We start from the raw sequence: 86846 nt of genomic DNA on the forward strand, positions 1-86846 counted from the left end.
ACGAAACGTGGACCTCCTATGACCAGCGACACCGATTTGAATAACGACTCTGTTCAGATACCGAACCCGCGTTTACCCGCCCATTGCCCGGGCTGTGCCTCGGCCCTGAAGGTCACCCGCCTGGACTGCACCGAGTGCGATACGGCCGTGATCGGCGGCTTTCGCCTGCCGCCGCTGGCCCGGCTTGCCCCGGAGGATCAGGCCTTCGTGCTCTGCTTCCTCCAGACCGGCGGCAATCTCAAGGACATGGCCGAACACTACGGCGTCTCCTACCCCACGCTGCGGAACCGCCTCGATGACCTGGTCGAGCATCTGGATTCGTTGGGGGCGGCGGATCGGCCAGAGGAAGAACTCGGCGAAGCAAGTAGCTTCTCGCAATAGATAGAAGGACGCCAGTCTTGGACGCTTCCCACACCCTCGATTCCCACACACGCGAGTCTTCCGTCCGGCGCACGTGGCTGTTCAATCCCTTCCACTACCTGGCCGGCGGTCCGGCGCTGGCCTGGGGACTGGCATGCATCATCTTGACCGCCTGGCTCGGTGGCGCATTCGATTACCGTTACACGGGCACGCTTTCCTTCCAGCTTTCGACACCGACGCCAATCTGGCTCGCCATAGCGCAGGGCCTTATGGCGTGGATCGTACCCAGCGCCCTGCTCTACCTTACCGGGCGCGGTCTCAGCCGTAGCCGCGTACGCCTCATCGACGTCTTCGGCACCCAGGCCCTGGCCCGTGCGCCTGGACTGCTCGTGGCCCTGATCGTGATTTCGCCGCCCTTTCGCGACCTCACGACCTCTCTGATTGCCCAGGGCGCCTCGCACTTCTCGGTCGCACAGCTTGCTGGCCTCACTGCGATGGGTACGGTGATGGTGTTGCTGCTGGTCTGGATCGTGCTTCTGATGTACCGAGGCTTTGCCGTGTCGTGCAATGTCGCCGGTGGCTGGGCGATCGGTGCATTCATCGCCGCCATCGCCGTGGGCGAGGTGGCCACCGGTGCGACGGGACAGCTCCTGCAGGGCACCATCGCCCCTCAGCCCGTGGCCAGCGTACCCGTCCAGTCCGATCAGCACCATCGGGCCGCGCAGCTGGCCACACGGATCCTCGAGGGCCACGAACAGGGCCGCTTTGAAGCCCTGAGTACGGAGGAGGCCGCCGAGTACTTTCGCGTGGGCTTTACCGCGGAGGTACAGCGCCAGAACCACCAGACCATCCGGTTTTTGTTCGGCGCCTTCGAGGGCCTGGACTACATCGAAACCCGATACATGGACAGCCAGCCGCACCTGCTGATCCACCGCTTCAAAGGCCGGTACGGGAATGCGTCCCGGCCACCCGAAGTGCGCGTCGTCCTCGACCGGGACGGCAGGCTGGCGGGTCTATGGATCAAACCCTGGCAGGATGAAATGCTATGAGCAACTATCGCCACACCCAGTTCGGCACGGTCAACGTCGTCATCATTATCGCCATCCTGCCGCTGGTCATTCTGCCCGCGTGGATGGCCGGAGCGGCACCCCTCGTGTGGATGATATTGGTTTTCCTGCTCGGTGTCCTGGCGCTGTTCCACAACCTGACCGTCACGATCGATGGCCAGGACCTGCGCATCAGTTTCGGCATCGGCCTGATCCGGAAGCGGTTCGCCCTGGATCAGATCGAGTCCTGCCAACCGGTCAGGAACTCCTGGCTTTATGGTTGGGGGATCCGGCTTACGCCGCGGGGCTGGCTATACAACGTGTCGGGACTGGAGGCGGTGGAACTGAAGATGAAGAACGGCAAGACCTGCCGCATCGGGACGGACGAGCCCAGGGTCCTGGCCGCTGCGCTTGAGGGGGCGCTGGAAAGGTTGGACAACTCGAGTAATGCGTCGGAGTGAGATGTTGAACGGGCTACCCTGAGTCTCAAGAAAATGCAGAACGCGGCTCCCGTGCGTCGCTGGCCTGGACGGTCATGCGGAAGGAAGCGGGTTTTTCCATGCGTACCAGACTTTATCCTGATATCCGTTCTTCAGTCTGATCTCGACCTCAATACCAAGCACCTCAATCTCTTCGTCGGTCAACAGATCCAGTATTTTGCTTTTCAGTATCTCGGCCTTTCGTGGGTCAATCAGCCGACCTTTCTCGTCTACCATAGGAATACTCCTTCAACCCCGCCAATGTTGGAATATGATGGTTATTAGCCCGCCGATGATCGCAGTTCCCAGTCCATAGACTACCCTCCGCAGGAATTGAAACTCGGCATCAAACTCCGACATCCTCTTGAATGGACATCCACACCGAAAGATCGGCGGCGCGATACACGCTTAAACTCGAATCCTCTATAGTAAATGGTCATAGGGAAAACGGATAATCTCGTGTTTTATCTTGCTGATAGTCTGTTAGCCGATCTACAACACTGGAGCGTAACGTGCCTAAAGTCAACGCCAGGCGACGGATCACGCTTCCGGCGGATCAGTGCCGTTTAGTCGGCATCAAGCCAGGCGACGAGTGTCTGAGCTTCGTGGCCGACGGACGAATTACCATAGTCCGCCAAGAGCCCGGAAGCGCCTGGGGATGCCTGATGCATCTCGTAGGCGATCCGACGGTTTCAGATGAGGAATCGCGTCAGGACGCGATAGAAGGAAAGCAGGACCAGACACCTTGATCGCCATCGACACCAATGTCCTGCTGCGCTATCTTCTGAGAGATGAGGAGGGTCAAGCTGCACGTGCGCGTCGCGTGATTGAAGGCGGCGAGCGCGTGCTCATTACGGACGTTGTACTGGCGGAAACGGTGTGGACGTTAGCCGACCGCCGGTATCGCGCGACCCGGGCCGACCTGATCGATCTGGTCAATAACCTGCTGCAAGACGCAAATCTGTGCTTTGAGGATGACGAGGTGGTCTGGAGCGCCCTGCAGGCCTATCGCAGGACGGAGGCGGACTTCGCCGATTCCCTGATCGTGTGCAAGGCAGAAAAGCTGGCTGTCGCGGGCGACGAGTTGAGCGCTGTTTACACCTTCGATGACGTCGCTTTGCAATTGCCCGGTACTGCAAAGCCTTAGTACATTTCCGATTCCCTACCGATACCCCTCACCCCACCCCCACTTCAATCCCGATCGGACAGTGGTCCGACCCCATGACGTCCGGCATGATCCACGCGTTGGAGACTGAGGGCATCAGATCCTCGGTTACGTAGAAGTAATCGATGCGCCAGCCCACGTTCCGCTTTCTCGCTCCGGACATAAGGTGCCACCAGGTGTAGTTGTCCGGCCCTTCGTCGAATTGCCGGAATGTATCTACATAGCCCATATCAACGATCTTGTCGATCCACTCGCGTTCCATGGGAAGGAACCCGGAGATCTTCTCGTTGTCCTTGGGGCGGGCGAGGTCGATCGCTTTGTGGGCCGTGTTCACGTCGCCGCATATGACGAGTTTTTTACCATCCGCACGGAGCGATTCCCAGTGGGCCAGGATGGCTGCGTAAAAGTCCATTTTGTACTGAAGCCGTTGGGCGTTCTGCTTGCCATTCGGGAAGTACACGTTGAACAGGGTGAAATCGGGGTATTCCAGCACCAGGGTCCGGCCTTCCGAATCGAACCGCTCTTCGCCGAACCCCTTCTCGACGCTGATGGGTTCGTGGCGCGTGTAGACACCAACGCCGCTGTATCCTTTTTTCTCCGCTTCCGACCAGTAGCTCGTGTATCCTTCGACATCCGTGATCTTGGCGTCCAGTTGCGATTCCTGGGACTTGGTTTCCTGGATGCACAGGATGTCCGGCGCCTCCCCCTGGAACCACTCGATGAAGCCCTTCTTCGTCACCGCCCTTACCCCGTTCACGTTCCAGCTCAACAGATTCCATGAAGACATGAAGATCACCTTTCCTGGTTGATACTGTTATTGGTCACAAACTCCACATCCGCGACATCCGTCCGCTCGATCCGGTCGCCTCTCGCACGATGGCTTCGGATGGGAAAATCGTCCGCTTTTAGGTACTCGCGGGTTTCCTCCTCGGCCTTCGCGTCCAGAACTTTCATTACGATCTCCGGGTCGGCGTCCGCCGTGAAATCCAGCAACTCCGAATCCCCCGGCACGAGTTCGTAGAGCTGGTTGATCCGGCAGCGGTCCATGGTGCAGCGCTTGATGCAGGCGAAGCCTTCTAGATCGCGGTAGGCGACCGTGAACACGCGGCCCGGTTCCTCCATGGCGCAGTACAGGATATCGAGATCGACGTACATTTTGTCAAGGGTATTGTGGACGCCCGCGACGCCGCCGGAGCGCACGATCACGACCCGGTCGTAGAGGGAGACGTTGAAGAGTGGCCGGCCGCTCTCGATGGTGTAGCCCATGTACCCGGATTCGGTGTCGTAACGGAGCACCAGGTCGCGGGCTGCGGCGTCGCGTTCCTGCACCGGCGTGAAGGGCTTGACCTCCGAACGGCGAGGATGCTCATCGCGGTAGGTGCGGATGAGCTGCTCCAGGAAAGCGATGGCGAAATCCGTCAGGTGATAAAGATTATGTAGCACCGTCCTGAGCTGGCCTTCGATCTCCCGCATCTCGGATTCGGCCCGGTCGATACCGTACCGGGTGATGCGATAGATCGGTATGTCGAGGAGCCGGTCCAGGTCCTCCTTCGTCAGGTTGTCGGCCGTAATGATGTCTTCCACGGCGGCCATGCGCCGCGTCGCGGTCAGCTCGTGCCGGATCGCCGCCAGCAGCGACCGCACCAGGCGTCGATGCGGCTCCGGTCCGTGGCCGACCGCGTCCAGGTTCCGGGCGATCATCTCGCGGCTCGGTCCGTAGTGCTCGAAATCCAGGCTGCGGTAGACGGTCGTCAGCAGGCTGCGGGCCGCGTCGCGGATCTCCGGCGGCGCCTCGTTGAGTTCGATCATACCCCGGTCCACGGCGCGGGCCGTGGTCGAAACCGGGCTATACTTCGCGATAGCCTCGCGCACGGCGGCGTATACACCCTCGATGTGGTCGACATCCTCGATATCCTTGTATATACGGTTTTCGATGAAGACCTGCTCGAGTCTCCGGGCGCGGAGCTGGGCGCGCAGATCCCGCTCCTCGATCTTCAGTTCCGCTTCGAGGATCTCCCTCAGCCGGGTCGTGCTGTGGCGGATCATGTCCGTCACGGTCATCACGCGGGGATGGCCGTCGCTAATGACCAGCAGGTTGGCGGCGAGGGCGACCTCGCAGGACGTGAAGGCGTAGAGGCCCTGCAGGATGTCGTTGATGTCCGCGGTTTCCGCGCCGGGTTTCGTCCGGATCTCGATCTCCACGCCGTCGGTGGTATAGTCGGTCAGTCCGGACACCGCGATGCGCTTCGAGCGGGACGCCTCCTCTATGGATTTCATCAGGCTTTCCGTCGTCTCGCCGAAGGGCAGCGCGCGGACCATGACCACGCCATCGTCCCTGGGCTCAAGCCGCGCACGGGTATACACGCGCCCGTTTCCGTCCTCGTATTCGCTCACGTCCATGAGCCCGCCGGTGGGGAAGTCGGGGTACAGGTGGAAGGGCTCGCCCTTGAGGCAGGACACCTGGGCTTCCATGACCTCGATGGGGTTGTGGGGCAGGATGCGGGTGGACATGCCCACGGCGATGCCTTCGGCGCCGAGGATGAGCGCCACCGGTACCTTGGCCGGGAAGACCACGGGTTCGCGGGCGCGCCCGTCGTAGGAGTCCACGTACTCGGTGATTTCCGGGCTGAGCAGCACTTCCCGGGCGAGGGGCGTGAGCCGGCATTCGATGTAGCGCGCGGCCGAGGCCTGGCCGCCCGTGAGCACCGAGCCGAAATTGCCCTGCTTGTCGATGAACAGGTCCTTGTTGGCGAGCGAGACCAGGGCGCCGAAGATGGACTGGTCCCCGTGGGGATGAAACCGCATGGTCTGGCCGACGACGTTGGCCACCTTGTGGTACTTGCCGTCGTCGATCTCGAAGAGGGTATGCAGGATGCGGCGCTGAACGGGCTTCAGGCCGTCGTCGATCTCCGGAATCGCCCGGTTCTTGACGACGTAGGTGGCGTATTCGAGGAAGTAGCGGTCGTATAGGGTTTCGACGTCGGCCAAGATCGGACCCCGGCAGTGGCAGGAACACGTATCGGTTTCCGTACGAATGCGACCCGGAATCTGTACCGGCGCGCATCAGATTCCGGGGGAATAAAGCAATCGCTGCATTGAACTTATACGTTTCAGGAACGGATTACAATACATTTGTACCGGTGTCATGCGGTAAGGGTTGCCCGCGGATGCCTTCGCGTGCATAATGGACGAGGTTGTGCGTGGTGTTCCCGCCACCAAACCCTGGGACCTGTCAAACCGTTCAGAATCCCGTCGAACCGGCCAGCCACCGGCCGACGACCGGAACGAACGACCGAGACCAACCAAGGAGCGATATTCCCATGCCTTCCCATTGGGAACGAATTGAAGAAGGAATCTACCGATTTCAGGACAGCTGCATCGTCTATGCCGTCGAAGGACCGGAGGGGGTCGTGCTGGTCAACGCCGGCACCGGCGAGGCTGTGGACCACCTCGACGAAATCGCGGGCGGCAGGCCGGTGACGGTCCTCCTCACTCACCACTTCCGCGACCACACGGACGGCGCCATAAGGTTGCGCGAGAAGGGGGTCCGGATACTCGGACCATACTGGGACCAGGAGTATCTCGTCGACCCGGAACAGCACTTCCGCGAACGTCAGCACTGGAACTCCTACGACAACCGCTGGGACCGCTTCTCGCCCGTCCGGCCCGTGCCGGTCGACGGCTGGATGATGGATTACGAGACGCGGGACATCGCGGGGCTGTCGTGGGAGGTCGTGCCCACGCCCGGCATGACCAACGGCGCGAGCAGCTACGTCGTGACCATCGGCGGCAGGCGCATCGGGTTCGTCGGCGAGGTGATCTGCGGGACCGGGAAGACGACCCGCCTGGCGCCCCTTCAGTACAACTACAACGACTACACCGGCGCGTGGAACCTGTACCACGCCGTCAACCGCCTGCTCGCTAACGGGGCGGGCCGTCTGCTCCCGAGCCTGGGGGACCCGGTGGACGACCCGGCCGGCGCCATCGCGGCTTTCAAGGCGAACCTGAAGCGCCTCGAGGAGATCCAGCCCGGCGTCGCCGAACCGATGGAGGATACGGACGAGGACGATATCGAAGAGGTTCTGCCCCACCTGTACCGCTCGAAGTACGCCGGGGCGGAGACCCATTTCGTGATCAGCGACACGGGCAAGGTCATGTCCATCGACTACGGCTACAACGTGAGGACCGGGTTCCAGCCCGGCAAGTCGCACGTGTCCAACCGAAGGCCGATCCTCCACGGGATCAGCGGGCTCCGAAAGCGCTTCGGGATCGACCGGATCGACGCGACGCTCGTCTCCCATTTCCACGACGACCACGTCAACGGCATCCCCATGCTCCAGCGACTGTACGGGACGGAGGTCCTGGCGGGCGTGCAGTTCAGCGACCTCCTCGAGCACCCGGTGAAATACGACCGGCCCTGTCTCTGGCACGAGCCGATCCGGGTGGGCCGGCACATCCCCAACGGGACGACCGTCCACTGGGAGAACATCCCCATCACGCTCTATCCCATGTCGGGTCACACCCGCTTCGCCACCTTGATCTGCATGGAGATCGACGGGACCCGCGTAGCCCATACGGGCGACCAGGCCTTCTTCAACACGGGGGGCGGCGTGGGCTACGAGGCCGGCGCGCGCATGTTCACCAACCACGTCTACAAGAACGGGCTCGACCTGGGGTGCTACAATCGGTTCCTGGAAGATCTGAAACGCTTCGAGCCCGAACTGGTGATCACGGGGCATACCCGTCCCTACCGCACGTCCCCCGAATGGTACGCCGAGATCGGCCGAGCCGCGGAGGCCTTCGACGACGTGCACACCACGCTCATGCTGCTGGAGGACGACGATGCCCACTTCGGCGCCGAGTCCCAGGGCGGCAAGCTGGTGCCGTACCGGGCCCACGCGCCCGAGGGCGGACCGATCGAGTTCAGCGGATGGGTGCTCAATCCCTTTCCCACGGAGCAGCCGGCCCGCATCCGGCTGGTGGGTCCCGAAGGCTGGCAGAGCGAGACGGCGACCCTGTCCCTGGGTCCGCGGGAACAGAAGGAGATCCGCCTGGTGCTGCACCTTCCGGAGGGCACGCAATGCCGGCGGCAGCCCGTGGCGCTGAACCTGACCGTGGGCGGGCGGCCCTTCGGGCAGGTGACCGAGGCCCTGGTGACGGTGGGGATGCCGAAGTGGTAGGTCCTGCGTGCCGGATCGAAGCGCGGCGATGTGGTGAAGCTGCCGAGGAGGTCGTGTATAAAGTTCAGTTATTTCAATAAATTATAGCTGATATTCACGGAAGTTACAACTGGTATCGTCAACAACCCGAAAGGAAGAATCCATGATCGGTCAGACCAGCCTGGCGTCGCTGCCCTCGCTGCGTGCTTACGACAGCCGCCGGATTTCCAGCTGGAATACCTCCGGAGAAAACGCCGATTTCTGGCGCATCGAAGCCGGCGAGAATCGCGTCATCGGCGAGATCAATGGCCCGGGATGCATCAAGCACCTGTGGATGACGCTCGGGCTCCCGACCGAGGACTACTGTCGCCGCATCGTGCTGCGCATGTACTGGGACGGCAGCGCGCAGCCGAGCGTGGAGTGTCCTATCGGCGATTTCTTCGGGCTGGGTCACGGCATGCGCAAGGATTTCATCACCGCCCCGCTGCAGATGAGCCCGCAGGACGGCAAGGGGTTCAATGCCTGGTGGCCCATGCCCTTCAGGGACAAGGCCGTGGTCGAAGTGGAGAACCAGGGGACCGAGGGATACAACCACTATTTCTACATCGATTACGAGACGTATCCGACGGTTGAAGCGGTGGCGGACCAGGCGTATTTTCACACGCAGTGGCGGCGGGAAGCCAACACCCGGGGATGGGCCTACGAGGAAGGACTCAAGCCGGAAACCTACCGGAACGACCCGCGCTGGTCGAATTTGAGCGAGCGGGAAAACTACGTCATCTGCGACGTCGAAGGTGACGGCGTCTACTGCGGTGCCCACCTGGACATCGACTGCTTCCAGCGGAACCCGAACGACTGGTACGGCGAGGGAGACGACATGATGTTCATCGACGGCGAGGCGTGGCCGCCGTCGCTGCACGGGACCGGCACGGAGGACTGGTACCATTGCGCCTACTGCCCGACCGACGAGTACAACGCGCCTTATCACGGCATCATTCTCTACAGCGGCAACGAAGAATGGCGGTGGAAGGGCAAGAACACGGTCTACCGCTACCATATCGAGGATCCGATCCGGTTTCGGAAAAGTTTCCATATTTCCATTGAGCACGGTCACGCGAACAAGTTGAGCAACGACTATTCGAGCACGGCGTATTACTACCTGTCCGAGCCGCGGCGGAGCGGACCGGCCTTGTTGCCAGTCGAGGAACGCCTGCCCCGTCCGGACGAACCGAACTACGGAGAGTGACGGACGGACCACGTCCACACATCTGCAAGGTAGGATCCATGATCGGTCAGACCAGTCTGGCGTCGCTGCCCACGCTGCGCACGTACAGGAGCCACCGGATTTCGAGCTGGGACACCACGGGCGCCAACACCGACGCCTGGCGGATCGAGGCCGGTGAGAAACGGGTCATCGGACAGATCGACGGTCCGGGGTGCATCAAGCACATCTGGATGACGCTCGGGATCCCGTCGGAGGACTACTGCCGCCGCATCGTGCTGCGCATGTACTGGGACGGTTGCACGGAGCCGAGCGTGGAATGTCCCATCGGCGATTTCTTCGGCCTGGGTCACGGCATGCGCAAGGATTTCATCACCGCCCCGCTGCAGATGAGCCCCCAGGACGGCAAGGGATTCAACGCGTGGTGGCCCATGCCCTTCAGGGAAAAGGCCGTGCTGGAAGTGGAAAACCAGGGCGACGAAGGCTACTTCCATTACTTCTACATCGACTGCGAGGCCTATCCCACCGTTGACGCGGTGGCGGATCAGGCGTATTTTCACGTACAGTGGCGCCGGGAGGCTGATACGAAGGGCTGGGCCTTCGAGGAAGGGCTCAAACCCGACGAATACCGGAACGACCCGCGCTGGCTGAACACGAGCGACCGGGACAACTACGTCATCTGCGAGGTCGAGGGCAACGGCATCTACTGCGGCGCCCACCTGGACATCGACTGCTTTCAGCGGAACCCGAACGACTGGTACGGCGAAGGCGACGACATGATGTTCATCGATGGCGAGGCGTGGCCGCCGTCGCTGCACGGCACGGGCACCGAAGACTGGTATCACGGCGCATACGGCCCGACGACGGAGTTCCAGGCGCCGTACCACGGGATCATTCTCTACAGCGGCAACCCGGACTGGAGATTCAAGGGCAAGAACACCGTATACCGGTATCACGTCGAAGATCCGATCCGGTTTCGGAAAAGTTTCCGCATGTCCATAGAGCACGGCCATGCGAACAAATTGAGCAACGACTACGCCAGCACGGCCTACTATTACCTCTCCGAGCCTCGGCGCGGCGGACCGGTCCTGCTGCCGGTCGAAGATCGCCTGCCGCGGCCGAACGAGGAACGGTACGGCTGAGAACGGGCAGTCCCTTCACGGAGGTCCAAATGTTATCCCAGGAACAGGTTGAGTTCTACCACGAGAACGGTTACATGACCGTCGACAAAGTGCTATCGGATGCGGAAGTCGCGGACCTGCAGCATGTGACGGACGAATTCGTGCAAAAAGCGGCCGCCTTTACCGATCACACGGATTTTTACGATCTCGAGCCGGGTCACTCGGCGCACGATCCGCAGGTGCGCCGCCTCAAAAGCCCGATCGATCACCACGACGTGTACATGCGCACCATCAAACACGACAACATCCTGGACATCGTCGCGCAGCTGATCGGCGACGACATCCGGACCAACGGCAACAAGCTGAACATGAAGTCCGCCGACTACGGCAGCCCGGTGGAATGGCACCAGGACTGGTCCTTTTATCCCCACACCAACGACGATATCCTGGCCGTGGGCGTCTGCATCGATGAGATGACCGAAGCCAACGGCGCCCTGCTGGTGATACCGGGCTCCCACAAAGGCCCGACTTACAATCACCACCAGGACGGACGGTTCTGCGGCGCGGTGAACGATCCCGACTTCACCCCGGATAACGTCGTGGCGCTCGAAGTGCCCGCGGGCGGGATATCGATCCATCACGTCCGGACGCTGCATGGTTCGGCGCCGAACTATTCAGGCGCACCACGGCGCTTGCTCTTGTTCCAGATGGCTGCCGCCGACGCCTGGCCGCTCACGGGAGCGGGCGACTGGGACGTTTTCAACGGCAACCTCCTCCGGGGCGAACCGACCAACATGCCGCGCATGGCCGACCTGCCCGTACGCATGCCCCTGCCCGGCCCGGAACGAGGCGGCTCGATCTACGAGACCCAGTCGGTCCTCGAGAACAAGACCTGGGCCCGGTAACCAACCCCGTACGGTAACGGAATCGGCCCGGTGAAGGACACTTGGCGGTGAACGACTCGGCCCACAGTGAAGCGGAACACAGGCATCCGATCCTGTTTTTCGATGGCGTGTGCGGTCTCTGCAACCGGTTCGTCGACTTCATGCTGCGGTCGGATAGCCAGCACCGCTTCCGGTATGCGCCATTGCAGGGCGAAACCGCGCGACGTCTGCTGGGGGTGGACGGCGATGCCAGCGGCCGCGGGCCCGGAAGCAACGAAGCCGGCGTCCACCAGGTCAGCGGGCGCGAGGCGGACGACCCCCGATCCTTTATATTCCTCGATAAAGACAGGCATTTCGACCAGTCCAACGCGGTTTTGCACGCCCTGATACGATTGGGTGGCGCATGGCGCCTGACTGCCGTGCTGTATGTTTTTCCACGTCCCCTGCGCGATTTCATTTATCGCATCGTCGCGCGCAACCGGTACCGCTGGTTCGGCAGGCGTGAAGCATGCAGGCTGCCCACGCCCGAAGAACGCGATCGGTTTCTGCCGTGACGGGCGATATCGGTTTGTGTCCTGACCATTTGGCCTGTGTCGTCCCTCTCCTCGCGATCATCCCATCATGACCGACAGGTTCACTTCAGACAACCATCCCTTCGTTACCCCCGACGTAGTCAACGCGCTACCGAGCAAGCCCGCGGATTTCCGATCGTCCTACGGTCCAATGCCTCCCCAGTTCGGCGAATTGCGCATACCGGCCGGTCAAGGTCCTTATCCGGTGGCCGTGGTCCTGCACGGCGGTTGTTGGCTGTCGATTTACGCTGATCTGCGCAACGCGGATGCGCTGGCCGACGCCCTGCGGGACGAGGGCATCGCGACCTGGAACGTGGAGTACCGGTGCGTGGACCAGGCGGGTGGCGGATGGCCGGGGACTTTTCTCGACGCGGGGAGCGCGACAGACCACCTGCACACGCTGGCAGCCGACCACGACCTCGACCTGGATCGCGTTATTTCCATCGGCCATTCGGCGGGCGGCCACCTCGCCCTCTGGACGGCAGCGCGCCACCGGCTGCCCACGGATAGCCCGCTCTGGATCGCGGACCCATTGTCGTTACGCGGCACCGTCGTGCTGGGCGGCCCGGGCGATCTGAAGCGTTTCGTTCCCCATGCGGATGCGGAGTGCCGGCAAGGCGTGGTGGCGGAACTGCTTGGAGGTGCCGGCGTATCATCCAAAGAGCTTGAGAAGCGTATGGCGGGGCGATTTCGATACGGATCGCCCGTAGAAATGCTGCCCCTGGGCCTTCCGCAGGTCATGATCAGCACGGAACACGACTGGGTGGTACCGCTGGAACTGGGTGTGGCCTACGCGGCGGCAGCCCACGCGGCCGGTGACCCTGTCGAACACGTCATCATCCCGAACGCCGGCCATCACGAGTTCATGGTACCGGGTTCCGTGACGTGGCCCGCCGTAAGCCAGGCCGTGCGTTCGCTGCTCGAAATCCGAGACGACCATTAAGTCCGGTCAACAACCAACTGCAGATCCGTTCAGTAGTTGCCTGCAAGTTCGCTACATATCCGTTTCATTATCGAAAGGCCAGGTCATGCCCAACATCACTGTTAAACCCGACTGCAAGAACGCGCCGAAGAAGGCTCTGTTGCGGGACTTCATCTCTGCCTTCGCGCACGCCGACATCGAAGGCGTCCTGTCGCCAATGAGCGACGATATCGTCTGGAACCTGGTGGGCGATAGCGTGATCGAAGGAAAAGAAAACGTCCGCGCATTGCTGGAAGCGATGAAAGGTGTCGGAACGAGCGACCTGGTCATCGAGTCCATCATCACCCATGGCCGGGAGGCGGCAGTCAACGGCGTGATCCGATCGAACTCGGGCCAGGCCCACGCCTTCTGCGATGTGGTTCAATTCACCAGTGCGGCGAGCATGAAGATAAAGACCATGACCTCCTACTCGATCGCCATAGACGATGAGTAGGCCGAAGCCGACCAGGAACGCCCCGGACGGGGTGGACGCGTACCTGTCCTCGCTTCCGGAAGCGCAAACGGAGAAGGCCTGCGGGCGCGTCTATTGGAGTTGGAGGTTGTAAAAAGGAGGACCCAAAATGACAGAACGAAGATCCCGCCCCCAGATGCCTGCATTCGTGAAGGCATTGGTCGCCATGATGTTCGGCATCCTTGCCGGCGGCGCGCTTAATTTCATGCTGGGCGAGCAAGGCGCTGATACACCTGCCTTCGCCATCTATGGTGGGGTGCTGGCGCTCGTGATCTACATCGTTCAGGCCAGGCTAAGGTCGCGCAAAAAGTAATTGCAGGGGATCATGGGCTGGGCGCCCATGGGCGAACAACAGCTACGTATCGAGTCTCAGCGTCCAGTTGTTCCACTTCCGATCCGGTAAGCCGCCCAGGGACCGGTAGAACGCCTCGGCGTCGGCGTTTCCGGCCATGACCGTCCAGATGACTTCGGACGCGTCCATGGACCGGGCATGCGCGGTCACCGACGCCATCAAAGCCTTTCCCACGCCCAAATTCCGGGCAGCCTCGGCGACAAACAGTTCCTTGAGTACGAGCTTGGGCCGCAACGTGTAGGTCCAGTGGATCGAATAGGTGACCGCCATCCCGACCAGTTCATCGTCGTGTTCGGCGACGAACGCGGTGAACAAACGCTCATCTCCGAAACCGTGCTCGAGGATGCTCTCCCGCGTCACGGCAAACTGGTCGATATAGGCTTCGTACCGCGCCAGTCCCTTCATGAGTTCGAGCAGGCAATCGGTGTCTTCCGGAATGGCTTGTCTGACGTGCATGTGGAGTCGTCCGACTTCGGGGAACGCACTCAATCTTGCGTGGCCAGCACTTCCCGCAGCGCCTCGAGAAAAGCATCATTCTCTTCCGGCAGGCCAATCGTCACGCGCATGCCCCGCTCCAGCATGGGATAGCGGCTGACGTCGCGGATGAGCACGCCCCGATCGATGAGTCCGTGGAAGATCCCGGCGACCGGCCGTTCCGCCTCGAACAAGACGAAGTTGGCGTGGGAAGGATAAGGCTTGATGCCCGGCATGCCCCGCAGGGCTTCAAATACCCGTTGCCTTTCCGACCGGATCAGCGACGCACGTTCCTCGATCAGTGCATCCTGGCCGATCAACTTCCGCGCGGCAATCAGGGAAATAACGTTCACGTTATAGGGGAGTTTGACTTTCTCGATCTCTCGTGCCACGGCAGGATCGGCGGCAAGGTAGCCCAGTCGAAGACCGGCCGCGCCGAGGGCTTTCGAGAAAGTGCGTGTGATCACCACGTTGGGATGACGGTCCAGCAACTCAATACACGACACGCCGCAGAATTCGAAATAGGCTTCGTCCACCACGACCAGGCCCGTGGTCGCTTCGGCGATTCGCACCGTATCTTCCGGTGTGATCATCGAGCCGGTCGGGTTATTCGGGGAACACAGGTCCACCAGCCGGACGTCCGGATGAGCGCTTTCTTCCACCAGCCGATCGACGTCGAAGCTCAAATCGCGCTTGAGGTGTACCGTCCTTATTTCAGCGCCCGCGATCCTGCCCATGAGGGCGTACAGGGTGAAGGTCGGCGCGGGCAGCACGACCCCATCGCCCGTCGAGACCGTAGCCTGGAAGATCGACTGGATCAGTTCGTTGGAGCCGTTTCCAATCAGGATATACTCGGGACCCAGCCCATGCCGCTTACCGATGGCCGCCTTGACCTCGCCGGGGACAAAATCCGGATAGCGGCCCCAGTTGCTTGCCAGGGCCTCGTCCACGATCTCCCGCTTGAGTTCTTCCGGCACGTCGAAGGGGCATTCGTTCTGGTTGAGCTTGACCGGGCAGTCCGGCTGGACCAGCGTGTAACCGGACATGGCGCGGACCGCCGCCTTCACCCCGGGAGCGTCGGCCTTTCGAAGCTTCTGATCCATGGTGTGGCCACCGTCAGTAAATCACCTTGTTCAGCGGATATTCCACCAGTCCCTGGGCGCCGGCCCGCTTGAGCGCCGGGATCAACTGCTGGATGGTGTGCTCCTCGATCATCACTTCGATGGCCACCCACTCCTGGTCGGCCAGGGGAGATATGGTCGGGTTCTGCAGCGCGGGTAGCAGTTCGGCCACGGCGTCCAGGTCGGCGCGCTTCACGTTCATTTTAAGGCCGACCATTTCCTCGGCGAGCATGGCACCTTTGAGCAGCAGGGCGATGTTCTCGATCTTGCGCCGCTTGTCCGGATCCTGCCAGCTCGTCTTGTTCGCGATGAGCCGGTTGGTGGACACCATCAGCGTATCGAGGATCCGAAGCTTGTTGGCCCGGATCGAACCGCCTGTTTCGGTGATTTCCACGATCGCGTCCGCCAGTTCCGGGGCCTTGGCCTCGGTGGCACCCCAGGAGAATTCCACCTTCGCGGTCACGCCGTGTTTCTTCAGGTAGGCTTCCGTGATGTTGACGACTTCCGTAGCGATGCGCTTTCCTTCCAGGTCCTGGACGCTGTGGATGTCCGACGCCTCGGGCGCAGCCAGCACCCACCGAAGGGGCTGCCGGGTATGCTTGGCATAGACCAGTTCCGCCACCTCCACCACGTCCGCCCCGGTCTCCACGATCCAGTCCTTGCCCGTAAGCCCCGCGTCGAAGACCTCGTCCTCGACGTAACGGCCGATCTCCTGGGCCCGGATCAGCATGATTTCCAGTTCTTCGTCGTCCACCCAGGGGGAATAGGACCGGCTGCTGACCGTGCAATGGAAACCCGCCTTGCGCATGAGCTCAAAGGTGGATTCTTGCAGACTTCCTTTCGGCAGCGCCAGTTTGACTAACATCTTAGTATGCTCCTCGTGACTCTTGTAGGGATCGATTCCCTTTGTTACCTTCTATGATCTGTCCTTCACAAAGCCGCCTGAAAATAGCACGACACGCCGGGAATGTCCATTACTATTGAAATCAGCACCCAATCGTGATTGATCACCTCTTCACGCTGACGCCGCATCATTCGAACAAATGGAAACGACCACAAAGATCGCCGTGATCTTCGATATCGATGGGACCCTGGTCGAGAGTTCCGGTTTCGAAGACGACTTGTACGTCGCCGCGGTAAGAGACGTTCTGGGAGATGTGTGCATCCGCAAAGCGTGGAATACATACAGACATGTAACCGACTCAGGCATTCTGCGCCAGATCATGGAAGAGAACCGGATTCGAGGCAAGGTCCGGATTCGAGGCGAGGACAGGATCCGGGAAGTCAGCTTCAGATTCGGCGACAAGGTCAGCCAATACCTTCGTAACGGTGGCAAATGTAATTCAATAGAAGGGGCGATCGACCTGATCGATGAGCTTCGCGCTGCCCCCGGATTTGCCGTCGGATTCGCTACCGGAGGATGGGGTCATACCGCCCGAATGAAACTCGAACATGCTGGATTCAACCTGGAGCACGCCGTCCTTGCTTCCAGCGATGACGGCCTCGAACGAACGGCGATCATGCATCAGTGCCTGGATATTCTGGAAGCTAAGGGGCAATCCTTCCAGCGAATCGTATACGTAGGCGATGCCGAATGGGATGTTCGGGCGACCCGGGAGTTGAGATGGCATTTCATTGGCGTCGGACCGCGGCTTAAGGGTAAGTGTGAATCCTGGGTCGAGGACTTCTCGCGACGCGAGGCATTTATGGAGATGCTGCATGCCCGTTAACGGAGCCGCGTTTTGCTGAAACACTACCTCACGATCAGTGCGAGACATCTGCTCAGGCATAAGCCCTATGCCGCGCTCAATATCCTGAACCTGGCCGTCGGCATGGCCTGCGCGGTCCTCATCGGCCTGTATATACAAGACGAACGGGCCTATGACCGGTACCATGCGAACGCGGACCGCATCTTTCGCGTCGTAAACGGAACCAACGCGAAGACGACCCCCGTCCTCGGTCCCGCCATTCAGGAACTACTACCGGAAGTTCAGTCCTTCGCCCGTCTCAGTCCGCCATTCGGCGGGTGGATCATTCGGTATGAAGACCAATCGTACTTCGAAGACCGCGTGTTCTGGGCGGATTCCGAAGTCTTCGATGTTTTTTCCTTCACCCTGGTGCGGGGCAATCCCGAGCAGGCGCTGCAGGATCCGGGATCGGTCGTCATCACCGAGTCCATGGCGCGCAAGTACTTCGGAAGCGCCGATCCCCTCGGCGAGACGGTATCGCTGGATACGTATCCGTTCACCGTCACCGGGGTGATGCGGGATATGCCCGGGCACTCGCATTTCCAGGCGGACTTTTTCCTCGGGATCGAGGGGTCGCTCGATATCCTGGGAGATGATTACCTGGAGCAGTGGGATTGGCCTTCCTTCTATACCTACCTGTTGCTGTCGCCGGATGCGGATCCCATCGCCTTCGCGCAGAAAATGCCGGATGTGCTCGAGGACCGTTTCGGTGCGCGGTGGGAAGCGGAGAACATCACGATGAGCCTCCGGGTGCAGCCACTGACCGACATCTACCTCTACTCTCAACTCGAGAACGAGGCCGGCGAGAACGGCAACGGCACGTACCTGCTGCTCCTCGGCGCCCTTGCCGTCGTCATCGTCCTGCTGGCCTGTTTCAACTTCATGAACATGGCGACCGCCCGTTCGCTCACGCGTTATCGCGAGGTTGCGCTTCGGAAGGCCTTTGGTGCAAACCGCGGGCAACTGGTCCGCCAGTTCGTGGGCGAATCCTTCGGAATCACGTGCGTCGCCATCGTGACCGCACTGATCCTCGTCGCGCTCAGTCTGCCGTTCTTCCAGGATCTCACGGGGAAGACCATCGCGCTCGACATCTTCCGTTCCTGGCAGTTCTGGACAGGCATCGCCGCGGTAACCCTCCTGGTGGGCTTCATCTCCGGCAGCTATCCCGCGTTTTTCACGGCGGCCTTCACGCCGGCGGATCACTTGAAAGGCCGGACCGGGACCGGCGCAACCCGCCACCTGGTACGAAGGCTGCTGGTCATGGGCCAGTGCATGATGGTGATCCTGCTGCTCGGCAGCACCTGGGTGTTCACCGCGCAGCTGGACTACATCCAGGGCAAACGACTGGGCCTGCAGCCGGAACGGGTGCTCGTAGGGCCCTCCAGTTTCCCGGCCTTTGTGGATCAGTATCCGGTTTTCAGGGAAACGCTCGAGCAGTATCCCCGGATCGAAAGCGTCGGTACCACCCTGATGCTGCCCGGCCGCACGGGACGCAAGGGTTTGCTCGCCACGACGGGGACGCGGCGGACCGACCGGCCGCAGGCGGAAGCGCAGAACCTGCTCGACTGGGCGATCACCGACGATTTCGTCGAAGTATTCGGGATGGAGCTGCTGGCCGGCCGGAGTCTTTCGAGTTCGCGTCTGGCGGATCGGAGGGAAGCCGTGATGATCAACGAAACCGCCATGCGCCAGCTGGGATGGAACACTCCCGATGAGGCCGTCGACCAGGAGGTCCTGATCCACATCGGCCATCCCTGGGCGCACGATCGCCGGATCATCGGCGTGATCGCGGACTTTCACATGCGGTCCCTGCACCATCGCATCGAGCCGATGATCATCCGGCATTGGCCCCGGGAAAACCTGCCCTTCTACGCGATCCGCATCCAATCCGATGACGTAAGGGGCACGGTCTCCTGGATCCAGGAAACCTGGAAGCAACAGATGCCGGACGTTCCCATGGTGTATTCGTTTCTCGACGAGGATTACGATCGGCTCTACGCGGCCGAGGCGACGCTACGGGAAGTCTTCGGCGTTTTCTCGTCCGTGGCGGTCTTCATGGCCTGCGCCGGGCTGTTCGGCCTGGCCTCATTCATGTCGGCACGGCGTACGAAGGAAGTGGGCATGCGGAGGATACTCGGGGCCACGGTCGTCCAGACGACGGGTCTGCTTCTGAGGGAATTCGTCTACCTGGTCCTGATCGCTACGGTACTGGCCGCGCCCATCGCCTACATCGCCATGCGGCAATGGCTTCAGCTGTTCTCCTACCGGGCGGACGTCGGTCCCGCCGCCTTCTTTGCCGCCGGCGCGGTCGTCCTGGCCATTGCCCTGGTAACGGTGAGTCTCCGTGTCGTCGGCGTGGCCCGGGCGAACCCGGTGGATACGCTGAGGTATGAGTAGGGCGGCTGCAATGAAATGGTTGCCTAGAAATGACCGCACAGTTAGGAACAGTGGCCGCGATCAGGAGTGTATCGGCCGCTCAAAGCAACCCGGCGTGGCCGAGTCGGGCCTGCAGCCCTGCAACTCCGTCCTCCACCAGATCCGACCTTCCTTCTTCCAAACCGTAGATGACCTCGTGACAGGATGCCATCCAGGTATAGAAACGGAGCCGGCTGATGAAGTTGGCGTCAAACGCACGCGTATAACTGGCACGGACCCGCTCAATGGTCTCCATGCCAATAGTTACGAAGACACCGACGAAATCGATCGCCGGATCGCCGATGGTCACGTCTTCGAAGTCAATCAGCCCGGTCACGGCCATCCCGTCCTCTTCGATCAGGATATGCTCGCAACCCAGGTCGCAGTGCACCAGGGCGACGTCCTCGAACGTCGAGAGTTCTACGTCGAGAAACCGATCGAAACCGCGTTCTACCGCGTCGCGCGAACGTGAGTCCAGTAAGGGCGATACTCTGGCCCGGACAGTTTCCCTCAGCTCGTGGTAGCGCTGCTGCCACGCCTCGATGGTGGGTTCCACACCGCAGGACTCGGCGACCAGCGATGTCGGTATATCATGCAGAGAGGAGAACGCGGCCGCTATGGATTCGGCCACTTCAGCGGACAGTTTGACACCCGTGAATGGACGGCCGGAAAGGGGACGACCCGGAATCCGCTGGTAACCCACATAGGGCTGGCCGTGCCTGGTTCCCACATACTCGAAACGCGGTACGGCGAAGTCAGTCCGAGGGGCGACTATGGGCAGTACCGCCTGTTCTTTTCGCAGGTTTTCTACGACTACACTATTTCTGGGAAAACGAAAGATCCAGCCGGGCGTCGAGGAATCGTCATGCTCATCGTGTCCCCTGAACCCGACTTCGAAGGTACAGTAAGACCAGCCTCCCGTGATGGGATGGATCCGAACGTGATCCAGTCCGAGGCTGACGAGCAGGTTTTCAACATCCCGAACTGTCACATTAGGGTACTGAATGATCGATCCGCCTTTTCTAGCCAAGAGAGGTGGTTGTCTGAAAGATGCGACAATCAACTTAGTAATCTATTCAAGTGGACTCAGAACAGCCCTGAACTTCTCTAAACAAAACTGAGCTTCACGCTCATCTCCGGTCTCCAGGCAATAGCACAGCCCTCCGAGTTCCCTGTAGGGGAGGTACAATTCAATGCGCGAGAGGGCGCCAGGACCGAATTCGCCTCCATTCGCCTGGTATGCCTCAAGCATGAAGGTCACATATTCACGACCCAGGCGCATCTGCGGCACGAAATCAAAGATCGGATCACCAAATCCTGCGTATTCCCAGTCAAGGACCCCTGCGATCCGGGGTTCATCGGTCGCATGAAACAAGACATGCTCATGCCACAGGTCACCGTGAGAAAACCGTTGGACCGGACAACCCTGTTCCCAGTCCTCGCAGTACTGTTCCCACCAGTTCTGAGATTTGCGCAGGTCGCGTGGCGAAAGGTTCGCTTTCAGGTAGGAGTGCGCGTAGGACCATGTTTCCTCCGGTAGGGGAGCCGAGGATGTCGGCAGTTCCGGCAAGTCGTCCTGCCTTATCGTCTGTATGGCGAGAACCAACTCGCCCATTAAACCCGCAATTGGCTTAACGCTGGGCGATCGCTTGAGTACCGAGCCCAGGGCCGGTCCCTCGAATTTTTTTTGCATCATAACCCCGAAAGGAAAGATGTCCGATTCCTCGCAATAACCCAGGACCTCCGGCACCTCAACGAGAAGAAGGGACCTGAGTTTTGAAAGGACATAGCACTCCCTTCGGTGCCCTGTTTGCGCATTCTCGTTCCGCGCCACCCGAAAGACCAGGCCGGCAGGGCTGCCCAGGACAATGCTCTTGAAGCCTGTACCTATTCTTCGAAGTGGAAACGCAGAACTGCCGAGGTCGAATGTACGTCGAAGGCCATCGGCTAACGCGCTGTCGTTTATTATGAACTCTGAATAGGTCATCGGAATTAGTCGTGCCAAGTTACGTTCTAGATTATCCAAACCTCAATCTACTAATACTTTAAATACGCTAACCATTGTTTTCGACAGGAGACGACCGTGTTACCATTTAACCGAATCCCTACTCATCCAGGTGAGATGCTTCTCGAAGAATTCATCAAACCTCTGGGCATGACTCAGGCCGCGTTCGCCGACCAGATCGGCATGCCTATTCAACTGCTAACCGAAATCATTCAGGGTAAAAGAGGAGTTACTCCCGAGACTGCGTGGCTGTTGTCTAAAGCACTGGATATGACTCCGGGGTTCTGGCTGAATCTCCAACGGAATCATGATATCGTGAAGCAACGGCTAGAATCGACCGATTGATTACGGGTAAGTTTGCCAGAGCATCTGCCAATTTACAGGTGCAGTGGATTGATTCCAGTGTTATGCCAACAGGTGGACGAATCGCATCGCACAAACCGTAATCTCAGTTAGGGTGGTATCTTGAAGTGCATTCAATATAACCCTTGTCGTTTAACGTAACACGTTATATATTTATCATGATACGTTCGTTTGGCGATCGCGCTGGCCAGCACAGCATAAGGATAAACGCAAAGTGGCGTTAGTGCTTCACGTGGAGTAACGGCAATGCCTACGATGTTGAGATCGTGGATTATCATTTGGAGATCCTGCCATGAGTAATGAGAAACTGCCTCCTGTACACCCTGGCGAGATTCTGATGGAAGAATTCCTTAAGCCGATGAATCTGAGTCAGAACCAGCTTGCACTTTCCATAGGCGTACCGGCACGTCGCATCAACGAAATCGTCCTGGGGAAGCGAGGTATTACAGCCGATACCGCCCTTAGGTTGGCGCGATATTTCGGCATGTCACCCCAATTCTGGATGGGCATCCAGATGGACTATGCGCTCGACGTTGCCGAAGACGAACTAGCAGATCGACTAGAGGCTGAGGTCCGGCCGCATCCGTTTACGTCGCGGGCGACATCTTCGTGAACATCACCTCAATCTCCTTCGACGTGGACCAGACGCTGATCGACACGGACCGGGTCATCATGCGATCCATGGAGTCCGTTCGCGATGAATTGATTAAGCGCGTACCGGGTGAGCGAACCCGAAGCCTGACGGTAGAGGAGATGTGGTCTATTCGCGACCGGGAAGAGAAAGAATACGTGGGAAAGGTAAGAGACTTCGACGAGATACGGCGGAGGTCCTTCCTCAGGATGCTTGATCATGTCGGATACGCGGGTCCCGATCTGTCGGCGCGTCTCAACGAAGTGTACCTGGAACACCGGTACAACGACATCAGACCTTACCAGGACGTCGTGCCCATGCTCGATGCCCTTGCCCTGCGTTTCAAACTCGGGCTGCTGTCGAACGGCAACAACTATCCGGAGTACTTCGGGCTCGCTGACCGTTTCGACTTCGCCGTCTACGCACAGGATATCGGCATCGAAAAGCCGGATCCGAGGACCTATCAGATCGCGGTGGAACGAGCAGGTTGTAGCCTGGACCAACTGCTACACGTGGGAGATTCGCTGGAAACGGACGTCAAAGGCGCACAGGCGGTCGGTGTACATGCGGTGTGGTTGAATCGCAATGGCGCATTCAATGATACGGGAATAGAACCTGATTATCAAATCGCTACATTGACCGAACTTCCTGCCCTGTTAAGTCTGGATTGAGCCTGATTCGAAACGTATTCACGTGAAATGAAGGTCAAGGAACATCATTCGGACATGCCAGATCACTTTGCCGGGCACCAGGTCCATCTGCAAACCACGCGCCTGCAACTTCGTCCTTTCCGGGAGGCAGATTTCGAGATCGCGGAGGCCTACTACCAGGATCCCGAATTCCTGAATGCCATGGAAGGAGAACCGCCGGCCGATCCTCCGACGGCGGATTCGCTCACGCGGGTGGGCAGGATCATGGCAGAGCAAGGGTTTCTTTTTGCCATCGTGGAAAAGGCGAGCGGCAGGACGATCGGCGAGGTATGCCTTCAGTGGATGAATCTGGACCGCGCAAAGATTCCGGACGAGAAGGTGATGCGCATGCCGATCGGGATTTGGGACAAGTCCTTGTGGGGCCGAGGATATGGCAGGGAAGTAGTATGCTGTTTGATGGAGTACGCGTTTGAGGTGCTGGAAATCGACCGGCTTCGTCCTGTGGATGTTTCCATGGACAACGCCCGTTCCGTCGCGCTATGGCGGGCCTGCGGACTGAGGATCGCCTGCGAATCGTCGGACAGAAAGCTGGATTTCGAGATCACGCGATCGGAATACGTCCGGCAACCCCCGTTTCATCCCGATCAGAATCCATAAGGCAGGCTCAACGAAACATCCCTTAAGAGTGACACGATGGGTGAACTGATCCGATCTACTCCACCCGGCTGAACGCCAGGCGCTCTCCGGCGAATCCCTCGCGCCAGACGCTCGTACACGCCTCCACCATCTCCTCGAGATTCTCCGTAACCTCGCCAAAGCGATTACCTGGAACCAGGCCCATGTTGGGCGACAGGATCAGATTGTCCCGTCCGTAGAAGATCGCAAGATCGACCAGACCCGTACTGAACGCGGCCTCGCGCAACGATGGCACATTGACGGCGCCGGGGGGAAAGAAGAAGTAAAGCAGATCGCCGGTGATCGGCGTAACGGTGGGATTCTCCATACCCGGCTCACTCGGTGCGAAGGATGGGACGAGGGTATAGACTTCGTTGCTCGCGTACTTGGCGTGATAGGCATCATTCTCCTGCGGCAAGGCATTCCACACCGCCTCGCACGTCTTCGGCGCGAGGTCGTCCAGCAATCGCGCGATGCAGCTCACGCCCCGTTTCTTCAAGGTCACTTCAATATAACGATCCATACATTTCTCCTTAGGTACCCGTCAAACGTTATGCGATGACTTCCATCAACCGTCCCAGACCGGACTGCGGCGTCAGACGGTTTGCCAGGCGCAGGGCCTCCCACAACGTCACCTGGTTTGCCGTCAGCACCGTTTTGCCGACCGCCGTCTCGAGTTCAGACAGAATACCAACGGTGTGCAACGCGGTGTCGGGGATCAGCAACGCCTCAGCGTTTGGATGATCGTTGGCTCGTGCGAAGCGCAGGACCTCTTCGCGTTCAATGAGCGCAGACTCATCCCCCGTCCAGACCCCAAGACAACCCATGTGTACCACCTCGATCCCATCCGACTCGAGAAAAGTGCGAAAGGCTTTCGACAGGGCTGCCGGGTAGGTCGCGGCGACGGCGACCTTTCTCAGACCGAGGGCTTTGCAAGCGCTGAGGAACGCCAGCGACGTACTCGATGACGGAACGCCGAGCGCATCGGCAAGATCCTGCGCCTGGCGCCGCGCACCTTTCAGGCCGAAGACGAAACTCCCGCTCGTGCACGCCCACGTACAGACGTCGACGTCTTGAGGACGCAACTCCTCCACCCCGGCGAGCAGGTATTCCCGGCTTCCGGTGATCTGAGTCTCGTCGATACGATGCAGGTTCGGGCTGTCGGTATGGACCACCCGGACATCCACCGCGGGCTTCAGCGCGGCTGCGAGTCGGGGGTAGTCGTCTTCCGCGGAATGGAGCGGATAAAGTATGCCGACCTTCACTGTGTTGCCCATCAGTTATGGTTACTCGCGCAATCCGTTACGGCCCATCGCTCAGATAGTCGTAAACAACCCGGGCATACCCTTCGGTGTAGCTGCTCTCCATGTGGAAGGCGTCGCCGTAGTCGAGCGGCGCGAGCGGCGTGAGGTCGCACCGCGGGGAAGCGCCGAGTTCGATGGTGCCCTTCCCCTGCGCGAAGGCGTGCACTTCCACGTCCTGTGTCGTTTCGCTGCAATCGATCAACTGTTTGAGGGCAAGTCCCGGACCGTCGGCCCGGGGTATGATCTTCAGACGCCAGGCCGGGGTCAGGGCGGGCATCGCGGCGTGGCCAGCACCGACATCGGGCGCGGGACAGGTGCCGGGCGAGGCGCCGGCATCCTGCGAAGCGCCGGCGGCCTGGCCGGCACCGGCATCCTGGGGAGCGCCGGCATCCACGTTCGAGGCGATGCGCAACACCGGCACGCCGCCATAGGAGGTTTCCGTCACCATAGACCGGCCCGCATGGGTCACTTTCATTTCCGCATACACCTTCGGCGTCCCGTAGATCTCCCGGCCCGCGGCGATGCCGGCGGGACCGTTGTGGAACACATGGGAGCAGTAGAACCCGGTCTGATCCCGGAAATGGCACTTCATCACGATAAAGGACTCTTCGAAGGGGCCGTAGTTTTTACAATCTGGCACCTCCAAGCCGGAGGCCACGCACATCCCGTCTTCAGCCGCCTGCAGGGGCTCCGGAAGGAATCCCTGCACGGCGGACGGCGCGGCGTGGAAGAAGACAAACTGGAATCGCACGTTTCGATAGACCGCCGGAAGCGGGGGATAGAAGGGGCTCCCCGCCGGAATGTTCCAACCGTAATCGTGTTTGAGTCTCATGTCCGGTTCTCCTGCGACATGTCCGGGTCTCCAACGACACGGTTTGGGACCTTGCAACTTGTCATTAACTTAATCGATCAACATATTAGGTACAGGATGAATCCGTCAGCATCTTCGTCAACGTCTCCGTCAAGGTCTGCACCGGTGCCTGCTACTACCGTATCAACAGGAAGCGGGTGGCCCCGGACCGTTTCCCTTACCGCAATAACCTAACCATGTCCAATTCCACGCCCAACATCATCTACATCCTCGCCGACGACATGGGATACGGCGACATGGGGTGCAACAACCCCGGTTCGAAGATCCCGACGCCCCACCTGGATCTGCTCGCCGAGGGTGGTATGCGCTTCACCGACGCCCATGCCCCGTCGAGCGTGTGCACGCCGAGCCGATATGCCCTGCTGACCGGCCGCTACTGCTGGCGCACGCCCCTGCAGAACAGCGTCCTGTGGCCCTACGATCCGCCCCTGATCGAGCCCGGGCGCCTCACCGCGGCGGAATTGCTTCGCGAGCAGGGCTACCGCACCGCGTGTATCGGGAAATGGCACCTGGGATGGGAATGGGCCACGCTGGACGGGAAGCCCGCCCACGAGGGCACGGCGGTGGGCAGGCTGGATCGGGAACTGCGGGAGGAACGGGAACGGCACGTCGATTTCAGCGCGCCCATGCGCGGGGGACCGGTCGACTGCGGATTCGACACGTACTTCGGCGTGGACGTGCCGAATTTCCCGCCCTACACCTGGTTCGAGCAGGACCGGCTCGCCGGGGAACCGACAGTACCCAAGCCTAATGAGATGTTCGGATGGCCCGGCATCATGAAACCGGGCTGGTCGCTAGAGGAGATGATCCCCGCGTTCATACGCCGCGTGGTCAACTACATCGATTCGTCCGGACCCGATCCGTTCTTCCTCTACTTTCCGCTCACGTCGCCCCACACGCCCATCGTGCCCAACGCGCCGTTCATCGGACGGAGCGGTTCGGGGCTCTACGGAGACTTCGTGTGCGAGGTGGACTGGGTGGTGGGCCAGATCATGGCGGCCCTGGAGCGCCGCGGAATCGCCGACGACACGCTGCTGATCTTCACCAGCGACAACGGACCGGAATGCGCCCCGGCCGCGGACGGCGGGAGCTACGAACACGCACGGCGCCACGGCCATTACAGCATGGGGAACCTGCGCGGCGTCAAACGCGACGTCTGGGAAGGCGGACATCGGGTCCCCTTCCTTGCCCGGTGGCCGGGTGTTGTGCCCGCCGGCACAGTTTGCGACCAGCTCACCACCCTGGGTGACTTCATGGCGACCTGTGCCGACCTGACCGGCGTCGACCTGCGGGAGGACGAAGGCGAGGACAGCGTGAGCATATTGCCGCTGTTGCAGGGGGAGACCGGTGATCCGGTGCGGGACTTTGCCGTTCACCACAGCTGCCACGGCACCTTCGCCATCCGTAGAGACAACTGGGTCTTCATCGATGCCCCGGACGGAGACGACAACCGCGAACCCGACTGGTTCAAGGAAGAGCGGGGCTATACCGCCCACGACTTCCCAGGCGAACTCTTCGATCTCGACAAGGACATCTCGGAACGGGTAAACCGGTACGGCGACCATCCCGATCTCGTCCAGGAGATGTCGCAGATGCTGCAAAGGGTGAAGTCGGAAGACATCGCGGAAAGGCCGTCGCCCGCGAAATGACTCGATGTGTACTCTTTGACCTGGACGGAACGCTGATCGACACGTTGAATCTGTATGTTCGTGCGGTCGTCCGGACGCTGCAGGCGACCGGACACGACCTGATGTCCCTGGAAGAAGTCCTGGCACTTCGCCTGAATTCCGAACCGCGCTTGATGGCCCACTTCTATCCACCGGACGAAGTTGAAGACGCCCACCGGCGATTCCTGGATAACTACCGCGGACTGCACGCCGGGTACTTCGGTGGCGTGTATCCCGGTGTGGACGGACTGTTGAATTCGTTGCGCGGCCGAGGCATCAAACTGGGTATCGTTTCCGGCAAGAGCCGGGGTGCCTGGGCGATCACCCGCGAACACGCCCGGTTGGGCGCATTCGATACGCTGGTCTTCGATGACGATGTATCCGCGCCCAAACCGGACAGCGAGGGTCTCTTGAAGGCGATGAGCAACCTGGGCGTCTCGCCTTCCGATACCGTCTACGTCGGCGATTCAGTCGATGACCTGGAAGCCGCGACAGCCGCGGGCACCGGGTTTCTTGCGGCCCTGTGGTCGAAATCCGAATCGGACATCCTGGTTTTCGAGCAGGCCGCCGCGGAGATCGGGCCGAACACAGGTGTGGACCATCCCGGTGAGGTCGTAGGGTTTCTGCAGAACGCCGGAAGATGACACGGCGGAGAATGTCCACTCGGCGGTACCGTAGCGGAGCGTGGCCCGCTGTAACGGACCCCGACGAAGGCAGGCCGCAGCGGAGCACACCATGCCGGATTACAACTATCATTTCGATCGTGATGATATAGAGGCTGCCCTGGCCTGCGTGGATAAGTACGGTTTCTGCGTCATCCGGCAGCTGATCGATCAGAACATGGTCGCCGCGCTGAAGGATTCCATCGACCGGCACCTGGATCCGGAGAGTGACCTGGCCCCGGCATCCAACCGGTATCACATGGCCTTCGCCGAGGACAGCGAGCCCGTCTGGGACCTGGTCGACAGCCCGGCCTACATGAACTTCATTCGCACCGTGCACGGCACAACCGACCTCTGCCTGCATCGCTCCGCGGCCATCCTGCGCACGCCGGGCGAAGGCATGGGCCGCTGGCACCAGGACCACCGGGGACACATCGATAATCCGCAGCGGGCCAATGACGTCCTCAACCGCTATCCCATCCCCAGCGGCTGCTGGTTTTATCTCAACGGAAGCCATCCCGATCGAAGCGGCATCGCGGTCATCGAGAAGTCCAACCATCTCGAATGGGACGGCCCCGACGGGTTCGTCATGGGACCGGAGCGTAGCGGCCTGTACCCCGAGGGCGGCACACCCGACACGCCCTACGACCCCATGTCCGTGCCCGGCTGCGTCCCGGTCCTCGCCGATCCCGGCGACCTGATCTGCTTCGCCGCGCTCACCTGGCATGCCAACATGGCCACCCGCGAGCGGCGCTACTCCTGCGGCATCGGTTTCCGCCCCAGAGCCTGGCGCATCGACGCGCCGTGGCCCCTTCCCGCTTCCGCCGCTGCTCTCGCCGAACGGCTGCCCGATCGTCTCAAGCATTTCACCGACGGTTACACGGGTTTCGACGGGGAGTGGAAGGCAGAGTGAAGTGGCCCGGCTACAAGAAGCCCATGTGAATCATGCGTTCCCATCCGCCTATTCCGAATAGTCTTCCCGAACCGGTCCGGTCTCGCCTGAGGGGCTACAAAACCGAAGGCCGAAACCTCCGGACTGAATCCTGCTCATCCGTATTCCTCTACACGCATCCCCTGAAACCCGGACTGGTTCTGAAATCGCGAGACGTCCGGTTGAGGCCGCAGGAACCGGACCTGCTGGCGGAGACTATAGCTCTGACGTGGTTGCAGGACAAACTTCCCGTGCCCGAATACCGGTGTTTTCACGTGGAAGGCGACATGCAGTACCTACTCATGACGCAGTTGGAAGGCGTATCGGGGATACATCCGGAATCGACCGGGGATCCAGCGCGCCTCGTGCAAGAATTCGCACGGGGCCTGCGCGAAATACATGCGCTGGATATCGGATCCTGTCCCATGGATTGGCGCATTTCGCGGTTCTTTCAGTGGACGGAAGGGTTGATCGACCGTGGCGTGTTTGACGATCGGATCCCGGCTGGTGGTACCAGAGACGGTCTAAGGGAAGCACTCGACGCGATCAAAACCGCGCTGCCCGAGGAGGAAGACCTGGTCTTCACGCACGGCGACTACTGTCTGCCCAACGTCCTGTTCAAGGACGGCGAACTGACCGGATACATAGACCTTGGTTTCGCGGGTGTCGGCGATCGGTACCTGGATTTCGTGTCCGCGAGCTGGACGATACAGAGAAACCTGGGCGAAGAGTGGATATCCCTGTTTTTCCATGCCTATGGTCTCGAGCATCCCGACCGTGATAAAATGGGGACGTGGCAAAGCGTTTTCGAATTTGTTTTTCGATAGGAAAAGGCGCACGGACGACACTCCGAAGGGAGACGATGGACGTGAACGTACCCCATGCCCAGGTCGAGGCCCTCCTTCGCGAGGCGGCCAATCAGATCGTCATGCCGCTTTGGAGAAACCTGGGTCGGGAGGACGTTTCCGAGAAGAGTGCGGGCGATTTGACAACGTCAGCCGATACCCGGTGCGAGGCCTTCCTGGCATCTCACCTACCCCGGTTGATCGAAGGTGCGCTGGTCCTGGGCGAGGAAAGCGTTTATGACGATCCCGACTTGTTGGACGTGTTGCAAACGGACGCGCCTGTCTGGGTCATCGATCCCCTGGATGGCACGCGGTACTTCGCGGCAGGTGAGCCGAAGTTCGCCATCATGGTCTGCCTTATTCAGGCGGGCACGACGTTAGGAGCGTGGATACTCAACCCTTTGGATGGCGTCCTGACGAGTGCAGAAAGGGGAGGTGGCGCATTCCAGGGAGGTGGTGCCGTTCAGGATGGTGGGCGCCTGGCCGCCGATTCCACGCGCCTGGTCGTCGACCCATTGCCCCTGCCCCTGGATCGCGCCCGTGGCGTGGCCATGACGTGGTATCTCCCGGATGCGCTCAAACCCACCGCCGAAGCGGCGAAGGATAGCTTTCAATTCATAGAACGCACCCGGTGCGCCGGCTATAACTATCCTTCTTTCGCAAAGAACGAATTGCAGTTCCTGTTCTTCTATCGCACCCTGGTCTGGGATCACGCGCAGGGCGTCCTGATCACGCAGGAGGCCGGCGGCTTCGTGCGAAGATTGGACGGTACCGAGTACTCCCCCGTGGATGACCGCAAGGGGTTGCCGTGCGCCAACAGTCCGGAAACGTGGAAATCGGTACAGCGGACGCTGGTACCGTACGTCGAGGTCGTCGGCAGCATCTAGCTGCTTTTATTTTCGGAGGTCAGGGGGGATAACGTGGCCCCGCGACATCCACGGGGCCACGCCTGGCCGCGAAGGGCCGGTTCACGATGCGAGGCGCCACTTCACCTCGAGACGTCATTTCACCTCGTGGCCTGGAGCGGCCGGTCTGTTCCGGTGAAAGGTGACGGAGGATCAAGCCGCCATACCCGTGATACATCCGCGACTTTGGCCAGTTTTGCATACGCACCGTCAACTGAATCGGATTCCACTTCAAACTTGTCAAAGGCATCGGACGTTTCACCAGGATGTTCTCCCTTAGATTCGGATGACTCCGAATTCCAGGTGAATGCGTCATACACCAGCGTAAGGTTTAATAGCACCGGCTTGCTTTCCGATTTGCCGTCACTGGCGTAGATAACCGCCGGCAGTACGGGAACGATACCGACGTTCCCGTATACAGACGCGAATTCGGCCGGCGTTACGGAACTCCGGGGCCGGATGATGAATCGACTGCCATACCGATCGACGCAGAGCAGCGCTTCCTCGGGGGATCGAATGCCCAGCCTGCCGGGAATCGCGATACCGAACCGGTAAGTAATAACGTCCTCCTCATAGTCCGACGCCGGATCCCCCTCGAACTCCAGGTCCGTCCCGGGACCAGCAGGGAACTGGACGATGCGATATCGATCATAGACCGGGTCATTTACGATCGGAGGATGGTTTGGTCCGTGGTGCACGGGCCGAACCAGGTACTTCGTGTCGAAGGTGGCCAGTACCGATTGCGTATACTGCGCCGGCTGCGACGGCTCCGTTGACGGCTTCACCTGCGGTGACGGCGTGGAATCCGAGAATCCGATCCAGGCGACCACGAACGTGACCGCGAGTAATGGAACCAGAAAGTAGGAAACCAGGTTTGACCGTGACATGGGTAGCTCCCTTGTTGCAATGTGAAAGAGAACAGGAAGGAACTACGGACATGTGGTCACGGAGGAGATCTCGACTGCCAGCTGCTGCTTATGACATCTGGCAACCCGTGGTTTGTGTTTGAATCGCTGTCGACGCGAATAACCGGAGAGGTAGAGACGGGCAGCAGGATCTTGCGGGACAACGAGTTGACGTGCAGACCGCACAAATCCACCAACCCGTCCAGAGACAGCCTGTCCTGCAATAAAGAGAAGCATTTGCACATCCAGAGCCCGATCATGGTCTTTCCTCCGGGGCACGTCGAGGCTGATGGCGTGTCTACCCTGTTTTACTGTCGCGGTGGTTGTCTGGTTCCCGGAAAGGGTGAACAGACGCACCACGGGCCGGTTTTGGGGGCGCCATTCAGGAACTGGAAATCTGCGGCGGCCGCAACCCGGTGTATCTGGCCCGCGGCCGGATGAGCTGGTCCCTTTCGTACTGTTCGATCGCGTGTCCGATCCAGCCTGCCGTGCGGCCGAGGGCGAACAGGGCCATGGCGCTGCCTTCGGGCATGTTGAGGACGCGCACCAGGGCCGTGAGGGCCAAGTCGATGTTGTACCGGTCCGGGACCAGTCGATGGGTCGTTTCGATGATTTCCCGCGCAAGCAGCAGGTCCTTGGATCCCGGAAACCGATCCTCCAGCTTGCGCAACAGCAGGCTCGCCCGAGGGTCCACGTCGCGGTATACGGCGTGGCCGAACCCTGGTATCTTTTCACCAAGTCGCAGCCTGTTGGCAATCGCCCGTTCAACGCTGCCGATCGATTCCGCCTCCTGAAACAGCGCTTCGACCCGCTCGCTGGCAGCGCCGTGCTTGTAGCCGCGCAGTGCCGCGAGTCCCGCGCATACCGCACTGTAGGGCGTCGTTCCCGCCGATGCGGCGCATCGTACGGTAAAGGTCGATACATTCAGTTCGTGATCCGCGAACAACACCAGGGTCGTATTGATCAGTTCCGCCGCGCCATCAATCTCCGGCGCCCAGGCCCTTCGCAACGCCTGCGCGATCCCGCCCATCGGGTCTTCGCCCGTGGCCACGCCTGTCATGAACCAGAGAATACGCATGCCCGTCGCGGCGACCGTGTCCCGCCGCAGGTCCAGTGCGGCCAGGTCATCCGCCTCAGCCAGGGGAAGCAAAATCTGGAAGCGTTCGACAGGCTTGAGCTTCTTCAATTTCAACCAGCTTTCGCGGTAGTCCCTCTGGTAGGTGTTTGAGAAAATCGGAAAAGAAAACCGCTTGTCATTCGTCCAGATCAAAGCCGCGACACGCTCGAACGACTCGTTCGCCGCCAGGATCGTCGCGTCCCGGCCGCGGTAGAACAGCCGTTCATCCGTGATCAGCGTGATCGCCGATTCCAGGATCGGATCCCCCGTGTGCAGGGCCCTTTTTACCGCCCATCCCGGATTCCGGCGGGCGCGCTTGCGGGCTTTCAGCCGTTCGATGTCTTCACTGCGATACAACCGCTTCCGCCGACCGTCGCCGCTTGCTTCCGACCGGATCATACCGCGGCTTACATACGCATAGAGCGTCGACGGACTGACGTTCAGCGCGGAGGCCGCTTCGGTGGATGTCATGTATCTTCTGCTGTTCATGAAAGATCCTCTCGTTTTGATGGCCGCTCGGTTTGATGGTCCGCCGTTTTGATGGCCCGCCGGGGTATGTCCCATTTCAAGAATATATGTTGATTGATATTTTAATCAATATTGACAATATGTCAAATCACCTTTTGTTAGATACAGACGGACCCTCTGGCCATCTGCCTGATATAGGAGCAACACTTTGCACCAGATCGCCGAATTGCCCGGAGACGGGATCGGACCTGAGATCACCCGCGAGGCCGTTAAGGTGTTGAAGGCTGTGGGGGAGCGGCACCAGCTGGACCTAGTTTTTTCCCACCACCTGGTCGGTGGAGCGCTGATCGATGCACAGGGTGTCGCATTGTCCGATGAGGTCGTGGAGGCTTGCAGGCGTAGCGACGCGGTGCTCTTCGGCGCGGTGGGCGGCCCCCAATGGGACCACCTGGACATGCAGGACCGGGCGGACCATGCCCTGATTCGTCTGCGGCAGGAACTTTCCGTCTATGCGAATCTGCGGCAGTTCAGGTTGTACCCGGGGCTGGAAGACGCGTCCGCGGTCAAAGCCGATCTCATAAGCGGGGGTGTTGATTTCATCATCCTGCGCGAGCTTTCCAGCGGCGCCTATTACGGACAACCCAAGTTCAGCGAAGTCACCCCCAGCGGCAGAAGGGCCGTCGATACCATCGAGTACTACGATTTCCAGGTCGAACGACTGACGCGTTACGGATACGAATTGGCGCGACAAAGGCGTGGCAGACTGACCTCGATGTCGAAGTGGAACGCCCTGGAATCCTCCAGGCTCTGGCGCGATGTCGTCGAGGAGGTGGCCGCGGAATATCCCGATGTCGATACGCGGCACGAAATAGTCGACGCGGGTGCCATGAACCTGATTCAGCGGCCCGCCGAGTACGACGTGATCGTCATGCCCAACATGTTCGGTGATATACTGGGCGACGAGGCGGCCGTGCTTGCCGGGTCTATCGGAATGGTCCCGTCAGCGGAGATTTCGCTGGACGGCACCTCGCTGTATGAGCCGATTCACGGGAGTGCGAATGACATCGAAGGCAAGAACATCGCGAATCCCATCGGAACGATCCTGAGCGGCGCCCTGATGTTCCGGTACAGCCTGGACTGTCCCGACGGCGCCGACGAGATCGAACGCGCGGTCGGCAGGGTGATCGAAGAAGGATACAGGACCGCGGACATCCTGAGGTCGCCCGGTCAACAGAGGGTATCCACGTCGGAAATGGGCGATCTGGTGGTTGAAATGTTAAGGGAGTGATCATGTCTTACTCACCTGGACTCAAGGACGTCGTAGCGGCGGAAACCCGCCTGAGTCATGTGGACGGCGAAGCCGGCAAACTGGTCATCGGAGGATATCCACTCGAGGAGATCGCGGATCGGGCGACCTATGAGGAGATGGTCTGCCTCCTGTGGCACGGAAGGCTGCCCACCGAGGCTGCCCTCGAGGGATTCGCCGGCGAACTGGCCGCGAGCCGGACGCTGTCCGGTGTCACCCACGATCTGTTGCGCGGCGCGGCGAAGGAGAAACGCCCCGTCATCGACGCCGTCCGCATGGCTGTCGCGTCCCTTCCCTCCATCGACGACACGGCGGACGCCCGGACCCTGGTGGCCGGACTGCCGACCATCGTGGCGGCCTACTGGCGCCTGCTGCACTGTAAAGAGCCGGTGGAACCCGACGTCAGTCTTAGCCACACGGCCAATCTGCTGTACATGCTGCACGGTGAAATCCCGCGCGATGACCGGGTACGTGCGCTCACGACCTATCTCAACACCGTGATCGATCACGGCATGAACGCCTCCACCTTCACGGCGCGGGTCATCGTTTCCACGCGTTCAGACTTCAACTCCGCCGTTACGGGTGCGATCGGCGCGCTCAAGGGACCATTGCACGGTGGTGCGCCGGGACCGGTCATCGCCATGCTCGAAGCCATCGGCGCCTCCGATAACGCCGATCCCTTCCTGCGAGCGAAACTTGATTCCGGGGAACGGCTCATGGGTTTCGGACACGCGGTTTACCGGGTTCGTGACCCGCGGGCCGACGTCCTTTCGCGCGCCGCGCGCGCATTCTTCGACCGTGAAGTCGACAACCGTGAGGACGACCTGTACGCCCTGGCCCTGCACGTCGAGAAAACCGCCCTCGAACTCCTCGAAGAATACAAACCCGGCCGGCGCCTGCAGACCAACGTCGAGTTCTATACCGCCCTCCTCCTCAAGGGGCTGGGTCTCCACCCGGACCTCTTCACCCCTATGTTCGCCGTGGGACGCGTCGCCGGCTGGACGGCACATTGCATCGAGCAGCGGATCGTCGACCGCATCTTTCGCCCGGAATCCCATTACTCGGGCGAGATGATCAGGCGGTGGACGTCCCGTGACGAGCGGTAGCTTATGGCCACGGATATTCATCGACTAAACGCTGGCATTAAGCGTCCGAATCCCGCATAATATCATCTTGAGACATCTATACGTTTAATGATGTGAGTTCAGGTTGATCCTGCGGCCGATACCGGGAGAGGAACAGTCTATGGCGATGGTCGACATGAAGCAGATCCACGCGCTGGAAGACGCGACGGACCTGCTCAGACGTCCCGACGAACTGCGTCAACGTGCCGTGGAGCACGGTTGTCTTTTCTTCCGGCGATTGCTCGATCCGGCGCGCGTGCTGGAGGTCCGGCGCCAGGTGCTCTGCGTGTGCCGGGAACACGGATGGGTTGCCCCCGGATCGGACCTCATGGCCGGCATCGCGAATCCCGGCATCAGCGTATTCGAAGGCGACGACCCGCGCTGGATCGCTTTCTACAACGATGTCCAGCGGATCCGCGATTTCCACGCACTGGCCCTCGACCCCGCGGTAATCCACATGCTCGAAGTGCTGTTCGGAGAACCCGTGCTGGCCCACAGCCGGAACATCTGCCGGCTCGTGTTCCCGGACACGAACACCCACTCGACCCCGCCGCACCAGGACAACTACTTCATCGGCGGTTCGGATGAGACGTGGACGGGCTGGATTCCGCTAGGCGACTGTCCGGAGAAACTCGGAGGGCTCGCCGTCAACCGGGGATCCCACCGCGGCGGCATGCTGGAGACGACTGATGGCGTGGGACCGGGCGGACGGCAGGTACCCGTCGAGGACGCTTCCGCGTGGGTCGGAGGCGACTATGCCTGCGGGGACGTCATCATCCTCCACAGCCTGACCATTCACCAGGGCCGGGACAACGTGACCACGGACCGCCTCCGGCTGTCGTCCGACTACCGGTACCAGCCGAGAAGCCACCCCGTCCGGGAGGATTCCCTCCAGCCCCACATGAACTGGCTGACTTGGGACCAGGTTTACGAACACTGGGATGCGGACGATCCGGTGAGGTACTACTGGCGGGACTGGCCCCTGGACGTGGTCAAGCGGGAGCCACGGTAGGCGGCCCGCGCCTGGACGCGCCGGCGCCTTGATTCGCGCCTGGACACGCCGGCGCCTTGACTCGCCCCAGGTCCGCACCCGGACATCCCCGGACATGCCCAATCCACTTACAAAAACCGCCATGCACCTGGTGCGGATGTTCCTGTCTAAACCGATGGCGACGCCGGTGGATTTGTCGGGACGCCACGTGATCGTGACCGGGGCATCGCCCGGTTCGCTCGGGTACGAAACCGCGAGGATCCTCGCGAGCTGGGGCGCGACGGTCGTGGCGACCCGGGTCGGCGACGTGTCCCTGATGGAAGCGGCGCTGAAAGACGATCTACGCAAGGGCGGCGCCGACGCGGACAACCTCACGGCGCGCGCATTGGATCTCGCCGACTCGCACAGCGTCAACGCCTTCGCCGCCTGGTACCGCGACCGACACCAGGGCAAGCTCCATGTGCTGGTCAACAACGCGGGTATCCACAGGAAGACCCTGGCTCCTCGCACGGAAACGCCTTTGACCGATGACGGCTTCGAGGTTCACTGGCGGACCAACTACCTCGGCGCCTTTCACCTGACCTGGGCGCTGCTTCCCCTCCTGCAACGTACCGGTATTGAAAGCGGCGACGCGCGGGTCGTCAACGTGTCCTCCGGACTCCACGAACGGGTCGGGAACACGGATCTGTTCGGGTACGATGACCTGTTCGGTGAGGGGCCGGATCGCCACCAGCCGCCACGTGATAGGCCGCGCTACCACTCCTGGGACGCCTATGGAAGGTCGAAACTGGCGATGAATCACATGGCTTTTGAAATCGAAAGGCGATTCGCCGAATCCCACAGCTTGCACGGGGTGGCCGTACACCCGGGCGTCGTGATGACCAACCTGACCCTGCCGCAGACGTTTGAAGGGTGGATCGGCAAGGCAGTGCATCGCATCAGTTCCGCGCTGGCCTCGCTGGTCCTGCTGTCCCCGAATGCCGGGGCGCAGACCATCGTGATGTGCGCGAGCCAGCGTCCCCTGCAAGGGGGAAGATACTATGAGCGCTGCGACATCGCCGAACCGAGCGCGGACAGCCTTGACGCAGACGCTTCAAATCGGCTGTGGGAGCAATCGGAGCGGTGGGTCGGGACGCTCGCATAGGACGTGGTGCTCGCGCGGCCAACCACGCGGCATACACTGCAAACCGCGCTGAACTTGTAGGCAATTCGTAATCAACCCGGGTGAATCAACCCACCGGAATCAATCCTCAGGAAGACCCACTTTGGACAATGAGTTACTAAAACGGGGGTTCTCACCCCGGCCGCTGACCTCCGCGCAACGCACGGCGCTGGACACCGAGGGCTTCCTCATGCTGGAGGAGATCATCTCGCCGAACTGGCTCGCCCGGCTGCGCCATGCTTTCGATGAGATTCATGTCCGCGAAGGCGAAAAGGCCGGCGAGGAGGTCGCCCAGATGGAGGGCGTGCGCCGGCTTGCCGATCTCGTCAACAAGGGATCGGTATTCGACGCGGTCTACCTTCAGCCCGAACTCTTGACGGCGGTCTTCCATGTCCTGCAGCGGCCGTTCAAGCTGCACTCGCTCAATGGGCACGACCCCCTGCCCGGAAGCGGTTTGCAGATCCTGCACGCCGATTGGGGCCAGCCTGCCGAACCCGGCGGACCCTGCCACGTCGTCAACTCCATGTGGATGCTCGACGATTTCACCCGGCACAATGGCGCGACGCGCTGCGTACCGGGCAGCCACCGGATACCCGGCCGGATTACCGACCACGTAGCCGACCGCCTGGCGGACCACCCCGATCAGGTACACCTAACGGGCCGCGCGGGTTCGGTGGCCGTATTCAACGGAAGCCTCTGGCACAGCTCTTACGTCAACCGCAGCGACGGCCCGCGGCGCGCCCTGCACTGCGCCTTCATCGCCCGTGAACACCCCCAGCAGACGAATCAGCGGGAGTATCTGCAGCCCCTGACGGCCCAACGCCTGTCCCCGCTGGCGCGTTACATCCTGGACGTCGAGGACGACCCGCGGTAATTCGATTACCCAAACAGCTCCTGCACCAAACCACGCGCCCGGTCGATCACGGTTTCGAGGCAGCCGGGTGCCAGCTTGGCCCAGTAGGTGACGTCTTCGTTGGCCTCGTGTCCACCTCGGGGATAGGCCTCCCGCGTCGGCAAGTAGCCGACATAGTGCGACGTGAGGTGGGCCGGAAAGAGGAAGGGCACCGGCGAGTTCATCTTGAGCGCCAGTTGCCCTTCCACGAATGGTTCGCCGGGGAGGCCAATAATACAGAGATCACCGATGCGAAGGGCCTGGATCTCGTAGCTGAACGCGCCGTCCCGCTGCCTGCACAGCTCGACGCTGCGGGTAGACGCCGCCCGGAACCAGCGCGGGTCCACCTGCCCTTCCGCTTCCCGCGGTGGCTGGGGATGCTCCGCCAGGATCGCGTGGGCCTCACGCAGGCGTTCGTCCGGAATCTCGCGAAATGGCAGACCGATCGTTTCGATCCGGGTATCCAGCGCGGCTTCGCCCGAGAAGTTGCCGGCTAACGTCATGTTGTTTACAATACGCTCGCTCAAACCAGACAGTTCGCGGCCCATCCGCCGGTGGTCCGGCCGGAAATCCGGGTCGTAGGGGTGCCAGGGGTTGATGTTTCCGCAACACCCGTTGACGACCAGTGGCACGGCATCGGGGCCGAAGGCCTGCTGCATCTCCCGGGACCAAGCGCCGGGCCAATCCGCCGACGCGGCCAGGAAGGTTTCGCTGTTTCCGTACGCATTGACCGGGTGGCACGTGTAGTGCAGGAGAAAGGCCAGCGGCTTCCCACTCACATCCTGGATGCAGCAGACCCCCACTTCCGGATCAATAGGACCTTCCAGGTAACACACCTCCGAGATCCCGAAGGGCTGTTGCTCCCGGCCCAGCGGCCTGGGCATGAGAATGGTGCCATCCCGGCGAATGCCGCGCCGGTTGAAAGCCAGGTCGCCCTTCACGCCGCGGCCCAGACCGATGCGCGCGGGCTCAAGCCTGCCCGCCGCTTCGACAGCGGCTTCCACGGCCGCGGCTGCGGCCCGGTCTCCGTAAGCGCGCTCGCCCCCTCGCAGGTATTCCGTCTCCTCGGTGGTCTCCAGTGAAAAATCCGGATCCAGCATGAAGTAACCGAGGCTCGGAGCGGAATGCGTCTGCGTCGCCTGGACCATGATCGCGTCCCGTTCAATGCCCGTCTGCTCGTGGATCTCCGCGCGGATCCGGTCCGTGTAGTCGCCGGTAACGATGGTGAGATCCAGGATAACCAGGCAGATCCGCCGCCCACCCGCCTCAAAGACGATGGCCTTGGCAAAGAGCGGATCCAGGACGGTACTGGCCGGACGGTGGTCACCGGCTCCGCTGCCCCCCAGATGTGTCCCAACCGAAGGGGAGATATCGATCATCGCCGCACCGGCGCTCAGCTGGTTTGACGCGTTCATGGCGTTCCTTTCTTCGTTTCCCTTTCGTTCCTGGATGATTCAGACTAACATAAAACATCCACACACCAATTGAGAAAGGGGAATTCGATCATGATCGAATGGCTGGGTATCGAACACCTCTTCGAACTGTCCCGGACGGAAGCGATCTGGGGATTCTTCACCCCGCTGATCGTCTACGCCGTGTTTTTCGTGATCCAGGTCATGCTCCCCGGCAGGTGGGTCCCCGGTTACGTCGTCAATCCGGAGACCGGCGAACCCCGCAATTACCGCCTGAACGGCATGCTCGTGTTCTTGATCGCGATCGTCGTGTGGGCGCTCGAACTCACCGGGCTTCCCCACGACTGGTTCTACCGGTCCTCGGTCTATGCCGTGGCCGGCGGAACGGTCTTCAGCATAATCTTCACCCTGATCGCCGTGTTTACCCAACCGGAAGGCAAGGTGAAGAACCGGTTCCTGGCGTGGTGGTTCGGCCGTGCGCAGGAGATTTCGTTCTTCAACGAACGAATCGACGTGAAAATGTACATGTATGTTGTCGGGGGAACGATGCTGTCGCTCAACGCCCTGTCCGGCGCCGTGTACCACTACGAACTCTTTGGTGAAAAAGCCAATCCGGGCGTCATCCTCTACGCGGCGTTCTTCACCTTCTACATCATGGACTACATGGTCTTCGAGCGCGTACAGCTCTATACCTACGACCTGATCCACGAGAATGTCGGCTTCAAGCTAATATGGGGCTGCCTCGTGGTCTACGGCTGGCTGTTCATCCTTCCGCTGTGGGGATTGGCCGCGCACCCGAACCCCGAATTCTCGCCCGCCTGGACTAACTTCTGGCTCATCGCCGCGTCCGCGCTGTTCCTGTTCGGCTGGGGTATCTCGCGCGGCGCCAACCTGCAGAAATACACCTTCAAGCGGTGGCCGGACCGCAAGTTCCTCGGCCTCATCGCGCCGAAGTACATCCAGGCCGGCGACCGCAGGATCCTGTGCAGCGGCCTGTGGGGCGTCGCCCGCCACTTAAACTATATGGGCGAGGGGTTCCTTGCCCTGTCCATCGCCCTGATCTTCGGTCACTTCGCGAACTTCTGGGCCTGGACCTATTTCATTTTCATCGTGTCCCTGTTCATGTACCGGCAATGGGACGACGACCGTCACTGCGCCGAGAAGTACGGCGCAGAAAATTGGGCGGAATACAAGGAGCGGGTGAAGTACCGGATCGTGCCGGGGATTTATTGAGCGCGGGTCGGGGCATTTGTATTCCAGGCACTTCTCGTTCCGACAGCCATCAAGGAGATGCCGCCAATGACCTCCAGCAGCACACAGGAATCTCTGAGATTACTGCACTCCGTAAAGGACAAGTACAATGGTCCTGACGAACTTGATATCCGAAAAGGCGAGCTGAAAAACGGTATCCGGGAAGCGGAACAAGCGTTCGCAGGAAAGTACCCGATAAACAGTCGCCTGCTGGACATTGGATGCGCGACAGGGCGATTATGCTTCGCACTCGCGCGGCAGGGATACGACGTCACCGGTATTGATGTCGCCGAAAAACAGATTGAACAGGCAGGGCGTACCGCGGAAGCGGAAGGCGTCGACGTGACGTTCCTACAGTACGAGATGCCGAATCTGCCTTTCCCCGACGCCTCATTTGCCGCTGCATTTATGGTAAATGTTTACTGCTATGTCCCGCACCGTGCGTCACGCATCGCTTTTCTTGAAGAGGTCGCACGCGTGTTACGTCCACATGGCGAGGTTTTTCTTTCGCAGACGGTCCTGGATTCCGTACTGGAGAGTTACGAAGACCTCTACGATGACAACCATCGTAAGTTCGCTCCCGATTACGAGACCCTTGAGGAGGGAGACGGATTCGTGCTGGGAGCGCCCCAGTTTCTGCACTTCTTCTTCGCCGAAGATCTCATGGCAGAACTGGAAGCATCTTCATTTCAGGTGGTGAGTCCAGAATTGAAGAAGTCAGATTTCAAGTGTGTCCTGCGGAAATGAGATAGATGAGCCCTTCGAGGTTACATTCGTCAGAGCGCGCTTAAACCCTCCTGCGCTTAAACCTTTCTCGCCACGTGCCGGTCTTCGTAAACTCCTTTGAGGAACTTCTCGGGATTGAGTTCTTCGGGCATGTAATGCCATGCCGTGCTGTAGCGGGTGCGGCTGCTGTGGTTGTCGTAGGCGCCGTGCAGGAGATTGGCGGAAAACAGCACGACCGTGCCCGCGGGTATAACCAGGTCCACGGCTTGGGCTTCATCGACCTTTGTCCAGCTGCCATGCCTGCTTAGCTCACTGCGGTGCTCGACGATCTCACCGATCCGGTGGCTGCGCGGCACCACCCGCAGGCAACCGTTCTCCACGTCCGCATCTTCCAGGTAGATCCCGCAACTGACGATGCGATCCGTATCGGTCCCGAAATAGAAATTGTCCTGGTGCCAGCCCGTCGACGTGCCGCCATCGGGCAACTTCGGAAAGAACTTGGTGCCGAACACGTCGAGATTCTCGCCGATCAACTCAGCCACGCGGTCTACAATCGCCGGTTCCCGCGCCAGTTCCAGCACGCGGTCGTCGACCACGCATACGCCCTGGACTTTGTGCAGCAGACCCGCCCTGGGTTCGCCGCCTTCGTCCAGCTCGAGTGACCAGTGCGGGGTCTGCTCATTCAACCGGCTGCCCTGTGTGACAAGTTCATCGAATACCTGCTTGTACCAGGCCAGTCGCTCGCCCTGTATCAGGGATTCAAAAACGAGAAACCCGTCTTCCCGGTACTGTATTACCTGTTCGTCGGTTAACATGAACACCTCATTGAAATGGCGTGATCAACCGCCTTTCGACTTTTCGCGACGCGCGCCCCGGCAACCGATAACGTGCCGCGTGATCAACCTCCCTGCGTTTCCTCCAGCGTCTCCAGCCAGCGATAGCCGTAAGCCGGAACCAGGGGTGATCCGGTCATACCGCCGGGTGTTCCGTCCATGCCGTTCATACCTTCGGGAGACATGCTGAACTTCTCGACGCGCAGGCGGTAGTTGAATTCGTGCCTCGGGTGGAAGCCCACGATCTCTCCTCGGTAGGGAACGCCGCTATAGACCTTGCAGAACCCGGGATGGCCGTCGCCGCAATCGACCCGGCCCCAATCGATGGTGATCTCTTCTTCCTCAATTCCTTGCGCCCTGGTCTTCGAGACCACGCTCGTCAGGACGTACCGTCCATCGTTATACCGGTTCGCCTCGAGGACATAGTGATAGCCGGCCTCGTAGTCGAAGTCGTTGATGGTGTCGTCGTACGGCACGCCATTCACCACCGGACAGAAGTCGTCACTGCGGGCGCATACAACGCGCGCGGGACCTACCGTCAGGGTGACCGCCGTGGAAGGTGCCGGGTTCTTCTCCAGCTGCTCCAGCAACCGGTAGGCGTACCGGCTGGCGTCCTGCGGCGGCTCACGCCCGCCCCATGGATCGTATTTTCCGATCCGGAGGCGATAGGTATAGCCGGTCTCGTACTCGAAACCTTCGATCGCATCGTAGAAAAAACCGCCGTCGACCACCATGCAGGTCCGCAGGCCCACGCCGTAGCATTTGGCCAGGGTGGGACCGACGGTAACGACCCGGGTCTCGATGTACTCCTGCCCGTCCGGGCCGGGTCCTGTCGGGTCCGTGTCGCCGTCACAGCCGGCGAAGACGCTGGTAATGACAAGGGCCGCAACGATCGGCAGAACGTAGCTTTTGCAGCGACTGGTTGAAGTATCGAAAGATCGCATGTTATCGTGTCCTGGATGCTGTCGAGCCTGGATGATGTCGCGCCTTGGACGGCATGGTGTCCGTGCCCTGGACGGATCAACCGGAACCTTATTTTAACCTGCAAAATCCCCGCTTAATCATCAAGACGAATTTACGGCAGAGTGGTTCCCTAAAAGCGTTCATTTTCTCCCATATTCCTCTTGCCTGAGCACAGGTGATTTCGGTATTTTTCCTAGCTGTAAGTTCCGATTTCAGACAAGCATCGAATCTCATAGGTTTTACCATCTTCCCGCACACGTAAATGGAGGAACGAAATGACGACCAACCAGACCTGGTGGCCGGATCAATTGGACCTGAAGCCGTTGCGCCGGAACGCGCCGCAATCCGACCCCATGGACGAGGAATTCGACTACGCCGAGGCGGTCAAGGACCTCGACGTCGATGCGCTTCGCAAAGACATCGAAGCGGTGATGACCACCTCGCAGGACTGGTGGCCCGCCGATTACGGCCACTACGGACCGCTTTTCATCCGCATGACCTGGCACGCCGCAGGCACCTACCGCATCTTTGATGGACGGGGCGGCGGCGGTTCCGGCCACCAGCGCTTCGCGCCGCTCAACAGCTGGCCGGACAACGGGAACCTGGACAAGGCGCGTCGCCTGCTCTGGCCCATCAAGAAGAAATACGGCCGGAATCTCTCCTGGGCCGACTTGCTCATCTTCGCCGGCAACTGCGCGCTCGAATCCATGGGGTTCAAGACCTTCGGTTTCGCCTTCGGCCGCCCGGACGTGTGGGAGGCGGACGAGACGGACTGGGGCTCGGAGACGACGTGGCTCGACGACCAGCGCCACAGCGAAGACGGGGAGCTCAAGTGCCCCCTCGGGGCGGACCACATGGGCCTGATCTACGTGAACCCGGAAGGACCGAACGGCAATCCGGACCCGGCCCTGGCGGCGCAGTACATCCGCCAGACCTTCAAGAACATGGCGATGAACGACGAGGAGACGGTCGCCTTGATCGCCGGCGGACATACCTTCGGCAAGGCCCACGGCGCCGGTCCCGAGGACCATGTCGGTCCCGAGCCGGAGGGCGCCTGTATTCATCAGCAGGGTCTCGGTTGGAAGAGCAGCCACGGAAGCGGAAAGGCCGGCGATACGATCACCAGCGGCCTGGAAGGCGCATGGACCAGCAACCCGGTGAAGTGGGACAACGAGTTCGTCGAGAACCTCTACGGCCACGAGTGGGAGCTGACGAAGAGTCCCGCGGGCAAATCGCAGTATACGCCCGCGAACGCCTCCGAGGTGGCCAACGTGCCGGACGCCCATGATCCTTCGAAGAAGCACGCCCCCATGATGCTCACCACGGACCTGTCCCTGAAGGAGGACCCGGACTACGCGGCGATCACCCAGCGCTTCCTCGAGCGTCCGGCGGACCTGGAAGACGCCTTCGCCAGGGCGTGGTTCAAGCTGCTACACCGCGACATGGGCCCCCGCAGCCGGTATATCGGTCCGCTGGTTCCCGCGGAACCGCTGCTCTGGCAAGACCCCGTTCCGGAGGTCGATCACGCATTGATCGACGAGCAGGATGTCGCCGCCCTGAAAGAGCAGGTCCTGGCCTCCGGTCTGTCCGTTTCCCGAATGGTCTCGACCGCCTGGGCTGCGGCGTCATCCTACCGCGGCACGGACAAGCGCGGCGGCGCGAACGGCGCGCGCATCCGCCTCGCCCCGCAGAAGGACTGGGAAGTGAACGACCCGGCCGCCCTCGGCGAGGTATTGCCAAAACTCGAGCAGATCCAGGCGGAGTTCAACAAAGCACAGTCCGGCGGCAAGCGGGTCTCTCTGGCCGACCTGATCGTCCTGGCCGGATGCGCGGGCATCGAACAGGCTGCCCGGGACGCCGGTCATGGTGTGCAGGTTCCTTTTATGCCGGGACGCACCGACGCGACGGACGAATGGACCGATGCAGAGTCCTTCGCCGTACTCGAACCCACCGCGGACGGGTTCCGCAACTACCTCCAGGCCGGACAGGACGGCAAGCCGGAAGACCTGCTGGTGGAGCGGTCGTACATGCTGAACCTCACCGCGCCCGAGATGACGGCGCTCGTCGGGGGCCTGCGCGCCCTGGACGCCAACACCGGGCAGTCGAAGCACGGCGTGCTTACCGACTGGCCGGGAACGCTGACCAACGACTTCTTCGTGAACCTCCTCGACATGGATATCGCGTGGAGCGCTACGTCCGAAGGGGATGACGTGTACGAGGGACGCGACGGTCAGACCGGCGAGGTGAAGTGGACCGCCACCCGGGTGGACCTGGTCTTCGGTTCGAACTCCGAGCTTCGGGCCTATGCGGAGGTCTACGGAAGCGACGATGGTCGGGATAAGTTCGTGAACGACTTCGTGGCAGCCTGGACCAAGGTGATGAACCTGGACCGGTTCGACCTGACGTAGGGTTGGCGTGTGCGGGACGTGGAGTCGCGCAGCATGCCCGGCGCAGGACGCGGTTCAGTAGCCCAGCACGCGGTAGTCGCCGTCCAGGATCAGGTGAGCCGACACGTACATGCCCAGCAGCCCGAAGAGCACCCAGGGTGCGTTCAGGACGCCGACATAGCCAAGCAGCTCGGTCCGGGTGATGAGACGATGCCGCCCGGCCATGAAGAAGCTGACCCCGTAGACGGACGTGGCGTAGGCCCACTGCCAGGAAAGCACCAGCCCGAGCATGCCGGCCAGGACAGCCGGCATGATGTTCAAGGTCAGGGCCGCGTAGAGGACCAGGGTCGGCAGCGGCGTAAAAAAGCCGTTCGCGACGTCGACGTTGAATCCCCAGGTGCGGCGGTCGGAGTACGAGCCGTCGATCTGGGAGTATGTGGCCCAGACATCCGCCCAGACCGTCGGGGCAAGTATGCGCCTCAGCGGCACCCTGGTCAGAAGGAACTCGACAGCAGGCGTTCGGTCCGTTTCGCGCTGCCGGGCGCGCCAGTATTCGGTGCGTTCCTCGATATAATCTCGTTTGAGGAACAGGCAGATCTCCCAGTAGCAAACCAGCAGATTGGCCGAGAAAAACAGACTCAACAGGCTGTGTAAGGCGTTGAAATCACCGAAGACATAGTAACGCGCTCCGATACCGAGCATCGCCAGCAGCACGATCGCCAGTGCGGCGAACAGTCCGGGTGCCATCCCGATCTCCTATTCTCGGTTTGCCGTTCCTTTGAAGCGCGCCTTTCCTTTCTCGCGCGCTTTTTCGTCGATGCACGCCTTCCCTTGAATCCAAGGTAACCCTCCGGATCGGATTTGTACAAGTTTCTTGATTCGGTATTGCCTCTACACGCGGTTTACGAGGGCGTGACTTTGGGAGGACCTCCATGCTGATCGTCGATTCCCACCTGGACATCGCTTACAACGCCCTCGAATGGGACCGGGACCTCTTCCAGCCCATCGCCAAAATCCGCGAATCCGAAGCCGGCATGGGACAGAAGGGCCGCGGCCTGGGCGTGGTGAATTTCGAGGAGCTGCGGCGCGGCGGGATCGGGCTCATGTTTGTTACGGTGAACTGCCGGATCGCTTCGATGGGCAAGCGCTTCTCCGGCGTGCGCACCCAGGATATCGCCTACGCCCGGTGCATGGGCGAGCTGGCCTACTACCGGCTGATGGAAGCCAAAGGCGTATTTCGCCAGGTGCGCAACCGGGCCGAACTCGACGACCATCTGGCCGCATGGGAAAAGGACCCCCAGACGACCCCGCTGGGGTTTGTCCTCAGCATGGAAGGGGCGGACGGCATCGTGGGGCCCGAGCAGGTGCCTGATTGGTGGGATGAGGGCTTGCGGGTCGTGAGCCTGTGCCACTACGGGGTCAGCTCCTACGCCCACGGGACCCAGGCGCCCGGCGGCCTGACAGCCCGGGGCCGTCCCATGCTCGAAGCCCTGGAGACGGCCGGGATCATCCTGGACGTGAGCCACCTGGCCGAGCAGGCCTTCTGGGAAGCGCTGGACCACTTCAACGGCCCCGTGCTGGCCACCCACAACTGCTGCCGGGCCCTGTGCGACCACGACCGCCAACTCGACGACAGGCAGATCAGGGCCCTGGCCGATCGCGGCGGCGTCATCGGTACGGCCATGGACATCTGGATGATATCCCCCCTGTGGGACCCGGTCGCCATGGACAATTCGGCCATCACCTTCGAAACCGTGGTGGACCACATCGACCATGTCTGCCAGCTGACCGGGAGCGCGCGCCACGCCGCCATCGGCACCGACCTGGACGGCGGCTACGGCAAGGAACAGTGCCCGTCCGATATGGAGACCATCGCCGACCTGCGCAAGATCCCCGCCATACTCGACAGCCGCGGCTACTCGGAGACCGACATCGCCGACATCATGCACGGCAACTGGGTCCGGACGCTGCGCACGGCGTGGGGTTGAGTAGTCGAAGGCCGGCGTTCACCCTTTATAAAACTTGAGGCCGCTTTATGCCTGAAGCTCCCGTATTCCGTCGTCACACCATCTACGAAGGCGGCCCCGCCGAGCGCATGGACTGCGTGGTGGGGGACCTCGATGGCGACGGCGTGCAGGAATTCGTCATCGCCACACGCAATCCGGACGGACTCCACTGGTTCGGCAGGACGGATCAGGGCACGTGGGCGCCTCACCTGATGGATGACGCGTTTCCGAGCATCAGTGTCGGCACCGCCCTTGTGGACCTCACCGGGAACGGGAAGCTCGACCTGATCTCCGGCACCAGTGATCGGGGCAACCACGTATTCTGGTGGGAATGCCCCGACGATCCCGCCCGGCGATGGACCCGGCGCGTTGTCTTCGAACTTCCTCATAGCCGAATCCACGACCTGCTGGTTGCGGATATCGACGGCGACGGTCGGTACGAGTTGTACGTATGGAACCCCGATGCCGGGACGATCTTCTCGGTGCCGGTGCCCGAGGATCCATATGTGTCTCCATGGCCGGGTGTCCGCATGGTGGCCACCGGCGTGAGCGAACAGGACTTCGTGGCCGCCGACGTGGACGGAGACGGGCGGCTGGAACTCATCGCCGGGACTTCGTGGTATCGCTTGCTGCCCAACGGTGAATGGGAGCGGCACATCTTCGCCGAAGGTTATGGCGGCGTACGTGTCCGGGCGGCGGATTTCGACGGTGACGGCCGTGTGGAAATCGCCCTCTGCGAGGTGGCCCTGGACATCGGCCAGACTTACGGACGGCTGGCGCTGTTCAGACCGGGATCGGACGTCGATCGGCCCTGGGAAGCCGAGGTGCTGAATGACCAGTTGCTCGACGCCCACACCCTGCAGGTGGCCGACTTCGATGGAGACGGCCGGCCCGACATCTACGTGGGCGAGATGGGCAGGGGAGACTGGACCAAGCCGCATCCACCGCGGCAATTGCTCTATCTGAGCCGGGACGGCCGCATGGAAGAGCACGTCATCGATACAGGGATCGGTACGCACGAAGCACAGGTCATCGAGCTGGACGGCAAGGTCGGTATCATCAGCAAGCCCTACCGCTGGCTCCAGGACACCGCGCCGCGGCCCCAGTTGGTGGATAATCTGTATTTGTATCTGCCGGAGTGAGGTGTGGCTGGTTATCTATCCGGCTCAAGTTGGGAGTCTGATGAACAAGTCCCAGGACGCATTCGGACAGCTTCTACTAAGCTGCTTCCAAGGTAACGAATCATTGGAGATCATCGAACGCGACGATGGTTTCATTGAAGCCGGTTACGGAAATCGGTACTTCACATCGTATGAAGACTGGCCGTCTCATCACGTTACAGCGATGAAGTATGTAAGCGGCCGTGTGCTTGACGTAGGCTGCGGTGCGGGCAGCCACTCGATCTACTGTCAGGACCGGGGTTCTATTGTCATGGCGATCGACGTCTCTCCAGGCGCGATCCAGGTCTCACGAAACAGAGGATTACGACACGGCAGGGTAATGTCGGTTACACAGGTCAGCGCCTCATTGGGTGTTTTTGATACGATACTGATGCTGGGAGGCAATTTCGGTACTTTAGAAAACAGTGAACGAGCGAGTAGGCTAGTCAAACGATTCCACAGAATGACTACATCAACAGCACGAATCATTGCAGAATCACGAGATCCCTATTTAACAACAGAGTCGGTTCACAGAGCGTATCACAAAGAAAACAGAAGTAGAGGAAGGATGTCCGGCCAGGTACGTATTCGAGCTCGTTTCAAGCATCTGAAGACGCCATGGTTTGACTATCTCTTCGTGTCGAAGGAGGAGATGGCGCAGATTCTCAATGACACAGGCTGGCGTGTAGAGGAATTCCTGGACTCCGGTGGTGCCGGCTACATTGGCGTGCTATCGAAATCCTGAGTGCTTAACTGAACTGACCCATGACCAAAGTACGACACGACCGGCCAACCTGGGCGGGACGCGTTCCGCGACACAAGATCGCCGAGTTATACAAGAAAGAAGCCCTCGGGATCTGTGAAGAAGTACTGATCGACGATGTGGGGATCGGTCTGCTTGTGAGAATAGAGCATATCTTCCGTGCCAGGAAAGCGAACAGCGGCCTCGCGAGTTGTCCGCTCTGCCAGCGCGAGATCCCACACGACTTCGACCCTGCGTTTCAGCTTCGTTGCGAATCCTGCAACTGGGAACTGACTTGGACGGAATACCAGAAGTCGTTTCAGGGCAAACACCTGATTGCGTCCGGCATGACCGCCTTCCTGAAGGAATACGTGAAGAAGTACAAGGTTGCGAGATCACCACAGGAAAAACTAATCCTCATAGATACCCTGATCCACCGGTATCACTGGGAACTGGAAGGCGGTCTGACCGGGCCGGGAGCACGCGATCTCATCGCCGGAAAGCCGAACGAAGTCATCGACTTTCTGAACCAACTGAGCTATGGGACCAGCAGCAGTCCGGAGATCCTTGCCACCCGCCAGGAGTGGCTGGACAAAGTGCGGAAGAGTCGAGCACAGTATGCGGATGCGGTTAAGGAGCGTGAGCTGAAGGATGAGAAGAAAAGGCAAAAGGCGGAAGAAAAGAACAGGCGGAGGACCTTGAAAGCGAAAGCGCGGCACGCTGGACGGGCCGGTCGGAGCAATGCGGAAGAGGTCCGCGATGGTACGTGACAACGACTGTGTATTTTGCCGCATCATCAGCGGCGAACTGGATTCCGCGACCGTTTTCGAAGATGAATCTACCATGGCGTTTCTGGATCTTCGCCAGAGCAACGAAGGGCACGTCCTGGTCGTACCCAGGAATCACATCGAGCAGATCTACGACCTGGACAAGGACACTGCCTCAGCGCTTGCCAGCACAGTCTGTAAAGTCGCCCGGGCGATTCGCCAAGTTTACAAGCCTGATGGATTGTCGATCTGGCAGTCGAATGGTCCCGCGGCGTTTCAGGAAGTGCCGCACGTTCACTGGCATGTATTTCCAAGATACACGGACGACAGACATCTCGTGGTCTATCCCCGGGATCTCGCCGGCCGTGCGCGTACGGAATATTCATTACAGTCTCTGAAAGACATATCGGGTCCATTGATAGACGCGCTTAAGGAAAACGGCGCGTAGCAGCAAACAGAGGAACAATCCATGAAGGTCATCGAGATCGAGGCACACGAGATCACCCTCGAATACGAGGACTGGATCGCTTACCAGCTCAATCATTTCTACGGGCCTGCGAAGCGGACGGTCTACGTCGCCCATACCGACGACGGGCTCGTCGGATTGGGCGAAGGGCATGACGCGGAACCGGAGGAGGTGGTCGACAGGTACATCGGGACAAACCCCTTCGACTGGATCGGGGACGAGACCTCCCTGGCGCTGGGCACGGCGATGTACGACCTGATGGGCAAGGCCGCCGGCGTGCCGGTCTATAAGCTGTTCGGACAAAAAGTCAGGTCCTGGGTACCGGTGGGGAGCTGGACCGTGTCCACACACCCGGACCGCATGGCCGAAGCGGTGCACGAGTACTCGGCGCGTGGCTACACCTGGATGAAGTACCATCTCTCGCCCTTCGAGAACGTCATGGACCAGACCGAGGCGATGCAGGCGGCAGCGCCGGAGGGGTTCAGGATCCATTACGATTTCACCATGCACGGCACCGACGACCACATGCCCGAACTTCTGGACAAGCTGGAACGGTTCACGGTGGCTGGCTGCTTCGAAGACCCCCTGCCGCCGGGGGACATCCAGGGCTACATCGAACTGCGCAAGCGCACCGGGCTGCCCGTCGTCCTGCATCATTTCCCCATGGGGGCAACCTACGAAGTCCTGATGAAACCCGCGGACGCGTATATGCTGGGGCATCAGCCGATCGGCGAGGCGGTGCGGCGGGCAGGCCTGTTCGCTGCGGATAACAGTCCCTTCATGCTTCAGAACGTGGGAGGGAACATCACCCGGGCCATGACCGCCCACATGACGGCGGCCTTCCCGTCGGCGAACTTCCATTTCATCAGCGCGACGGAAACCTTGAAGCACGACGTGGTCATGGAAAAGCTGGAGCCCGTCAACGGGTTCGTGCGGGTGCCGGAGACGCCCGGGCTCGGTGTCACGCTGGACCGCGAAGAACTGGAGCGGCTCAAGCGACTCGAGCTGCCGCGCCAGGATAGGTGGATCATCCGGTCGCGGTACGAGAACGGCGCCCGGATGTACAACATCGCCGACCCGAAGGATTCCATCTTCATGGTGCGTCCCGACCGGCGGCGCGGTATGGTCCCCATGAGCTACGATGCGCCCATAACCACCGAGTACTGGGACGATGACGGCACCGATGCGTACCGGGAGATGTTCGCCCGCATCGAGCGCGAAGGCGTTGTGCTAGAGAAGTAACGAGCAGTAAAGGGCCGCGCGCGGTCGGACTTGGTCGCTTGCGGACTTGGTTGCTGCGGACCTGGATATTGTACAATTGTACAATTGAACGATGGTAAGCGTATCCACTTCAGATCGGAAAGGCCGGAAGCCGTTTAACCAGAGCGAGTAAACATGCGAAAACCGAAGCTGATCCATTACAACGACGCGCGCCATTACAGCATCTACCGCTACGAACCCCCGATGAGCCTGCACCAGTGGCAGCAGCCCGTGGACGAGATCCTGGGAACCGACGTGGATACCCTGGTCTACGGCCTGGGTTCCGGCGAGACGTTTCTCCACGGCACGAAGGCCGGCCTGAAGTGGGGAGAAGGCGTCGAAGAGCACAACATGAGCATGATGTGGTGGTGGGCGACAAAGAACCTGAACCTGGCGCTTGAGGCGGGTATCGATCCGCTCACTGTGGCGGTGGAACGGGCGCACGAGAAGGGACGTCGCATACTGGGCAGCCTGCGGATGACCGAGCCCACTTCTCCGGACGACGATAACCCCTACATGCTGGGCCGTCTCAAGCGGGAGCACCCGGAGGTCATGATCGGCGAAAACCATCCCGACTACCCCCGGGCGGCCGGCTGCGCGGACTACACCCGCAATGAGGTGCGGGCCGAGCGGCTTGGCGTCATCGAGGAGGTGTGCGTCCGGTACGGCATGGACGGGCTGGAGTTCGATCCCTACATGGGCGTGTTCTTCAAACCCTCGGAGGCGCGGGAGAAAGCGCCGATGCTTACGGGATTCATGCGGGAGATCAGGCAACTGCTCGATCGCCTCGGGGACGGGCGCGGCGAGTCGTTATGTTTGGCCGCACGGGTGCGTGCTACCGAGGAAGCAAACCTCGCCCTGGGCATGGACGTGCGTACCTGGCTCGAGGAAGGTCTCCTGGATATCGTCATTCCCTGGACCGAGAGCTTCCTCTTCGACCAGGAGATGCCCATCGGTTGGGTGGTCAATGCGGCCTCCGCATCGGAGACACCGGTCTACCCCATGCTGGGACGGTCGCCGTACGACGACCGGCACCACCTGCCGACCATCGAGATGTACCGGGCCGCGGCGGCCAATTACCGTGCCATGAGAGCGGACGGCCTGTACCTGTCGGACCTGCCCTGGCCGCACACCGAACGCGAATACCAGGTCTTTCGCGAGATGGCCGATCCGGATATCCACCTCAGGAAGAAGAAACACTATTTCCCGACACACCGGGAACCCGACGCGGAACCGCACGCTCCCGAGCGATTTCTACCCGTGGACCTTGAAGAAGAGGCGCCCGCCCGGGTACCGTTCCTGGTCGGAGACCGGCTGGCCGATGCCCGGGACGACGGCGAGCTCAAAGACGTGACGCTGGGCGTGCGCATCGGGCACTGCTGCCCGGAGGACGATATCTCCTTCCGGTTCAACGGTGAAACCGTCACGCCGTCAGATAGCACGCACCATTACGGCGGCATCATCTCCTACACGGCCGCGAGAAGCGGTCTTCCGGAACGCATCCTGACCCACTTCTGGTTCACTTTCGATCTGCCCCACGATCTGGTTCGCGAAGGCAAGAACGAGGTCGAGGTCGTGCTGGAAGAGCGATTCACCGGAATGGGCGGCGTCCGCGTGCTGCACCAAGTCGAGCTGATCGTGGCGTACGACGAGCCCCTCGTGCCCGAGGGCGGGCAGATGTGATGGGCGGGCGGGCACGTAAGTCACAAATTCGCTACATAGTCGAATTGTATTCACGCTGATCATCTGTATACACCAGCAAGGATCGGGCGACAGCCATGAAGCTTTGCACGGTACAACCCCATATGTCGGATTCGATAACAGAGAATGTGCAGGAAACCACCAGATGGATCCATCAAGCCACCGAATCCGGTGTCGACTTAGTCGTTTTCCCCGAAATGATGCTGACGGGCTATGATATTCACTTCATCGAGCTATACGCCAAAGCCGACAAAACCGATTGGCATGCGCCGGTCGATGAAGCACTAGACGAACTTGGTAAGGTAGTCGATGCTGCAGGTATCAGTGTCCTGGTAGGTTCTCCATACCGTTACGGTGGTGGCCAACTAAACGCCTTGTTGTTACTCCAGCCAGGTAAAGAAGCCGTTCTTGCTGGTGCGAGATCCCATTTGCCTGTAGGGGACAGAAATCGCATGGGATTCGTAGAACCTCGGGATCGTCTACCAGTGCCTGTTCTGGGTATTGAGATCGGCTCGGTTTTTTGTGCCGAAGTTTACAATCTCGACTACATACAGGAAAAGGGATTGGAAGAAAGCGATATCATCCTGTGGTCCAGTGTGTTCATTAGCGACATAGATGAAAATGGTGACGTAATTCGAGATCGAAACGCTGAGTTTGCCCGTGAAATCGCCAGTTATTGGCAGGTCCCTGTAATCCAATCCAACTATGTTTCCTATGCCAGCGAAGTTTCCATCCAAGATTCGCTAAGAAAAGGACGCACGCTCGGTGGCTCAATTGCCTGCGACGCATCGGGACGTATCCTTGACCAGGCCTCATGGACAGAAGAAGACATGCGATCGTTCGAAATAAGTAGAGCCGACGACACAGTCGTGGTAACCCCTATAGCAGAGGAACGCTCATCCGAATCCCACGCGAAGACGCTTGCCGATGCATAACCTCCCCGACTTCGACCGACTGTGGGACTACAACAATCCGGCAAAAACCGAGAAGGCCTTTGAGGAACTGCTGCCCGTCGCGGAGAGCGCCGGCAACCCCGATTACCGCGCCCAACTTCTCACACAGATCGCTCGGACCCATAGTCTTCGTAGGGAATTCGACGCGGCCCACCGCATCCTCGATGAAGCCGAAACATTGATTGTCAATATTAACAACTCTTCCGAAGATGTATCACAGACTACCCGTGTCCGACTTCTCCTCGAACGCGGCCGCACCTTCAACTCGGCCGGCGACACAGATTCTGCACGGCCGCTCTTCAAAGAAGCCTGGGAACGGGCGCGGCAGGCCGGCGAGGACTACCATGTCGTGGACGCGGCCCACATGCTCGGAATCTGCGAGCCGGCAGATGCATCCCTTATGTGGAATAACAGGGCGATGGAAACCGCGGAATCATCAGACGATCCGCGCGCAAAGGGCTGGCTCGGGCCGCTCTACAACAACATCGGTTGGACGCACCACGACGCGGGCGAGTACGATAAGGCATTGGAACTCTTCGAGAAGGGGCTCGCCTGGCGGACCGAGCGGGACAACCAGCAGGCGACACGGATTGCGAAGTGGACCGTCGGCAGGGCGAAGCGTTCGCTCGGACGTATCGAAGAAGCGCTGGCCATGCAGCAATCCCTGCTCGAGGAACACGAAGCGGCCGGCACGTCGGACGGCTACGTCTTCGAAGAAATCGCCGAGTGCCTGATTGCGCTGGGGCGGCCGGATGAAGCACGGCCATACTTCGGCCGCGCCTACCAGGAACTGTCGAAAGACGGTTGGCTGACGGATAACGAGTCCGAGCGCCTGGCACGACTCAAACGATTGGGCAATGAACAACCATGTTGACCGCTGCGCAGAAATCCGAATTCGACGAACACGGCTGGGTTCGCGTGCCACGTATGCTTTCGGAAACGGACGTCCATTCCGTGCTCGACCGCGTCTGGGACGACCTGGAGCAAAGGTGCGGGATTCCGCGCGATGCCCCGGAGGCCTGGCCGGAAGCGAAACCCAAGGGATTCAACCGGCTGATGCGTTCCGGCGCCTTCGAACCAACCTGCGGCTCGGCCGTTCAAGAAGCTATAGACGAATTCCTCGAACCCGGCCACTGGGAGAAACCAAGCCCCTGGGGAGCGCTTCTGCTTACCTTCCCCGCTGCCGGCCCGTGGTTTCTGCCCAACCATTCATGGCACATGGACCTACAGAAAGCCGTAGACGCCGAGTCAGCGCAAAACCCCGGCGTACAGGTTTTCGCCATACTGGAACCACTGGCCGCCCAGGGCGGCGCGACGATCGCCCTCGCCGGTTCTCATCGGCTTGTCCGACACCTTGCCCGGCAACCGGAACTGATCGGCGAAGGCCGTTCCAAAGACATCACCAATGCGGTCAAGCGGGCGGCGCCGAGTCTGCGGGATCTATGGTCCCGCGACCTGGGCGGAGACCGCGATTCGGGTGTAAACCGCGAAGACCGATACCTTGCGAATCCCGTCGATGTGTCCGGCATTCCCGTGCAGGCCGTCGAGTTCACCGGCGATCCCGGTGACGTGATCTTCATGCATCCCTGGATCATCCATACCGCATCTTCCAACCGCGGTGACAGGCCGAGAATCGTTATTACGGAGCGGGTTCGCAGACAGGACGGGCAGGACGACGCCCACCGCGTCACCAACAGTCCAGGTGAGGCCTAAGTGCTCCAGAACTACTTAAGCGTGGCCCTGCGCAATCTCCGCAGGCATCCCGCCTACTCGCTCATCAACATCGCCGGCCTCGCCATCGGCATGGCCACCTCCATCCTGATCCTCATGTATATCCAGGATGAACTCGGCTACGACCGGTATCATCCCCATGCCGATCGCGTTTACCGGATTGTCGACGACATCGAGAGCGGTGGGCAGACCGTACAGACGGCCGGTACGCCCACCGGTTGGGGACCTGCCCTCAGGCGCGACTTCCCCGAGATCGAGCTTCTCGTCCGCATTCGAGGCACCGAAACCGCGTGGCTGGTGGATCTCGGGAACACCATCTACTACGAGCGCAAGGTCATCTGGGCGGAACCGGAGCTGTTCGAGATGTTCGACATGCCCCTGGTCCAGGGCGACCTCGGCACCGCGCTGGCCGAGCCGTACTCGATGGTGATTTCGGAGGACCTGGCGTTCAAGTACTTCGGCGCCGAAGATCCCATCGGGAAAGCCGTCAATCTCGACAATCGCTGGGACTTCATGGTGACGGGCGTCATGAAGAACGTCCCGACCAACGCCCATATGCGGCCGGACATGCTGGTATCCTATTCCACGATGAACGTGATCCGGTCCTGGGACCTGGACGACTGGGAGTATCACCGGAACCTGTTTACCTATATCCGGCTTCGCGAGAACGTGTCCCCGGATGAATTCGAAGCGAAGCTGCCGGCCTTCCTGGAGCGTCACGCGGGCGACCAGTACCGGGAGGCGGGCATCAGCCTGCGGCCGTCTCTCCAGCCCCTCGTGGACATCCACCTCTATTCGAACCGGGAGAGCGAGCACGAACCCAACGGCGATATCCGGTACGTGGCCCTCTTCATGGTCATCGCGTTCCTGATCCTGATCATCGCGTGCATCAATTTCATCAACCTGGCCACGGCCCGATCCGAAATGCGCGCCAGGGAGGTGGGCGTGAGAAAGGTCCTGGGTGCAAACCGGATGCAGTTGATCCGCCAGTTCCTGGGAGAATCGGTCCTCATGGCCGGCCTGGCCGCGATCGTGGCCGTCATCCTGGTTCAGCTCGTCCTGCCTGCCGTGAACGAGATCGCCGGGAAGCAACTCGCGCTGCCGCTGACCGACTGGATAGTGCTGGCCGCGCTGGTCCTGGGTACGGCCCTGATTGGAGTGGCCGCCGGCAGCTATCCGGCAGCGTACCTGTACGGTTTCCTGCCGGCCGTGGTCATGAAAGGCAACCCAGAGACGGGCAAAAAGGGCCTGGGCATGCGGCAGGTGCTGGTCGTGATACAGTTCTCCATGTCCATCTTCCTGCTGGTCAGCACGGCCATCATCTACGATCAACTCGAGTACATCCAGACCAAGCGGCTTGGTTTCGACAAGGAACACGTGATGGTCGTCCCCATAACGGGATCGCCGCAGCAGGTGAACACGCCCGTGCTGAGACGGCGCCTGTCGGAACTGCCCGGCGTGGTGGGAATCTCCACGACCACCGGCGTGCCGGGTATGCGGATAATGCCGATCCTGGAGGTACGGCCCGAAGGCATGCCGCCCGAGGACCACCTGATGATGGCCACGCTGCACGTGGACGAGCACTTCCTCGATGTCATGGGCATCGAAGTCGTCGCCGGGCGGAACTTCTCATCGGACTGGAGCACCGATACCACCAGCGCGTACCTGCTGAACGAGACGGCCGTCCGGAACCTGGGTTGGGGTTCGCCCATCGACGCGATCGGCCGGCAGTTCGAGCGGCTCTCCTTTGAAAGGGCCCCGGGCCGCGTGATCGGCGTGGTGGAAGATTTCCACTTGCGCACGATACACGAAGAGATCGAACCCGCCGTGATCACGACCAGCCCCTATCACGTTTTCATCCTGATTCGGATCGTACCCGAGGGTATCCCCGAAACCATCGGGCGCATCGAAGAAGTGTGGAACGACGTGGATTCCCGATATCCACTCGAATATACCTTCCTGGACGAGGATTTCGACGCGCTGTACCGGACCGACCGGCAACTCGGCGAGATCTTCGCCGTCTTCGCCTTTCTCGCGATATTCGTGGCCTGCCTGGGACTTCTTGGCCTCGCTTCGTTTTCGATCCAGCAGCGCACCCGCGAAATCGGGATCCGCAAGGTCGTCGGCTCGTCGGTTTCCGGCATCGTGGTCCTGCTTTCGAAGGACTTCATGAAGTATGTACTCTGGGCGAACGTGATCGCCTGGCCGCTGGCCTACTTTGTCATGAGCAACTGGTTGCAGAACTACGCCTACAATGCGGAAATCCAATATGGATGGTTCGTGGCCGGCGGCATGCTGGCGCTGGTCATCGCCTGGCTGACCATCGGGGCGCATGCGGTGGCGGCGTCGCGCCGGAACCCGGTCAATGCGCTGAGGCAGGGGTGATTGAGCCGACCGTCTGCCGCGTAGTTTGTACCGAAAAGACAAACCCTATTCAGTAACCGAGCAAGTAGCAAATCCGCTCGTTATTGTCAGCAATTCCTTTCCGGTAACCGCACCTTCGACCAGAGGTGCCTGTGATATACCATTATCTCAGAATCGCCCTGCGTAATCTGATCCGGCAGCCGGGATACAGCAGCATCAACATACTCGGGCTGGCGATCGGCATCACGTGCTGCATGCTGATTTTGTTGTATGTCCAGCACGAATTGAGCTACGACCGATTCCATGAGAAAGCCGATCGGATCTACCGGGTAGTAAACGGCAACTTCGCACGCACACCGCCCGCGTTGGGACCGGCGCTCAAAGACCAGTTCCCGGAGGTTGAGGAATCTGTGCGGATGCGTGGCACAACGAATATCTGGATGATGTCCCATGGGGAGAACTCGTTTCTGGAAAGCGATGTCTATACGGTGGGAAAAAACTTCTTCAGCATCTTTTCCTTTCCACTTACTCAGGGCGATCCGGAATCCGCGCTGGACGACTACGCGTATCCTGAACGAACAATCGTCATCAGCGAACCCATGGCGGCCAAACTCTTCGGCGATGAGAATCCAATAGACAAGTATATCCGCGCGGATGACACGTACGACTTGCGTGTGACAGGCGTTATGGAAGCGGTTCCGTCCAATGCCCACTTCACCGCCGACTATCTTGTCAGCGAGAATCTCAATATCGAAAACCGTCGTGATCGGTATGCAACGGCCTGGTTCGGTGCGCAGCACTACACCTACATACTGCTGGCAGAAGGAACGACTTCTGCAGAACTGGAGGCCAAGATCGCCAGGTGGGTAGATACCTATGAGCCTCTTCAGCAGCTCGTGGCCCGCGGCGTGGCCTTCAGTCCCCGGCTGCAGCCGATGACCGATATCCATCTGCGTTCGCACCTGGAACGGGATATGGCTGGCCACAGTGATATAGGCTATATCTACGTTTTCACGGCTGTGGCGTCTTTTATCGTGCTCATCGCCTGTATCAACTTTATGAATCTGGCCACGGCGCAGTCCGCCGCCCGATCCAGGGAAGTGGCCATTCGGAAAACCGTCGGCGCCCGGCGGGGCGAGTTGTTGATACAGTTCATGGGCGAGGCCATGCTTTCGGCCGGCCTGGCCTTCATTTTGTCCCTGGGTCTCTTTTCGGCCATCCTGCCCTGGTTCAACACGCTGGCGGGTAAAGCCATACAGATCAGTTACCTTGACAACCCGGAGATGCTGCTGTGGCTGTTGGGCATCGCGATCTTTGCAGGTCTTTTATCCGGAAGCTATCCGGCACTGTTTATCTCCAGATTTCACCCGATCCGGATCTTCAAGGATGAAATGACTCGCGGCATGACCGGTTCCCTGCTGCAAAAAGGTCTTGTAGTGGTACAGTTTACACTATCGATTCTGCTGATCGTCAGCACCGCGATGGTGTATCAACAGCTGGATTACATGCAAAGTAGACACCTGGGATTCGATAAGGATCAGGTCGTCGTTATTCCACTCGTCACAGGTGTGGATCGACAATTCGATACCTTCAAGACCCAACTTTCTCGGAGCCCGCAAGTTCAGGGTATTACTCGATCTGTGCTGATGCCGGGACGCATGGCCAGTTCCGCTATGATTCCTTCCTTTCCGACCCGTCTGGCGGGTCAGCCCGAAGAAGACCTGATCGGGATACCCGCCTTGTATGTATCTACCGGTTTTGTAGAGACCCTTGGCCTTGAATTGCTGGCCGGGCGCCCGTTTTCCAGGGCGTTGAACGATGATTCGAATAACGCGGTGATCCTGAATCGATCCGCGATTGAACGAATGGGCCTGACCGTTCCGGAAGAAGCCGCAAAAAGTCACATACAATACAGAAGGAGCCCGCCCGTCAGGATCATTGGCGTCGTGGAGGATTTCCATATGCAGAGCCTTCATGACGCGGCGGGACCTATGCAGTTGAGGCTCTTGCGCCGAGGCGGCGGTCAGTCGGCGATACGACTGCAGGCACGGAATATACCCGATGGAATCAGTGCGATCGAAGAAACATGGGCTTCGGTATTTCCTCATTACCCCCTGGCCTATTCGTTTTTGGATGAAGATTTCGAGCGACTGTACCAGTCGGAGCAACGCACCGCAAATCTGTTGGGCGCTTTCAGCATACTGGCCATCTTTATCGCGTGTCTGGGCCTGTTTGGCCTGACTTCGTTCGCCATCCGGCGGCGAACCAGGGAGGTCGGAATCCACAAGGTAATGGGCGCTTCCGCGACTCGCATTGTATACATGCTATCGAAGGATTTTCTCATACTGGTTGCGATGGCCGTGCCGGTCGCCTGGGTCCTGGCCTACTGGGCCATGAGCAACTGGCTGCAGAACTTCGCGTACCGGGTCGATATCGGTCCCGGGTGGTTTCTGATTGCCGCTTTCCTGGCACTGGCCATCGCCCTGGTTACGGTCAGTGTAAAAGCAGTCACCGCCGCGATGGTGAATCCTGTGGAGACCCTTCGATCTGAATAGGGTCGGCGAACCGTAACGAACTGACACTTCAATCATGTAATGCACATATGATCCGCAACTACCTCACGGTCGCCCTGCGCAACCTCCTCAGGCAACCCGTCTATTCCCTCATCAATATCGTCGGACTCGCCATCGGCATGGCGGCATGCATGCTGATCGTGTTGTACATCCAGGACGAGCTCAGCTACGACCGCTATCACCCAGACGCGGATAGGATTTACCGGATCGTGGACGATATCGAAAGCGGCGGGCAGACCATCCGGACAGCGGGATCGCCCTTGAGCTGGGCGCCGGCACTGAAGCAAGACTATCCCGAGGTCGAGCGGTTCGTTCGGATGCGGGGTACGGCCTCTTCCTGGCTGTTTCATAAAGAAGAAATGCAATTCTATGAGAAAAAAGTCATCTGGGCGGAAGACGGCTTGTTCGACCTGTTCGCTATCCCCCTGGTCGCCGGAGATCCGAATACCGCGCTGGTAGAGCCCTTTACGATCGTCATCTCGGAAACGATGGCGGCCAAGTACTTCGGCGGTGAAGAATCCATGGGGCAGGTTCTGGGCGTGGATAACACCTACGATTTCAAGGTCACCGGGATCATGCGGGACCTGCCCGCCAATACCCATATGCGGGCGGACATGTTCACCTCCTATTCCTCCCTCGCCACCATCGGCAGTTACTACCGGGAGAACTGGGAGGTTCATGACAACTTCTACACGTACATCCGGCTAAGTGAAAACACGGATCCGGATGATCTCGAAGCGCGGTTCCCGGACTTCCTCGAACGATACGCCGGGGACAGATACCGCGAATCGGGCGTCGTGCTGAGGCCGTCGCTGCAACCCGTCGTCGACATCCACCTTCACTCTCACCGGGAAAGCGAATTCGAACCCAACGGCGACATCCGCTTCGTGGTCCTCTATACACTGATCGCGTTCCTGATTCCGCTGATCGCGTGCATCAACTTCATCAACCTGGCCACGGCCCGATCGGCTATGCGCGCCCGGGAAGTGGGCGTCCGAAAGGCAATGGGCGCCAACCGGACCCAGTTGCTGGGGCAGTTCCTGGGAGAGGCCGTCGTCATGGCGGCGCTCGCCATGGTGATTTCGTCTATCCTGGTGCAGCTCGCCCTGCCCGCGGTGAATGCGATTGCCGCCAAGGAACTGATTTTCCCGCTTTCGAACGGGCTGGTGTTGACGGTGCTTGCATTCGGTGTGATCGTTATTGGATTGGCGGCAGGAAGCTATCCGGCCGTCTATCTCTCCGGGTTTGCGCCCACCGAAGTATTGAAGGGCAACCTTGAAACAGGTACACGGGGACTGAATCTGCGAAAGGTCCTGGTCGTCGTACAGTTCGCCATGTCCATCTTCCTGCTGGTCAGCACGGCGATCATCTACGATCAGCTCGAGTATATCAGCACCAAGCGGCTGGGCTTCAACAAGGAACAGGTGATGGTGCTTCCCATCACGGGTTCCACCCAGCGTCGGAATACGCCCGTACTGAAAGAACGATTGGCCCAGTTGCCCGGTGTACTGGGCGTAGCCACGGCAAGCGGGGTACCGGGAATGCGGGTGATCCCGATCATGGCGGTCCGGCCCGATGGCATGGCGCCGGAAGACCACCTCATGATGGCCACGCTACAGGTGGACGAGTCCTTCCTGGATGTCCTGGAGATCGATCTGGCTGCCGGACGGAACTTCTCGACGGACTGGGGGACGGACTCGACCACCGGCTTCCTGCTCAACGAGTCGGCCGTTCGATACCTTGGATGGGGCACGCCGCCGGAAGCCATAGGCAAACCGTTCGCGTGGCTGCCTTTCGGCGGGAAGAAAGGAAATGTAATCGGCGTGGTAGAGGATTTTCATCTCCGTACCATTCACGAGGAGATCGAACCGATCGTTATTCTAACGAGTACCTATCACATTTTCGTGCTCATCCGACTCGAACCCGGACGGATTCCCGAGACCATCTCGCGCATCGGGGAGGCATGGCGAAACGTCGATGCCGGCTTTCCCCTGGAATACACCTTCCTGGACGAGGATTTCGACCGGCTGTACCAGGATGACCGGCGGCTCGGCGAGGTTTTCGCGATCTTCGCGGTACTGGGCGTCTTCGTGGCCTGCCTCGGACTCCTCGGACTGGCTTCCTATTCGATTCAGCAACGCACCCGGGAGATCGGGATCCGCAAGGTGCTCGGCTCATCGGTCTCCACCATCGTCATACTGCTTTCGAAGGACTTCATGAAATATGTCCTGCTGGGCAACCTGATCGCCTGGCCGCTGGCCTACTTCGTCATGACGCGCTGGCTGCAGAATTACGCATACGCCGCGTCGCTCGATTTCTCCTGGTTTCTGACCGGGGGCGTCGTGGCTTTAGTCATCGCCTGGCTGACTATCGGGGCACACGCGGTAGCGGCGTCGAGGAGGAATCCGGTGAACGCGTTGAGGCAGGGGTGACGGACCAGCTAAGCGAGTAAGTCCATCATGTTCAAACACTACTTTATCATAGCCGTCCGGAATCTAACCAGGTACAAGAGCTACGCGCTGAACAATATCCTGGGTTTGACCATCGGGTTCGCCTGCGCCCTATCGATCCTCCTCTACGTCCAGAACGAGTTGAGTTACGACCGCTACCACGAGAACGCGGACCGTATCTACCGGATCGTCGAAGGAAGCGACGTCAAGACGCAGCCCCTGCTCGGTCCGGCGCTGAAGGAGGAATTCCCGGAAGTCGAACGCTTTCTGCGCATACAGGGTACCGCCGGCATTTGGCTCATGGCTTACGGGGACAAGGTATTCTATGAAACCGACGTCGCCTGGGCCGACGAGACCCTTTTCGAGCTGTTCTCGTTTCCGCTGCTCAGGGGCAACCCCGAAACCGCCCTGAAAGATCCTTTTTCCGTGGTCATAACCCGGTCGACCGCCCGGAAGATGTTCGGGCCCGAAGACCCCATGGGGCAAATCATTGTCGCGGATAACGGTTTCGCCAATCTGCGCGTCACCGGTGTCATGGAGGATATGCCGGACAACTCCCATTTCAAAATGGATTACTTCGTGTCCCTGTCTACCAGTCCGCACGTAGGCAATCCGAGGGCGCTGATCCGCTGGAGCGTGCGATATTTCTACACCTATCTATTGCTGACCGAAGGTCACCCGGGAGCGCTGCTCGAGGACAAGCTTCCCGCGTTCGTGGACAAGCATATGGGCAGTTTTCTGGCGTCTACAGGGGGCAGCTTCGAACCGTATCTGCAGCGGCTTACCGACATCCACCTGCATTCTCACCTGGAAAACGAATTGGGCGTCAACGGTGACAGCACCTACGTCGCTATCCTGCTGGTCGTCGCGGGATTCGTCATCGTGTTGACCTGCGTGAATTTCACCAATCTTTCGACCGCGCGCGCCAGCGTGCGCGTCAGGGAAGTGGGGTTTCGCAAAGTGGCTGGCGCGCAGAGGTGGGAGCTGATCCAGCAGTCCATCGGCGAAACGATGCTGCAGGCCTTTTGCGCCTCATTCTTGGCGGTGATCATCGTATGGCTGATCCTTCCCAAGTTCAACGACCTGTCCGGCAAACAGCTTGCATTGGTGATGCTGGATGATCCCGCCTGGTTCGCTTCCTGGTTGGGGTTGACCGTACTCGTGGGCTTGCTTGCCGGCCTCTATCCCGCGGTATTCACTTCGGCTATAAAACCGACCGGCATGCTGACTGGAAACCAGCCGGTTCATCGCCGGCAGGACTACCTGCGAAAGGGTCTGGTCACGGTACAGTGCACGATCTCCGTCGCCCTGATCGTCGGCACCCTGGTGCTGCACCAGCAGCTGAGCTTCTTGCGAAACGTCAAACTTGGATTCGAGAAAGAGCAGGTAATGGTCATCCCCAGCGGTATTCGCGATATTGAAGAAAGCTTTCCCGTCTTGAAACAGGCGCTGCTGCAACATCCCGGCGTACTGAACATGACGGATGCCAGCTCGATGCCCGGCGTCGCCGGCAGTCAGGGGTTTATCCGTTCGATGACCGCGGAAGTCTTTGAGGGTGCCGGTACCCATCGGATCGACCTTGGATACATCGAAACCGGGTCGGATTTCGTCGAGACGCTGGGTATCGAGCTGCTTGCCGGCCGCAGCTTCTATACGGGCGAACAATCAAATTCGGATTTGGGGAAAGTGATTTTAAATGAAACGGCAACCAGGGCACTGGGATGGGTCACGCCGGAAGAAGCGATAGGCAGGCAGGTCATGCTGAATAATGAGTACAGAGTGGATGTGGTCGGTGTAATGAAAGACTTTCACGTCAAATCGCTGCATCAACCGATCCGGCCGCTTGCGCTTCTCCATTATACGTACGGCACCACGTTTTTCGCGGTGAAGCTGAGTCCGGATGATCTTGAAAACACGTTAGACAACATCCGGGATACCTGGGCATCGATACTCCCAGCGTTCCCGTTACGGTATTCCTTCGTGTCGGACGATTTCGACCGGTTGTATCAAGCCGATCGCCACTTCGGGCAAGTGTGCGGGATCTTCACCAGTATCGCCGCGTTCATTGCCCTTCAGGGCCTGGTCGGCCTGGCCTCATTCGGCGTCGGACAGCGCATAAAGGAAGTCAGCATCCGAAAGGTCCTGGGCGCCTCGGTTTCCCAGGTCCTCGTCCTGCTGTCCAGGGAGTTCGTCGTGCTGATCGTCATCGCCAACGCCATAGGGTGGATGCTGGCGTACTACGGACTGAGTTTCTGGCTGCAGCAATTTGCCTATCGAGTCGATATCAGCGTCGACACCTTTGTGATGGTCGGTGTCCTTAGCCTGGCGGTGGTCCTGGTTGTGCTCGGCTACCGCGTCATAAGGACGGTCACGTCGAACCTGGCGGACGTACTGCGAAAAGGGTGATGGGGAAGGTGGTCTGACAGATGAACGTAACTTTTCTCGGAACCGCGGCCGCGCCTTCGATGCCGATCCCTTTCTGCGTCTGCAATGTCTGTATGGAAGCCAGGAGGATTGGCGGCAAGAACCTCCGCAAGAGATCGTCGCTGGTGATCAACGATGATCTGCTGGTGGACATCGGACCCGACATTGCCACGGCGTCGTTCCAGTACCGGATCTCGCTCACCGGAGTCGGCATATGTCTTCAAACGCACCCGCACGCCGACCACCTGGACATCGGTTTCATCCTCGCAAGGCATGCCGAATACGGGACGACGTTATCAGGCGAATTGTTGCTTGGAGGTGCTGACGAGACGCTTCATGCGATCGATACGCTGGTCCGCCAACAGAGTGCTTACGAGAGCATTTTCGACCAGGAAGCACGGTCTGCACTGAAGTTGAAAACCCTGTCTATTACGCCCTTTGAAGAATACCGTTTGGGAAACTACCGCGTTACCGGATTTCCCCCCAACCACGGCGATGATCAGGGGTTTCTGCTTTACTCAATCGCGCTGGGAGACCGGGCCGTGTTCTATGGTACCGACACGTCGGTGCTGTCCGAAGCGGTCTGGGAACACCTTCAGCGAGCACGCAACCGGTTTGACGTGGTCATTCTCGATCATACCTATGGAATCGGCTTCGAATCCAGGCCGTCGGACCATCTCGCTGCGAAGGATGTCGCCACCCACGCGGATCGTTTTCGAGAGAACGGACTGCTTAAGGACAATGGTGTGGTATACGCGACCCACCTGTCCCACGAGGGAAACCTGGAACACGATGCATTGGACGAATACGCCAGGGAGTATGGCTACAGGGTGGCCTATGACGGATTGAGGTTGGAGTTGGGCGGCTGAACATGCAGCAGGAACATGCCACCGGTCACCCGCCCACGGACACCGGCCCACGGCCGCCCGATCATCATACCGAGAGATCCAAAGCATGAAATGGGACTATTACCGCCCTCACATAGACCGGAGAGTTCCCGGCAACAAAGTAGACCTGACGCCCCTGTGTAACGAACCGGAAGTCCGCAGGAACCTGATTCTCGATCTCGCTCGACCGTTCCGCAACGTCGACCTGGACAAGGTGGCGAGTCCGGAATCGCTGGGATTCATCCTGGGCAGCGCGGTAGCCCAGCGGCTGAACCGGGGCTTCATTCCTTTCCGAAAAGGAGGGGAACTTCCCGTCCATCGTCAGCACAGGTCGAGGATCTCATTCATAGACTACACGAATAGAAAGAAGACCCTGGAGGTGAATAGAGACCTGATTAAACCCGGCGAACGCATCCTGATCGTGGACGATGTGATCGACACCGGTGCCCAGGTCAAGGCCATGATCAAGCTGATCGAACGTCTAAAGGGTAAAGTAGTGGGTGTTTCGGTGCTTGTTGCGGACCGAAGCCGGAAGACGGAACATCTGATCGACAAGTACAAGGTGCATGCCATTCATATGGCGCTAGTATGTGAGTAACATGTACGCGCTGCACCGCCACAGCAGGATCTGTACTCATTTTGCCGAGGCCGAGGTAACTTCGCGCACCTATCGCGTGGATTGCGTACGACGAATTCGATTTAGATAGGAGGGCAGCACAGTTGGAATTGACCAAACCTAGAGCCCTATCAGCAGGATCTAGAATCGGACTAGTTTCGCCGGCAAGGGCAATACCGCTTACGCACATGGATGAGAGCATCACCGCCGCACGAAACCTGGGCTTCGAGCTTGTTGTCGGCAAATATGCTCGCGAAAAGGTAGGGTATTTCGCGGGAACTAACGAACAACGTGCGGCCGATCTCATGGCCATGTTCCAGGACGACACGATTGAGGCAATCTGGTGTATACACAGCGGCATAGGCGCCGAACGGCTGTTCCCCTGGTTGGATTTCGGGATTATCAGGAAGAACCCAAAACTACTCATCGGTCACAGCAATATCGATCAACTTCATTTCATGCTTCACAGACACGCCTTTCCGTGGAGCGTTTGCTTTCATAATCTCACGATTTTTCGTCACCATAAACCAGATGAGATGGAGCGGGAGATGGACTGCTTTTACAGAATCATTCGGGGCCATGGCCGTCCGTGGGATTTTCCGCTCGAGGGCCTCAACCCACCAGTAGAACCATTAGTGCCGGGCCGTATACGGGCTCCGATTACTGGAGGAATTGATATCAACTTCACGCTGGGTACGCCCTGGGAGGTTGATTTTGAAGAGAAAATAGTTGTACTTGATCTGGCTGACAGGAACATGCTGTGGTCTGCTTGCCTCACGCAGTTGAATTATGCGAACAAACTTCGCGAGGCCGCGGGGTTTATCATCGTGGCTCAAACTGCTCGGGGAGAGGTGCCCGAGTGGGGTAACGTAATGGAAACGGGTCTGGTAAACGACAAACAAACCTTGAGAAGCTTCCTGGACGAGTTCATCGTGCCATTGAACAAGCCGACGCTAATGAACGTTCCCATGGAGCACTCGAATGGGGCTTTACCCATTCCCTATGGGGCCGAAGTTGAATTGGATGCCGACGAGAAGCGCATCACGGTGCTCGAAGACATTGTTCAGCGCAGTTCCTGAATGTGCTATAGCTTCGGTCAATGTTTTCTTTGTGGTTGCATATCTGGTAGTGAGGGAATACACGCCATGCAGTCAGAAGAGAGTCACGTGAATCACGTCGAACCGGACGACGTCCGACTGGTAACATCCGATATAGACAACTTCTGGCGGGTATACGATAAATCGGAAGGCATGACTACGGACGAGAAAGTCGAAATCTTGGAAACGGAGTACCTGGCGAAAGGCAGCATCGGTCTCAGGGATTTCGTGAAACTCCATATACAGGATGCCAAGATACTGGTAAAGGCCATAGAGGCCATGCCGAAGTACTACGCCTCCATCAGGGCAAGCTCAAATCGAGTTATGGAGATGACAGATCGGATTCGCGGCTATATGCACGCGTGGAAGGACCTCCATACGGAAGCCGTTTTTCCCGATGTGTACTTCGTTATAGGTAGAATGATGTCCGCCGGAACTTTTTCGCCGAATGGGCTGCTCATCGGTACCGAAATGCTAAGTTGTACGGACGATCTACCAGAAGAAGAACTGTCACCGGTGTACATAAACCTTGTAAAACCGATTGAGTACCTGCCCTATGTGGTTATTCACGAACTAATCCATCCCCAACAGCAATACGATTTTGATGGCAACACGCTTCTGGGCCAATCCTTAACGGAAGGGGCGGCCGATTTCCTTGGAGAACTTGCCAGCGGCGGGTTTCTGAACCAACTTCAGCACAATTACGGAAGGATCCATGAATCGGCGCTTTGGGATGAGTTTTCCAAAGAAATGCTTGAAGACAACATGAAAAACTGGCTCTACAACTATTATGAAGATCTAGGTGATCGACCACCTGATATGGGTTATTTCATGGGTTACAGAATATGCGAATCATACTACGAGAAAATAGACGACAAACGACAGGCCATTCGAGATATACTGGCCATCAAGGATGGTCCCGATGCGCTGCGATTCCTGCAAGAAAGTGGATACGGTCAATAAGTATCGAGATTCTGTAGTGTCTCGTCTAGAAGGGGCAACGTGACGTCAAAATCCAATAAGACACTCGGCCAACTGGTGTCGCTTCTGGAAGAACGCATCCCTCGGATAATGCACGAAGCCAATGTTCCAGGGCTCTCGATCGCGTTGATACAAAATGGGGACACCGCATGGACGCAAGGCTTCGGCGTAATGAACGCGGAATCACGTGAGCCACTAAGTCCGGGAACTGTTTTCGAAGGCTGTTCATTGAGCAAGCCAGTTTTCGCCTATGCTGCACTTAAACTATGCGAATCGGGACGAATGGCACTGGACAAACCACTTTCCCAGTACCTGTCCGAGCCCTATGTTCCCGATGAGCCCAAGGTTCAGATGATTACGATGCGGCAAGCCCTCGCACATACAGCCGGTTTCCCTAACTGGCGTCCGGACTGCTGGGATGCGGAAGGATGGAATCCTGAAGGCAAACCACTGCAATCTTTTTTCGAACCTGGCGAGCGTTTCAGTTATTCCGGTGAAGGATACATGTACGTGCAGCGTGTGTTTGAGCATGTAACTGGACAGATTGGTGAATCTTACATGCAGTCTGAGTTGTTTAAGCCGGCAGGAATGAAGTACAGCACGTATCTATGTACATCGGATCAGGTGCCTGGCATGGCAACCGGACACGATGAACACGGGAAACCGGTAAAAAAGCAGTTGTACCGGTCCATGTGTTCCGCCGCCAGCCTTCATTCGACGCCTTCGGACGTCGCAAGAATCTTGTGTGCATGTATGCGTCCGGACCCTGACGCTTCGTGGCATATCGATACCAAGTTGGCGAAGGAAATGACCACCGCACAGGTCCCGGTAAACGATTCTGCTTCATGGCATGACAATTGGCCAGATGTCCCGATAAAGGATGATCCGTTTGTTTCGTGGGGACTTGGCTGGGCCACCCAAAACCATAATGGGCTGAAAGCTATCTGGCATTGGGGTGACAACGGTCCCTTCAAGGCATTTGCTTTAGGATATCCTGAAGAGGGGACAGGTATAGTGGCCATGGCCAATGGATCGAACGGTTACAAACTCTGGTCCGCGTTGTGCAGTATGGCATTGGGCGGCGAGTACCCCTGTATCGACTGGCTGAATAGGGTGGTGTATAGCTGAACGGATCATAGACACTCCGAGCGAAACGATTTATGACCGCCGAAACCGATAATCAGCACGTTCACATCGGCGCCTACGCGCTGTGCCGCGACCCCTCGAATCGCCTGCTCCTGGTTCGCGCGACGGCCGGTCTCGAGGACGGAGGCCTGTGGACGATGCCCGGCGGCGGAATCGAATGGGGAGAGCATCCGGATGCCGCGTTGTGCCGTGAGCTGGAGGAGGAGACGGGACTCGTAGACATCAAGGCGTACCACGTGGCCTCCGTGTATTCGCATGCTTACGAAGGTCGGACGGACTGGCAGGGCGATCCGGTACATCACATCGGGATCGTCTACGAGGTTGAGCTAGCGACGTTCGACTTGAGACCCGAAAGGGAAGGATCGACCGATCACTGTGAGTGGCTGACCGAAAGCCGGGTACGGGAGCTGCCTCTAGGACCGCTAGCCGAGTTCGCGGTCAAGCTGGCATGGCCAACAAAATAGCGACGGGTTATCTTAGATGGCGGGTTACTTTGATGATTGAATTGCGTGGTAAGAAAGTGGTGTTGCGGACCATGGAACGGGCGCATTGCCGCTTCCTGTGGGAAAACTACGAGCCCGTGGAACCCGTGCCGACTGAACCGGTCAGGCCGGGTCTCTCGGTCGAGGGATCGGAAAAATGGTTTGAGGAGATCCAGGAAAAACAGGAAAAGAGTCAAATCTACCTGGGTATCTTCGATGATGAAGGCAACATCGTTGGCGACATACAACTGTCCGGAATCGACTGGAGGAATCGCACCGCGAGCCTCGGTGCCGGCATTGCACTTAAAAAAGACCGGGGCAAGGGATACTGTACGGATGCCGCCGTCGTCATGCTTCGGTACGGATTTGAGCACCTGGACCTGCAAAGGATTTCGGCCGCGACAATGGCGAACAACGCAAGCGCCATCAGGGTGCTGGAGAAGGTCGGGTTTGTGCAGGAAGGACGGGAACGAGAGGCCGTGTACTGGTCCAATCAGCGCTGGGACAGGATTGTGTTCGGCATTTTGAAACCGGAATTCGAGGCCATTCAATCATGAAACCTGCTCCGATTAAAGAAACCATCTCTTTCGAGGATTTTGAGAAACTCGACATTCGCGCCGGTACGATCACCGCGGTCGAAGATGTGGCCGCATCGAACAAACTCGTGAAGCTGACAGTCGACTTCGGAGACCATACCCGGTCGATCCTTGCAGGAATCAAGCAGGAACGGTCGGACCCGAAGGAAATCGAAGGCAAGCAAGCCCTCTTCGTGGTGAACCTGGCCGAGAGGAAGATGGCCGGTGAAGTCTCCCAGGGCATGCTCTTCGACATAGGGTATGCGGACGAGATTAAACCATGCCTGTTGGTACCCGAATTACCTGTGCCGGACGGCGCAAGGGCGGGTTAACGCGAACAAAGTATGAATGGAGACGGCATGACGTCCGAAACAGTATCCGACCGGGTTGAGCGCGAGCACGCACGCTACGGAGCCGCCACCCAGCAGGATTCAGGCGGTCCCCTGCCACAGCCCTTTCCCCGCGAGATCGGTCCCCGCGCCATGGATTACCTGGCCGAAGTCGTCGATTCCGGACTGACCTGCGACATGGTGGGCCGGTTCGAGTGCGCCTTCGCCGAGGCCAACGGCGTCGCCCACTGCATCGCCACACCGGGATGTACGCCGGCCCTGGCCGTGCTGGCGGCGGCTTTAGACTTCGAACCGGGCGACGAGATCATCGTGAGCTCGGTCAGCGACTTCGGCACCGTGCAGGGAGTGATCAGTGCCGGCTACATCCCCGTGTTCGCCGACACCGCGCCCGGAACGATCAACGTGAGCGCCGAGACCATCGAGACGTGTATCTCCGATCGAACAAGGGCGATCCTCGTCGTGCACCTCAGCGGCCTGATCTGCGACATGGACGCCATCAACGACGTCGCCGCCCGCCACGGGTTGGTCGTCTACGAGGATGCCTGCCAGGCGGTCTTCGGCCGCTACAAGGGCCGCTATGCCGGCACCCTGGCGACGGCCGGGGGGTTTTCCTTCGACGCGGAGAAGACCATGGGCTCCGATGTGGGCGGCTGCATACTCACCGACGACGATGCGCTGGCCGAACGGGCACGGTTCATCGGCCAGAGCAGGGCCGGGGAAATGGTCGAGCACTTCGGGCGCGTGCACACCGCCAACGGATTCGCCCACCGCATGACCCAGTCCACCGCGGCGCTCAGCCTGGCCCAGCTGGAGATCATCAAGCCGCAGGTGGAGAAACGCGATCGCATGATCCGCCTGTTGAGCGTGCTCCTCGACGAGATTCCGGGCATTACGGCATTGCCGATCCCACCGGAGACCGAAGTATACTCCTGCTGGATGGCTGGATTCACCATCGACCCGGACCGGTTCCGATGCGACGTGGAGGAATTCGGGGCCCAGGTGGCGGCAGGCGGCATCCCGGGGGCGAGCCCGATGCGCTACTATCTGCTGCCAGTGGCCCTGCCCTTCCTGAACGAGTCGGCAAAGCACCGGCGTTTCCCCTATTCGCAGCCGCCGGCATCCCGCACATACCGCTATGACGCGGAAAACTGTCCGAACGCCCACGGGATACTGGAACGCTTCATCCGCTGGAGCTCGTTCTGCGACAAGTACGAGCCCCGCCACTGCGAACAGGCGGCCGCGATCGTGCGCCGCGTTGCCGACAAGAACCGGCGATGAGTGAAAACGACGGACCGGCGATGGATGAACACGCAGGAGATCACGCCGTGGAGAAAACGCTCCAACTCGACGCCCGCTACTACCGTTCTGTGCCGACGGACCGTGCGGGATACGAGGAAGTCACCCTTTTACTGCCCGTCGAAAAGACTGCCCTGATCGGCCTCCACTGCTGGAACATCGGCTGTCCCGACGGTCCGCCTACGGACGCTAACTATTGCGTGGGTATGGGCTGGCCCCAGCCGACGGTGGAGGCCGCCCGCATCATGGCCGAAGTCATCCGGCCGGCCATGGACCTGGCCCGTTCGGTCGGGATGGCGGTCTGCCACGTCGAGACGGACTGGATGGACCGGAAGTACCCCCACATCGAGTCACGGCGGTCGGACGGGCCGGCATCCGTTCACCCGGTCAGGCGGGAGCTGTTCGAACGGGCCCACGGTGTCGACTACATGGAGCGCTCACCCCTGGCGGAAATGCGGCGTGCCGAAATCGTCTCTCCGGTTGGAGACGAGCCCCTCGTCTTCTACTCCGACACGCTGGACGAATTCCTGCGCGGACGCGGCATCGAGACGCTCATCTACATGGGGTTCGCGACCGACATGTGCCTACTCGGCGCCGAAGGCGGCGCCCGGCACATGCTCGCGCGCGGATACCGCTGCGTAGTGATCCGGGACGGAACCGTCGGCGTCGAGTCGCCGGACACCTTCCCCCAACGACTCGCGACGAACTATGGGCTCCACATCTTCGAGTGGACCCTCGGCCACGGCTGCACCTTTGCGCAGTTCCAGCAGGCTGTAAAGCAAGTCCAGGACGATCGGTCCAACTGATGTGAGTCACGCACCATGAGCCTGAGCATCTGTCCCTGGAAGTACGGCAAGCGCTGGGTTTACTCGATCACCTACGACGAGGCCCTTGCCGACCTGCATCGATTCGCCATTCCCATGCACGAGGAGTACGGCATCCCCGGCCACGTCGAGGTCGTCGTCGGCCAGTTGGGCGAGATCCGGAACATCGGCAATTCCAGTTTCAACGGCTATCGCCATATGAACGCGGATGAACTGCACGACCTGCTCGCCCGCGGCTGGGGCGTGGGCAATCATTCGTGGAGCCATGAGATCATCACGCCCGAGATGGTGGATAAGGAGATTGGCCACGCCAAGCTGGTGCTGGAGGAAGCCGTCGGTGAGTCGATCATCCTCTACTGCTCGCCCGGGGACAACACCAACATGGCCGACCACGTCCTCGAAGCCTGCCGCCGCTACGGCTATCTGGGCGCCATGAGCCTGACGGACGCGCTCAATCTACCCGGAGACGAGCTTTTCTGGATCAACCGCACTCCACTGCACGACCACTACTACCCGCCCTTTTACAGTGCTTACGATCCATTCCGGAACATCCGCCAGGCACAGGAAGTGCAGGGCTGGCTCATCGACTACTGTCACTGCCCTTTGGAAACGGCCGTCCATCCCAACAAGGACTGCTCCGAAGCCCAACTCAGGCAACGCCTTGAAACGGTCCTGGCCGAGGGAGGTGACGCGGTTTGGTGTGCAGTGCCCGAAGAAGCCCTCAGTTATCACCTGGTGCGGCGTCACGCGCGGGTCGAGACGGTGGAAGACGGCGAGGCTGGGAATGGCGGCACCGACTCCTGGCACACCGGAGCACAACGCTACCACATAGGCCTGCTGGAACTGCCCGAACGTGTTCCATACCGCAGTCTGACCATGGAAGCCGGTGTCCCGCCAGCCTGGTGCCGTGATCCACGCGTCGTGGTGGACGGCGTGCAACTGTCAGCAGAAGTCGTGCGGCCCGGTGTGCTGCGTTTCACGACGCCAGTGCACGACGGAACCGTGGTCGAGTTGTGCGAACCGCCGAGACCCTGACCGGAATCCAGGCTCACGCGGGCACTTGTATCAAACATCTCGGCAGACATCAACAAGTCGGCATTGAACAGGAGAGAAGCCCGATATGATTGCACGAATGTATTTCACGCTGGTGCTCGCGTTCTGCTGCATGCTTCTGATTGTCCGCCCCAGCGATGCCCAGTCCGAAGATAGACAGGTTGCGAAACGTCTGGCGCCTACAAACGGAGAGCAAATCGAGATGCAATACCTGCTTTATCTGCCACCAGCATACGACGAAACCGAAGACAAATGGCCATTGCTCCTCTTCCTGCACGGTGCCGGCGAGCGAGGAGACGACCTTGAACTGGTGAAAGTCCACGGACCACCGAAGATGATCGCGGAAGGGGAGGACTTCCCTTTCGTGGTCATATCACCCCAATGTCCTGAAGGCGTGTGGTGGTCCATCGAAACACTTCATGCACTGATTAACGAAGTCGTCGCAACCCACCGCATCGATACGTCCCGGATCTACGTGACCGGTCTCAGCATGGGCGGGTATGGGTCGTGGGGTCTGGCCTACACCTATCCTGACCTGTTCGCCGCAGCCGTTCCCATCTGTGGAGGCGGGGAGCCTGAGAAAGCACCGCTGATGAAAGAGATTCCGACCTGGGTATTCCACGGCGCGAAGGACGAAGCCGTGCCGCTCGAGCGATCACAGGAGATGGTCGATGCGCTTGACGAAGCCGGGGGCAATGTCCGCTTTACCGTGTACCCGGAAGCCGGACATGTCGGGGCATGGGAAAATGCGTACGGTGATCCCGAACTTTGGGAATGGTTGGTGAGCCAGCGGCGATCCAGATGAAGCCTACAAGTCCGGAGACCACTACTTAGGTCCCAGGCGCAGCCGCAGTATCCCACCACGGCCCTGCGAAACCTCAAATGAATACGCCCGGCCGCCCGCACTCAAGCGGAACCGGTCATCCTTCCGTGTAACCCGGGCCTTCGACGTACGCCCGCAGAATGCCAGGACCAGGACGTCGGCGGCTGCACCCGCCACCAGCCGCGTTGATGGCTCGGTAGCATCCGGGAGAAAGCTGACCAGACTGCCGGCTGCGAGCCCCGGAGGCGCATAGGGTACCTCCTCCTTCCGCATGGTCAGGCCGCTGCCAAATACTGAAATCAACTCCACCTCCCGAGATCCCGCACCAAGACGGGCGCGGTCTCCCTCCAGGCCGAGCAGATCCACGGGATTCAGCTTATAAGCCAATTCGCCGCCACCGGTCTCGGGTCCCAGGCCAACGGCCGGGTCCACGGTAAGCCGGCGTCGACCAGGACAGTGAAGGTCAATCAGGGACAGATCGCAGTCCGCAGTTACTCCGGGCGTCTGTATCGAGCCGCCAAAGGCCAGGGCGGTATTGGGCCTGGCGTAGAACGTGCGCGGCTCCTTCCGCGAAGCGAGACCCTGCGAGTCCCGTCCCATCTCGCCGAAGACCGCCGGGTCGTCCAAGCGATTCGACTTGCCATCAAGGGCAATCTCCATCCACGGTTTGGCGCCGCGCCGGTTGAAGCCGTCCCAGGCGATCTGCGCTTCGTGCCAGGCTCCCACGCCTACCGTACCCGGAGCATACACGGTAACCAGGTTGCTGTTCTGGCTTTGCACGCTGAAACACAATCGTCCGTCCGTGTCCACAAAGAGCGCGAAGGTGTTGACGCCCGTCCCGAAATGCCCGCCTACACCGTTCCCTGCATTGAACAACACCCTTGGGCTGTTCGCGCGTCCCCGCAACCGGAAGCGAATACGCAGGCGTCCACCGTTGGCGCGGAACCAGGGTTCTGCGTCATATTGCAGGGCATCACCCCCACGCAACCGGATATGCGAAACACCCTCTTTAACAACCCGCACGCCGCGCGGACGACGCCTCAGCGCAACGAGCAGGATCGGATAGTCTCCCCGAGAAACCCAGTATTCGTGCTCGGTTCGCCTGGAGTAAACACGCAGCCGTTGCCAGTCCTTCGTGCGCTTCAGGCCGCCCAATTTGGCGACGTTCTCGTTCTGGCCGCCCACGCAGGGCAGGCTGCCGCAACGCACCGGCTGGGCCTCGAAGGCACTGATGGTCTGAAGCAGGGGACTGCCCGCCCAATGAACGTGCAGGTCCATGAAGCTGGCAGCCAGACCGCCGTCATACCCGCTGACACATAGCATGGCTGCATCGGGATCGTGACCGCTGCGCATCACCGCGAAACGGCCCGTGTACATGTCGAATCGTCCCGCCAGCGTCGTCACGCGCCGCGCCCTGGTCGGCCGAAACGCGGGATCATAGTAGCAATAGGCGTACGGCCCGTAGGAAATCATGCACTCCGCCGTCGACCCCTTGACGCCCATTCCGAAGCGTAACAACCTGCCCAGGCGGGGATCGGAGAGCGCCACGTCGCGCAGCCTCCCGTCTCCTGCCTCCTGGGCCAGCCTCAGCAGCACCGGCGAATTGACATTGAGCTGGCCGCCGAGCAGGATGTTTGCATTGGGGGGATAGTAGAGCTGATCGGGTATCTTGCGCGCGGCTGTCCAGTGGGCGCGGAACCAGTTCAGCGGCAGACGCAGCCTGGCGGGTGCCTCGCCAAGCAGGTCGATGCCGGTTACATTGCGCAGCGCATCGGCGAAATGCAGCAGCCAGAGGTTCTCAAAGCCCCAGAAGGTGGGCCCATCGATGGGCTCGCCACCGGGACCGCAGCCGTTTGGAAGAATGGCTCCGCGGAATCGATCGATTACCCCCTGCAACCATGTTTCGGCCCTGGGGTGCTCACCCAGCAGGTGCACCGCGGCCACCCCGAAGTGCCCATAGTCGACGACGGTGTGGTGCCCGCCCGCCGTATTGTGACGACGTTCGTCTACGTACGGCCACCATCGTTCCATCAGCCCCGCGAGGCAATCACGGACCTGACGCTTCTCGGCGTCAGGTAATACCTCGTCCATCAGGTCGAGCGCAAACGCGAAAGCATGCATATAGCGGTTGGCGGTGTAGAAGTGCTCCTCCACATGGTCGTCGTGGTCCCATCCAGCGGCTGCCCGCAGCCATGCGCGGGCCCGTCCAAGCCAGCGCGGGTCGCTCGTGAGCCGCCAGGCAAAGGCGTAGTTCTCGATCAGGGCCGTGGCCTGCATGGCGGTATAGAAGGTCAGGTAGAGCTGGTGGTTAGGGTGCGGGCTGTGCGCCCGACACGGAACCCGTCGCCAGGGACGCTGGCCTGCATACAGTTCACAGTCGGCCAGGAGTTTGGAGAGGATGCGACGACGGACCGGATCGGCCGGAGCCTCGAAACGGAAGCCAGGATCGTCGGCAGGCCTGTACAACCGCGGTCTTTCATGGCGGATTACGGGGATCGACGCCTGTTGCGATGTGTCGGTCATCGGATCGGTCGAGGGATCAGTCATCATCAAATTCCGGTATTCCAAGATTGCGATAGTAACTTATGTTGAGTAACTGAAATCAGGATGTATCTTGCATAAATAACACTTTCCAGCATAGCACTTAATCTTCCTTTACGCGAGACAGAAGTGCTCCAAAACTACCTCACCGTCGCCGTTCGAAACCTCCTCAGGTACCCTGCCTACACGCTCATCAACATCGTGGGGCTCGCGATCGGGCTGTCGGCCTGCATGCTGATCCTGCTCTACGTCTGGGACGAGTTGAGCTACGATCGGTATCATCCCCATGCCGACCGGGTATACCGGATCGTCGATGACATAGAAAGCACCGGACAGACCGTGCGGACGGCGGGATCGCCCTTGGGTTGGGGACCCGCCCTGAAGCGTGATTTCCCCGAAATCGAACTGTTCGCCCGGGTGAGGGGCACGACATCGGCCTGGTTCATCATGCATGAAGAAAAACGTTTCTACGAGCAAAAGGTCATCTGGGCCGACGCGGCCCTGCTTGAAATGTTTTCCATTCCCTTCGTCACCGGCGACCCCCGGACCGCGCTGACTGAACCGTATTCGATCGTGATATCGGAGGAAATGGCCTTCAAGTACTTTGGCGACGTTGATCCCATGGGGAAAGTCCTCAGGGGGGATAACCTGTGGGATTTTACGGTGACCGCCGTCATGCGGAACATCCCCGCCAATTCGCATCTGCGCCCGGACATGATCATATCCCTCCTGACACGAAATGCCCTGTATCCGAACAGCCTCGATGAATGGGAGATGCACGAGAATCAATATACCTACATCCTGCTGCATGAGAACGCCTCTCCGGATGACCTGGAAGCGCAACTGCCTGCTTTTTTAGAACGGAACAAGTCGGGCAGGTTCAGCGAATCGACCAAGGTATTGAGACCCTCGCTGCAACCGCTGTTGGACATCCACCTGCATTCGCACCGGGACAGCGAGCTCGAACCCAATGGTGATTTTCGCTACGTGGTGCTCTTCCTGATCATCGCGCTGCTGATTCCGCTTATCGCATGCATCAACTTCGTGAATCTGGCCACGGCGCGGTCGGCCATGCGCGCTAGGGAGGTGGGCGTGCGCAAAGTGATGGGGGCCAACCGGTTGCAGTTGCTGGGGCAGTTCCTGGGAGAAGCCGTCGTTATGACGGGACTCGCCATGATCGTCGCGATCGCGCTTGTGTATCTCTGCCTGCCCGGCGTGAATGCGCTGGCCGGAAAGCAACTGGACTTCGCGCTGACGAACGGATTGGTGCTGGGGGCACTCGTGGCGGGTACCCTCGTGATCGCAGTAGCGGCCGGCAGCTATCCCGCGGTCTATCTCTCAGGCTTCCTGCCCACCGAAGTATTGAAAGGAAGTTTGAAGTCGGGAACACATGGGATGGGGCTCCGTCAGGTCCTGGTCGTGATCCAATTCGTCATGTCCATCTTTCTGCTGATCAGCACCGCTGTCATATACGATCAACTTGAGTACATACAAAACATGAGACTCGGTTTCAACAAAGAGCACGTGATGGTCGTTAAAATCACGGGACGTGAGCAACGGGAAAGCACCCCGGTACTGAAACAGCGGCTGGCGCAGTTGCCCGGTGTGGTCGGAATGGCGACGACCGATGGGGTCCCGGGCGTGAAGGCACCGCGGATTATGGCCGTCCGTTCTGATGAGATGAGCCCCGAGGACAATCTCATTGTATCCCTGCTCACATCGGACGACCGGTTCCTGGACGTCATGGGAATAGACCTCGTGGCGGGCCGGAACTTTCCGGTCGAATGGGGTATGGATTCGACCATGGTCATCATGTTGAACGAGACTGCGGTACAGAAACTGGGCTGGGAAGCGCCTCCCGATGCGATCGGCGAGTCAGTTGAATGGATTGAATACGGTGGATTACGGGGACGCGTGCTGGGGGTCGTGGAGGATTTTCACCTCCAATCGATTCGCGAGGAAATCGAGCCGATCGTATTCACGCACTATCCCCCCTACTTCACCGATGTGCTTATCCGGATCAGGCCTGAGGACGTAACGGACACTATCTCCCGGATCGAGGAGGTATGGCAGGAGGTCGATCCCCTTTACCCACTGGCATTCACGTTCCTCGACGACGATTTCGACAGCCTTTACCGCGCCGAACGCCAACTGGGTACGGTCTTCGCTGTCTTCGCCTTTCTTGCGATCCTCGTCGCGTGCCTTGGGCTGTTCGGTCTGGCATCCTTCTCAATCCAGCAGAGAACCCGTGAGATCGGGATCCGAAAGGTGCTCGGAGCCACCGTTTCAGACATCGTGCTGCTGCTCTCCAGGGACTTCATGAAGTATGTCCTGCTGGCCAACGTCATCGCCTGGCCGTTGGCGTATTTCGTCATGTCCCGATGGCTGCAGAACTACGCCTATTCGGCGGGAATCAGCTTTGCGTGGTTCATCGCGGGAGGCGTCGTCGCGCTCGTCATCGCCTGGTTGACGATCGGGGCGCATGCGCTGGCTGCGGCGGGCAGGAACCCGGTCAACGCGCTGAAGCAGCACTGACGTTACGTTCACGAAAGTGATTGGAGTCGACGAGCGGTCAACAGGAGGTCCAACATGTCGCAACAAGACGAATTCGGCCTTTCGGCCATCGGCCAGGTTTCCGTCACCGTGAAGGATCTCGACAGGGCCGTTTCCTACTATCGCGATCAATTGCGCATGCGGTTCCTGTTCCAGGTGCCGAACATGGCGTTCTTCGACTGCGCGGGCGTGCGTCTCATGCTGAATATCCCCGAGGAGGGGTTTGAAGATATTCACACTTCCATACTGTATTACAAAGTCGACGATATACAGGACGCCTATGGGGTTTTGAAGGACCGGAACGTAAAGTTTGTTGGACGGCCGCACAAGATCGCCGATCTTGAGGATCATGAACTGTGGATGGCGTTCTTCCGGGACAGCGAAACGAACCTCCTGGCACTCATGGCCGAGATTCCCCACCAGGTATAGCTTCAGGAATAGACCCGCTCCAGGTTACGTTCCGAGTGATGGAGAGCCTGATACAGATCCCACAGTTCCTCCTCGATGGCCTCCCTGATTTCGTCCGTCACTTTATCCCGTTTTGACGCGCCATCCGGCACGAACGGCACGGACTCCCCATCGTGCTTCGAGTAGAATCCGAACGGCTCGAACATTTTATCATATTCTTCCCTGGTCACCTTGAGTCCGAAGAAGCGCAGGATCCTCGGGAGGTTTTCGGGCTTCAACTGCGTATAGTCCACGAACAGGCAATGATCGCAGGTGTTTTCAATGGCGATCCGGAGCGTGGACGATTCAACCCGTACGCTGAATGCCAGATCGCTCATCCGTTCGATCGCTTCTATCGGAAGGCCGGCATCAAAGGCGCCTTCGGGAGTGTTCTTGTTGCGGATGAACCACGCGGGCCCTTCGAGAAAGGTCGGAATGATCTCGTAAGGATTGCGATAGAGGAACAACCACGGGACGCCGGGATAGAGCCCTCGGATCATTTCCAATCGTTTAACGTGATTGCTGGAGAACTTAACGAAGAACCGTTCGTGTACCGGCAGCCGTCTGTGGCCATAGATGTTGACCAGGGACTGGAAATATGATGCGCGTTTATTCCTGAATACCTCTTCGTATTCAACACCCAATAGTTGTTGTACAGGTTCCGCTTCTTTGATCACAATGTGCCGGTCCAGGCTCGACAACACCTTGGCTAGCAGGGTCGAACCGCATCGCCCCACGTGGAAGATGAACCCTGAAGGCGCAAGGGCGTCAGCATATAGATCCGGCGTCTCGAGTACTTCGAGATCGGTAACCACGGTCAAAGCGTCGGCATGCTGCGAAAGTCGTTCTTCCGCGGAGATCTCGAGAAAAGTCTCGCGCAGATGCATGTCCCCAAAGTCGAACCACGTGATCTCGCGGTTGTCGCAGTGCAGTTCGAGCGGCAAAAGACCACGCCGGCTGTTGAGGAAGGTCTTTACTTCCTCAGTGGACTTATTTCTTAAATCCTGTCTCGGCATTCAAGCTCCCCGCACTACGGCGCCCGGATGCCGTTGTCCATTCGACAGGCCAACAGGCCAATCGTCGCTCGAAGTACAGTTCCAGGCCGTCCTCTTCATCAATATGGCAACCTGTTTCTCGAAACCCCATCGACCGGGCCATTCGCAGGGATGGTACATTATCCGGGCTAATCGACAGGACAAAACATCGCTGATCATGTTCTTCATACGCCCATTTCATCAATCCGATTGCCGCTTCCTTGCCTATGCCACGTCGGCGGAAGGACTCACCGATTTCATAGCCGAGTTCTACTCCATCCGCCGCTACATTTCGAAGTTCCTCGGGACCCGGCTCGGAATGGAAACCGATTCGTCCGCACATCGTCTGCGACTGCTTTAAAACAATGGCACGCGACAACCAGGGCTGCGCCTCCGGGCGAGCATGTAGCTGTCTCAGTCGCGTTCGTAAAGTGCGAACGTTGATCACGAAATCTTCCGGTATCGTGTAGCCGCCAATCTTCTCCGCCAACACACGATTCCGGGCGAGTAGCGCTTCCAGCAGTCCCGGGCTCATCGATACCAGTTCCAGACGACTCGTGGTAATACGTTCTATACCTCACCTCGTTCTGATTGTGAGGCAACGTCCTCAATAAACGGTGGAGGACTTTGCTTCGGTGTGCCAAGTGTACCGGCCTCCTGTTCCCTGCTGATCCACTCTCTGTAGGCCTGGTCTCTTTCTTTCCGACCCTCTTCACGACCCTCTTCACGACCCTCTTCCCTGTGTCGTTGCTTAATTGATTCGTAAAGCCATCCCATAAAGTCCACTCCTTCTATAAGAGTAAATGTAGCGAAAATCGATGATACACCGATCTTGACAATGTAGTCCAATACAAGCTCGACTGAAAGTACGTAAACCCCGAATTTCCAGATAACAACATGGCCTGCGGCCGTGAGTGCCAGATAGACGACAGTAAACCACCATCGAGTGTTCTCGGGAACTCCCCAGACCGCGACACGGTTTCGAATGCGGTATTCGTCCAATGAGGTTCTCGTGCTAATTGGTTTGCTCCCCATATGGTGTATGAAACATTCGCAAAGGCTCTGACCCGAACGTGGCTTGATGGAACACACTGATCGACTAAATGCAGGATGCCGCATTGACCGATAGGGAACACGCTCTGAGACTCCTTATGCATAAGAGTCGGATTCTTGCTGTTGAATCTAGTGATATTCATGCACTCGCTTCGTTTCATTGGCAGAGCCACTTACGCTCTCAGTCCACATGCCACGTCCGTCAGGCTGTCGTAGTGATGTACGTACTTGACGCCGTCGATTACGAGGCGGTCGGTATGCGGCAGATCCTCCTCCCACGTCATTTCGACGCCCCAGGAGTGGGGCGGCTTCTCCCGCTTTCCCCAGAGGTTTCCGTTGTATCGCCGGAACAGGACCGTGCGGCCCGCGCGGGTGACGAACGCCATGACCAGCACCGCACGTTCGGACGCATCTTCGTCGATGTCGAACACGCGCATGCATTCGAAAGCCCGGTCGCCGATGCGCAATGTGTAAAGGCCGTGCGAGAACACCTGCGGCGCATCCGGGTTTTTCGTCAACGTACCGTCGGCTTGCTCCGAGAGGTAGCCCTTGTCTTCGACATGACGAGCCGACATACCCCAATCCCATCCAAAGTCCTCATCTAGACAGGTCAGCAGTTCCCTGGTGCCATCGGATTTCATGCTCTCGACGGCCAGCCAGTGCACTTCCGTCTCTGTCAGGCGGCCCCAGAACCGGGTATGGCGGGCCATCTTGTCCGGATCGTGGTTGAGCGGAAGTAGGCCTTCCCGGTCCTGATGGCGATGTTCCTCGATCTTGATTTCGACGCATTCCCGTCCGTGTATGATCGCGTGTCGGCGGGCGGCTGCGGTTTTGTCCTCGGTCAACTTCCAGGCCGTTCCATCGCGGGTTGGCTCGTAGTCGGCCCAACAGACCTGCTCGCCGATTTCGGGAACGATGAACCACCAGGCCAGCTCCCGGAAATCGATGGAGAAAGGGGTACCTGTACTTTTCTCGATGGATATGTGGGGCCGAAGTTCCGGAAACCCCTTCTTCCCTGTGCTGCTTTCTGCGCTCATGGCCGTGCTCCTTCTGTTCGTGGTCACGCCCAGTTCGGTGCGGACCATGTCCCTGCCGTGGGACAACCTTCGCTTGATGGTTCCCGGTGGACAGCGATGCCGGGCCGCGATTTCCGCTATGCTCAACCCATCCAGGTAGAACGACCTGAGTGCCGCCCGTTCCTTCTCGGGTACGTGATCGAAAGCATCGACCACATCCTTCGCTGCCCGGCGTTGGCGGACCGCCGGCACACCGAAGCGGTTCAACATGGTTGCGAGTTCCTCCGGGTCGACGAATTGCTCCCTTCGCTGTGCAGAGCGCAGGTAGTCGGCGCACCGATTGCGCGCGACCTGGTAGAGCCAGGCCCGCACATGCCGGGGTGATTTATCGCGCAGTCCCGACCAGGCGTGTACGAGCGTCTCCTGCAGCACGTCTTCGACCGCGTCCACGGCACCGATTCGATCCCGGATCAATGCCGCCAAGGAACGTTCATAGCGGCGGATCAGCGTCACGAAGGCCTGCTCGTCGCCGGACCCTATCCGTTGGACCAGCCTCTGATCATCGAGGAACCCCATTAGATCGCTCTCCCTTCATCTAACAGGGCGAAGTTCGAGGGGAAAAGGTTCGGTGGGCGGGGAGACTCTGAATTGAGGAATCTAACTCAAGTTCGGATATTGCGTTTAGTTCTCGCGGAGCCACTCTGAAACAAAATTGGAGTAGTCATTGTAGGTGAGTTCTTCCAGTTCGATTGGGATGGCCGCACACATGTCTGGCAAATCGGATTCAAATTGTCGAAAACGGCGCCGAATTTCGCTACCACCTGGAATAGTTATGCGACCGGAGGCATTGTTCAACCAGTTTCGTATGTGATCGATCT

Annotated in this window: 82 protein-coding genes; 60 read left to right on the forward strand and 22 right to left on the reverse strand. The window is 59.7% G+C overall.

The window, feature by feature from the left end; all coding sequences use genetic code 11:
- Positions 1-18: 18 nt before the first annotated feature.
- From F4Z81_12735 to F4Z81_12745, 3 genes are read left to right on the forward strand one after another with little or no spacing between them, the layout of a single operon-like run.
- Positions 19-381 carry a DUF2089 domain-containing protein gene (locus F4Z81_12735; protein MXW05913.1) on the forward strand — a complete coding sequence of 121 codons (363 nt, stop codon included), beginning with the start codon at positions 19-21 and terminating at the stop codon, positions 379-381.
- A gap of 17 nt (positions 382-398) precedes the next feature.
- Positions 399-1409 (forward strand): hypothetical protein, encoded by a 1011-nt coding sequence (locus tag F4Z81_12740; protein MXW05914.1) that lies wholly within the window; start codon positions 399-401, stop codon positions 1407-1409.
- Positions 1406-1867, forward strand: a complete 462-nt coding sequence (locus F4Z81_12745) for a hypothetical protein (protein ID MXW05915.1) — start codon at positions 1406-1408, stop codon at positions 1865-1867. The genes F4Z81_12740 and F4Z81_12745 overlap by 4 nt, the downstream gene beginning before the upstream one ends.
- 72 nt (positions 1868-1939) lie before the next feature.
- Here F4Z81_12745 and F4Z81_12750 read toward each other — a convergent pair whose 3' ends face one another.
- Positions 1940-2122: a hypothetical protein gene (locus tag F4Z81_12750; GenBank protein MXW05916.1), complete on the reverse strand. Its 183-nt coding sequence runs from the start codon at positions 2120-2122 to the stop codon at positions 1940-1942.
- Between the two features lie 275 nt (positions 2123-2397).
- Between F4Z81_12750 and F4Z81_12755 the strand changes: the two genes are divergently transcribed.
- Positions 2398-2634 (forward strand): AbrB/MazE/SpoVT family DNA-binding domain-containing protein, encoded by a 237-nt coding sequence (locus F4Z81_12755; protein ID MXW05917.1) that lies wholly within the window; start codon positions 2398-2400, stop codon positions 2632-2634.
- Positions 2631-3032 (forward strand): type II toxin-antitoxin system VapC family toxin, encoded by a 402-nt coding sequence (locus F4Z81_12760; protein ID MXW05918.1) that lies wholly within the window; start codon positions 2631-2633, stop codon positions 3030-3032. Before F4Z81_12755 ends, F4Z81_12760 begins: the two co-directional genes overlap by 4 nt.
- A gap of 28 nt (positions 3033-3060) precedes the next feature.
- Here the strand turns inward: F4Z81_12760 and xth are convergent, their stop codons facing one another.
- Both xth and F4Z81_12770 read right to left on the reverse strand, forming a co-directional pair.
- Positions 3061-3837: an exodeoxyribonuclease III gene (xth, locus tag F4Z81_12765; protein ID MXW05919.1), complete on the reverse strand. Its 777-nt coding sequence runs from the start codon at positions 3835-3837 to the stop codon at positions 3061-3063.
- 5 nt (positions 3838-3842) lie between these two features.
- Complete coding sequence (locus tag F4Z81_12770; protein MXW05920.1) at positions 3843-6038, reverse strand: hypothetical protein; 2196 nt, start codon at positions 6036-6038, stop codon at positions 3843-3845.
- Positions 6039-6370: 332 nt separating this feature from the next.
- Here F4Z81_12770 and F4Z81_12775 point away from each other — a divergent pair, with 332 nt between their 5' ends.
- The 8 genes from F4Z81_12775 to F4Z81_12810 all read left to right on the forward strand — a co-directional run bounded on the left by F4Z81_12775 (position 6371) and on the right by F4Z81_12810 (position 13754).
- On the forward strand, positions 6371-8230 hold the full coding sequence (locus tag F4Z81_12775) for an MBL fold metallo-hydrolase (protein ID MXW05921.1): 1860 nt from the start codon (positions 6371-6373) through the stop codon (positions 8228-8230).
- Positions 8231-8372: 142 nt separating this feature from the next.
- Complete coding sequence (locus tag F4Z81_12780) at positions 8373-9455, forward strand: DUF2961 domain-containing protein (GenBank protein MXW05922.1); 1083 nt, start codon at positions 8373-8375, stop codon at positions 9453-9455.
- A gap of 38 nt (positions 9456-9493) precedes the next feature.
- Entirely contained in the window at positions 9494-10573 is a 1080-nt protein-coding gene (locus F4Z81_12785) for a DUF2961 domain-containing protein (protein MXW05923.1), read from the forward strand.
- 29 nt (positions 10574-10602) lie between these two features.
- A complete protein-coding gene (locus F4Z81_12790; GenBank protein ID MXW05924.1) occupies positions 10603-11457 on the forward strand; it encodes a phytanoyl-CoA dioxygenase family protein in 855 nt (284 codons plus the stop codon).
- Between the two features lie 89 nt (positions 11458-11546).
- On the forward strand, positions 11547-11990 hold the full coding sequence (locus F4Z81_12795; protein MXW05925.1) for a DUF393 domain-containing protein: 444 nt from the start codon (positions 11547-11549) through the stop codon (positions 11988-11990).
- 67 nt (positions 11991-12057) lie between these two features.
- Positions 12058-12951, forward strand: a complete 894-nt coding sequence (locus tag F4Z81_12800) for an alpha/beta hydrolase (GenBank protein MXW05926.1) — start codon at positions 12058-12060, stop codon at positions 12949-12951.
- A gap of 85 nt (positions 12952-13036) precedes the next feature.
- Positions 13037-13423, forward strand: a complete 387-nt coding sequence (locus F4Z81_12805) for a nuclear transport factor 2 family protein (protein ID MXW05927.1) — start codon at positions 13037-13039, stop codon at positions 13421-13423.
- A gap of 127 nt (positions 13424-13550) precedes the next feature.
- Positions 13551-13754, forward strand: coding sequence for a hypothetical protein (locus F4Z81_12810; GenBank protein ID MXW05928.1), 204 nt, complete (start codon positions 13551-13553; stop codon positions 13752-13754).
- 42 nt (positions 13755-13796) lie between these two features.
- Here the strand turns inward: F4Z81_12810 and F4Z81_12815 are convergent, their stop codons facing one another.
- From F4Z81_12815 to F4Z81_12825, 3 genes are read right to left on the reverse strand one after another with little or no spacing between them, the layout of a single operon-like run.
- Positions 13797-14249, reverse strand: a complete 453-nt coding sequence (locus F4Z81_12815) for a GNAT family N-acetyltransferase (protein MXW05929.1) — start codon at positions 14247-14249, stop codon at positions 13797-13799.
- A gap of 29 nt (positions 14250-14278) precedes the next feature.
- Entirely contained in the window at positions 14279-15370 is a 1092-nt protein-coding gene (gene hisC, locus F4Z81_12820) for a histidinol-phosphate transaminase (GenBank protein MXW05930.1), read from the reverse strand.
- A 13-nt stretch (positions 15371-15383) separates the two neighbouring features.
- Entirely contained in the window at positions 15384-16253 is an 870-nt protein-coding gene (locus F4Z81_12825) for an ATP phosphoribosyltransferase (protein ID MXW05931.1), read from the reverse strand.
- A gap of 178 nt (positions 16254-16431) precedes the next feature.
- Between F4Z81_12825 and F4Z81_12830 the strand changes: the two genes are divergently transcribed.
- Together F4Z81_12830 and F4Z81_12835 are read left to right on the forward strand one after the other, a co-directional pair.
- Entirely contained in the window at positions 16432-17118 is a 687-nt protein-coding gene (locus F4Z81_12830) for an HAD family hydrolase (GenBank protein ID MXW05932.1), read from the forward strand.
- Positions 17119-17130: 12 nt separating this feature from the next.
- Complete coding sequence (locus F4Z81_12835) at positions 17131-19533, forward strand: FtsX-like permease family protein (GenBank protein ID MXW05933.1); 2403 nt, start codon at positions 17131-17133, stop codon at positions 19531-19533.
- A 79-nt stretch (positions 19534-19612) separates the two neighbouring features.
- Here the strand turns inward: F4Z81_12835 and F4Z81_12840 are convergent, their stop codons facing one another.
- Together F4Z81_12840 and F4Z81_12845 are read right to left on the reverse strand one after the other, a co-directional pair.
- Positions 19613-20623 (reverse strand): phosphotransferase, encoded by a 1011-nt coding sequence (locus F4Z81_12840; GenBank protein MXW05934.1) that lies wholly within the window; start codon positions 20621-20623, stop codon positions 19613-19615.
- Positions 20624-21538, reverse strand: coding sequence for an aminoglycoside phosphotransferase family protein (locus F4Z81_12845; GenBank protein ID MXW05935.1), 915 nt, complete (start codon positions 21536-21538; stop codon positions 20624-20626).
- Between the two features lie 96 nt (positions 21539-21634).
- Here F4Z81_12845 and F4Z81_12850 point away from each other — a divergent pair, with 96 nt between their 5' ends.
- From F4Z81_12850 to F4Z81_12865, 4 genes are all read left to right on the forward strand, one after another.
- Entirely contained in the window at positions 21635-21901 is a 267-nt protein-coding gene (locus tag F4Z81_12850) for a HigA family addiction module antidote protein (protein MXW05936.1), read from the forward strand.
- A 310-nt stretch (positions 21902-22211) separates the two neighbouring features.
- Complete coding sequence (locus F4Z81_12855; protein MXW05937.1) at positions 22212-22532, forward strand: HigA family addiction module antidote protein; 321 nt, start codon at positions 22212-22214, stop codon at positions 22530-22532.
- A complete protein-coding gene (locus F4Z81_12860) occupies positions 22523-23221 on the forward strand; it encodes an HAD family hydrolase (protein ID MXW05938.1) in 699 nt (232 codons plus the stop codon). Before F4Z81_12855 ends, F4Z81_12860 begins: the two co-directional genes overlap by 10 nt.
- 27 nt (positions 23222-23248) lie before the next feature.
- On the forward strand, positions 23249-23857 hold the full coding sequence (locus F4Z81_12865; GenBank protein MXW05939.1) for a GNAT family N-acetyltransferase: 609 nt from the start codon (positions 23249-23251) through the stop codon (positions 23855-23857).
- A gap of 55 nt (positions 23858-23912) precedes the next feature.
- On the opposite strand, the gene F4Z81_12870 is transcribed toward F4Z81_12865, so the two are convergent.
- The 3 genes from F4Z81_12870 to F4Z81_12880 are packed head-to-tail and all read right to left on the reverse strand — an operon-like array spanning position 23913 to position 26011.
- Positions 23913-24398: a DUF3830 family protein gene (locus F4Z81_12870; GenBank protein MXW05940.1), complete on the reverse strand. Its 486-nt coding sequence runs from the start codon at positions 24396-24398 to the stop codon at positions 23913-23915.
- Positions 24399-24426: 28 nt separating this feature from the next.
- Positions 24427-25152 carry a decarboxylase gene (locus tag F4Z81_12875; protein ID MXW05941.1) on the reverse strand — a complete coding sequence of 242 codons (726 nt, stop codon included), beginning with the start codon at positions 25150-25152 and terminating at the stop codon, positions 24427-24429.
- A gap of 25 nt (positions 25153-25177) precedes the next feature.
- Positions 25178-26011 carry a hypothetical protein gene (locus F4Z81_12880; GenBank protein ID MXW05942.1) on the reverse strand — a complete coding sequence of 278 codons (834 nt, stop codon included), beginning with the start codon at positions 26009-26011 and terminating at the stop codon, positions 25178-25180.
- Positions 26012-26226: 215 nt separating this feature from the next.
- On the opposite strand from F4Z81_12880, the gene F4Z81_12885 reads away from it, so the two are divergent.
- From F4Z81_12885 to F4Z81_12905, 5 genes are all read left to right on the forward strand, one after another.
- Positions 26227-27699, forward strand: coding sequence for an arylsulfatase (locus tag F4Z81_12885; protein MXW05943.1), 1473 nt, complete (start codon positions 26227-26229; stop codon positions 27697-27699).
- On the forward strand, positions 27696-28361 hold the full coding sequence (locus F4Z81_12890; protein MXW05944.1) for an HAD family hydrolase: 666 nt from the start codon (positions 27696-27698) through the stop codon (positions 28359-28361). The genes F4Z81_12885 and F4Z81_12890 overlap by 4 nt, the downstream gene beginning before the upstream one ends.
- Positions 28362-28452: 91 nt before the next feature.
- On the forward strand, positions 28453-29292 hold the full coding sequence (locus tag F4Z81_12895; GenBank protein MXW05945.1) for a phytanoyl-CoA dioxygenase family protein: 840 nt from the start codon (positions 28453-28455) through the stop codon (positions 29290-29292).
- 32 nt (positions 29293-29324) lie between these two features.
- Positions 29325-30137 carry an aminoglycoside 3'-phosphotransferase gene (locus F4Z81_12900; GenBank protein ID MXW05946.1) on the forward strand — a complete coding sequence of 271 codons (813 nt, stop codon included), beginning with the start codon at positions 29325-29327 and terminating at the stop codon, positions 30135-30137.
- Between the two features lie 35 nt (positions 30138-30172).
- Positions 30173-31042, forward strand: a complete 870-nt coding sequence (locus F4Z81_12905) for an inositol monophosphatase (protein MXW05947.1) — start codon at positions 30173-30175, stop codon at positions 31040-31042.
- A 119-nt stretch (positions 31043-31161) separates the two neighbouring features.
- On the opposite strand, the gene F4Z81_12910 is transcribed toward F4Z81_12905, so the two are convergent.
- Entirely contained in the window at positions 31162-31947 is a 786-nt protein-coding gene (locus F4Z81_12910; GenBank protein ID MXW05948.1) for a hypothetical protein, read from the reverse strand.
- Between the two features lie 400 nt (positions 31948-32347).
- A complete protein-coding gene (locus F4Z81_12915) occupies positions 32348-33646 on the reverse strand; it encodes a MerR family transcriptional regulator (protein MXW05949.1) in 1299 nt (432 codons plus the stop codon).
- Positions 33647-33758: 112 nt separating this feature from the next.
- On the opposite strand from F4Z81_12915, the gene leuB reads away from it, so the two are divergent.
- From leuB to F4Z81_12940, 5 genes are all read left to right on the forward strand, one after another.
- Positions 33759-34838, forward strand: coding sequence for a 3-isopropylmalate dehydrogenase (gene leuB / locus F4Z81_12920; GenBank protein ID MXW05950.1), 1080 nt, complete (start codon positions 33759-33761; stop codon positions 34836-34838).
- 2 nt (positions 34839-34840) lie between these two features.
- Complete coding sequence (locus F4Z81_12925) at positions 34841-35962, forward strand: citrate synthase/methylcitrate synthase (GenBank protein MXW05951.1); 1122 nt, start codon at positions 34841-34843, stop codon at positions 35960-35962.
- 139 nt (positions 35963-36101) lie between these two features.
- Positions 36102-36992 carry a phytanoyl-CoA dioxygenase family protein gene (locus tag F4Z81_12930; protein ID MXW05952.1) on the forward strand — a complete coding sequence of 297 codons (891 nt, stop codon included), beginning with the start codon at positions 36102-36104 and terminating at the stop codon, positions 36990-36992.
- Positions 36993-37086: 94 nt separating this feature from the next.
- Complete coding sequence (locus tag F4Z81_12935; protein ID MXW05953.1) at positions 37087-38115, forward strand: SDR family NAD(P)-dependent oxidoreductase; 1029 nt, start codon at positions 37087-37089, stop codon at positions 38113-38115.
- A 121-nt stretch (positions 38116-38236) separates the two neighbouring features.
- On the forward strand, positions 38237-39007 hold the full coding sequence (locus tag F4Z81_12940; GenBank protein ID MXW05954.1) for a phytanoyl-CoA dioxygenase family protein: 771 nt from the start codon (positions 38237-38239) through the stop codon (positions 39005-39007).
- Between the two features lie 5 nt (positions 39008-39012).
- Here F4Z81_12940 and F4Z81_12945 read toward each other — a convergent pair whose 3' ends face one another.
- Complete coding sequence (locus F4Z81_12945; protein MXW05955.1) at positions 39013-40440, reverse strand: hypothetical protein; 1428 nt, start codon at positions 40438-40440, stop codon at positions 39013-39015.
- A 90-nt stretch (positions 40441-40530) separates the two neighbouring features.
- Between F4Z81_12945 and F4Z81_12950 the strand changes: the two genes are divergently transcribed.
- Positions 40531-41670 (forward strand): DUF1295 domain-containing protein, encoded by a 1140-nt coding sequence (locus tag F4Z81_12950; protein ID MXW05956.1) that lies wholly within the window; start codon positions 40531-40533, stop codon positions 41668-41670.
- Positions 41671-41727: 57 nt separating this feature from the next.
- Positions 41728-42435 (forward strand): class I SAM-dependent methyltransferase, encoded by a 708-nt coding sequence (locus F4Z81_12955; GenBank protein MXW05957.1) that lies wholly within the window; start codon positions 41728-41730, stop codon positions 42433-42435.
- Between the two features lie 56 nt (positions 42436-42491).
- Here F4Z81_12955 and F4Z81_12960 read toward each other — a convergent pair whose 3' ends face one another.
- Both F4Z81_12960 and F4Z81_12965 read right to left on the reverse strand, forming a co-directional pair.
- Positions 42492-43229 carry a phytanoyl-CoA dioxygenase family protein gene (locus tag F4Z81_12960; protein ID MXW05958.1) on the reverse strand — a complete coding sequence of 246 codons (738 nt, stop codon included), beginning with the start codon at positions 43227-43229 and terminating at the stop codon, positions 42492-42494.
- A gap of 83 nt (positions 43230-43312) precedes the next feature.
- Entirely contained in the window at positions 43313-44191 is an 879-nt protein-coding gene (locus tag F4Z81_12965; GenBank protein MXW05959.1) for a DUF4377 domain-containing protein, read from the reverse strand.
- A 294-nt stretch (positions 44192-44485) separates the two neighbouring features.
- Here F4Z81_12965 and katG point away from each other — a divergent pair, with 294 nt between their 5' ends.
- Positions 44486-46618, forward strand: coding sequence for a catalase/peroxidase HPI (gene katG, locus F4Z81_12970; GenBank protein ID MXW05960.1), 2133 nt, complete (start codon positions 44486-44488; stop codon positions 46616-46618).
- Positions 46619-46672: 54 nt separating this feature from the next.
- On the opposite strand, the gene F4Z81_12975 is transcribed toward katG, so the two are convergent.
- The gene (locus F4Z81_12975) at positions 46673-47344 is read right to left on the reverse strand and encodes a hypothetical protein (protein ID MXW05961.1); all 672 of its coding nucleotides are present in this window, start codon (positions 47342-47344) and stop codon (positions 46673-46675) included.
- A gap of 185 nt (positions 47345-47529) precedes the next feature.
- Between F4Z81_12975 and F4Z81_12980 the strand changes: the two genes are divergently transcribed.
- The 26 genes from F4Z81_12980 to F4Z81_13105 all read left to right on the forward strand — a co-directional run bounded on the left by F4Z81_12980 (position 47530) and on the right by F4Z81_13105 (position 77306).
- Positions 47530-48585, forward strand: a complete 1056-nt coding sequence (locus F4Z81_12980; GenBank protein MXW05962.1) for a peptidase M19 — start codon at positions 47530-47532, stop codon at positions 48583-48585.
- A 47-nt stretch (positions 48586-48632) separates the two neighbouring features.
- The gene (locus tag F4Z81_12985) at positions 48633-49745 is read left to right on the forward strand and encodes a VCBS repeat-containing protein (protein ID MXW05963.1); all 1113 of its coding nucleotides are present in this window, start codon (positions 48633-48635) and stop codon (positions 49743-49745) included.
- A gap of 40 nt (positions 49746-49785) precedes the next feature.
- A complete protein-coding gene (locus F4Z81_12990) occupies positions 49786-50508 on the forward strand; it encodes a class I SAM-dependent methyltransferase (protein MXW05964.1) in 723 nt (240 codons plus the stop codon).
- Between the two features lie 137 nt (positions 50509-50645).
- Complete coding sequence (locus F4Z81_12995) at positions 50646-51275, forward strand: hypothetical protein (GenBank protein MXW05965.1); 630 nt, start codon at positions 50646-50648, stop codon at positions 51273-51275.
- Positions 51247-51720 carry an HIT family protein gene (locus F4Z81_13000; GenBank protein ID MXW05966.1) on the forward strand — a complete coding sequence of 158 codons (474 nt, stop codon included), beginning with the start codon at positions 51247-51249 and terminating at the stop codon, positions 51718-51720. Before F4Z81_12995 ends, F4Z81_13000 begins: the two co-directional genes overlap by 29 nt.
- Positions 51721-51741: 21 nt before the next feature.
- On the forward strand, positions 51742-52980 hold the full coding sequence (locus F4Z81_13005) for a hypothetical protein (GenBank protein ID MXW05967.1): 1239 nt from the start codon (positions 51742-51744) through the stop codon (positions 52978-52980).
- Positions 52981-53133: 153 nt separating this feature from the next.
- The gene (locus F4Z81_13010; protein ID MXW05968.1) at positions 53134-54681 is read left to right on the forward strand and encodes a hypothetical protein; all 1548 of its coding nucleotides are present in this window, start codon (positions 53134-53136) and stop codon (positions 54679-54681) included.
- A gap of 95 nt (positions 54682-54776) precedes the next feature.
- Positions 54777-55634 (forward strand): carbon-nitrogen hydrolase family protein, encoded by an 858-nt coding sequence (locus F4Z81_13015; protein MXW05969.1) that lies wholly within the window; start codon positions 54777-54779, stop codon positions 55632-55634.
- Entirely contained in the window at positions 55627-56526 is a 900-nt protein-coding gene (locus tag F4Z81_13020; GenBank protein ID MXW05970.1) for a tetratricopeptide repeat protein, read from the forward strand. Before F4Z81_13015 ends, F4Z81_13020 begins: the two co-directional genes overlap by 8 nt.
- A complete protein-coding gene (locus F4Z81_13025; GenBank protein ID MXW05971.1) occupies positions 56520-57365 on the forward strand; it encodes a phytanoyl-CoA dioxygenase family protein in 846 nt (281 codons plus the stop codon). Before F4Z81_13020 ends, F4Z81_13025 begins: the two co-directional genes overlap by 7 nt.
- Positions 57366-59768: an FtsX-like permease family protein gene (locus F4Z81_13030; GenBank protein MXW05972.1), complete on the forward strand. Its 2403-nt coding sequence runs from the start codon at positions 57366-57368 to the stop codon at positions 59766-59768.
- 131 nt (positions 59769-59899) lie between these two features.
- Positions 59900-62302: an FtsX-like permease family protein gene (locus tag F4Z81_13035; protein ID MXW05973.1), complete on the forward strand. Its 2403-nt coding sequence runs from the start codon at positions 59900-59902 to the stop codon at positions 62300-62302.
- A gap of 47 nt (positions 62303-62349) precedes the next feature.
- Positions 62350-64752: an FtsX-like permease family protein gene (locus F4Z81_13040; GenBank protein MXW05974.1), complete on the forward strand. Its 2403-nt coding sequence runs from the start codon at positions 62350-62352 to the stop codon at positions 64750-64752.
- Positions 64753-64779: 27 nt separating this feature from the next.
- Complete coding sequence (locus F4Z81_13045) at positions 64780-67176, forward strand: FtsX-like permease family protein (protein ID MXW05975.1); 2397 nt, start codon at positions 64780-64782, stop codon at positions 67174-67176.
- A gap of 20 nt (positions 67177-67196) precedes the next feature.
- Positions 67197-68063, forward strand: a complete 867-nt coding sequence (locus F4Z81_13050) for a hypothetical protein (GenBank protein ID MXW05976.1) — start codon at positions 67197-67199, stop codon at positions 68061-68063.
- Between the two features lie 85 nt (positions 68064-68148).
- Positions 68149-68679 (forward strand): adenine phosphoribosyltransferase, encoded by a 531-nt coding sequence (locus F4Z81_13055; protein ID MXW05977.1) that lies wholly within the window; start codon positions 68149-68151, stop codon positions 68677-68679.
- A 206-nt stretch (positions 68680-68885) separates the two neighbouring features.
- Positions 68886-69776 carry an LD-carboxypeptidase gene (locus tag F4Z81_13060; GenBank protein MXW05978.1) on the forward strand — a complete coding sequence of 297 codons (891 nt, stop codon included), beginning with the start codon at positions 68886-68888 and terminating at the stop codon, positions 69774-69776.
- A 66-nt stretch (positions 69777-69842) separates the two neighbouring features.
- Entirely contained in the window at positions 69843-70757 is a 915-nt protein-coding gene (locus tag F4Z81_13065; GenBank protein ID MXW05979.1) for a hypothetical protein, read from the forward strand.
- Between the two features lie 39 nt (positions 70758-70796).
- On the forward strand, positions 70797-71903 hold the full coding sequence (locus F4Z81_13070; protein MXW05980.1) for a beta-lactamase family protein: 1107 nt from the start codon (positions 70797-70799) through the stop codon (positions 71901-71903).
- A 32-nt stretch (positions 71904-71935) separates the two neighbouring features.
- A complete protein-coding gene (locus tag F4Z81_13075) occupies positions 71936-72385 on the forward strand; it encodes an NUDIX domain-containing protein (protein MXW05981.1) in 450 nt (149 codons plus the stop codon).
- On the forward strand, positions 72301-72960 hold the full coding sequence (locus F4Z81_13080) for a GNAT family N-acetyltransferase (protein ID MXW05982.1): 660 nt from the start codon (positions 72301-72303) through the stop codon (positions 72958-72960). Before F4Z81_13075 ends, F4Z81_13080 begins: the two co-directional genes overlap by 85 nt.
- The gene (locus F4Z81_13085) at positions 72957-73310 is read left to right on the forward strand and encodes a tRNA-binding protein (GenBank protein MXW05983.1); all 354 of its coding nucleotides are present in this window, start codon (positions 72957-72959) and stop codon (positions 73308-73310) included. Before F4Z81_13080 ends, F4Z81_13085 begins: the two co-directional genes overlap by 4 nt.
- A 12-nt stretch (positions 73311-73322) precedes the next feature.
- On the forward strand, positions 73323-74606 hold the full coding sequence (locus F4Z81_13090) for an aminotransferase class V-fold PLP-dependent enzyme (protein ID MXW05984.1): 1284 nt from the start codon (positions 73323-73325) through the stop codon (positions 74604-74606).
- Positions 74603-75430, forward strand: a complete 828-nt coding sequence (locus F4Z81_13095) for a cysteine hydrolase family protein (GenBank protein MXW05985.1) — start codon at positions 74603-74605, stop codon at positions 75428-75430. Before F4Z81_13090 ends, F4Z81_13095 begins: the two co-directional genes overlap by 4 nt.
- Before the next feature lie 15 nt (positions 75431-75445).
- On the forward strand, positions 75446-76483 hold the full coding sequence (locus tag F4Z81_13100) for a polysaccharide deacetylase family protein (protein MXW05986.1): 1038 nt from the start codon (positions 75446-75448) through the stop codon (positions 76481-76483).
- A gap of 130 nt (positions 76484-76613) precedes the next feature.
- Positions 76614-77306 (forward strand): prolyl oligopeptidase family serine peptidase, encoded by a 693-nt coding sequence (locus F4Z81_13105; GenBank protein ID MXW05987.1) that lies wholly within the window; start codon positions 76614-76616, stop codon positions 77304-77306.
- A 21-nt stretch (positions 77307-77327) separates the two neighbouring features.
- Here the strand turns inward: F4Z81_13105 and F4Z81_13110 are convergent, their stop codons facing one another.
- Positions 77328-79601, reverse strand: a complete 2274-nt coding sequence (locus F4Z81_13110; protein MXW05988.1) for a hypothetical protein — start codon at positions 79599-79601, stop codon at positions 77328-77330.
- Positions 79602-79994: 393 nt separating this feature from the next.
- On the opposite strand from F4Z81_13110, the gene F4Z81_13115 reads away from it, so the two are divergent.
- Positions 79995-82400: an FtsX-like permease family protein gene (locus F4Z81_13115; protein MXW05989.1), complete on the forward strand. Its 2406-nt coding sequence runs from the start codon at positions 79995-79997 to the stop codon at positions 82398-82400.
- Between the two features lie 54 nt (positions 82401-82454).
- The gene (locus F4Z81_13120) at positions 82455-82847 is read left to right on the forward strand and encodes a VOC family protein (protein MXW05990.1); all 393 of its coding nucleotides are present in this window, start codon (positions 82455-82457) and stop codon (positions 82845-82847) included.
- Between the two features lie 2 nt (positions 82848-82849).
- Here the strand turns inward: F4Z81_13120 and F4Z81_13125 are convergent, their stop codons facing one another.
- The 4 genes from F4Z81_13125 to F4Z81_13140 all read right to left on the reverse strand — a co-directional run bounded on the left by F4Z81_13125 (position 82850) and on the right by F4Z81_13140 (position 86544).
- Positions 82850-83809 carry a hypothetical protein gene (locus tag F4Z81_13125; protein MXW05991.1) on the reverse strand — a complete coding sequence of 320 codons (960 nt, stop codon included), beginning with the start codon at positions 83807-83809 and terminating at the stop codon, positions 82850-82852.
- Positions 83810-83855: 46 nt separating this feature from the next.
- Positions 83856-84434 carry a GNAT family N-acetyltransferase gene (locus F4Z81_13130; protein ID MXW05992.1) on the reverse strand — a complete coding sequence of 193 codons (579 nt, stop codon included), beginning with the start codon at positions 84432-84434 and terminating at the stop codon, positions 83856-83858.
- Positions 84435-84469: 35 nt separating this feature from the next.
- Positions 84470-84901 carry a hypothetical protein gene (locus F4Z81_13135; GenBank protein ID MXW05993.1) on the reverse strand — a complete coding sequence of 144 codons (432 nt, stop codon included), beginning with the start codon at positions 84899-84901 and terminating at the stop codon, positions 84470-84472.
- 224 nt (positions 84902-85125) lie between these two features.
- A complete protein-coding gene (locus tag F4Z81_13140) occupies positions 85126-86544 on the reverse strand; it encodes an RNA polymerase sigma factor (GenBank protein MXW05994.1) in 1419 nt (472 codons plus the stop codon).
- Positions 86545-86846: the final 302 nt, after the last annotated feature.

It is taken from the genome of Gemmatimonadota bacterium (assembly GCA_009835325.1).
Taxonomy (GTDB): Bacteria; JAAXHH01; JAAXHH01; order JAAXHH01; family JAAXHH01; genus JAAXHH01.

Excerpts from the sequence above, each read along its gene's own strand:
- F4Z81_13060 (MXW05978.1), top strand. The coding sequence starts at position 68,886 with ATGGATGAGAGCATCACCGCCGCACGAAACCTGGGCTTCGAGCTTGTT.
- F4Z81_12775 (MXW05921.1), top strand. The coding sequence starts at position 6,371 with ATGCCTTCCCATTGGGAACGAATTGAAGAAGGAATCTACCGATTTCAG.
- katG (MXW05960.1), top strand. The coding sequence starts at position 44,486 with ATGACGACCAACCAGACCTGGTGGCCGGATCAATTGGACCTGAAGCCG.
- F4Z81_13010 (MXW05968.1), top strand. The coding sequence starts at position 53,134 with ATGCGAAAACCGAAGCTGATCCATTACAACGACGCGCGCCATTACAGC.
- F4Z81_13075 (MXW05981.1), top strand. The coding sequence starts at position 71,936 with ATGACCGCCGAAACCGATAATCAGCACGTTCACATCGGCGCCTACGCG.
- F4Z81_12990 (MXW05964.1), top strand. The coding sequence starts at position 49,786 with ATGAACAAGTCCCAGGACGCATTCGGACAGCTTCTACTAAGCTGCTTC.
- F4Z81_12855 (MXW05937.1), top strand. The coding sequence starts at position 22,212 with ATGAGTAATGAGAAACTGCCTCCTGTACACCCTGGCGAGATTCTGATG.
- F4Z81_13100 (MXW05986.1), top strand. The coding sequence starts at position 75,446 with ATGAGCCTGAGCATCTGTCCCTGGAAGTACGGCAAGCGCTGGGTTTAC.
- F4Z81_12925 (MXW05951.1), top strand. The coding sequence starts at position 34,841 with ATGTCTTACTCACCTGGACTCAAGGACGTCGTAGCGGCGGAAACCCGC.
- F4Z81_12895 (MXW05945.1), top strand. The coding sequence starts at position 28,453 with ATGCCGGATTACAACTATCATTTCGATCGTGATGATATAGAGGCTGCC.
- F4Z81_12825 (MXW05931.1), bottom strand. The coding sequence starts at position 16,253 with ATGTTAGTCAAACTGGCGCTGCCGAAAGGAAGTCTGCAAGAATCCACC.
- F4Z81_12945 (MXW05955.1), bottom strand. The coding sequence starts at position 40,440 with ATGAACGCGTCAAACCAGCTGAGCGCCGGTGCGGCGATGATCGATATC.
- F4Z81_12930 (MXW05952.1), top strand. The coding sequence starts at position 36,102 with ATGGCGATGGTCGACATGAAGCAGATCCACGCGCTGGAAGACGCGACG.
- F4Z81_13025 (MXW05971.1), top strand. The coding sequence starts at position 56,520 with ATGTTGACCGCTGCGCAGAAATCCGAATTCGACGAACACGGCTGGGTT.
- F4Z81_12810 (MXW05928.1), top strand. The coding sequence starts at position 13,551 with ATGACAGAACGAAGATCCCGCCCCCAGATGCCTGCATTCGTGAAGGCA.
- F4Z81_12875 (MXW05941.1), bottom strand. The coding sequence starts at position 25,152 with ATGGGCAACACAGTGAAGGTCGGCATACTTTATCCGCTCCATTCCGCG.
- F4Z81_13000 (MXW05966.1), top strand. The coding sequence starts at position 51,247 with ATGCGGAAGAGGTCCGCGATGGTACGTGACAACGACTGTGTATTTTGC.
- F4Z81_12865 (MXW05939.1), top strand. The coding sequence starts at position 23,249 with ATGAAGGTCAAGGAACATCATTCGGACATGCCAGATCACTTTGCCGGG.
- F4Z81_13130 (MXW05992.1), bottom strand. The coding sequence starts at position 84,434 with ATGAGCCCGGGACTGCTGGAAGCGCTACTCGCCCGGAATCGTGTGTTG.
- F4Z81_12960 (MXW05958.1), bottom strand. The coding sequence starts at position 43,229 with ATGTTAACCGACGAACAGGTAATACAGTACCGGGAAGACGGGTTTCTC.
- F4Z81_12975 (MXW05961.1), bottom strand. The coding sequence starts at position 47,344 with ATGGCACCCGGACTGTTCGCCGCACTGGCGATCGTGCTGCTGGCGATG.
- F4Z81_13005 (MXW05967.1), top strand. The coding sequence starts at position 51,742 with ATGAAGGTCATCGAGATCGAGGCACACGAGATCACCCTCGAATACGAG.
- F4Z81_13090 (MXW05984.1), top strand. The coding sequence starts at position 73,323 with ATGAATGGAGACGGCATGACGTCCGAAACAGTATCCGACCGGGTTGAG.
- F4Z81_13015 (MXW05969.1), top strand. The coding sequence starts at position 54,777 with ATGAAGCTTTGCACGGTACAACCCCATATGTCGGATTCGATAACAGAG.
- F4Z81_13065 (MXW05979.1), top strand. The coding sequence starts at position 69,843 with ATGCAGTCAGAAGAGAGTCACGTGAATCACGTCGAACCGGACGACGTC.
- F4Z81_12785 (MXW05923.1), top strand. The coding sequence starts at position 9,494 with ATGATCGGTCAGACCAGTCTGGCGTCGCTGCCCACGCTGCGCACGTAC.
- F4Z81_12750 (MXW05916.1), bottom strand. The coding sequence starts at position 2,122 with ATGGTAGACGAGAAAGGTCGGCTGATTGACCCACGAAAGGCCGAGATA.
- F4Z81_12800 (MXW05926.1), top strand. The coding sequence starts at position 12,058 with ATGACCGACAGGTTCACTTCAGACAACCATCCCTTCGTTACCCCCGAC.
- xth (MXW05919.1), bottom strand. The coding sequence starts at position 3,837 with ATGTCTTCATGGAATCTGTTGAGCTGGAACGTGAACGGGGTAAGGGCG.
- F4Z81_13085 (MXW05983.1), top strand. The coding sequence starts at position 72,957 with ATGAAACCTGCTCCGATTAAAGAAACCATCTCTTTCGAGGATTTTGAG.
- F4Z81_12735 (MXW05913.1), top strand. The coding sequence starts at position 19 with ATGACCAGCGACACCGATTTGAATAACGACTCTGTTCAGATACCGAAC.
- F4Z81_13120 (MXW05990.1), top strand. The coding sequence starts at position 82,455 with ATGTCGCAACAAGACGAATTCGGCCTTTCGGCCATCGGCCAGGTTTCC.
- F4Z81_13050 (MXW05976.1), top strand. The coding sequence starts at position 67,197 with ATGAACGTAACTTTTCTCGGAACCGCGGCCGCGCCTTCGATGCCGATC.
- F4Z81_12905 (MXW05947.1), top strand. The coding sequence starts at position 30,173 with ATGGACGTGAACGTACCCCATGCCCAGGTCGAGGCCCTCCTTCGCGAG.
- F4Z81_12880 (MXW05942.1), bottom strand. The coding sequence starts at position 26,011 with ATGAGACTCAAACACGATTACGGTTGGAACATTCCGGCGGGGAGCCCC.
- F4Z81_12870 (MXW05940.1), bottom strand. The coding sequence starts at position 24,398 with ATGGATCGTTATATTGAAGTGACCTTGAAGAAACGGGGCGTGAGCTGC.
- F4Z81_12980 (MXW05962.1), top strand. The coding sequence starts at position 47,530 with ATGCTGATCGTCGATTCCCACCTGGACATCGCTTACAACGCCCTCGAA.
- F4Z81_13040 (MXW05974.1), top strand. The coding sequence starts at position 62,350 with ATGATCCGCAACTACCTCACGGTCGCCCTGCGCAACCTCCTCAGGCAA.
- hisC (MXW05930.1), bottom strand. The coding sequence starts at position 15,370 with ATGGATCAGAAGCTTCGAAAGGCCGACGCTCCCGGGGTGAAGGCGGCG.
- F4Z81_13045 (MXW05975.1), top strand. The coding sequence starts at position 64,780 with ATGTTCAAACACTACTTTATCATAGCCGTCCGGAATCTAACCAGGTAC.
- F4Z81_12985 (MXW05963.1), top strand. The coding sequence starts at position 48,633 with ATGCCTGAAGCTCCCGTATTCCGTCGTCACACCATCTACGAAGGCGGC.
- F4Z81_12805 (MXW05927.1), top strand. The coding sequence starts at position 13,037 with ATGCCCAACATCACTGTTAAACCCGACTGCAAGAACGCGCCGAAGAAG.
- F4Z81_12955 (MXW05957.1), top strand. The coding sequence starts at position 41,728 with ATGCCGCCAATGACCTCCAGCAGCACACAGGAATCTCTGAGATTACTG.
- F4Z81_12815 (MXW05929.1), bottom strand. The coding sequence starts at position 14,249 with ATGCACGTCAGACAAGCCATTCCGGAAGACACCGATTGCCTGCTCGAA.
- F4Z81_13055 (MXW05977.1), top strand. The coding sequence starts at position 68,149 with ATGAAATGGGACTATTACCGCCCTCACATAGACCGGAGAGTTCCCGGC.
- F4Z81_13110 (MXW05988.1), bottom strand. The coding sequence starts at position 79,601 with ATGCAGGCCACGGCCCTGATCGAGAACTACGCCTTTGCCTGGCGGCTC.
- F4Z81_12890 (MXW05944.1), top strand. The coding sequence starts at position 27,696 with ATGACTCGATGTGTACTCTTTGACCTGGACGGAACGCTGATCGACACG.
- F4Z81_13105 (MXW05987.1), top strand. The coding sequence starts at position 76,614 with ATGCTTCTGATTGTCCGCCCCAGCGATGCCCAGTCCGAAGATAGACAG.
- F4Z81_12910 (MXW05948.1), bottom strand. The coding sequence starts at position 31,947 with ATGTCACGGTCAAACCTGGTTTCCTACTTTCTGGTTCCATTACTCGCG.
- F4Z81_12830 (MXW05932.1), top strand. The coding sequence starts at position 16,432 with ATGGAAACGACCACAAAGATCGCCGTGATCTTCGATATCGATGGGACC.
- F4Z81_13140 (MXW05994.1), bottom strand. The coding sequence starts at position 86,544 with ATGGGGTTCCTCGATGATCAGAGGCTGGTCCAACGGATAGGGTCCGGC.
- F4Z81_12790 (MXW05924.1), top strand. The coding sequence starts at position 10,603 with ATGTTATCCCAGGAACAGGTTGAGTTCTACCACGAGAACGGTTACATG.
- F4Z81_12965 (MXW05959.1), bottom strand. The coding sequence starts at position 44,191 with ATGCGATCTTTCGATACTTCAACCAGTCGCTGCAAAAGCTACGTTCTG.
- F4Z81_12885 (MXW05943.1), top strand. The coding sequence starts at position 26,227 with ATGTCCAATTCCACGCCCAACATCATCTACATCCTCGCCGACGACATG.
- F4Z81_13020 (MXW05970.1), top strand. The coding sequence starts at position 55,627 with ATGCATAACCTCCCCGACTTCGACCGACTGTGGGACTACAACAATCCG.
- F4Z81_12915 (MXW05949.1), bottom strand. The coding sequence starts at position 33,646 with ATGGGACATACCCCGGCGGGCCATCAAAACGGCGGACCATCAAACCGA.
- F4Z81_12745 (MXW05915.1), top strand. The coding sequence starts at position 1,406 with ATGAGCAACTATCGCCACACCCAGTTCGGCACGGTCAACGTCGTCATC.
- F4Z81_12845 (MXW05935.1), bottom strand. The coding sequence starts at position 21,538 with ATGACCTATTCAGAGTTCATAATAAACGACAGCGCGTTAGCCGATGGC.
- F4Z81_13095 (MXW05985.1), top strand. The coding sequence starts at position 74,603 with ATGAGTGAAAACGACGGACCGGCGATGGATGAACACGCAGGAGATCAC.
- F4Z81_12950 (MXW05956.1), top strand. The coding sequence starts at position 40,531 with ATGATCGAATGGCTGGGTATCGAACACCTCTTCGAACTGTCCCGGACG.
- F4Z81_12935 (MXW05953.1), top strand. The coding sequence starts at position 37,087 with ATGCCCAATCCACTTACAAAAACCGCCATGCACCTGGTGCGGATGTTC.
- F4Z81_12780 (MXW05922.1), top strand. The coding sequence starts at position 8,373 with ATGATCGGTCAGACCAGCCTGGCGTCGCTGCCCTCGCTGCGTGCTTAC.
- F4Z81_12900 (MXW05946.1), top strand. The coding sequence starts at position 29,325 with ATGCGTTCCCATCCGCCTATTCCGAATAGTCTTCCCGAACCGGTCCGG.